Raw genomic sequence first — 115,343 nt, forward strand, 5'->3', positions numbered from 1 at the left:
TTTGCTCCTGTTGCCGAAGTTCGGCCAAGCGGTCCGCGTCAAAGTCGAGTGTGCGTGTGGCGGGGGAATTTGCGGCGGCATTAATGGGCGCCTCATGGCCCGCAAAGGAGCCGGGAACGAGGATGCTTCCCGTCAGCGCGAGTACGGCCGCGAGTGCTGCCGGTACCCAGACTAAGCGCTTGCCGTTGCGTTGGCGCAGGCCGGTGAACCAAAGTCCTATCGCCAGTAGTAAGATCAGAGCGAGGCTTGCAATCATGCCGTTATTGCTGAGCTGGCGGCCAAGCACCCAAGCTAACGCTAGAGCGGTTAGGAACATTGGGATGGCCATGATATGCCGAAAGGTGGCAAGCCAAGGGCCCGGCCGAGGAAGGCGACGGCGAAGCATTGGTATGAAACCAAGCAGCAAAAACGGTAAGGCAATGCCCAAGCCCAGGCCCACGAAAACCGTCAGTGCGGCAACCGTAGGGAGTACCAGGGCGGCGCCAAGCGCTGTGGCCATAAATGGGCCGGAGCAAGGTGTTGCGACAAAAGCGGCAAGTACGCCCGTCCAGAAAGCACCGGCCATGCCCTCCTGGCTAGCCAGTTTGGAGCCAGCATTGATGGAGCCTAGTTCAAAAAGGCCTGCCAGGTTAAAGCCAATCGCGGCGGTTAGCAGTGTAAGCACCACAATGACCCGTGGGTCTTGTAACTGAAATGCCCAGCCAACGTGAGTACCGGCTGCGCGCAGAGCAATAATCGTTGCGCCCAGGATCAAGCAAACGAGGACCACACCGGCGGTATAGGCTAGCGCCTCACGCCGGGCTTCGCGTTGACCACCGGACAGGCGTGCAAGGCTAAGGACCTTAAGGCTGAGAATAGGGAAAACGCAGGGCATGATATTGAGCAGAACGCCGCCCAGTACGGCGCCGAGAAATGCGGTCAGTAGTAATGTAGAGCTACTTTGTACGCCAGCTGTGCTTGTGGTTGGCGTTGGCGCACCATCACTACGGCTAACCAATGCTAAGCCGGTTCCATTGCCCAGTGACAGAAGTGCTTCGAACTCGTCAGGTGGATTATCTGTCTGCCAGTATTTTGCCAACTGGGTTTCAATAATCAATGTGTCGCCTTCACGACTAAAAACCTGCTCAGACGCGGGATCAGCCACGTTATCGGTGGCAACAAACAAGTGTGGATCGTTGAGTTCCACGCTGGTGGGTAAGGGGATGCTTAAACGCAGCTGGTTATCATCGGTCGTCACAAAGCTGGCTTGCGAACCGAGAGGCCTGGGAAGCTCGCGCCGCCATTCATCGAAGCGTGTTTTGCGCTCAGGCGTAATGTGGCCATCGCCTGCGACCAGCGTAGTGGCAAGCGATGCTTCCTCTGGAATGCAGGCATCAGCGCGACAAGCCAAGTAGTTGAAGTCAACGCTAATAGGCAGAGAGGTCCCAGCGGGCACAGAGGCGTCTATTTCAATGGGCAGCAATAGTGCATAAGGGTGCTCGTAGACATGATTCATCAGATCGCCAGTCATTAGCGTCTGCGGTACTGGGTAAGCGGCATCGCCTACGCTGACACCTTCCGGCAATTGCCAATTGAACTGCGGTGGTAGGCCAATACTACCCGGCTGTTTCCAATACCCATGCCAACCTGATTGCGGCTCCATGAAAACGGCTAAGGTGCTGGAGGAACCAGGTGCCGGTTGATCTGTTTCCGCTATCAGAGTGCTCTTAATCAGTACTTCGCCCGAGATGCCGGGAAATTCCTGTGCAGCGCCGATCTGGGGAGTCAGCATTAACACCAGGCAGAAAAGGACAAAATAGCGATAAAGGAACGTGGGCATTGGCTATCAGCCCGCGTGAGGCGGGCTGCTCCAGTAAAAAAAGGGGGGCCGCGCTATGGCTTGCGCGGAGTGGCTTACGCTTATTGGCTGAGGCGCTCGACAGCTTCGCCTAATGCGGTGTCTTGTGGTCCAAGCTTGTCGGTTATCTTGCCGTCAGCATCAATTAACACAACGGTGGGTATCTGCTGAACGCCGAATGCACGGTGTATATCGCCCTCGGCGTCAAGCAACACCGGTATCGCCGTCTCGGTGGTATCAAGATAACTTTCGACATCGGACTCTTGGGTCCAAAGACCAGAAATAATGCCTACCCACTGTACGCTTTGGTCTTCGCTCAGCTGGTTGACGGTTTCGCGTACGCGGCGGCAGGCGGTGGAGGTTTCTGGCTGGCTCTCGGCAAGATAAGGCTCACACCAGGTGGCAAAAAACACCACACCCAGTGGCTTGTCTGTCGTCTCCCGAGTCAGGTCGATGGTAGTGCCGTCACGCGTGGTGACATCAAGGTGAGTCACCGTATCGCCCACCGTTAAAGCGTTGGCGTCGATATCCTTGACGGCGGCTCCTTCGGTCGCTGCTGAGTTGGGATCAGCGGGTTCAAGCACGGCCTGTAGCGCCTGTTCCAGGGCTTGATCGTCACGATGACCAATGTGAGTGATGTGACCACTGCGATCAATCAGAACGTGCTGCGGGGTAACGCGTAGATTTAGCGCTTCGGCTAGCGTGCCGTCATCTACCGTGATGGGCATGGTCAGGCCCATTTCCTCGCGATAGACACGTGCAGACGCTTCGGTGTCAGCGTAGCCGGTGTTCACGGCGATGACTTGGATATCATCACCATGCGCTTCTTGAAATGCCTGGAACCCGGGCATCTGCTGGCGGCAGGGCACACACCAGGTTGCCCAGAACTTTATATACACGGGTTTTTCGCCATATAGCGCGCCTAGATCAATAGTCTCACCATCCAGCGTGGTAATGCTCAGCTCGGGGCCTGGCTGACCAATTAAGGACTCGCCAGCCGCTCTGGCACGCTGTTCACCGTCGGCATCTTGATCATAGGCTTGATCGGCGTCTGGTTGCTCAGTGGTCTCGGTGGCGTGTGCCGAACCGAAGCAGCCGACCAACATGGCGAGCAGTATCGCCGCTGAACATTTCGTGTTTACTATACGCATTGATTTCATCCTTTTGGCAAATCGTTCTGAGCTAACGTAAAGAGCTAAGGTAAAGAGCTAACTCAAGAACCGGCATAAAGAACTAGCTCGAGAACTGGCACAAAGATTTAGAACGGTAAAAGTGTAGAGTAGATAGTGATTGTGAGAGGCTTCATGGTCTAAAAAAAGCACCAAGTCTGATAGATTTCTATGTACCATGGAGTGATGAGTAAACTTCGTTTTTCACTTAATCGCCAAGGCGAGCAATCTCTATCAGAGCAGGTGCGGTCCAGCATTGCTGATGCCATTCGACAAGGGCATTTATATGAGGGCGCACGGCTGCCTTCATGGCGTGATCTTGCCACGCAACTGGGCGTTTCGCGAGGCACTATTAAAACGGCTTATGATCGGCTGAGCGATGATCATTTAGTCATCTCAAAAGGGGCCGCCGGCACCTTCGTTAGCTCCGTACTACCCGCGACACCAAAAGTGGTAGCTGAGGCCTCTCGACTGCCACTGCCTGATCTCTATCAGGATCTGGAAAGCGCGCCCAAGCTTTTTCAAGTGGGGGTGCCTGCGCAAGATGGCTTTCCCTTTAAGCAGTGGTCGCGCATCATGCTGCGCGGTTCACGACAGGCGGTGGCCGAGTCACTGCGTTACCCTGACCCACGCGGAGAGCAGATACTACGCAAGGAAATTGCTGCCTATCTGGCCGTGGCTCGCGGGCTCCTTTGTTCTGCAGACCAGATCATCATCACCAATGGATATGCGGGTGCGCTGGGCTTGGCATTGCACTTGTTGCGCCCGGGTTCACAGCGGGTGTGGGTTGAAGACCCTTGTTATCCACTCAATAGGCACGCTTTGTCTCTGGCAGGCTTTACCTCGGTTCCTGTTCCGGTAGATGACCAGGGGATTTGTGTGGAGCAAGGGATAGCGCTTGCGGCGGAGGCCCGGTTGGCGATTGTGACGCCAAGCCAACAAGCACCGCTGGGTATGCAGTTGTCGCTGGCTCGCCGCCAGGCGTTATTAGCATGGGCTAAAGAAAACGATAGCTGGGTCATCGAAGATGATTATTTAAGTGAGCTGCAGTTAAGCGGCCAGGCAGCGCCCGCACTGGCCTCGCTGGACCATGACGAAAGAGTGATTCACATGGGTACTTTCAGTAAAACCATCAGCCCACGATTGCGGCTTGGTTTCATGGTGGTGCCTGCGAGGTTGTCGGAGCGCGCGGGAGATACGGCCGCTGCATTGTCACCTGCGTCTGCACTGCCTAGCCAACTGGCCGTTGCGGAGTTTTTGCGCGACGGGCATTACTTGCGCCATATTCGGCGTATGAAGCGTTTGTATATACAGCGCCGGAATGCGCTGCTTGCACTCATGGATAGCACGGCTTCAGTCAATCATATGGCGGGCTTGTCGCTGTTGCTCGCCCTGGCTGATGATACCGACGATGTTGGCATTGCCGAAGCGGCGGCGGCCTTTAACCTTGCACCGGCGCCGTTGTCTCCCTGGTACGCCACGCAAGCCAATGCGCGAAAAGGATTGCTCTTGGGCGTCACTAATCTATCGAGCCCTGCGCTTGAAGAAGGCTATCCGCCGTTGGCCGCGCTTGTCGCTCGTCATCGCTAATAGTGTATCTGCAACTGAAAAATCACTCCTATAGAACGTCGGCTTAACCAGGTCGCTTGCTGGGTATTCTTATTCTAATATATGCTTTATATACGTTTCATATATCAAGGCATTCCATGGGTATCGTAAAAATCAACGACCAGCTACACGAAGATATTCGTAAAGCCAGCTCGGTCATGGTGCGTTCGATCAACGCACAGGCGGAGTATTGGATTAAGGTGGGTATGCTGGCAGAGGCTAATCCAGACATGACCTTCACCGACATTATGCGCGAGCAGATGCAACAGGCAGACATTGAAGTAAGGCAGGTGATCGGTGGATAACGTACCGCTGAAAAGTGCAGAAGAGTTGACGCTGATGCGCGAAGCAGGACGCTTGCTGGCTCAGGTGTTTGGTTATCTTGATACGTTAATCGAGCCGGGTGTCACCACCATGCAGATCAACGACTGGGCCGAGCGTTATATCGTAGATGAGCTAAAGGCTCGCCCGGCCAGCAAAGGGCAATACGATTATCAATATGTGCTGAATGCGTCTGTGAACCAGGTGGTGTGTCATGGCGTTCCCTCCGAGACACTCACGCTAAAATCAGGCGATATCGTTAACATTGATATCACGCTTGAGAAGAACGGCTATATTGCCGATTCAAGCAAGATGTACATGTTGGGTGAGGTAAAGCCTATTGCCAAGCGCCTGGTCGATAAAACCTATGAGGCGCTGTGGAAGGGCATCCACGCGGTTAAACCGGGGGCAACACTGGGTGATGTAGGCCATGCGATCCAGCGGCATGCGGAACAGAACGGCTACTCGGTGGTGCGTGAATATTGCGGCCACGGCATCGGCCAGGAAATGCATGAAGAGCCTGAAGTCGTGCACTACGGAAAGCCAGGGCACGGCGTGGTATTGAAAGAGGGCATGGTATTCACCATCGAACCCATGATTAACCAAGGCAAAGCCAAGGTAAAAATCAAAAAAGATGGCTGGACAGTCGTGACCAGCGACAAGTCCTTATCCGCGCAGTGGGAGCATACGGTGGCAGTGACGGCCGAGGGTGTTGAGGTGCTTACGCTGCGTGATGAAGAGCGTGTTTAATTTTAACCAGTTAGGCGATGCAAGGTGACCTATGACAAGTCATCTGAAAACTAGCCGGGCGGGCGTGAAAGCAGGCTTTTGAGAGACTGTGGTATTAAAAACTCCATGCCGTCGCTAGAAAGTAACGGCGTGGTTATTGTGAGCTCGGCTAGCGCTTACAAATGCTCCAGCACATCAAAGTGATCGCATCCCGGCAGCTCAATCAGCTCTGCTTGAACGTTGGCTGCGCGTAGCAGCGCTATAAAATTGTGTCCCTGCTGATGAAACGCGGGTGGGTCGTTTTCGGCAATCACAACCTGGCAGGCGGGGAGTGCGGTCAGCTCGCCAAACTGAGGGCTAAGTGCCCGTGCCTGTGCTTTGGTCAGTTTTAGGGGGGCGTTAACGTAGGTTTCTACCAGCGGCGTAAGGTCATAAACACCGCTGACCAGCACCAGCTTATCAATAGGAACCCTGCCGCTAACGGCTACCCAGTAAGCCAGTTGGGCGCCCGCACTATGGCCTCCCAGTGTGATGGACCACACACCGCCGCTTTCTTCCAGCGCGTGGTAGGCCGCTTCTAGCCCCTGAATGCACTGAGTCATCATGTTTTCAATGGTGTGGGTTGGGGCTAAGCCATAGCCAATTGAGGCGAAGGCCATTCCCCGTGCCAGATAGCGCTCGGCCAGAAAATCCGTGGCAGTGTGGTCAAGCTCCTGCCAGTAGCCACCGTGAATGAATACCATCAAAGGCCACGGGCCTTCTCCCTGCGGAATAAACAGGTTAAGGCACGCCGCCGGGTGGTCGCCATAGGCGACCGTTATCGGTGGGTGGCGGCCCCTTAGCGTGCGTCCGGCATCTGCCTGACGTGTAAGAGTGGATTCAAACTCTGACGCAAAATGGCTCGGTGAGTAGGCCAGATCCGGCGTTAGCTCTGTCATGCGTGCTCTCTATCAGGTAACGGCGCTAAGCACGTGAAATTCAGGATTTTGATACTCACCGCTTTCGACCACCTCGCGGAAGTGCTGCGCGGCCTGCCACACATCTTCGTAGCTTAAATAGAGTGGGGTGAAGCCGAAGCGCATTAAGCCCGGCTCCCGATAATCACCAATTACACCACGCGCAATCAGCGCTTGCACAATGGCATAGCCGTTCTGGGCATCTATCAACGATACCTGGCTGCCACGCTGGTCGACTGCCGGAGTAATATCTTCGATGCCGTGGGACTCAAAAATATCTGCCAGGCACTCGCGGAACAGATTGCTCATGGCCAGGCTTTTATCGCGCACGACCTGCATATCGACCTCAGCCCAGATGGCTAAAGACGCTTCAAGGGCTGCGTAAATAATCGCTGAGTGTGTGCCGGTACGAAAACGCGAGATGTCATCGGCGGGTGCGTAGTCGGCCTGAAAGGCGAAAGGTGAGGTATGGCCATGCCAGCCAGAGAGCGGTTGCCACGTGCTGTCCAGGTGGTCGCGGTGCACGTAAAGAAAAGCGGGCGCACCAGGGCCGCCATTCAGGTATTTATAGGTACAACCTACGGCATAGCGTGCGCCCACACCGTTAAGCTCGACAGGCAATGCGCCAGCAGAGTGGGCTAAATCCCAAATGACCTCGGCACCATGTTCATGAACCAGTTGAGTAGTGGCTGCCATGTCGCGCAGTTTGCCCGTGCGATAGTTGACCTGACTAAGCACCACCACAGCCACACCGTCCAAGTGCGCGGCCAGGTCGTCACCTTCGGGCATAAAGCGATGTTCACAGCCGCTAACCCGGCAGTAGCCTTGGGCAATGTAGCCGTCAGTGGGGAAGTTGCCGCCTTCACTGAGTACCGTGCGGCAATCATCCTGGCGCTTGTCGAGGATATAGCCCAACAGTTTGAAAATATTGAGCGTGATGTTGTCTGTGACCACCACTTCACCGTGCTGAGCACCAATCACCGGGGCGAGCAGGTTTCCCAGGCGTTCGGGCGCATCAAACCAGCCCTGGTTCCAGCCTTTTATCAGCTGGGTACGCCACTGCTCCATAGAGTCATCAACCGCTTGCTTGGCCGCGACCGGTTGCGCACCAAGCGAGTTGCCATCCAGGTAGAGAACACCTTCTGGCAGGGAAAAGTGGCGTTTGAAATCTGCCAGTGGGTCTTGGCGGTCCAGTTCACGAACGGTATCCAGGCTCACGCGCATATCGGTACTCCAGCAAAAAATGTCGTCACACAGGTGAAAAGTGGGGTAAGGCTTATTGGGCGCTTGCCGTTAAATAGATGTCCTTACGCTCCAAAGTTCCGGGAAGAACTGCAGGTCGAGTGCCTTGACCAGGTAGCTCACGCCCGATGAACCTCCGGTGCCACGTCGGTAGCCAATAATGCGCTCCACTGTTTTCATGTGGTTAAAGCGCCAGCGCTGGAAGTTAAACTCGACATCCACCAGCTTTTCGGCCAGTTCGTATAGATCCCAGTACTTTTCGCTGTTGCGATAGATCTCCATCCACACCGCTTCGACGTCGCTACTCGCGGTATAGGGAATGCTCCAGTCACGATGGGTGATGTTTTCTGGAATATCAAAACCCCGGCGGGCCAGTAGCTGCAGCGAGACATCGTAAAGGCTGGGCGAATTAAGCGCATGCTGGAGTTTTTGGTAATGCTTGGGCTTTGATCGGTGTGCTTCAATCAATTTGGCGTTCTTGTTGCCCAGCAAAAACTCAATTTCCCGGTATTGGTAGGATTGAAAGCCCGAGCTTTGCCCAAGGCTGTCACGAAAGCTCAAGTAATCGGCTGGCGTCATCGTTACCAGCACTTCCCAGGCGTTGATGAGCTGTTCCTGGATGCGGGATACGCGTGAGAGCATTTTGAACGCTGGGCTCAGGTTGTCATCGGCAATATGCCTGGCCGCTGCGTGGGCTTCGTGCAAGCAGAGCTTGATCCATAGCTCCGACACCTGATGAATCATGATAAAGAGTAGTTCATCGTGCTCGTCAGAGGCCGGGTTCTGGCAAGCCAGCAAGGGCTCAAGGTCAAGGTATTGGCCGTAGCTGATATCCTGGTCCCAGTGGATGGCTTCGTTATCAACGCTGTTCTTTTTTGGAGTTTCCATCACTTAATATGCCTTTGCCGCGTCATGAGTGGTTAGCGCTTGTGCTTGAGGTTCGCCTAAGTCCCAGAAGATCCCGGCGGCTAGTTTTAGCCCTTGCTCGACAATGGTTTCCAGCAAGTGCTCATCGGGGGCGTGCTGATTGCATGACGGATAGGAGTGGGGCAGCCAAACGGTAGGCAGATTAAGCACGTCTGAAAAGCAGTGATTGGGAATCGTGCCGCCCAGGTTGGGTAAAATATGGGGCGCTTCATTTAGGCTGTTCTCGGCCGATTGAGCAACAAAATTTACCCACGGGTGATTGGGGGCCAACCGAGTCGCCGCGTAACCGCCTAAGAACGTCAGTTGGATATCGTTAAAGCCATGGGCATCCAGGTGCTGGCGCAGGTTACTCTCCACCGCTTGCCAGTCGGTGCCTTTTACAAAGCGCAGCTGTAGTACCGCTTCCGCGTGCTCTGGAATCGCACCGACAGGCTTGTCGGTTCTACCCGCACTTAAGCCAAGAATTTCAAACGTATTGGCCCCGTATAAACGCTCGCCATCCGCCAGGGCTTCTTCACCCCACGCTGGGTTAATCGTGGGGTCGGAGGCGCCGCCGCCTACCGGCAAGTCGCGCACTAACCGGGAGACGTCTTCTGTCATCGACGGCGCCTTGAGGAAATCCGCCAGAATTTTGCCGCTCGGGGAAAGTAGCGTGGCGAGCGCATTGCACAGCACAACCGCCGGGTTGGTAATAACCCCTCCCCAGTTGCCGGAATGGCGGCCGCCATTGCCGGTGTTAAGCGACAACTTGAGTTGAACAACGCCGCGAGAACCTAAAAAGAGGGTGGGCATGTCGTGGCGGATTCTGGGGCCATCAGAGGCCAGAAAAAGGTCGGATTTAAGCGCTTGCTGATAGGCAGCGCAGGTCTCTTCCAACCCTGGTGAGCCTATCTCCTCGCTCATTTCAAACAGCATTTTTACGTTGTAGCCTAACCGACCCTTACGAGCGTTAATCACAGCTTCCAGCGCGGTTAAATTGACACTGTGCTGGCCCTTGTTATCGGCGGTGCCGCGGCCATAAACACGGCCTTCTTTAAAGGTTAGCGCCCATGGGGCAATACCGTTCGCCCATTGCTCTTCCTGGCCATCGGTAACGTCACCATGGCCATAAAGCAGCAGCGTGGAGTAGGCGGGGTCTTCAATGCGCTCCCCAATCAGCAGGGGAGGAAAGCCGGGTTTCGGGTTCTCGATAATTTGGCAGATGAAGCCCAGCCTTGAAAGCAGCGGGCCAATTTCTTGTTCAAGGTACGCGTTGAGTGTATCCGCACAGGCGGGGTCCTGGCTGACCGTGCGCATGGCAATACGTTTTGCCAGCGTCTTATAAAAATTACCGTTTGAAAGCTCATCACTCGCTAGCTGAATCGCCTGTTCCCGTTTTGAACGCTGCGGTGTTGTCATGGCGTGCCTTTATATCATTGGGCTTTTAGTGGTCGTTGAGATGAGCCTAGCCCTTGCTCTTGTTTGCAGCAATCATTAAGATTTCAAAGTACCTTTCTAACTATTAGAAATCACCGGTAGATGTTTGAACCGCTGCCGATAGCGCTATTCACCCTGCCAGGGTTTGTACGAAAAGTCGCTGAGCGAAGGCCAGACAAGGCAAAAATCAGTAAAAAAACGGAGTTTACATGTGTAAATGAGTATTTTGAGCTGGTTTTTAACGCCGTATGGGCGAGCGTAAGCAGTTTTCGTACAAAGCCTAACAGGCAGGTCATCAATGAGGCCTTTATGCAGGATCTCCACTTGCGCTACTTTCAAAGCGTTGCGAAAACGGGCTCGTTGTCCGCTGCCGCTGAAGAGTTGCACGTTGCTGTTTCAGCGGTTAGCCGCCAAATCACCAACCTTGAGCAGCGCCTGGATATCAAGCTGTTCAACCGCCAGCCGCGAGGTATGCAGTTAACCGAAGCAGGCAAACTGCTGAACGCCTATGCACTGCGTAACCAGTTAGAAGTTAATAGTGTTATCGATGAGATGCAGGATGCAATGACACGCCAACGCCAAACCATTGTGGTGGCTTGCCCTGATGGCATGGCGTGGCACTTTCTTCCCAGTGTTATTTCGCGCTTTATTACTCAGCATCCTGATATACGGTTTGATCTGCAGATGGTCGATTCAGCGCGTGCTTCTGAATTGGTAAAAGAAGGCAGTGCTGATATCGCCTTAACCTTTAGCCTCTCGCCGGATATTGGCGTAAAGGTGGTTTCAAGCCATAACGCCGCGATTAGTGCCCTTATGTCGAGTGAGCACCCGTTGGCAGTTAATGACGTTTTGTATGTAAAGGATTTATGCGACTACCCGCTTACCATGTCGCTTAATGGCTCGACAATGCGCTATCTGTTTGATGTCGCCTGTAGCTTGTCCGGTATTAAGGTATTCCCAAGCTTCTCCTGCGATTCACTGGGCGCGACCTATACCATGGTCAGCGAGCATCCCAATATGATCGGGTTGTGTAGTGCCGTGGCGGTAAGCGGTAAAATGCATAAGGATGGGCTGGTTTTAAAGCCGCTACACGAGCCCCAGCTTTCTCAGCGAAGCCTTCAGGTACAGGTGATGGCTGAACGCTACCTGCCTGCTCATATCGAGGCGTTTTTAGTTGTTCTGGAAGAGAAGCTGACGGCCATTGTCTGTTGAGCGCATGCCCGTTAGATGCCAGGCCACCCATTATGGGTGGCGTGGAAGCGAACCTGCTTAAAACGGACCGTAGTTAATCGCGACGGCAACCCCGACAAACGCGCCGCCGATGACAATCCAAATCAATACCAGTGGTAGCACGAATTTGAACCACTCCACGTAAGAAACGCGGGCGATCGCCAGGCACGCCATCAAGGTGCCAGAAAGCGGAGTAATAATATTGGTAACGGCATCGCCCAGCTTGAAGGTGATGAAGGTCGCTTGGCGGGTGACTTCTAGCATATCGCCAATCGGAACCATAATTGGCATCACGATAGCGGCCTGGCCGGTACCCGAAGTAATCAATCCGTTAAATACCAGGTTAAAGACGTATAAAAGCTCCATGGCGACAATTTTTCCATGGCCATCCAAAGAGCTTGCGACGCTATGCACGAGGGTGTCGATGAGCTGTGCTTGTCTAAGCAGTACGATGACAGCAGCGGCGACACCCACCACCAATGCGCCGTACATGACTTCGCTTGCGCCATTCATCAGGCGTTTTACAAAATCATTGGGGGACATTCTGCCGATCAGCGCCGTGGCGATTCCCACCATTAAAAACGTGGCAGAGAGTTCAGTGATTCCCCATCCGAAGTTAAAACCGCCGTACAGGAAAAACACAAAAGAAGCGGCAAATATCAGCAGTACCAACTTATGGGCGAAGGTAAATGGCGGCAGGGCGCCTGGCTCGTGTGTGGCTTCGGTGTTATCAAAGGCGTCTGCACCCATCACGCTATGGGCCGGGTTCTGCTTGATACGTTTGGCATAGCGGCAGATGTACGCCGTGGTTACGGCCAAAAAGACAATAAAAATAACGCCCCGGTAAATAAACCCGGAAAACAGCGGTAGCTCGGCAATGGTTTGCCCGGCAACGGTAACGGTAGGGTCAAAAACACCTGCACCGAAGCCTGCGTAGGAGCCTAAAAAGATAATGGCTACGCCTACAATGGGGTCAAGCTTCATTGAGCGGGCAAGAAACAGTCCGATAGGTATGAAGGCAATGGCCAGGTTGGCACCTACCCCAACCGATGCAAGCGTTGAGAACGTAGCGCAAAAGATAAAAATAAGGACGTTTCGACGGCCATTGGCCTTACTGATGAGTTGGTGAATGCCTGCGCTGATGGCCCCTGTTGACTCAATCACCTTAAGCACGCCGCCGACCATCATGATTAAAAAGATCAGCGGAGCCGCCGCCACCAGGCCTTTTTGAATAGCGGTGAACAGGTCCATAACGTTCAGGGGCGCTGCAGTAATGTACTGAAAGCTATCGGTGGCGACCTGCGTCAGGCCATTGTTGGTGGTTCTTTCGTAGCTTCCTGCGGGGATTATATAAGAGGCGAGCAGTACCAGTACCATAAAGCTAAACAGGATGATGAACACATCCGGCATAGGGCGTTTTTTCTTCATTGTTTGTGCCTTTTCTGGCGCGCCTTTACTCAGCTTCGTTGTCATATTCGTCTTCGCGGTCAGAGGGTTATCGTTTTATTGGTGGCGCTGCTCTAGGCAGTATGTGCGACTCAAACGCTCAACGACAAGTAAACCGTGTGCATGGCCGAGGGGGTAGGTGGGCCGAAGCGGTTTAGTGTGAGGCGTAGCATCGGGTGGTGACGTTTTGTGTGCTTCCACGAAATAGGTTAGGTAGAAGGTCCATAGCGCCTGGTTCGCAGGTGGTGAAAGGGCCACCTTTAGTGTTGTTTGTAATCAACCTACCAAGGAAGCCCAAGGCTAACAATTGTGTATTTATCAAATGTGTTTTCTATTTTAGGCAAGCACGCTTGGCAGTCAGAAGGAAGTATCCGAGCAACCCAATAAAGCCGCTAAACGGTCGATTAAAAATGCCCGCTCAACGATATTTTATGTCGCTGTAGATAACAGGTCTGCAGGGCATATCGCGCAATTTTACGCGTTAACAGCGCATAGCCAAGCGGCCTGCTACTGTCTATATAGAAAAGGTGGGGTTTAGGGTTCGCTCTATTAAGCATGTATAGACGGTGTTACGCATCTAACGGAGGATCATATGCAATCCAACATTGAGCATCGGGGTAGCTGTCTCTGCGGTGAAGTGCAGCTTTTAACTCATTTAGACAGTCATCATGTCGCGGTTTGCCACTGCAGCCTTTGTAGAAAGTGGGGTGGAGGGCCGCTGTTTGCGGTTGAGTCCAAAAACGAGGTGGATTTCCAGGGGACTGAGCATATTGCTATCTTCAGTTCCTCAGAGTGGGCCGAGCGAGGTTTTTGCAAGCAGTGTGGGACGCATCTGTTTTATCGGTTAAAAGAGGGCGGGCACTATGCTATCCCAGTGGGGCTTCTGGAGGATAACGACCAGTGGCAGCTTGAGGAGCAGATATTTATTGAGCAAAAACCAGCGTTTTACTCGTTTTCTCAAGCTACCAGAGATTTAACCGGCGAGGAGGTTTTTGCTCAACATACTGGCAATTAAGAGGTTTCGTGGCCATCGCAAACACTGGCTACCTCCTCTGCCTATGCTTCACTTGGGAGAGATATGGCCCCTTCACGACTTCTACTCATGGCAGATGCGATATTAGTCGTTCATGTGCTGTTTGTTGTCTTTGTCGTCTTCGGGTTGCTGGCTATTTATGTCGGTTATTTTTTAAGGTGGCGATGGGTGCGAAATAAGAGGTTTCGTATTCTGCATTTGTCCGCTATTGGGTATGTAGTGGTGCAGTCCTGGTTGGGCGCGGTTTGCCCGCTTACTACGTGGGAAATGGCCTTGAGAGCAGAGGCCGGTACAGCAACCTATACGGGGTCCTTCATTCAGTACTGGTTGCAAAGCCTGCTTTACTACACGGCGCCGGAGTGGGTATTTGTGCTGCTTTATACGGTTTTTGGTAGCTTGGTGTTGTGCAGCTGGTTTTTAGTGCGGCCAAACAAACAGAAAGGAAGCGATGATGGCTAATAAATCTAAAAGCAACGGAAGCGAAAGCAATCCCTCTGGCAAGAGTGAATCATTAGCCACAATTTCGTGCGGGGCTGAACAGCTGCTTGTGGCTGCTCTCGAACGAGGCGTTAATTGTCTTGAAACCGGGCGTTTTCTTATCAGTTATCGTGAAGGGCGAATGGAAGAGGGCATTAAGTCTCTCAAGGCTCAAAAGTTTCGAGTGGCCGACGCGCGTGACTTTGCTGACCAGGCCGTCAGTTTGGAAGACGCTGGTGATGCGGAGGTTGTGGTGTTCCCAGAGCTTGGGGTTGCGCTTGTTGGCAGTGACGCTTTACAGCTACATGGGATGAGCCTCAATGACCCTATTTCAGCAGATAGCCCAATAGAAATTATTGAGCCTGAGTATTTTGCCTTTTCCGAAAATTCAGAGTATCTGCGAGGTTTTTTGCGGGCCGCGAGTACGATTGCTCGCGATCTTGGCGCTGATGTTGATCTGGATGAAGCCCAAGACAAGCTTGAACCAGGCAAGCCAGAAACGACCTGGGGATTGATTCAATGCAACGTTTTGCAAAGCCGGTGGAGTGGGGCTGGCATTAAAGTGGCCGTGCTGGATACCGGGATGGACCTTGGCCATCCTGACTTTGTAGGTAGAGAGTTTATTACCCGCTCATTCGTAGGAGAGCCGGTTCAAGATATCAATGGCCACGGAACGCACTGTATCGGCACGGCCTGCGGCCCCAGAGTGCCTTTCGAGAACGCTCCGCGCTACGGTATCGCATCCGATTCACAGGTGTTCGTTGGAAAGGTGCTCACCAACTCGGGTAGCAGTACAGGGGCGGGAGTGCTTGCGGGCATGAATTGGGCGATCGCTAATCGATGTGACGTCATTTCGATGTCGCTGGGCAGTCAAAGTCCTGTGCAAGCCGCCTACACCCACGCGGGTGCCGCGGCTCTGCGTAAAGGGTGTCTGATTATTGCTGCCGCAGGAAACTCTTCTGCTCATACGGGAGCGCCTGCCAACTCGCCTACTATCATGTCGGTTGCATCTATTGACGCCAACTTAAAGCCTTCGAGCTTTTCTAACGCAGGCAAAATCGAAATTGCCGCGCCTGGCGGCGACATTTTTTCGTCCTGGCCCCGGCCGGTACATCATAAAACGATTAGCGGAACCAGTATGGCGACGCCCCACGTTGCAGGCTGCGCCGCTCTTTGGGCTGAGTCAGATGCCTCGCTGCGCGGTATGAAACTCTGGCAACGGCTGTTGGATTCTGCAAAGCCTTTACCATCCTCTGGTTCCCGTGTTGGGGCCGGGTTGGTACAGGCACCTTAGATGAGGATGATCGATGCCGACAATAGCGCTTTGGATAATCACGATTTCTGAAGATCAATCGATCAATGAAATAGCTTCGCGCCTTAGTGACGAAGGGCTCACCATCAGAGAGGTGTTTGAGGAGATTGGGTGCATCACCGGGGCGGCAGATGACGTTACCGTTGAGCGGCTTAAAAAGGTCAACGGAGTGGTGGATATTGCCCCTGATATGCAGCTCGATATAGGCCCGCCAGGTGCTGATAAGACTTGGTGATTCCTCAGCAATCATCTTGGGAGGAGCTGTTAAAGGAGAGTGGGTGCGCCGCATTACAATGTCATACCCATCATTGGCTGTTTCGTTTTGATTGGAGAAGTGTCATGGCAACACCAGCAAAGAATACGGTTTGTCTTTGGTTCGATGGTCGCGCAGAAGAAGCCGCGCGCTTTTATGCAGATACCTTTCCTGATTCGTTTGTTAGCGCTGTTCACCGCGCGCCGGGAGACTTTCCATCCGGTAAGGAAGGGGATGTGTTGACCGTTGAGTTTACCGTGCTGGGCATTCCATGCCTGGGGCTTAACGGTGGGCTTGGGGTTACGCATAGCGAAGCGTTTTCCTTTCAGGTCTCAACCAATGATCAGGCCGAAACGGACCGCTATTGGAACGCGATAGTGGGTAATGGCGGGCAAGAAAGCGCGTGTGGTTGGTGTAAAGATAAATGGGGCGTGTCTTGGCAGGTAACGCCTGTGGCGCTGATTGAAGCAATCACTGCCTCGGACCCTGCCGCTGCAAAACGCGCGTTTGCAGCGATGATGCAGATGAAAAAAATCGATATTGCCACCATTGAGGCAGCACGTAACGGTTGAATTAGATAAAAGATGTTCACTCATCGCGCGTTAACGACAGGGCTGAGGCAATGGAGTCAGTGAGTAATATTGTTATTTCTGAATTTTCTGATTTTAATGACCTAAGTGAATTTATTATTGTAGTGACTCGATTGCTAATGGCTGCTTTTCTCGGTGGCCTCTTGGGGCTTGAGCGTGAACAGAGCGGTAAGCCAGCTGGAATACGTACCCACATGCTTGTGTGCATGGGGGCGGCGTTATTTATATTAATCCCGCAGCAAACAGGCATTTCAGATGCAGAGATGAGTCGGGTCATTCAAGGTGTTATTAGCGGCATTGGTTTTTTATGTGCTGGAAGTATTATCACCCGTAAGAATGATCTATTTGCTACCGGGCTTACCACGGCGGCAGGCATTTGGTTTACAGCAGCTATAGGTGTCGCCGTTGGTCTTGGGCGTGAGCAAACGGCCGTTTTGTGTACCGTGCTGGCCTGGACAGTGCTGTACGTGGTGCCTTTCTTCTCACGCGCAATAACCAAGAAAAGGCCTGTATCTTCAGGATCGAAAGAAGATGATTCTGGTAACAAATAAGCGTGAGACGCACCCCGTTAATTTGCGGCATTCATGGCCTTATGGACCTTCATAAGCTGAACAAACGCAAGGGACGAAAAAGACACGGCTCGATCCTCTGAAACGCTTAGGAGGCAGCGAGAAATTCCGGACAAACCGGTGAACCAATGATGGTTGAAAAGAGGCTAATCTGACATTTTATGGCTGAAATTATCACTATCCTTCTTTTATCATTAATGGCAGGTGCCGCAATGCCCATCGGGGCATTATTAGCTAAGTTTGACCTGGTTCATCCCTCCCTTTTAGGGGATTCCTGGCGACATTTCATTATTGCTTTTGGTGGTGGAGCGCTAATGTCAGCGGTCGCTCTGGTATTGGTACCTGAAGGTGCTAGTAAGTTACCGCTTGTACCGGCCGCCTTGTGTTTTGCTGCTGGTGGGGTATGTTTTTACTTCCTTGATGCCTACTTAAAAAAACTCAATAGCTCGGTAGGCCAACTGGTGGCAATGTTGTCTGATTTTATCCCTGAAGCGATTGCCTTGGGTGCTGCCTTTGCAGCAGGCGAAGCCACAGGGTTGCTGCTTGCACTATTAATGATTTTACAAAATCTGCCCGAGGGTTTTAACGCTTACGAAGAGCTGAGCAATAATAATACTCAACTATCTTCCAATAAAATCATACTGGCATTTAGCGGTTTGGCATTAGTGGGGCCCATCTCAGCAGCAACCGGCTATTACGTATTGGCACAGTACGATGTGTTAATGGGAGCGCTAATGCTATTTGCGAGTGCAGGTATTTTGTACCTTGTTTTTCAGGATATTGCCCCTGGGTCCAAGCTCGAACAACATGGAATGCCGGCAATCGGTGCTGTCGCTGGGTTTCTGCTTGGGTTGATGGGTAACATGGTACTTCTTGCTTCCTGATGGCAAATAACCGCAAGCAGCGCAATGTATATGACTATGCGGTTTAATGGCGAAGAATAAGAGTCTTCGCCTCGCTTTTTCTTTCTTTAATAGCTAGCCATGAACTGAATTAACAGTGGGTTTTTATTCTTAAATACAGGATAATTAATAATCATTTTTATTAAGGATAGTGATATGCCCGCAACTTCCAAGACGTTAATTTTGACCGCTGCTGGTGTTGTAGTGCTCGGGGCAGGGGGATATATAGGCGCCCAAGCGGTGGTGGGTAATGAGGTGGAAAAAGCGCTAGCCCAAACCTTTGCGCAGTTGGATGATTCTGTTTCCTGGTATGCAAGCGACGTAACGATTGATAAATCGTTGTTCAATACAACGGCGACGGCAACGATCGGTATGGAAGGTGTTGAAAACGCCAATGCCCAGGTAAATCTGCTGGTGGATCACGGCATTATCAATAGCCCGATTACCGGCACGATTCATCCCAACGAGCAGTTTCTAAGCGGGGATATCGACGTTGATCTGGTCGCTACTCGCAGCGCCGTCACGGGGCAGTTGACGGCCGGTTCGTTAAGCGGTGTTGAGTTTGACGGCACTCTGCACGACCTGGTAGTGGATCTTGATCTTGAAGATGAAGACGTTTGGAAGGTAGACGGCCAGGCACGTGAAATTGTTGTCAATGACGAGAACGACTCGTTTCGGATTGTCTCGCCACGCTTTGAAAATAGCTCACAGGAAGCGTCTAGCCTGATACATCAACGCTTGGAAATACCCAAAATTGAGTTTTTGGCGGAGGGCGTCAATGTTTATATAGATGGCATTGAGCTTGAGGCCGAGTCTGAATCCGTAGGTGATAGCCAAATCGTCAATTCAGGCGGCCGTTTTAAGATAGCCGATATCGGCGCCGACGGCACCTCAATGGGCAGCCTGTCACTTGATATCGATGCCAAGAACTGGGATATGTCAGCATTTCAGGCGCTTCAGGAAGCCTATACACCGTTGGAAGTCATGCGTGCAGAGTATGAAGAGACCGGTGTACGCGGCGATGAGCAGGAGGAGCGTGAACTACTGATCCAGTCTATCGAACGAGGCTATGATGTTCTGATTGCGAGTCCCTCAATGGCGTTCCAACCGCTGGAAGCGCACGTTACGCTGCCTATGCTGGGTATCGATTTTAATCCCCGCATTACGGCGGATATCCGCTTTGATGGTGAAGAACTTTCCAAGGAGGCGCTATACAGCGCTTTATGGGATAACCGTTTGCCGTTACCCGAGCAGCTTCAGGCATCGCAAGATAGGATGAGCACACCGGAGGCGCAAGAGTACCTCCAAAACCGCTTGAGCCTGGATATTGGCGTAACGACACCTCCCCAGATGGTACTTTCACTCATTCCCATGCCTTATGCTCTGTTAATCGATCCGGACTTTGAAGAGCAGACGCTGACCTGGCAAGACGGCGTCCTGACGGTTAATGGTGAAGAAGTGATATAAGCAAGGCTTGTATCATAAGCACTACGCCATATGGAGTGGCGTAGTGTTAAATCAAAGGTATTAAGGTCACTGCACTAAACAAATTTGTACCGTATTGAAACGTTCGGTCAATGGAAAACATCCTTATCAGGTGATAACGCAGTGGTTGAATCCCGCTACCATGCAAGTACATGTGTTTAAAAGCCAGAATATCTGGTTTGATCCCTCGCCTTATATCAATACGGATACCATTGCTGTCTTTATCGAGCAGAATGATCCCCAGAAATATCACATGGATATAGAGTTTTTGCCTAAACTCGCCAAGTAAAGCCGTCAGGCCGTGATACGTAATAGTTTTTTTATTAACCACAGGAAGGATTAATTATGGTTTTAACTATCATTATCGTAGCGATAATAGCGGTTATCGCGTTCTACCTTATCGGTGTGTACAACCGGCTCGTTTCCCTGCGAAACCGTTTTCAAAACGCCTTTGCTCAAATTGAAGTGCAGCTAAAGCGCCGTCACGACTTGATACCTAACCTCGTCGAAACCGCCAAAGGGTATCTCAGCCACGAGCGCGAAACGCTTCAGTCGGTGATTGAAGCGCGCAATTCAGCGGCGGCGGGGCTCAAAGCGGCGGCTGCCAACCCAGGGAGCGCCAAAGCGATGGCCGAATTGGGCGGGGCAGAAGGTGCGCTAAGCCAGGCGATGGGGCGGCTTAATGTGGTGATGGAAGCTTACCCGGACCTCAAGGCCTCTGAAAACATGCAGCAGCTCTCTGAAGAGCTTACCAGTACTGAAAACAAGGTCGCTTTTGCCCGCCAGGCGTTCAACGACGCTGTCATGCAATACAACACTTACCGCCAGAGCTTCCCTCCGGTGGCCGTGGCTGGCCTGTTGGGGCATGGCGAGGACGCTTCCTTCCTGGAGTTCGAGGACAGCGCCCAGATTCAGTCAGCGCCTAAAATATCGTTTTGAAGCGTTCTTGAACCGACAAGGATAGGTGTGCATGGATTTCTTTACGGCTCAGGACAACGCCCGGCGTAAAACCGGGCAACTGGTTGTTTTATTGATAGCGGCGGTAATCGCCCTGATTGCGGTCACCACTGTCGTGATCGCAATCGTCGTGCATTTCATGAGAGATGACCGAGGCAGCGTGACAGCGAATAACCTGTTGGCTGCGCTATCCCCAGAACTGGTAGCCGTGGTTGCGCTTGGCGTGGTGGCGTTAGTGGGTCTCGGCGGGCTTTTCAAGCGCTCTCAGCTGCGTCGCGGCGGCGGTAAAGTAGTGGCCGAGGCGCTGGGCGGACGAGAAATCAGCCCCAGCACCGAAAACGCTAACGAGCGCCGTATTCTCAACGTGGTGGAAGAAATGGCAATTGCCTCGGGCACGCCGGTTCCACCGGTTTATCTGCTTCAGGAAGCGGGTATTAACGCTTTCGCCGCCGGGTATGATACCAGCGATGCCGTGATCGGGATCACCCAGGGGGCGATTAATCACCTCAACCGCGAGGAACTACAAGGCGTGGTTGCCCATGAATTTAGCCACATTCTGCATGGCGATATGCGCTTGAACATGCGTTTGATCAGCGTACTTCACGGTGTGCTTCTGATCGGACTGTTAGGCTATATTCTGCTGCGCAGTACGACGTCGCGTGGTCGAGCTGTGCGGCGCAACAATTCAAATAGCAAAGGCGCTGTCGTCGTACTTGCCCTGGGTGTTGCCCTGGCCGTCATTGGTTATGCGGGCACATTTTTTGGCAACTGGATCAAGGCGGCAGTGAGCCGCCAGCGAGAATACCTAGCCGACGCCTCCGCCGTTCAATATACGCGTAACCCCAATGGCATCGGCCAAGCGTTAATCAAGATAGGCTCCCTTACGCAGGGGGCCAGAATCGAAGCCTCCCAAGCGAGCGAATATAGCCACCTGTTTTTCGGCCAGGGCATGAAGCTTGGTTTCACTCGCTTATTGGCGACCCACCCGCCGATACGCCAGCGCATCAAACGCGTTATGCCAAGCTGGAACGGTGAATTTAACGCGCCGCTCAGTGCGCCTTTTGACGGTGACATGGAAAAAGCGGGAGGTGAGTCAGTGGTTGGCTTTGCAGACACCCCCTCCGGCCACGCTTACTCCAGCGCAGCAACCATGAACGGCACCTCGGCCCGCATGGCGATTGCCTCAATGGGGCAACCCGGCCCACGCCATTTGGCCCAGGCACGTACCATGCTCAATGCATTGCCTACGCGGCTCGTCGATGCCGCCCACGATCCTTACGCAGTGCGCGCATTAATGTACGCACTGCTGCTGAGCCAGAATATCGAGGTGCGTAAGCAGCAACTGGCATCACTTCAGCAGACAGCCTTGCCCGATGTGTATCGTGAAGTCATGAATCATGCCGGCGATGTGTTAATGCTTAGAGACCAGCTTCGCCTGCCGTTGATGGAATTGGCGTTGCCTGCGTTAAAAAACCTGTCAGTGGATCAGGCCACGCATTTTCGACACTGCATGGTAGAACTGATCAATGCGGATAGTCAGGTCAGCCTGTTTGAGTGGACGCTGTATCACTGGCTGGTTCATCACCTGGGCCTGGGAAAGAAGGATAGTGGCCCTGCTGTTCGTAAGCTGAGCGATTTACAGCAGGAGTGCCAGCGGCTGCTCAACGTGCTGGCCTGGGCAGGGCAGAGTGACCCCGAAAAGGTAAGCGCTGCGCTAGATGCCGCTGAAAAAGAGCTGCCGTTTGCACTAAACGTAAAAAGAGAGGCCCCTAATATCAAAGCGCTGGGGCCCGCAGTCAGCCGCTTGCGTCGTTTACGACCGCAACAAAAGCCTGCTGTTCTGCAGGCCATGGCCCGCTGTATTGAGCATAGCGGGCAAATAAAGCCCGCAGAGGCCGAGCTGTTTCGCGTCATCGCCGATATGCTGGAATGCCCCATGCCGCCGCTGCTGATAGAAGAGTGATTGAGCGTCGCCATTTTCAAGGCGGGGAGTATCCATAGCATGAATGAGGCAGAGTCCTTGAACCGAGCGACTAACGAGAAGATAGTACTCTGCTCATACAGTACTGATTGGCCAACTCTGTTTGAAGAGGAACGGGCTCGGCTGCTGCCTCTTTTCAACTTCCATGGAATATAACGCCTCTCTGATCGATAGGCGTTGGGCGGCGAAATATAGGTTGATAGAGAAGCGTATACAGCAGCAAAAAGGGACTTTATTTGCGAAACACTGAATGGTGGCCTCTAACCAGTGTAGCGTCATTGGTTTAATAAAAATTAAATTTCTGGAAAGTTATTGTCAGTTAAATTGATATAGTGATAAGTGGGTTCGTTATTTAAAGTGTTTGCTCTAGGCTTTCGTTGTTTAGAAAATTATTTCGTCTAATCAAGGGGGGATGATGCCTGCCTACGCTGTTGCTCTCATTCGAGAAACTCGATTCGATCCTGAGGTTAAACAATATTTAGAGCGTATCGACGCAACGCTCGCTCCTTTCTCAGGTAAATACCTTGTTCATGGTGGGCCATACACGCCTATTGAGGGTGCGTGGGCTGGCGATATGGTCATCATTGAGTTTCCTACTATGGAACAAGCACAGGGGTGGTATGACTCCGATGCTTATAAGACGATTCGCCCATTTCGTACCCGGCATACCGAGGGCGATGTGCTGTTGGTTCAGGGCGTGCCAGAGGGGCATAAAGGTGCGGATATCCTGGGTTAGCGATACCCGCACCTAACGCGCCGACCTTGATAGTAAGAAGCTGCTTGCTGCTTTTAAGCCGGTTCAGATATTTGTGTGTCTCGCCATGTCATCACCTGCAACTCATCAACGAGCCGTTCGACTTTCCTTATTGCGTCAGCAACTGACTTCGCCAATACCTCCCCGCCTACCTCCTGCCCCTCGATGGCGATATAGTGAATTTTAGTGATGCCAATAAACGCCAGTGCAGTGGCTAAATTGGGTTCCAGGTGGTTGATGTGCGCCATCTTTCCACCGATATCAAAGCCTATCCCGCCTCTGGCTGTAAGAACAACCGCATGCCTTGGCCGGTCAGAAAGCTTTGGAACGTAAGGATCGGTCGGGTTACTCTCATCGATATCCACCGTTCGACCGGGGCGTACTACTTGGTCGATCCACGCTTTGAGGGCGGCAGGCATGCCGAAGTTGTAGAACGGCGTGCCGATCACGACGACATCTGCGGCGATTAATTCATCAACCAGCTGGTCGCTTTCTGCTAATGCATCCTTCATCCAGGGTGCCCGCTGTTCTTCAGGCGTGAAAGCCGACGCGATCCAGTCGTGGTTGAGAAAGGATGGCGGGTATTGGCCTATATCGCGATAGGTGATCATGTCTTGCGGGCGGCGTAATTGCCATTGTTTGGCAAACTGATCGGTAAGGTGACGGCTGTGAGAGCCATGATTGTCTGTTCCTGCAATCCCCGGGCGAGCGCTGGCGTCTATATGTAGGATATGCGGCATGGATAGTCTCCTGTTCTGAGCTGAGCTCATCTATGATTAACGACAGACGTAGCTTAGACTTGGATTATGAGCCGTAACAAACGACCTTTTCTTGCAGGTATAGGTGAGTAAAATTCATTCATGAATTCTCGACGATTACCCTCGCTTTCGGCACTTCGCGCTTTTGAAGCGGCTGCTCGCCATGAAAGTGCCAAACAGGCAGCGCAGGAGCTCTCGGTAACGGCCACGGCCATTAGTCACCAGATTCGTGGGCTTGAAGAGGCTCTGGGCATTGCGCTGTTTGTACGCAGGCCCAGGCAACTGGAATTGACGCCGCAAGGCCGCGAGCTGCAGCAGGTGCTGGAATCTGCATTCGACAATATCAGCAACACCATTGAGCGCCTGAGTACCATGCCCGAGCGCAGGGGCATTACGCTGACGACCACACCAGTGGTGGCAGTACGCTGGCTGCTGCCCTGGGTTTGCATACTGCGCGAATCTCACCCAGACATTGACCTGCGAATCCATGCGTCCCACGAGCCCGTTGCGTTAGATGGGGTAACCGCCGACCTTGCCATTCGGCATGGCGATGGACGCTGGCCAGGGTTAGTAGCCGAGAAGCTGTTTGATACCACGTTGATTCCGGCTTGCAGCCCACAGCTTGTTCAGCATGCAGGGGAGGATCTATCGAAGTATCCGTTGATTCACTTTCGACCCCAGGGAGTAATTATATCGCCCATGGATTGGCCGGGTTACCAGAAAACCGCCCAGATTCCAGGGTTGAATGTCGGCGCCGGGCTGGCTTTTTCTGACGAAAGCCACGCTATTTCAGCGGCTGTGGGAGGGCAGGGTGTCATGCTGATGAGCCGTCAACTGATTGAAGATGAGCTGGCCGACGGGCGCCTGGTACACCCTTTTGGCCCTGAACTTGAAGACCGCGCCTTCTTTTTGGCCTACCCTGAAAGCCGCCGCAACGATCCAACGATGTTGGCGCTTCGCGACTGGGTGATGGCAGTGCCTGGCAGGCTATCAACGCCTTCGGCTTGATAGTATCGTATTTTATACCGTTATCTTACGTGACCTGATGCTTCGCCGTCTGTGAGTTTCATGGCGGAGTCTGATTTGGCTCAAATAGCGAGGCTGGGGGAAGAGTTAAAAAGAGTGGCGGAAGAGCGTGGGAGTCGAACCCACCAAAGACTGCTGGCAGTCCCTGCCAGATTTGAAGTCTGGCCGCCCCACCGGGGGTCGATCCTCTTCCTTGAGCGGTTGCCTAGTTCCACAGGGCAGTACGGCGAATGTAGCGTTCATCTTGCACCCGGCGTGTAAAACCTATCCTATCAAAGAATTCGAGAATATGAATGGCCAATTTGCGTCCGGTACCGATGCAGTTGCGAAATTCTGCGACGCGAATAGTGCCGTGCTCGTCCATCAGCTTACGCGCGATATTGGCCAGTTCATGTGTCGCTGAGGCGAGGTAGAAGTGGTCCTTGCGTACCTGGTAGAGCCTGCCGAGGCGAGCGCAGGCTGTTAGCACCTGGCGAACACGCTGTTCATCAAGCCCACCGCTTGCTGCCAGGTCGCGAACCCGGGGTGGCTGGAAGGGGGCTTCCGCGAGAAGAGGTTCGAGCCGTTGCCAGAGCGCCTCGTCGTGTTCATTAAGTACTGCGCGATGGCCAGGCAGAGAAATGAAGGGCCCATTGCTAGCAAGCTGGCCCGCCTCGATCAGTTGTTTCAGCAGGCCGCGGAAGAGGGGAGCCGGTAACCGAGGGGCGGCCTGGCGATTTAGTCGCTCGCGCTCGGTCCCCAGCATGGCGGGTTCGTTCTGGTGATTACTGGCGACTACTTGGATAATCCGCTCTCTAAGCGATTCCAAGGCTTGCCGGGAGAAAGCGCTAACTTCGCCTTCGGCAGTGAGGACTTGACCTGCGGATGCCTCGACCAGCGGCGCTAGATCCTGAACGCTGATATTAAGATTACGCGCCATGCCAGTAAGATCCAGGCCTTCAGGATGGAGATCGAGCGCGGCACCCAGCGGTTCATGAAGATCATAAGGGGGCTTGACGCTTGCGCATTCTGCCAGCGCCGCCAGCCAGGCCAGACGAGCGGGTGCGCGCTGACCACGGCGGGGTGGTTCGCCGTCCAGTGCGATTCCGCCGCCGAGAGTAATATGCCCACCATGATCACGGATGACGAAACGATCCCCCAGGCAGGCGTGTACCGGGCTATCACAGACCAGTTGCCCCAGCATGCTTTTGCCTGGTTTGAGTCGTTGCCCTTCGAGAAGCGAGACCCGCCCCATGAGACGGGCGGCCCCCAGGTGTATATGGACTGGCGTCCAGTGCTTGAGCGGTGGGGTAGAGTCGAGCAACCTTAGCTGGGCGTCGAGGCGTTTGATGGGCGGCGTTTCCAGTGCATCGGCGACCACCCAGTCGCCGCGACGGATGCGATCCCGTTCCACCCCAGTGCCTGAAAGGTTGAGCGCTACCCGGTCACCCTGGTGTGCCTGATCGCTCTCGCGGTGCTGGCGCCGCAGCTGGCGTACTCTGGCCTTATGGCCGTCGGGTACCAGGCGCACCATGTCACCCTTGGCAATGCAGCCACTGAGGGCGGTGCCGGTCACTACCAGACCGGCACCCGGCAGCGCAAAGACGCGGTCCACGCTAAGGCGGAAATGCCCATAAGCAGAGAGCGCATGCTGTTCGGCCGCCTGGGACCATAGTGTGTCACGCAGTGCCGCTACGCCTTCACCGCTATGGCTCGAGACGTCATACAGCGGCGCCTTGGCGAGCTGGGTCCCTGCCAGCAGTTGGGTGATCTCTTGTCTGACTTCCTGTCGCCGTAGTTCGTCGACTCGGTCGATCTTGGTCAGTGCCACCACGCCGCGGTCGACGCCGAGCAGGTCGAGAATTTGGACATGTTCGATTGTCTGGGGCATTACACCATCGTCGGCGGCCACCACCAGCAGGGCCGTGTCGATGCCAGCACTGCCCGCGAGCATGTTATGCAGGAACCGATGATGCCCGGGCACGTCGACAAAGCCGAGCTCGACGCCTGACGCGACTTCGGGATAAGCGAAACCAGCTTCGATGGTCAGCCCACGGGCTTTTTCCTCTTTGAGGCGGTCGGTATCGATACCGGTCAGCTGCTGGATCAGGGCGGTCTTGCCATGGTCGACATGGCCGGCCGTGCCGACGATCATGACGGGTCCTCTTTATTTTGCAGGTCCTGCTGCAGGGCATGGTGGTTCTCGTAGCGCTGCTTCAATATCGAGAGTTGTGACGCGAAGGCGTCGACGTCTTCAGGGCGGTATAGGCAGCGCAGATCGAGATAGAGGACGCCTTCGTTAAGGCGGCCGATGACCGGACGGGGCAGTTGTCGAAACGCTGTCTCGATGCGTTTGAGGCACCGTTCCCTGGCGCGGCGGTCACCGTTTAGTGGGCGCCAGACCAGCGCGTAGCTCGGCAGCCGGTCAACGGGTAGCGAGCCGCTGCCGAGCTGACTCACGCAGGGGGCCAGGGTAACATCGATGTCGTCGAGCAAAGCCTGGGCGGCGGAGAGTAAACGCTCGCCGGTCGCCGCAATCTCGACGTCAGTACGCGTCAACATTGCCAACGTGGGAATGTCTCGCTGGGGCGCGTCACTGTCACGATAAAGACGCAGGGTGGCTTCCAGGGCGGCCAGGGTCAGCTTGTCCAGGCGCAGGGCACGTTTTAATGGATGGCGCTTGATCGTATCGATAAGGTCACGGCGGCCAACAATGATGCCTGCCTGCGGGCCGCCCAGTAGCTTGTCGCCGCTGAAGGTGACAACATCGGCTCCGGCGGCGATTGCCTCGCGAGGTTGCTCTTCATGAGGTAGTCCAAGCGCGGAGAAGTCGGCTAGTGCGCCGCTGCCCAGGTCAACCATGAAGGGGACTCCCTGCGCGTGTGCAATATTCGCCAGTTCGCGCTCGGGCACGCTCTTGGTAAAACCGGTGATGGCGTAGTTGGAGGTGTGTGCCTTGACGATCAACCCGGTGCTCTCGCCCATGGCGGCCTGGAAATCCTTGGCATGGGTGCGGTTGGTAGCGCCTACCTCATGCAGCCGACAGCCTGCCGCGACCATGATGTCGGGCATGCGAAAGGCACCGCCTATCTCAATCAACTCGCCGCGTGAAATGACCGCCTCGCGACCACTGGCCAGAGCACCCAAGGCCAGTAGTACAGCGCCAGCGTTATTGTTGACCACGGTGGCTGCCTCGGCGCCGGTCAGCTCGCAAAGCAGGGGTTCCACTAGGCGGTCGCGGTCGCCACGGCCGCCGCTCTCCAGGTCATACTCAAGCGCCATGGGATGGCGGGCGGCTTCGGCCATGGCCTCAATGGCGGGCTCGGCAAGTGGCGAGCGGCCGAGGTTGGTATGAATCACCGTACCGGTCAGGTTAAACACGCTGCGGCTATTAGGCCGTACCAGCTGTTCCAGGCGTTCAAGCACTCGGGCAGTGAGTGTATCGATAGAGAGGGCGGCAAGTTGATGCTCGGCAGCCTCGGAACTACCCGCAAGGCGCGAGCGCTCGCTCTCAAGGGTCAGGCGAACGGCCTGCCTGACCAGGCGCCCACCATGGCGCTGCTGGGCTTGCTGCAGAGTGGGGTGGGTCAGCAGAGTGTCTACGGCGGGCAGGCTGCGTCGAACGTCCATTGTTGTTTTCAATCCATGCCGGGATTCAAATCCCAAGGTATAGCATGGCTGAGCGCGGGTCGTCCATGGTCGCTCGGGGATGCCCTTATTCGCCAACGATCAGCAGCGGGTTGAAGCCGCTACGAAAATACTGCTTTTCCTCGGTAAGCAGAAGATCCAGCGCCAGGCTCGCAAGGTCATCAGCGAGGGGTTCAGCATGTGCATCGAGCTCACGTGGCATGATTTTGAGATAGGAGTGACAGTCGCCACAGGCCTCGGCCTGAGTGGGGAGCAGGCGCTCGCCGATCTCGTCCTCGAGGCTCAGGTAGTCAAGCTTGCCGCTCTGATCGCAGACACTGCACTTGGAGCGCTCCAGATACCATTGTGTCGCGCATAGCCCACATTGCAGGTAACGCACCCCGCTGCGTTTAGAATCGATCTGAATGATGCTTGCCACCGGCAATGAGCCGCAACAGGGGCAGATCGAACGGGCCTCGGCGGAGGGGCGCTTTGGCGGTTGGGGCAGGGTGCGCGCCAAGCGCAGCCAGGCCACTTGCAACGCTGCCGCTATCAAGGGCATCAGTCCACGGCTTGATTCAGGGCCGGGGCGCGCTTCCAGCACTTCCTGGGCAAGGCGGTCGATTTCCTCCCTGGGCAGCTTACGCAGGGTGTCGAGCAGCGGCCGCTGCGCCTCCCCAATATGCAAATCTAGGCCATCAAGAAGTGCTGCGAGCTCACTATGAAAATCGATGTCGCGGCAAAGCGCCTGAGTACCCAGCGGCGGCATGCCGTGCTCCAAGGCCAGCGCAAAGGCGTCCGGCTCGGGCAGCCACGCTGGGGTATTGTGCTCGAGTGCCCGCTGCTGTGCTTGGGAGAGCTGTGCCATAAAGGCCAAGAAATCACGCAGCGGTTCGATACGCTCGGAGAGGTCACGCAGGCGCTGTGCACGCTGGGCAAAGTGCTCCTGCTCGGGCAGCACCACGGAGGGGGGATCAATAACGCCCATCGGGGCATTGCCATATGCGTGATTCACTTGGGCTCCTCTCGTGTCATGGTCGTGTGCGGCTGCTTGGTCATCTCGCGCTCCTTGCGCTCTTTGTCCATTTCCTCCTCGTACCATAAATCATGATGATGTTTCGCCCAAGGCTTGCTGACCCGGCCACGAATCATGGCGGTGAACGACCCCTTCACCCAGATACCCGAGTAAATGTGGATGATCAAGGTAATGATCGCGAGAAAAGCCACATAAGCATGCCCAACGGCGGCCAACCGACGTAGTGTGATGGGGACGGCATCGGCAAAGTAGGGTTGCCAGATGAGCAGACCGGTTACCAGCAACAATGGCACGCAGAGCACCATGATCCAGTAAACGAGCTTCTGCCCGGCATTGTTCTTACCTACCGGCGGCAGACGCTCGTCATGATTACTCAGCACGTCCTTGATCTGCTTGAGCCACTGAATGTCATGGCGCTTGATCAGACTCACCTTGAAGAAGCGGATCACCATGATCACGAAAAATAGCGTCATACACAGCCCAATATACGGGTGCAGGATGCGCGTCATGATCGGTCCGCCGAACAGGCCGGTTAACGACCAGAAGAAGGGGTGAAAAAAGGGCAACCCACTGAGCACCAGCATCACGAAGCTGATCGCGACGAGCCAGTGATTGATGCGTGAAAACGCATCATATCGCAGGATGCCTGGATCGGATTTGGCATGCGGTTTCGGCTCATTCATGGCTGTTTCTCCTCAGGCTCCTCGTCCTCCACTCCTTCTTCCACCTCTTCCGGTGTTTCCTTGGGGCCTGCGGTGAGGTAGTGGAAGAACCCGGCAAATGCGGCAAGCCCGATAGCTGCTGAGGCCAGCGGCTTGGGTATACCTTTCCAGCCCTCGACCAGAGGACTGATGCGCGGGTCCTTGGGCAAGCCGCTGTAGATCTCCGGTTTGTCGGCATGTTGCAGCACGTAGATCACATGGGTGCCACCCACCCCCTGAGGGTCATAGATACCGGCATTTTCAAAGCCGCGCCCTTTGAGAAAATCGGTGCGCGTCTCAGCGAGATCGAGCATGTCCTCCTTGGTGCCGAACATGATCGAACCGGTAGGGCACGATTTTACACAGGCTGGTTCCAGGCCATGAGAGACACGATCAGAACACAGTGTGCATTTATAGGCCTTGGAATCCTTTTTCGAAATCCGTGGAACATCAAAAGGGCAGCCAGTGACACAGTAGCCGCAACCGATGCAGTGCTCGGAGTTGAAGTCAACGATGCCGTTGGCGTACTGGACGATAGCACCAGGTGCCGGGCACGCCTCAAGGCAGCCCGGTTCGGCGCAGTGCATGCAGTTGTCCTTACGGATTAGCCACTCCAGGTTGCCTTGCTCGTTCTCGTGCTCGTTGAAGCGCATTACCTGCCAGGAGTCGGGCGTAAGGTCAGTCGGGTTGTCGTATTCACCCACACATTCACCCACCTCGTCACGCAGGTCGTTCCACTCAGAGCATGCCACCTGGCATGCCTTGCAACCGATGCAGCGGGATACATCAATCAGCTTGGTGACAGTTTCAACGCTGCCGCTTCGCCTTTGAGGCGAGGGTACTGAGGTCGCTGAGCGGGCGATGATATTCTGCGAGTTGATTTGTTCCCCACGCATGCTCTCCTCCTTGCGTTATAGCTTTTCGACCCGTACCAGGAACGACTTGAACTCCGGCGTCTGGGTATTGGCGTCACCTACAGAGGGCGTCAGCGTATTGGTCAGGTGAGCCTGCTTGGTTTCGCCCAGATAACCCCAGTGAATCGGGATGCCTATCTGGTGCACCGTGCGTCCCGCTACCTGCAATGGACGAATGCGCTTGGTCACCACCGCTACCGCTTCGATATGGCCGCGCTTGGAGCTGACGCGGACTCGGTCACCTTTAACAATGCCCAGTTCGTTGGCCAGAGTTTCGCCAATCTCCACGAATTTTTCCGGCTGGGCGATGGCGTTCAAGCGGTTGTGCATCGTCCAGTAGTGGAAATGTTCAGTGAGGCGATAGGTCGTCGCCGCATGCGGGAACTCCTCGAAGGTGCCGAAATTGGCCCGATCCTGCTCGAACACCCGCGCGCCTGGATTGTTCTTGGCTAGTGGGTTATTGGGGTGCATCGGGTTGCTGGCGATGGGTGTTTCAAACGGTTCGTAGTGTTCCGGGAAAGGCCCTTCAACCATACGGTCACGGGCAAAGAACTGCCCTCGACCCGTCTGGTTCATGATGAAGGGGCCTTGAGCTTCTGTCGGCGCAGATTCCACCGGGAAGTCGGGAACGTCATTACCCACCCAGCGATTGCCGTTCCACCAGACAACCGCCTTGCGCTCAGCCCACGGCGTGCCGTCGGGGCGTGCGCTTGCCCGGTTGTAAAGGATTCGCCGGTTGGCCGGCCACGACCAGGCCCAGCCCAGCGTCTGGCCGACGCCGTAGGGGTCTGAGTTGTCGCGGCGGGTCATCTGGTTGCCTTCATCGGTCCAGCAGCCGGCAAATATCCAGCAACCGCTCGCCGTGCTGCCGTCGGCACGCAGCATGCCGAAGTCCTCGATCTGCTCGCCCGCCCGACAGACAATATTGCGCTGCTCATCAACCACGTCTTCGAGTGCCCAACCGTTGTACTCCCGGGCTATTTCGTTGGGACTTGGCTCCTCCGGGTAGCGATAGGGCCAGCTCAGATTGAGCAATGCATCTGAAAAGGCGCCGCCTTCGTCGCGATACATCTGCTGCATCCGCAAGAAGATGCCCGCCAGTATGGCGGTATCGGGAATCGCTTCGCCCGGGGGCGGTGCCGCTGCCCAGAACCATTGCAGCCAGCGTGAGCTGTTGACGATGGAACCGTCTTCCTCGGCAAACGCGGTGGTCGGCAAACGGAACACCTCAGTGTCAATCTCGGCGGTGTTCACATCGTTAAATTCGCCATGGTTCTTCCAGAACTCGGCGGTTTCGGTTCTCAACGGGTCGATGACGACCAGATACTTCAAGCGGGAGAGCGCCGCACTAGTCTTGGCCTTGTGCGGAAAGGCGGCCAACGGATTAAACCCTTGGCAAATATAGCCGGTGATGTCGCCATGGCTCATCCGCTCGAAAGTATACAGCACGTCATACAGGGGCTCGCTGAGCTTGGGCAGCCAGTTATAGCACCAGTTGTTCGCTTCGGTGGCCGCATCGCCGAACCAGGCTTTCATCAGGCTGACATGAAAACGCTCGTAATAGCGCCAGTAGGACACTTCGCCAGGCAGCAGGTCCGGGCGTGAGCGGTCAAGGATATAGGCGTCGTAATCCTGCTCATCGGCCTTGGGCAGCGACATGTATCCAGGTAGTAAGTCCGAGAGCAGTCCAAGGTCGGTCAGCCCTTGGATATTGGAGTGGCCGCGCAAGGCGTTGACGCCGCCCCCGCGCATGCCCATGTTGCCAAGCAACAACTGAAGCATCGCCGCAGTGCGAATGATCTGCGAGCCGATCGAGTGCTGCGTCCACCCCAGTGCGTAGAGGATCGTCATGGTCTTGTCGTCCACGACGGTCGCGGCGACCATGTCCCAGACGTGCAGAAGCTTGTCGCGGGGCGTACCGCACACTGAAGAGACCACATCAGGGGTGTAGCGGCTGAAATGCGCACGCATCAATTGGAATACGCAGCGGGGGTGTTGGAGCGTATCGTCACGCAGGGCGTAGCCTTCGTCGTCGTACTCATACCGCCAAGTCTCTTTGTCGTAGTCGCCATTCTCGGCGTCGTAGCCGGTGAACAGGCCATCCTCGAAGCCGAAATCCTCGCGCACGATGAGGCTCGCGTCGGTGTAGGCGCGCACATACTCATGATGGATCTGATCGGTTTCGATCAAGTAGCTGATTAGACCGCCCAGAAAAGCGATATCGGTGCCGGTACGAATTTCCGCGTAGTAGTCCGCCACCGCTGCCGTGCGGTTAAAGCGGGGATCGACCACCACTAAACGGGCATCGTTGTGCTCCTTGGCTTCCATCACCCAGCGAAAACCAACGGGGTGCGCCTCGGCGGCATTGCCACCCATGACGAGAATAAGATCAGCGTTGCGGATGTCGACCCAGTGATTGGTCATGGCACCGCGACCGAATGTTGGGGCAAGACCTGCCACCGTCGGTCCGTGTCAGACGCGCGCCTGGTTGTCGAGTACCACCATGCCCAGGCTGCGGACTATCTTCTGTGTCAGGTACGCCGTCTCGTTGGTCGAGGCGGACGCCGCCAGCATCCCGGTCGTGGTCCAGTGGTTGACGGTATTGCCTGCATCGTCCTGGGCGACAAAGTTGGCGTCGCGATCATCCTTCATGTGCCGGGCGATACGTGTCAGCGCGTCGTCCCAACTGATGCGTTTCCACTCATCAGTACCGGGTTCGCGTACCTGAGGGTACCTAAGACGCGATTCACTCTGGATGTAGTCGAGCAGCCCCGCACCCTTGGGACACAGCGAGCCGCGACTGACCGGGTGATCCGGGTCGCCCTCGACATGGTAGATGCTATCAATACTATTGATCGCTCCATCGCCGCGGCTATAGAGCAGCACGCCACAGCCCACCGAGCAGTAGGTGCAGTTGCTGCGGGTTATCTTGGCGCCGGTAAGCTTGAACTGGCGAACTGAGGCGAGCGCGGGCTCAGGTGCAAAGCCCATCATGGCCATACTGGAGGTGGCCATGCCGACTGCCCCGAGTTTAAAAAACTGTCTTCGCGTAACCTTCAGAGTCATCCCGGCCTCCTATCGTTTTGTTCTGAATGTCGTCACTTCCTGAGATGGCATATCCGTTAAGCATAGTGCGTCTGTTCTTGTTTGTCGGTGCGTCGCGGTGTCGTTTGTCCAATGAGAAGGTTGCCACTAGGGCTTGCTGTTAACGGCTTATTCGGGCGAATCGGACGTGCTGCCCTGAGATTCACCGTCTTCCCGGCGCCCGCTGTCGTCGGCACCCAGCGGTTCATCCGGCAAAAGTGCTTCCTCGCGCTCAGGTGTCTCGGTTTCGTAGGTGGACCCAGCATCGGGCTGAGAGTCCGACGTCTGGAACATGGCATCGCCCCGGGATTGACCACCACCGGTGGTCTCATCCTCCTGATCCATATTCGCCCCGGTAATGCCGCTGGTGGTACCCGCCGTGCCGGTATCTATATTCGGCTTCTCGGGCATGGCGTTGGGAAGTACGCCGCTTTCATTCTGAGGCGCTGCTGGTTCGGAGGCCTGAAGCGTGATGGTGGCGCCAGTGCTTAGCAAGGCAACAAGGAGGGGGAGCGTGCGTCGAATCATGCTTGAACTCCTCGAATGAGCTAAGTCGAATGGGTCAAGGCCTCTGCCGCTGAGCGATCCACACTGGCTACTATTTAAGGGCAGCGATGCCGTATCTACCTTCTGTATAGACAGTCGCGCCGCTTGGCGCAAGAATATGGGTTAAGAGGTGTTCATCCCGTCATCGTTATTCTACTTCTTACTCCCACTGGTACTTTTTCTCTTTGTATAGTTCTTTTTTGGCTTGCTCGTACGCTTGGCTGGGCTGCGGACTCCATGGACCGGGTGGGTGCCAGATTTTGTGCACGGGATTAGCGAGTGTTTTCTCTATGACGGGGCCAAGAAATTCCAACACCGCTACGACAACCTCCGAAAACGCCTCCGGCACATGGTCTTGGCCAAGGCGCTTATGGAACGCCTGCCATTGTGGCCGCTTGCTGTCCACGAAAGCGGTAGAAAAAGGGTTAGTTTCAGGGAGTGCCGTATGTCGGTTAGCAAAGGTTCTTGTTATAGCGCCATCCAGGTTCGAAAGCGTGAAAGAGTGCTGCCGCGAAAGTATCCAAATATCGTAAAAGTCTTTCATGTGGCTGTTCAATTCACCCAGATGGACCATCGCCTGAAACTTCTCAGCAATGGATGATTCCGGTGTATAACAAAGAATTCTGTCGGTAGGGAAGCCTAGTAGGCCGGGAAATGTCTGCCAGGAAGGCAGCGGAAAAATAATGTCGCCAAAACCAATATCCAATTGCATGGGGATTTTGGCATTATCGAGAAATCCGGTAAACGTCACCCTAATCCCTTGATAGTCGGCGTCTTCGGTAATGGTTTCGGCTTTTAGCGTATTTAAGTCAAACGATAATCCATCATCCATTACGCCCGTAGCCAACACATCGCTCACTTGGGCCAGAATGGCATCTGGGCGATTGCTTGTTTGACCCAGCATATCGATATCACGCGTCGGCCGAATGTCCGGCCCCTGCATAACCCAAAGCAGTAGGGCACCCTTTAGCGTAAAACTGCGGTTATGAGTCGATTGGCTAAGCCGGTAAAGAAACCGCTCCATAGCGAAGTACTGTAGTAACTCTTGGAAGGGGCGTTTTTCTTCTCGGGATTTATTCAGCAACTTCTGGCGCACAGACGCGGCGATGTTTTTGGCCACCGTAGTCTCCTGTCATCTTGTTGGTTCGTTGACTGAGTGATTCCGCTCAAAGCTTGGCCTCTACATAGGGCGCCATCACCTTCGAAACGCGGCAGATGCTGGCGTATTCCATCAGTTTCCCAGGCCGGAATGTTTTACGGTTGCGGTAGAGCTCAAGCGCCTCCAGCACCACATCCATGCCGATACGGTTACGGAACTTGAAGCAGTCCGCCAGGGTTTTCTCCGGGTTGTAGACCTGTAGCGTGATGTCATCTACTTCTACCTGCTCGATGCCTGTGCTGAAGGCCTGCCCTGAGAACCGATAACCGGCCACCGGCGGATAATCCAGAACCGGCAGACGGGCATCCCGTTTCACCGCTAGATGCACTTGGTGAGGAATCTGGGTGGTAATGCCGTGCCAGTCTAGCGCCGAAATCAAGCAGAGCACGGCATGGGGAAAACGGGTGGCGGTGGCCACCAAATCTGGATTATCAATCGGGGGAAGGTCCGCCAGTCGATAGAGGCCACGGCTGACCGGCTCAATCAGCCCTTCATCACGAAGGCGATAGAACTGGTACCGGCTGATACCCAGTGTCAGGGCCTCACTCAGGCGAAGCTTACCGCCTTGCTGGCGGAACAGGGTTTGAAGTTGAGTCCGAAAAGATCGGGCGGAGCAGGATTCAGACAAAGTGTCACCACTTGTTTATATGTGGTGATACTTTGTCTGATCGCGCTTGAAGATTCAAGCGGCAGCTTCGTCGGGGGTGTTGGACTGGTCGAGCGCAAGCAGTTTCTTACAATGCGTAGCATCCATGGCGTACGTGAACTTTCTGTTCAGGCGATAATGAAATCGGGGCCTAGCTCTAATAAAAAAAGGCATGACAGGCTTTAGTGTAACAAGGTGTCTTATAGGTGTTGGGGGCCGTGTTTCATTAACTTGCTGGCGTCGCCAAAGTTGAACCCCCAGTCAGCGTTGCTTGGCAGGTTTGCGTTTCATATAGCTGGCGCGTTTGGTTTTAGTGCTTTTCCTTGGCTTTGCCGGGCTACCCGCTGCACCTTGGGCTGTTTGCAAACTCTGCCTGAGTTTGTTCGCGTCACTTTGTTCGAGCAGGGCGCGAAGGTCTTCCAGCAGCGCATGCTGAAAAGCGCCTGCATCATCCTGCTGTTCTGAAATGGCGCGCAAGCGCTGCTCCCAAAGGGCGGTGCGTTCCGGCGTGCTGACGGCGCTGGGTAGGGCGGTGATTAACGCGTTCCCCAGTTTGGTGGCACGTAGGGCTTTTTGTTGGCGCACCAGGTAGCCGCGTTGCACCAGGGTTTCGATGATACCGGCGCGGGTGGCTTCGGTACCCAGGCCATCGGTGTCCCGTAAGGTCTTGCGAACGTTCGGGTCATCCACGTAGCGGCCGATGTTCATCATCGCCTTGATTAGGCTGGCATCGGTAAACGGCTCGGGTGGGCGGGTTTCCTTTTCCTCTACGCCTGCACCCAGCGCTTTGCAGTGCTCATTTTGGGTAAGCGATGGCAGCGGCGGCGCTTCTTCTTTCGTGGTGAAAAGCGGTTTCCAGCCAGGGTCGAGAATGCTTTGGCCGCGGGCACGGAACGCCTCGTTTAACAGAGTGAACTCGGCTTTCACTTCAAAGGTGCGCAAAGGGCGATAGAACTGGGCCATGACGTTGCGCACCACCAACCGAAACACGTGGCCTTCGGTGGCCGAGAGCTGACTGAAATCAGCAGGCTTGCCGGTAGGCGCCAAGGCATGGTGGGCACCCACCTGCTTGTCGTTCCACGCCTTTGAGCGCAGCGAGAAATCGGCACCATTCAGACACCGGCTGAGCGTGTCATCATTTTGGCAGGCGCCGGTTAAACTGCGCTGGGCAAGGGCCAAGTGCTCTTCGGGAAGATAGCGACAGTCGGAACGTGGGTAGGTGATCAGCTTGTGCTGCTCGTAAAGGCGCTGGCAAATATCCAGCACCATTTGTGCGGAAAGCCCAAAGCGTCGGGCGGCATCTACCTGAAGTGCGGAAAGCGAGTAGGGCAGCGGCGGCGCCTGACGTTTTTCCTGCTGGTCGAGCCTGGTGAGCTGGCCGGTTGCACCCGGCAATTGGGCGGCCAGTGCATCAGCGGGTGTGCGATCAATCAAGCGGCCTTGATCATCCAGCGGCTGGTGTTCCTTGGGCGCCCACCAAGCGCGTAGCTGGCCTTTTTCAACCTGTAAGTCCACCCAGAGCGGATAGAACGGGTGCGGCCTGAAATCTCGAATGGCGTTATCGCGGCGCACAATCAGCCCGAGTACCGGTGTTTGCACACGGCCAACGGAAAGTACACCATCGTGGCCCGCTTGGCGGCCGGTGAGCGTCCAGGCACGGGTCAAGTTGATGCCATACAGCCAGTCAGCGCGTGAACGCGCTTGCGCTGCCTGAAAAAGCGGCTGGAACTCCTGATTGGAGCGCAGTTTGGCGAGGGCGCGACTGACCGCTGGGCGGTTCAAATCGCTGATTAACAGGCGTTGAACCGGGCCGCGGTACTTCAGGTGCTCGATCACTTCCTGCACCAGTAGCTGGCCTTCGCGGTCCGGATCGCCAGCATGAACAACATCAGTGGCCTGCTTGATTAACTTGCGAATCACCGCTAGCTGCCCACGCGCTTTATAACGCGGTGCCAACTTCCAGGTGCCGGGCACGATGGGCAAACGGTCCAGCCGCCACTGTTTATCGGCGGGGTCGTAGGCCTCAGGTGGGGACTGCTCAAGCAGGTGGCCCAAACACCAGGTCACGGTGGTATCACCGCACACAATAGCGCCTTCCTGGCGTTTGGGGCTTCCCGGCAGCGCTTCAGCAATGGCCCGGGCAAGGCTGGGTTTTTCGGCAATAATCAAGCGCATGCGAAGCGTGGCCTTAACGTCTGTTCGAAATGCGCCTATGGTAACAGTAGCGGTGACTTATAGGGCAGGGCAGTGGGGATTGATATGCGCGAACGCGGTAGAACACGCAGGTTGATGGGCCTGGGTGCACGCACGGGCGGTGCGCTGCTTAAAACGCGCTTGGGCGGCCAGGCGGATTGGCGTGCGTTAGGTGAGGCGCTGTTTGAAGGGCTTTCCGAGCTTAAAGGCCCGGCAATGAAGCTTGCTCAAATGATGTCGCAGTGGGATGACCTGCTGCCGCCCGATTTAGCCGATGAGCTGGCGCGCTTGCAGCGTCAGGCAGAGCCGATGCCTTGGTCGCGTATCCATGAAGCCTTGGTGCTTCAGTACGGCGATATCCATGAGTATTTTACCGAAATTGAGGAGCGGCCTTTTGCCAGCGCTTCCATGGGCCAGGTGCACAAGGCGGTCACCCTTGAGGGCGAAACGGTGGTGCTGAAAGTGCAGTACCCCGGCTTGGCGGATGTACTGGAAAGTGATTTAAAACAGGTGCGGCGCATTATCGGGTTGGGGCGTTGGTTCAAGGTGCCTCAGGCGCGCCTGGATGCGTTGTTTGAAGAGCTGGCGGCGGGGCTTCGCGATGAGCTGGATTATCAGGCGGAAGCAAATGCGCTGGCGCGGTATCGGGAGCGCTACCAGAGTGATTCGCGAATCATCATACCCAAGCCGCTGTTTGAGCTTTCGGGCCAGCATGTCCTGGCCATGTCTTACGTGCCCGGTACGCCGCTGCGTGAACTGGAAGGCGCCGATGATACAGTGCGCCAGAAGGTGGCCACTACGCTTGCCGACTGGATTACCCAAGAGCTGTTCACCCACGGCGAACTACATGCTGACCCGCATGCAGGTAATTTTGCGGCAGATGAGCACGGTCGGCTGATTATTTACGATTTTGGCGCTGTGATTGCGGTGCCCGAAGCGCGAATTGAGGCGATGATGCAATTGCTCAGCGCCACGCTTGATCACGACCCCATGGCCATGGATGACGCACTCGTCAATTTGGGTGGCCGCCAAGGTCAGGGCGCACCGCTGGCGCTCTACCGCGAGGCTGCTGAAAGTGTTTCTCCACTGTTTGAACCGGGGGAGCAGGATTTCAGCGATGTGCGCGTGCACCGCCGCCTGCGTGAGCTGTCGCCCAAAGTGTGGGCGGCGATGGATCGCTTGCAGCCTCCCGCGGATACGCTGCTTCTCTCGCGAGCATTGAATGGCCACTACTGGAATCTGGTGCGTTTAAAGGCGCGGCTGGATATGCACGTACGGACTGCGCCGCTGCTTGAGCGCCCAGACCACCTATAAGCAGTTCACCGCTGCGGCCATACCCACCTTCATGGTAAGCTATTGCGCTTTTAAACACAGTGGAGACGGCAATGCTAGCGGTATGGGTCGATCAGCTGCTGGGATTTGCCTCCGGGGCACTCTCGGCAATCAGGCAGCAAGAACACTATCCCGACTTTATGACCTGGGTGCGCGATGAAGGCGCCAAGTCATTTAACGGTGATGTCGCCACCGCCCAGGCGTTGGCCCCTATTTTATGGTCACAAACGCCGTTGGTCAGGCTGGATTTTGCCCGTGAACCGCTGGCGACGCCAGGGCGTAACGAGGCTTGCTGGTGTGACTCAGGGCGCAAGTATAAGCAGTGCTGTTATCGCGTTGATTTCCCCACCGACATTCCAGAGCAGATGATGTGGATGTTGTCACTGCGTGAATGGAAGGGCGCCACGCTGAAGTCTGCGTTGGAGAGCCGCCAAGCACCGCCGCAGGCACTGCTGGAAGCGGGGCTTATTGCCGCCGAAAGCGGCCAAACGGGCCGGGCGATGCAGATTCTGGAGTCACTGTTTGATGGTAGTGACTGGTCGCGGCTGCCAGAGCAAGCCGAGCCCGCCTTTGAAATCCTGCTGGATATCTATCAGGAGCGTGGCTTTACCCGCAAACGGGCAGACCTTCTGGATGAAGTGATGGAGCGCGGGCCGCTGTTTTTACGCGGTGTTGCCCTTGAACGGCTCTGTTTAATGCATCTGGATAATGATGATTTGGACAGCGCCCGGGCAGCCTTTGTCAAAGCTCAGCAGGCCCTGCCTGATTCGCCCACGCTTGCGTATATTGAGGCGATGTTGCTGCTTCATGAAGGCCATGAAGAAGAAGCCAAAGCGCGGGCTAATTTCTGGTATCGGCGCCTGGTGCGCCAGGGGGATCTTGACGAAGAGCAGTTGGATTTTCTTGCGGCACTTGCTGATAACCCCGGGGCGACGCTTGCGGATCAGCTGTTAAGCGCGGAAGAGGATCTGGCCACGCCGCTGGTATCCCTGCAAACCCTGCTTGCTGTCCTTCCGACAGCGCCCAAACTTGATATTAGCAGCGACCCGGAAAGCGGCCATTTGCAGTATGTGACCACCGCCCGTGAAGCGACCCTGTTCGCTGCTTGGCATGAGCAGTTCCAGGTAATGGTCGATGAAGAGGTGGCCTTGGGCTTTCGCGATGACCCGTGGGGCAATGCAGAGGAGTGGATGTCAGCGCTCTGCGCGCACCCTGAGTGGCTGGATGCGCCTCAGGTCGTTCAGGATGTCACTCTCGCGCTTACCAGCCGTTTTGGAAGCCTTCCGTGGATGGCGCCAACCCTGCTGGAGCCACTGGCGGTGCGTCTTTCACGCTGGCTGGAACAAGCCCGAGCCGCAGGCAACGGTAGCCTGTGCTGGGATGATGCTGACAATGCCATGCTGCTGCGTACAGGGTTGGCACTAGTGGTCGGCATGGAGCGCGGCGCACGCCAGCATTCACGAGAGCTGGCTGAAGAGTTGTTAGCCATCGACCAGGAGGATAGCCTGGGCCTTAAAGAGTTGGTGCTTGATCAGCTACTGCGCGATGACCGCAACCAGGAAGCGCTGGCACTCACTGAGGAGTCGGAAGACGATGATGGCTCGCTGGTGCTGGGGTTACTCATGGGGCGCACGTTGGCGCTTTATCGTTTAAACGAGCATGAGGCGGCCGAACGGGCGCTTGGCGATGTCACCGCGCATAATCGTCACGCGCTTGAGATGATCTGTGCGGAAAAACCGCGTCCAGCGACCCCCTATGCCGATGGCCAGGTGGAGCCAGGTTCACGTGCTGAGGCGTGGCAGTACCGTACGCTGATGCGTGATCAGTGGCGTACCACGCCAGGTGCGCTTGAGTGGCTGGATAGCCACCGCTAAGCCTCTTCTTATGTACGAAAGCTTACTCTTTCCACAGCCGCTCAACGCGGCTGTGGGGTGGGCACCAGCTGCTTGTCGCGGCTAATCCAGATAGCCAGCAGAATGGCGGGTAACCCCAGCAACGTAGCAACGATAAAGAACGTAACATACCCTTGGGCGCTAACCACTAGCCCGCCAAAGCCGCTTAAAAACTTCCCCGGTAGCGTCATCAATGATGAAAACAACGCGTACTGCGTTGCCGTATATGCACGCGACGTGAGCGTAGAGAGAAACGCAATAAACACGGCGCTTGCCAATCCGTTGGCCAGGTTATCGCCGATGATGGTGACCACCAGCATGGGGACCTGATTGCCGATCAATGCAAGTACCGAGAACAGCAAATTGGTGAAGGTGGCGGCAACGGCCCCCAGTATCAGCACCGGCCCAATACCGTAACGTGCGACCAGTAACCCGCCCAGAAGACCGCCGCCAATACTCATGGCAATACCGAAGATATTGGTCACATTGGCAATCGTTGCCAGTGAAAAGCCAAGGTCGATATAGAGCGGGTTAGCCATCGACGCCATGGCAAGATCGCTTATTCTAAACACTGCAATGAACACCAGAATGCCCAGCGCTTTTACCCCATAACGACGAAAGAAATCGGTAAAGGGGCATACGATGGCGCCGATAAACCAGGCGCCCATGCGGCGTAGCACTTTAGGTTGGCCACGGCTAGCGCGAATAAACGCACGTACTTTGGGTTCATGAATTAACTGCACCGAGAGCGATGCCCGCTTGGGCTCGGGGCGAATCAGCACGGTGAGGACACCCACGCCGACGAGCGCCGCCATGGTTAAGTAGGCCACGTCCCAGGAAATGGCTGACGCTACATAGAGCGCCCCGGCGCCTGCGGCCAGCAGGCCACCCCGGTAGCCGATAATGTAGGTAGAGGCCATGGCAGCCTGGACGTCGTCATCGGCGGACTCAATGCGGTAGGCATCAATCGCAATATCCTGGGTAGCTGAGCCAAACGCCACCAGCAGCGCAAACGCGGCTACCACGCCAAGATTGCCTTGGGGATTAACGCCTGCAAGACCCACAAGCCCCGCTGCAATCATCACTTGGGCCAGCAGCATCCAGCCTCGTCGCTGCCCGAACATGCGTGTGAGGACCGGCAGGGCGAGCCTGTCTACCACGGGCGCCCAGAAAAACTTGATCGAGTAGAGCATTCCTATCCACGCGAAAAAGCCGATGGCGGCGACGTCAATCCCGTCGCTACGTAGCCAGGCCGACAGCGTAGAAAAAACCAGTAAGAACGGTAAGCCCGCGGAAAACCCCAGAAACAGCATGGTAATAACAGGTGCCCTAAAGTAAATCGCCAGCGCGGCTAGCCAGCTACGCCGGGGTAAAGGGGTGGGCATATCGTTCAACTCCAGAAAAGACGTTGGCTTGAGCCAAGTGATAAACTGCATCAATGTTTATGACAATGTTGATAGCTTACCGGAGAGGAGTTTTCCATGTCGATCACGGCACATCAGGTCGTTACGTTGCACTATGTGCTTAGCGATGTTTTAAGCGATAACAGTGAGCAGGTATTGGATGATTCACGCGCCCGCAATAAGCCCCTTGAGTATTTGCATGGCCACGACAATATCGTGCCTGGGCTTGAGCGCGCACTAGCTGGCCTAAAGGCCGGTGATGAAGTAACAGTGACGCTTTTACCTGAAGAGGCCTATGGCCTGCGCAATGAAGGCCTGGTACAGGAAGTCGGCCGTAGCTCGTTTGGTAACGCCGACTTAACGCCGGGCAGCCGCTTTCAAACCGAAGGTGAGGCCGGTCCGCAAATTGTAACGGTAGTGAGCGTGGCAGGAGACCGAGTTACCGTAGATACCAATCATCCGTTGGCAGGACGTACGCTGAGCTACCAGGTAAACATTCTGGAGCAGCGTGAAGCAACGCGGGCGGAACTGGCAAAAGGGCATCCGCTTCCACCGGGAACCGAGCATGCCAAGGTAGAGGATCGTAAAGTGCTTTAAGTTGAGCTGCGTTAAGCGCGTCTCAGTGTGGTGTTTAAAGGCTGTATCAAAATGACTCAAAAAGGTTCGTGGCACCTTCTTAAAATTTGACCCAAGTCAGAGACTGATATGCTGCGGCTCGATAAGATGATGACCAGTTAGCGCACAGAAGCCGCTTTAGACGGGGGAGTCCCAAGCGGTGTGTCAGTGACCAAAATGTGAGTATTGGCACTCATTTTCTTGGTTAGTAGGCGCGTGGCGACGCCCGTTGTTGATGCAGCGTGCCACGCAAGCAAACGCCTGCTAAGCCTTGCGTCAGGGGAGGGGGTTACTTTAAGAAGTAAGCTTCCTTTTTACCGGCCCACTGGGCCGGTTTTTTTTGTCTGCGAGATAGCGATGAGTACGTACAAGCGTTGCTACGCCTGTGAGGTTGAAGTCGAGAGGATCACCGCCGTGTTGAGACACGGCGGCGGGACGAGATGCTGCTTTACTGAGCCGTGGGGTGCGCGCTGGCTTTTTCGAGCAGGAAGTCGACAATATCATCTGCTGGAATCATGGTCGCTTCACTGTCACGGCGGCCCTTGTATTCAAGCTCGCCGTTATCCAGGCTACGGTCGCCAATTACCAAACGATGAGGAACGCCCATCAGTTCCAAATCAGCAAACTTAACGCCTGGGCGTGTATCACGGTCATCGAGCAGTACATCCAGACCTGCGGCTGTTAACGCTTGGTAAAGACGCTCTGACTCTTCGCGAACGCGCTGGGATTTATGCGCATTCATGGGCACCAGCGCGACCTGGAAAGGTGCAATCGCGTTAGGCCAAATAATACCGGACTCGTCGTGATTTTGTTCAATCGCTGCCGCCACTACACGAGTAATGCCAATGCCGTAGCAGCCCATCCACGGATGGCTGGTTTTGCCGTTGTCGCCCAGCACGCTCGCATTCATGGCTTCAGAGTATTTTTGACCCAGCTGGAACACGTGGCCGACTTCAATACCGCGCTTGATCGACAGCGTGCCCTCACCATCCGGTGACGGGTCGCCTTCAACCACTTTACGTAAATCGGCGACCTGGGGAAGGGCAACGTCGCGCTCCCAGTTAATGCCAAAGTAGTGCTTGCCATCAATATTCGCGCCCGCGCCAAAGTCACTCATCAAGGCAACGCTGCGGTCAATGATGACCGGCATTTTAAGGCCGATAGGACCTAGTGAGCCAGGCCCCGCGCCTACAGCAGCACGAATTTCTTCTTCGTTTGCCATGGTGAGTGGCGTCGCTACCTGAGGAAGGTTTTCTGCCTTGACTTCATTAAGCTCGTGGTCGCCGCGCACCAACAGCGTAATCAATCCGCCTTCAGCAGCATGAACCATCAATGTTTTTACGGTTTTTTCGATAGGCAGCTTAAACTGCTCAACCAGTGCTGCGATGGTTTTGGCGTTGGGCGTCTCTACAACGCGCATTTCTTCACTGGGCGCTGCGCGCTGTACATCGCTACCTAGAGGTGCCGGTAAGGCTTCGGCTTTTTCCATGTTGGCGGCGTAGTCAGACGCATTCGAGAACACGATATCGTCTTCGCCGGAGCTTGCCAGTACATGGAATTCGTGAGAACCGGTGCCGCCGATAGAGCCGTTATCCGCAATCACCGGGCGGAAGTCCAGCCCCAAACGGGTAAAAATTCGCGTGTAGGCGTCGTACATGGTCTGGTACGTCTCTTGCAGCGATGCTTCATCCAAATGGAAAGAGTAGGCATCTTTCATGATGAACTCGCGCGAGCGCATCACTCCAAAGCGTGGGCGGATCTCATCACGGAATTTGGTTTGGATCTGGTAGAAGTTAATCGGCAGCTGCTTATAGCTTGCTATCTCTTTGCGCACCAGGTCCGTAATGACTTCTTCATGGGTCGGGCCTACGCAGTAGTCACGATCATGGCGGTCTTTTACGCGTAGTAATTCAGGGCCGTACTGCTCCCAGCGACCAGACTCCTGCCATAGTTCTGCCGGCTGAACGGCGGGCATCAGTACTTCCTGACCACCGGCACGGTTCATTTCTTCGCGAACAATCGCTTCTACTTTACGCAGTGTACGCAGACCCAGTGGGAGCCAGGTGTACAGGCCAGAGGTCAGGCGACGAATCATCCCGGCACGCAACATCAACTGATGGCTAATGACTTCGGCGTCGGCCGGGGTTTCTTTTAACGTAGCGATTAATAATTGGCTGGCGCGCATGGGAGATAGCATTCCTTGATAGTATAAAAGCCGCTGGTTTAGCGTTGAATGAGGCTATTGTACGGCTTAGCGGTTAGCGCGGCAAAATACTGCCATCAGCATGCCCGTCATCCAGGGGGCTGTTTGTGTTAATATGAACGCGTTTTCATGTGCTCGCGGGCAGTTTTCCTATAAAGCTATCTTTTAAAGCTACCTTTTTGCCTGCGCGCTTTTTTAAATTTTTGAGAGAATCTTGATGAAGCAAACTGTACGCCGTTGGTTATCGGGAGCCGTTGTGGGCGCCTCCATTATTGCATTGACTGGTTGCGGTACCCTGTTTCATCCAGAGCGAAAAGGCCAGCTAAGCGGCCAAATTGACCCGGTAGTGGCCATTGCCAACGGTGTGGGTCTTCTGTTTTTCATTGTCCCCGGTGTTATTGCCTACGCGGTCGACTTTTCAAATGGCACGATCTACCTGCCCAGTAATAACAGCGCTTCTGTCGATGTTCTACACCTTGATCGTGACTTAAACCTGGCGTCACTTGAAAAGTTGTTGTCCGACAAGGCGGGCCAGCCGGTTAGCCTGGAAAGCGAGCTGGTAATGATTGAAGAAATGAGCAACCTTGAAGAAGCGCTGGCAATGGTGCGGATGTCGGGTGTGATGGATGAAGAGCGCCTGGCGACGATGTAACGTTTAAAGCCCTGCATCAACAAACCTTCATTGAAAAAACGAGATCCCTGGGCTGTACTGTAAGCCTGCCTGGGGATCTCGTTTTTTATTGGTTATTGGTTATTGGTTATTGGTTATTAACGATTAGTTATTGGTTGGGCGCCGTCAGCTTTAAGGTGATTAAACCCGCGATTAACCCCCAAAATGGTCCAGCAATACCCAGTAGCGTAATGCCTGAACCGGTCAACAAGAAAGTGACGATGGCGGCATCACGATGTCGGCTATCGGCAAAAGCACTGGCTAGCCCGCCTGCCAGTGTGCCAAGCAACGCGATACCCGCCAGGGCAATCACCAGTGCGCTGGGTAGGGCGTTAAACACGCCGGTCACCGTCGCGCCAAAAATCCCCATAATGGTATAAAAAACGCCAGCGGCCATGCCCGCGGTGTAGCGGCGCCGTGGATCAGCGTGAGCATCAGGGCCTATGCAGACAGCGGCACTGATCGCCGCCATATTGAGCGCAAAGCCACCAAATGGCGCAAGCAGCAGGCTTGCGCCGCCTGTCCAACTGATAAGCGGTGAGCTGTCAGGTTGATAGCCTGCCGCGCGTAAAACCGCCACGCCCGGTAGATTTTGGGTCGCCATGGTAATGATAAAAAGTGGAATGCCCACGCCAATCAGGGTCGTTAAGGAGAATGCCGGCGCAGTAAAAACGGGCATGGCCGGAGTCAATGGAATATCGTTTAAATTGATTTGCCCTTGCACAAATGCAAGCCCCAGCCCGGTGACGAGCACGCCGGGTACCGCAAGGGTGGGCCATAAGCGACGGCCTGCTATCCAGGCGGCCAGCATAACGAGTGGGATTAGCCACTGTGTCTCGATAACGTTAAACAGCCCCAGCCCAAATCGCAGCAGAATGCCAGCCAACATGGCGGCTGCTATCGCACCTGGTATATAGCGCATTAAGCGATCGAACAGCCCCGTTACGCCGCATAGCGTAATAAGCAGCGCTGAGAATAGAAAAGCGCCAATGGCTTCATCAAGCGGAATACCCGGCAAACTAGTGGCCAGAAAGGCGGCGCCTGGCGTCGACCAGGCGGTTAGCATCGGCATGCGGTAACGCAGCGAAAGCCCGAAGGAGGTAGCACCCATGCCAATTCCCAATGCCCAAAGCCAGGAGCTGATTTGCGCTGCAGATGCGCCGCTAGCCTCTGCGGCTTGAAAAATAATCGCTGCTGAACTGGTATAGCCAATGACGACGGCAACAAACCCAGCCGTCACCGTTGATAGGCTAACATCCCGCCAAGCCGAGTAGTGTGGCCGTGGCGAGGTGGCATGCTCTTCGCTGGATGGCGCCTCCATGGTATCTCCTCGCTAACGCTTATTATTGAATGTGCGTTATAGCGCACAGTTGTGTAGGCTACCACCGTGCGCTATAGCGCACAACGCCATTAAGAAGCCTTACCCTAAAGAGATATGCGCCGTTTAAGGAACTCTTGTTCAAGAGCTTGGGCGGCGATACGTGGCTAAAAAAAGCAACAGAACATGCCGGCCCGAAGGGCTGGCGAAGTGAAAGTAATTATAAGCACGGACAGACACTCATCGCGGTGCCGATTAAATGCGTGTGTCGCTTTGACGAGTGAGTCAGTAAACTTCTTTTATGGCGTTAAAGGGGGGACCTATGGCGAGTGAAGTTCACACCATTGCTGAACATATAGCCAACACGGTTAAGCAGCTACGTAATAAACAGGGCTGGAGCCTGGACCGCACAGCGGCTGAAACAGGCGTAAGCAAAGCCATGCTAGGGCAAATCGAGCGTGGTGAGTCGAGCCCGACCGTATCAACGCTGTGGAAAATCGCCAGTGGCTTTCGAGTGTCGTTTTCTACCCTATTCGACAGCCAAAAACCGGTTCAGGGTGAGCTACGCCGGGATAGCGGAGAGTCGGTATGGGGAGATGACAGTGCAGGCATGCAGGCACGGCTGATTTTCCCTTATGATCCATTGTTGGGCTTTGAAATGTTCATGATTGAGCTGGCGCCCGGCGCGATCAGCGAGTCAGCGCCGCATGCCGAGGGCGTGGTAGAACATATTGTGGTGGTTGAAGGGGAGATGGAGCTGCGAATTGATGACCGTTGGCAAACGCTAAAGGTAGGCGAGGGGCTGCGCTTTTTTGCTGACCGCCCCCACGCAATGCGCAATGCCACGGCCACGCGCTTACGCTTTCATGATGTGATTCACTATTTGCCGGGTGCGGCTTCTTCTGCTTGAGTGCGCAGCCAGCTGATTTCTTCAGGCCAGATGTCAGGCTCTACGGTTTCTAAAATCATGGGGATTCCATCAATGCGGGCATCCTGCATGATGGTGGTAAAGGCAGGCAGGCCAATATTGCCTTTTCCCAAACTGTGGTGGCGATCAACCCGGCTGGCAAACGCACTTTTGGCATCGTTTAAATGCATACCGCGCAGATACTCAAAGCCTACGATGCTGCCAAGCTCATTTAAGGTTGCCTGTGTCGCTTCGGCGGTTCGTAGGTCATACCCCGCCGCGAACGCATGGCAGGTATCGATACATACGCCAACGCGTGACTTGTCATCGACATGGCGAATGATTTCCGCCAAGTGCTCGAAGTGCCAACCAAGGTTAGTGCCTTGCCCAGCGGTATTCTCGATAACGGCCGTTACGCCTTGGGTATGTACCAGCGCTTCGTTAACCGATTCCGCAATACGTTTTAAGCAATCCGCCTCGCTGATTTTGTTTAGATGGCTGCCGGGGTGAAAGTTAAGTAGCGTCAGCCCTAGTTGTTCGCAGCGCTGCATTTCATCCAAAAAAGCCGCACGGGATTTCTCAAGCCCCTCGGCTTCCGGGTGCCCCAGGTTAATCAGGTAGCTATCGTGGGGAAGAATTTGCTCTGGGCCAAAGCCATGCTGGCGACAGGCGGCTTTAAAGGCCTCAATTGCCTTATCGGTTAACGGCTTGCCTTTCCACTGGCGCTGGTTTTTAGTGAATAGCGCAAAGGCATTAGCGCCTATTTCCACCGCACGTTGCACGGCCTGGTCGGCTCCGCCCGCTGCGCTAACGTGTGCACCTATGTATTTCATGAACCCTCCTTGTATTTCATGACATCCCCCTGATGACTCTATTTTGAACGCTGGTTATCCAAAAAACGTTTAAAAATAGCAGGTTCGTCGGTAATCACGCTAGCAATGCCCCATTCCCAACGGTTATTAAAAGCGCTTGGGTCATTCGCGGTGTAACACAGCAGTTGATAGCCCGCCTGGTGCATGGCATCGGCCTGGTCGCGTTTTAAGCGTGGCCAGTGGGGGTGAATACTGAACGCATCAACCGACTCGCAGAGGGCGCGCCACTCCTTGGGCGTGTTACCAAACAAGACTCCCAGCGCCAGCTCTTCTTTTGGTGCCAATGTGCGGCAGTGTTTAAGTGCATCTACATCAAACGAAGATACAATCAGGCGTTCTGGCGATAGGGCGTCGCGCATGTCTGGTAGTACGCGATTAACCAATTCGATTGGGTCGCGGCCTTTATTGACTTTTATTTCCATATTGACGCCCATCTCCAGCTCATTGAGCAGCGCCAGCATGGCCTCCAGGCTGGCCATTTTTTCACCCGCAAAGGCATCGCCAAACCAACTGCCGACATCCAGAACGTTGGCCTGTGGCCAAGTGAGCGTGTTGAGGTTCCCCCGCCCATCAGAGCAGCGGTCCACTTCTGCGTCATGCCAAATCACGGGGGTGCCGTCGCCCAGTAATTGAACATCCAGCTCAACCCAGCGGGCACCTGCCTCATACGCGGCTCGTACGGCGGCTAGCGTGTTTTCAGGGGCGGCGGCGGAATAGCCGCGGTGAGCAATTAGGGTAGGGAGGGTAATAGCAGGGTGGGTCATCGCACATCCATAAGGCGTCACAGATTGAGTAAAATCAGTCTAGCATGCGCAAGTGACATCAGCGTGTCAGGTCAATCGCAGTGAATGCCGTTCGCTTAGAACTAACGGCTTGATTTCTGACGCCTAAAGCGTTTGGATAGCCGTTAGCTCGTTTGCAAAATGTCTGTTTGTCAAAATAAAGTACAAGGAGTTTATATGTCTCAGCGTATCGAGTTTGCCCGTACCGGCGGTTCCGAGGTACTTGAAGTAGCGACGGTTACCCCGGCAGCGCCCAAGTCAGGTGAAGTTCGGGTCGCCAATAAAGCCGTTGGCCTCAACTTTATTGATATTTATTTTCGTACCGGCCTTTACCCAGCACCGTCGCTGCCTGCGGGCTTGGGTACTGAAGGCGCGGGTATTGTTGATGCGGTTGGCGAAGGGGTGACTCATCTAAGTGTTGGGGACCGCGTTGCCTATGCGCAAGGCCCGTTAGGCGCGTATGCGGCGCATCATACGTTGCCGGCTGAAAAAGTCGTCAAACTGCCTGACTTCATCGATTTTGAAACCGCCGCGGCGAGCATGCTTAAAGGCTTAACCGTGCAGTATCTGTTACGCCAAACGCATGAACTCAAAGGTGGCGAGACCATCTTGTTCCATGCCGCGGCGGGTGGTGTAGGCTCGATTGCCTGCCAGTGGGCCAAGGCGTTAGGTGTGAAGTTGATTGGTACGGTTAGCTCTAAAGAGAAAGCCGACCTGGCGCTGGCAAATGGCGCATGGGCGACCATTAATTACACCGAAGAAGACGTGGTTGAACGCGTCCGTGAGCTTACTAACGGCGAAATGTGCGATGTGGTTTATGATTCGGTGGGCAAGGACACGTGGGAGATGTCATTAAACTGCCTGAAGCCTCGCGCGTTAATGGTCAGCTTCGGTAATGCCTCCGGCCCGGTTGATGGCGTTAATATTGGAATTTTGAATCAGAAAGGGTCGTTATTTGTTACCCGCCCCAGCTTGAACGGTTATGCCGACACGCGCGAGCGCTTGGAAATGATGTGCAAAGATTTCTTTAGCATGATCGAGAGTGGCAAAATCAAAATTGATGTTGCCAACCGCTATCCGCTGGCCGATGCGGGTAAAGCCCAGGATGCACTCCAGAACCGTAAAACAACCGGTTCAACCGTACTGCTGCCCTGATCGGTAGCGAGCGAGTAACAAAAGCCGCAAACGCGGCTTTTGTTGATTCTAGTTTTCAGTCTAGCTTTCAGACTAGCTCCTCTTTACTGCTTATTTTTACCTTTTCCAGATTACCGTTCTGTGAAGCGCAGCCAATGTGTCGTCCCCATGCGGCTTTATCAGCAGTTCCAGCCGGTCGGCTATTCTCTAACGTTTGCACACGCTATACGTCTGTATAGATACCGTCTAATGTGTAAAGGTTCTTCTCGTTCTTTACATGGGTTGTGGTTTACAAAGGCAAGCCGGAAGGGGTAAGCAGGCCGGGTAGCGTTACAGGAGATGATTCGCATGGCGATGGAAGCAATCGGCTTGGCACCCAGCACACTGATATTTATCGTGCTGGGATTAACGTTGGTAGCGTTCGTATGGGGGCGTTTTCGCTATGATTTAGTGGCATTAACGGCGCTTTTTGCATCGGTGATGCTAGGGCTTGTTCCGGCTGATTCAGCGTTTGCCGGGTTTGGTCATCCCGCCGTCATTACGGTGGCTGCCGTGCTGGTGTTAAGCCGTGGTTTTGAGCGTTCTGGCGTAGTGGATATTATCTCCAACCAAGTGCTCAAGGTAGGTGACCGGCTGATACTCCAGCTTTTAGCGCTAGTAGGAACCGTGGTGGTGTTGTCCGGCATTATGAATAATGTGGGGGCGTTAGCGCTATTGCTACCCGTTGCCATGCGGCTTGCCCGCGAACATAACACGTCTCCTTCCCTGCTTTTAATGCCGCTCGCGTTTGGTTCGTTGCTGGGGGGCTTAACCACCCTGATTGGCACACCGCCCAATATTATTATCTCCAGCTACCGTGGCAGTGTGACCGGGGAAAATTTTGGCATGTTCAGCTTTTCCCCTGTCGGGGTTGCGGTAGCTGTTGTAGGCCTTGTGTTTATCGTGTTAATTGGCTGGCGCTTAACGCCTAAACGCAATGCGAAGTCATCAACTGAAGAGATGTTTGATACCGCCAATTATCTGGTAGAGCTTAACGTTACCAAGGACTCTAAAGCCAACGGCTTAACGCTGCCGCAGTTACGCGATGAGCTTGAGGAAACCATTCCTGTATTGGCCGTAGTGCGCGACGATAACCGTCGGGCGGGCTACTCCTTTCATGGGATCTTGCAAGAGGGCGATATTTTACTGCTTGAGGCGGGCCCGGATGATCTAAAGCTGCTTGAAGATAAAGTAGGGTTGAGTGCGGTTGCGGAGCCTGAGGAGAAGGATGAAGATGCCTCAAAAGAGGATGAGGGCGAAGCAGGCAGCAGTGAGGGCCGGCAGCCGGTGGATACCGAAGGGCTGCAACTGATTGAAGCGGTCGTGCGTAATGATTCGATGATGAATAATCGCAGTGTCCGACAGCTGCGATTAAATCAACAGTTTGGTCTACATCTGGTGGCGGTTGCTCGTGACGGTAGTCGTTTGAAACAGCGCTTGCGAGATATTCGTTTTCAAACCGGCGATGTACTGCTGCTTCAGGGCAGCGAGAACGAAATTAGCGATAGCCTTTCTACCTTAGGCTGTTTGCCGTTGGCTAATCGGGAGCTGCAGTTAGGCCAGCCACGTAAGTTGGTTATCTCAATTGGGATTTTTGCGCTGGCCATTGTCGCGATGTTGCTGGACCTTCTGCCCGCAGCGGTCGCAATGGGCTGTGCCGCGCTTATTTCGCTATTAATTGGGGTATTGCCACTGCGGGATGGCTACCAGGCCATTGATGGCCCTGTGATTGTACTGTTAGCCGCCATGATACCCGTAGGGGAAGCCTTGGAAACCAGCGGTGGAGCCACGATTGTAGCGAATATCTTGCTGGACTTTGGCGCGCAGTGGCCCATCTTTATTTCCTTAATCGGCCTTTTCGTGCTCACCATGCTACTTTCAAATGTGGTCAATAATGCTGCCGCCGCATTGTTAATGGCACCGATTTCCGCCAGTTTAGCCCAAGGCTTTAATGTCTCTCTTGATCCGTTTTTAATGGTGGTCGCGGTGAGTGCTTCATGCGCGTTTTTAACCCCCATCGGCCATCAGTCCAATACACTGGTGCTGGGGCCAGGCGGCTATCGGTTTGGTGATTATTGGAAGCTAGGCTTGCCGCTTTCGATCGTTGTGCTGGTGGTTGCCCTGCCGGTTATTTTGTGGGTATGGCCGCTGTAAGTAACGACAGCAAAAGATAGTGCTCGGTGGCTCCCTGTGGGCCATCGAGCTTTGTTGAGCTTCGTCGTGTGGATCAGGGCTATCAGATTTTGTTACCCTATTACGCTTGGCGATAAATAAAAGTGAACAGGCTAAGCCTATGAATCAACAATACCGTCAGGATGCGATTGTCGAGCTGGTTCGTCAGCACGGTTATATGAGCATTGAGCAACTGACTGATCATTTCGCAGTAACGCCTCAAACGATTCGGCGCGATCTCAATACGTTGGCGAATGAGGGCCGAGTGAGGCGGGTGCATGGTGGCGTGGGAATTGAGTCAAGCACCGTTAATACGGCCTACAGCACACGTAAAACACTCCATCTTGAAGAGAAAGAGCGTATTGCTCATTGTCTGGCGCAGCATATTCCTAATCACTCATCGCTGTTTATCAATATTGGTACCAGCAATGAAATCATTGCCCAGGCATTGCTGGAGCATCAAGGGTTGGAAGTGATCACCAACAACCTTAACGTTGCCGCTATTTTGCAGCATAAAGAAGACTTTAACGTCATTATAGCGGGCGGCCAAGTGCGCTCCCGGGATGGCGGCATCATCGGTGAAGCCACCATCGACTTTATTAATCAGTTTAAGGTCGACTACGGCATTATTGGTATCAGCGGTATTGATGAAGATGGCTCTTTGTTGGAGTTCGATTACCAGGAAGTACGTGTGGCCCAGGCGATCATTGCTAATTCGCGACGCGTGTATCTAGCTGCGGATTACTCCAAGTTCCATCGCAACCCTGTGGTACGCCAAGGGAATCTTTCCCAGCTGGATGCGTTGTTCACTGACCGCAAGCCTCCCGAGTCTATCCAGCAGTTGTTAACCCAATATGATGTGGCGCTCTATATCGCCTAAACGGGTCAAGGCTGCTTTGTAGAGGTATTTTCGTACTTGAGCATCAATAAGGCTTAGCGTAGCCTTATTAATAATAAAGCGAAAATATTAACCTCAAAGCGAACATCTAATGTCCCGTTATCTACTTTCTATTGATCAAGGTACCACCAGCTCCCGTGCCATCTTGTTTAACCGACAAGGGGAAATTGCGGCCGTTGCCCAGCAAGAGTTTACCCAGCACTTTCCCCGTGATGGCTGGATTGAGCATGATCCTGAAGATATTTGGGAATCAGTAGTTGCGACCTGCAAAGAAGTGCTGGTGAAGGCCAGTGTTTCTGCGGGTCAAGTGGCGGGTGTGGGTATTACCAATCAGCGCGAAACCACGCTGCTGTGGGACCGCGCAACAGGTAAGCCACTTTATAACGCGATCGTATGGCAGGATCGGCGAACGTCTGATACCTGCCAAACGCTGCGTGAAGCTGGGCATACCGATAGCGTTCAAGCAAAAACCGGCCTGTTAATTGATCCCTATTTTTCGGCGACGAAACTGGCGTGGTTGCTTGAGAACGTGGAGGGTGCCCGTGAACGCGCTGAGCGTGGCGAGCTGGCATTTGGCACCGTAGATAGCTTTCTGATTTGGCGGCTGACAAACGGTAAGCAGCATGTCACCGATGCCACCAATGCCTCACGCACGGCGCTCTTTAACATACACACCCAGCAATGGGATGAGGATTTGCTGGCGCTGTTCAACATACCCGCCAACCTGCTGCCCAGTGTGAAAGACTCCAGCGATGATTTTGGCATGATGGAAGCAGAGTGGTTAGGGGCTGAGCTACCGATTGCCGGTGTGGCGGGCGATCAGCAGGCAGCGCTAGTAGGGCAGGCATGCTTTACGCCGGGTATGGGGAAAAGCACCTACGGCACCGGCTGCTTTATGATTGTAAACACCGGTGACACGCCCGCACTTTCGCGTAATCGCTTGTTAACCACCATTGGCTATCGGCTTAACGGTAAGCCCACCTATGCGCTGGAAGGCAGTATTTTTGTCGCAGGCGCAACCGTACAGTGGCTGCGGGATGGCTTGAACCTGTTTGCGGATGCGGCCGAAACCGAGGCGCTTGCCAAGGAGACCCGGCTGGGCCATAGCGTCTATTTGGTACCTGCCTTTACGGGGCTTGGGGCGCCGCACTGGGACCCTAAAGCGCGGGGAGCAATCTTTGGCCTGACACGGGACACCGGTATTGCAGAAATCGTTGCGGCAGGCTTGCAGGCAGTCTGTTACCAAACCCGCGATTTACAGCACTGTATGAACGACGATATGGACGCCACACCAAGCAAACTGCGTGTGGATGGCGGCATGGTTAAAAACAGCTGGCTGATGCAGTTTTTGTCCGACATGCTGGATGTTGAGGTGGATCGTCCCACTATTTTAGAAACCACTGCACTGGGAGCAGCGTACCTGGCGGGCTTACGCTTAGGCTGGTATGACTCTTTGGCAGAAATTGAACAGCTCTGGGACTGTGAAAAGAGCTTTATGCCGACCATGGGGGATGCGTCTCGCGAGCAGCTGTACCAAGGCTGGCTGGATGCCGTGTCGCGCGTACGTTCCGGCGAATAAGGCCATCACGTAGCCATCGTAAGGTGGCTGCGTGCACTTCTTGATTCTCTTCTTGTTGTAAGCTTTTAACACGTTTAACCCTGGGCGGCGGCCGATGTAGTCAAGCTACAACGGGGCGTGCGTCCAATGATGCATTGTTGGCTGATCGTTCATGAACCATAGTCAGGGCATGGGATGGAGTGATGCTTCGTTACCCCGATACATCGCACTATGCCTTGCCATATAACCTTTGTGCGTGCATACAGCAGGCGCTAAAGAGCGAAGACTTTATCTGTTTTTTTGACCGTTCGCAGTCACCGAACCAGGTGCTTATCCGGCCTGGCATGAGTAGTAATGCCACCATACGTATAGGGCGGCTGGCTTTGCCAACGAAAGCCCTTTGTGAGACCGGCAACGGATGACCATACCATGAGGTACTGAATATGAACTGTATTGAACTAAGCCAACAAGCTAACCAGATTGCCAGTACATTTAGCAAGCAGGACCTGGCTAAACTGGTACTTGCGCTTAAAGATAGCCCGAGGTCGCTTCAATGTGCCGTGGAAGTGATCGATACGCTCGATAGTCGGTCTGGCTGTACGCTGGATGAAGCCTGGGATGAAGTGTTGGCAGGCGACTCGCAGCTACAGGTTGCTAACGAGGAGTAAGGTGTTAAACGCTTAGAAGCTTTGGTGGTGGATGTACACAAAGCTCCCTTAAAAGTTTTAAGGGAGCTTTTTTAGCACGATAATTGGGTTATGTCCGTTTGGTTATGTGCTTTTAGCAAGCACTAGGCGTCTGCCGTTGCTTGTTGAATCGCCTCGCCTGAATTATTTTCGAAGTAGGCATTAAATCGTTCATCGGCCTGGTCGCCGAAAAGCATCCGGCAAGCCTCTTTAAGCCCTTCAGAGTGGCGTAGCTGCTCATGACGCACTACAAGCGATATTTTGGCCCGACGGCGCAGGAAGTCTTCTAGTTCAGTAATCATTTCATAATCGCGGGCGTGTTCAAGCTCAGCGCGAATATATTCGGTACCTTCAATAAGCAAGGCGGCCTGGTCATGGTCTGCTTCGATTTTTTCAAGCATCGTAAACGCTTTATCCGCGTAGCGGCGCCACAGGCGTTTTGTCAGTAGCTCTGAAGAGGTGCTGGGCGTCATCGCATCAAGGCCGATACGCTCGGCCTGAGCCATAAATTGCTGCTTAACAGAATCAGTAGGTTCGCCGTACCACTGGAACCTGGGGTTGGTTAACGTCACGCCTAGCTGGGTTACCGCATCCGCAATTTCATCGCCGACGTTTAAACAGTCGGTGAGCTTGCCGCCAAAGATACTGATATGTGCCGTATCGTCATGTGTATCAATAATGTGCTTGCGTGAAAGCTGCAGGAAGTCACGATCACTGCCCTGGTTGGCCTCGACGGCCAAGGGGCGCACGCCACAGCGTGTTGAAATAATATCGTCAGGTGTCAGGGGCTTCTCAAGCGTTAAGCGCTTGTTAATGTTCTCCAGCACGAAGTTTACGTCTTCATCGGTCACCACCGCATCAGGGTGGTCCATGTGCGTATCGGTAGTGCCGATACAGGTACGATTGCCCATGGGGATAACAAAGAAAAGCCGCCCATCATCAGCAAAAAACGCCAGTACACGCTTTGACTTTGTTAACTGCGGCACGATTAAGTGGATGCCCTTTGAGTAAAGGTGCTGGTGCGATGTCTGCTGGTTGGTCAGCTTGTTGTGATGGTCTACCCACGGGCCAGCCGCGTTAATCAATACCTTGGCACGTATCTCAAAAGTGCTGCCATCCATTGTGTTGCGGGCTTTCGTTACCCAGACACCATCTTTGCGCTCAGCACCCAGCGACTCCACATAGTTGGCGGCTGTCGCGCCGAAATCGAGCGCGTGGCGGATAAAATTAAACACAAACCGGGCATCATTGTCGTGCAGGTAGGCATCCGAATACTCAAAGCCGCCCACCGATGTATCGACATTAATGATCGACTCTTCTTGCTTGATGTTTTTTGGCGAAAGCAGGCGGGGCGTTTTGGTAAAACCATTACCCATTAACCAGTAAAGCCAGGTGCCTGCCCAAAGATAGCGAGGGGCGTGGCGAAACCCTTTGGTAATCGTGGTGAGAAAACGTATTTCCTCAACCGTGGAAGGGTAACTCTTGATCAGATGATTGCGGCTTTTACAGAGTTTACGCACCAGGCCAAAGTCATTGCTTTCCATATACTTGATGCCCCCCCACACCAGGTTGGAGGAGTGCATGCTGGTGCTGCCTGCAAAGTCGCCACGATCAATCAAGGCGACTTTGGCACCTTTGCCTGCCAGTGCCGCCGCGCTGGCTGCGCCATTAATACCGCCACCAATTACCAGCGCGTCAAAGGTGGTACTTGTCAATTGACTAACGTTTTGTTCACGCAGGGTCATGATAGCCTCATTAATGGGAAATTAGGTTTGATAACCAAAGCAAAGCACAGTTATTTTCATTTATGAAGAATATGTGATCGTTTGCGATCTTTCAAGTTTGAAAACGAACATTTAGCGCCTATAAAAAAACCGGCTCCATTGTGGAGCCGGCTTATGGCAATCCTGTTTCCAGGATGTGTTATTCGACGTGGGCTTCCTCAGGATTAATTGGCGCTGCCTGCGTCGCATTATGGTTAATGAGCGTGCCTTTATTCTTTGCGAACGCATCGTAGGCAAAGTCATCGACCGTTAGCATCTCCAGCACGTTTTTTTCGAATTCGCGCATAAAGATCGTTTCTTCTTCACTAATCAGGCCTTTCTCAAACGCTACCTCAACCCGAGCTTCAGGGTGAAGGGCCGTTTGAGGCAGCTCACCTTTGGCGTAGGCTTTGTTAACCGTGCGATAAATGGCTTCAGCACGGTCATAATCAACCAGCAGTGCGTTGTAGCGCGCCAGCGGGTTGGGTTGTTCGCCGTCGTCAGTATCCCAGGTGTTGGAAAGCAGTTTGGTACGCAACGCAGTGTGGGTGGAAACCCGTTTAGCAATGTCGCGTGCCAAATCGTCATGGGGTTTATCCCAACGGCGGCCGGTTGGCATTACCACGGCGTTAAGCACACGGCCGAGTGCCCGATTAGGCAAATTGTCGAAAATCTCCACAAAGGCTTGCTCTGCACGATGCAGCAGGAAGCGGCAGCTGTAGTGAAGCAGGGCGTCTTCGCCTTCCACTTTGTCACCTGCTTGCCACTGTTTGAGCACCATGGATGCGAGATACAGGTTAGAGAGCACATCACCCAAACGGGCAGAGAGCATTTCGCGTTTTTTCAGCGCGGAACCCAGGCTTGCCATGGCGGCATCCGCACATAGCCCAAAGCCTGCAGAGAGGCGAGCAATATCTTGCGCATAAGTCGCAGCTGGCCCGTCAAACGGCACGCGTTCTTTACCAAACCCTAGCCCCATGGTGAACGCACGTGCGGCGTTACCAAAAATCAGGCCCGCATGGCTAAAGAAGGCTTTATCAAACGCTTTGATGTCGTTGGCATCCTTAGCGGCCAGCTCTTCCAGCACGTAGGGATGACAGCGAATCGCCCCTTGACCAAAGATCATCAGGTTGCGCGTCATGATGTTGGCGCCTTCAACGGTAATCGCTACCGGGTTGGCGCTATAGCCAATACCTAAATAGTTACGTGGGCCCAATGTGACCGCTTTACCGCCATGCACATCCATCGCATCGCTTAACAAATCACGTTGGAACTCGGTCAGTTGGCTCTTCAAAATCGCTGAAGGAACCGCCGGTTTTTCACCATGATCAATCAGGTTAGCCGTTTGATAAACGGTTGCCTGGGAGATATAAGCCATCGCTGCCATACGTGCCAGCGGTTCTTGAACGCCTTCCATTTCGGCGACAGGCACGTTGAACTGGCGACGAACACGCGTAAAGCCACCGCTCCAGCCCAGTGCGTAGCGGGCGGTACCGGTCGCGCCGGAGGGTAGCGTGATACAGCGACCAATTGATAGGCATTCAACCAGCATGCGCCAGCCTTGGCCAATCATCTCCTGCCCGCCGATGATGGTATCCAGCGGGACAAAGACATCTACACCTTTAATCGGGCCGTTCATAAACGGGCTGCCGATGGGGTGATGGCGGCGGCCAATGTCCATGCCTTTCGTGTCGCGAGGAATGAGCGCCAAGGTAATACCCCGGTCTTCTTCGTCGCCCAACAGCTTTTCAGGGTCGAATAAACGGAAGGCTAAACCTACAACCGTGGCAATGGGAGCCAGCGTGATCCAGCGTTTTTCAAACGTCAGGCGCAGACCTAACGTCTCTTTTCCATTAATAATCTCTTTACACACTACGCCGATATCAGGCAGTGACGTTGCGTCAGAGCCCGCCCGCGGGCCTGTCAGGCCGAAGCAGGGAATTTCGCGGCCATCGGCCAAGCGGGGCAGGTAGTGGTCTTTCTGTTCCTCAGTACCGTATTTAAGCAGCAGCTCTCCCGGGCCGAGAGAGTTGGGCACCCCAACGGTCACCATTAACGTTTCGTTGGCGGAGAGTTTTTGCAATGCCATGGATTGGGCTTTTGCTGAGAAACCCAGGCCACCGTACTCCTTGGGAATAATCATCCCAAAGAAGCCTTCTTTTTTCAGGTAGTCCCATAACTGCTGGGGCAGGTCGGCACGCTCTTGAGCAATGTCCCATGCGTTACACATGCCAGCCGCTTTAGCGCACTGGATATCGAGAAAAGCCTGTTCATCTTCGCGCAGGCCTTCATCCTTGTAAGCCAGCAGCTTATTCCATTGTGGCTTACCGGAGAAAAGCTCCCCGTCCCAGGAAACGCTACCGGCTTCTAGCGCCGTGCGCTCGGTGGCGGAGACCTTTGGCGCGACCTTTTTGAAAACCTTAAAAATCCGCGGTGTCAGCCACTGTTTGCGCACTGCTTCAAGGCCCGTCACAGCAACGACCAGAGCAGCGATTAGCAGCAATACGCCTATAACGGCGGCGTCAAAGAGTAGGCCAACAAGCCCTAATATACCCAACAGTGTCAGGGCTGCTGGGGCGCCTGCTTCGCGGCGCATAACAATCAGCAGGCCAACCACGGCCAGGATAATCAGTAGTAGGGTGAGCATAGAACGTCTCCATGTATTATTAGGCACTGTCCAGTTCTGGTCTGCATTGCGCTTGGCTCAGAACGTTGATGTCTGATCCATCGATGCAGCCTTGCCGTCGTGTGTAACGCTTGAAGTGATGATTAGAACGCAAGCCATAGGCATTCGAACAGATGTTTGAATATTGGCAGACGTACGCTATCCCGCGCAAGTCGTTACGTCTTTTTATCCTGCTTATTAATAGTAGCTTAGTAAAAAAAAGCCACGGCAGTTAGCCGTGGCGCTTGGATGAACGGGGATTCACGTGTGAAAACGTCATTCACCCATGTTGGGCAGGCGCGCCGTTAGCTACAAAATAGGTAACTTGCGCGCGAGGCAGCGGTTCGTGTCCACGGATGTGGTCGGCAATCTTTTCAGCCAGCATGATGGTTGGCGCATTCAGGTTGCCGGTAGGAATTAGAGGGAACAGTGAGGCGTCAACCACCCTTAAACCTTCTACGCCATGAACGCGACCCTGGCCATCTGTCACGGCCAGCGTATCGTCTCCCATACGGCAACTGCCACAGGGGTGATACGCCGTTTCCGCGTTCGCCTTAATAAACTGATCCAGCGCTTCATCGCTTTGTACATCAGGCCCTGGGGAGATTTCACGGCCTCGGTACTTATCGAATGCGGGTTGTTCGATAATGTTGCGCGTTAAGCGAATGGCATCACGGAACTCTTCCCAGTCTTTTTCATGCGACATGTAGTTGAACAAAATACTGGGTGCCGCGTGCAGGTCTTTTGAGGCTAGCCGAATGCGGCCTCGGCTTTTGGAGCGCATCGAGCCCACGTGCGCTTGAAAGCCATGCGCTTGAACCGCGCTTTTGCCATTATAGCTAATCGCGATGGGTAAAAAGTGATACTGCAGGTTGGGCCACTCTTCCTCATCACGGCTGCGAATAAACGCACACGCTTCAAACTGGTTGCTGGCGCCAATGCCCGTACCCTTGAGTAGCCACTCAGCGCCTATCATGGGCTGGTTGTACCATTTTAGAGCGGGGTAGAGCGAGATGGGTTCTTTACATGCGTACTGAATGTACATCTCTAAGTGGTCTTGCAGGTTTTCGCCGACACCCGGCAGGGCATGAACGGGCTTGATGCCTAGCGGCTCGAGCACTTCAGGATGGCCGATGCCCGAGCGCTGCAAAATTTGAGGTGACGCAATAGCACCACCACACAGCAGCACTTCCCGCTTGGCGCGGGCGGTCTGCTGTTGCCCTTTGCGCTCGTAGCGCACACCCACAGCGCGCTTGCCGTCAAAATCAATGATGTCGGTAACGGCGTGGGTTTCTATGGTCAGGTTGGTGCGCTGTTTGGCGGTGTCCAGGTAACCCCGGGCGGTAGAGGCGCGTCGCCCCTTGGGCGTAACGAACCGGTCCATGGGGCCAAAGCCTTCCTGCTGATAGCCGTTAACATCGTCTGTTTCGGGGTAACCTGCCTGTTTGCCTGCTTCAATAAAGATGCGATACAGCGGGTTGTTACCGTTTTTGGGAGTAGTGATGCTAACCGGGCCGCTGCCACCGTGGTAGTCATTGGCTCCGGTGTCGCGGGTTTCTGACTTTTTAAAGTAGGGCAGGCAGCTTAAGTAATCCCAATCTTCCAAGCCTGGCTGTTGAGCCCAGTTATCGTAATCCAGTGCATTGCCGCGGATATAGCACATGCCATTAATCAACGAAGAACCGCCCAACCCTTTCCCGCGACCGCACTCCATGCGACGGCCATCCATATGCGGTTCCGGGTCCGTTTCAAATGCCCAGTTGTAACGCTTTCCCTGAAGTGGAAAGGCGAGGGCTGCTGGCATTTGGGTACGAAAATCAAGCCGGTAGTCCGGCCCGCCGGCCTCTAACAAGAGAACGCGGACGTTGCTGTCTTCCGTTAAACGCATAGCCAGCACGCTTCCCGCTGAGCCCGCGCCGATAATAATGTAATCAAATTCATGCGGTTGCGGCATAGTTACACCTTGAGAGAGTAGAATAGCTGGCGTGTTTGCTGTTTCGCTTTAAAACACCGACTCAAAGGGGCCCATCTCGATTTGTACCGACTTGGTTTGGGTATAGTGGTTAAGCGTATCGATACCATTTTCACGGCCAATCCCCGATTCTTTATAACCGCCGACCGGCATTTCAGAAGGCGATTCACCCCACGTATTAATCCAGCAAATACCCGCTTCCAACTGATGAATAACGCGATGCGCCCGGTTTAAGCTTTCGCTAAATACGCCGGCTGCCAAGCCATACCGGGTGTCGTTGGCGCGACGAATGACGTCAGCTTCATCATCAAAGGCCAGCACCGACATCACCGGGCCGAAAATTTCTTCCTGCACAATGCGCATATCATCTGTGCAATCGGTAAATACGGTAGGTGCTGCCCAAGCGCCGTTGGCCCAGTCGCTGCTTTTCCACTCATCACCCCCCACCAGCAGGCGGGCGCCTTGCTGTTTACCCAAGGCAATATAAGAAAGCACTTTTGCCTGGTGCTCAAAACTGACCAGAGGACCAAAATTAACGCCAGGGTCCATAGGGTCGCCTGCTTTGATGCGCTTAACACGCTCCACCAGCTTGGCTTCAAATGCGTCTTTCACACTGCGTTCGATAAACACCCGAGTACCGTTGGTGCAAACTTGGCCACTGGAGTAGAAATTGGCCATCATGGCCGCGTCGGCGGCGCGGTCCAGGTCCGCATCGGCAAAGATGATCAGCGGTGATTTTCCACCCAGTTCCATCGTGACGTCTTTAAGCGATGAGCTAGCGGCGGCGGCCATCACTTTTTTGCCGGTACCTGCTTCACCGGTAAACGACACTTTGGCAATGCTCGGGTGTGCCGTCAGCATCGCGCCTACGTCGCCATCGCCTTGCACCACGTTGAAAACACCGTCTGGCAGGCCAGCTTCAGTAAAAATCTCAGCCAGTTTAATTGCGCTCAGCGGTGTCACTTCACTGGGTTTAAAGACAACGGCATTACCTGCCGCCAGCGCTGGCGCGGCTTTCCAGCAGGCGATTTGAAGGGGGTAGTTCCACGCACCGATGGCGCCAATGACGCCCAGCGGCTCGCGGCGGGTATACACAAAGGAGCTTTCGCGCAGAGGAATTTGGCTGCCTTGAATAGCGGGGGCCAGCCCTGCGAAGTACTCAATCGCATCAGCGCCTGTCACGATGTCGACACTTGCTGTTTCGCTAATCGGCTTACCGGTGTTGCGGGTCTCGAGCGCTGCCAGCTCGTCATTGCGCTCACGCAGCAACGCAACCGCGCGCTGCATGATACGGGCGCGCTCCATGCCGGTCATGGCAGCCCATTCGCGCTGGCCACGCTGGGCCGCTTCAACGGCTGCGTCAACGTCCTGTTGGCTTGCTTGGCCAAGTGTCGCAAGCAGGCTGCCATCAAATGGGTTAGTAACGGTAAAAGTAGTACCTGACGTGGCAGCGACCGGGCGACCATCAATATAGAGAGGCTGTACATCTTGAGCGGACATGTTGATCTCCTTTATAACCTTAATGAGCGGGTGCTGAGTGTTGATATTTGTGATGGGCCAAGAGTTGATCAAGATAGTGGAGCGCTAGATGGCGGGCTTTGTCGGCATCAAGCCCTTCGGGTGTTAATGCACCGCGTAGCCATAAACCATCAATCATGGCGGCCAACCCACGGGCCGCATTGCGTGCCTCAACGTGGGGGAGCACGCGTCGAAACTGACAACATAAATTGGCGTAAAGGCGTCTATCGTTCACATTTTGCAGGCGCTGAAGCATCGGCTTGTGCATGCTGCTGGCCCAAAAGGCAAGCCATGTTTTAGCCGCAGGGCCGGTCACTTGAGTGCGATCAAAGTTGCCTTCGATAATCGCGCTGATGTGCGCTTTAGGTGAGTCATCGTTCAACGCCCTGCGTCGCGCAGAAATAGCGTCACTAAGGTCAGTCAAGATCTGGCGCATAGTGGCTTCAAGAAGGCCATCTTTCCCGCCAAAGTAGTGACTGATGATGCCTGCAGAGACGCCCGCGTGACGGGCAATCCGCATAATGGTTGCTTCTGCCAACCCCACTTCGTCAATGGCCGCCATGGTGGCGTTGATTAGCTGCTGGCGGCGTATCGGTTCCATTCCCAGCTTTGGCACAGCTGTCTCCTGATGACGTTGAATGCCTAACTTGAAACATGCGGTTAGTCATGATTACCTGTATATCTTAGTAGTTGTTTATTGAACGTTCAATCAATAAACGCTGGTGCATGTTGCTGCGCTTGGCGTTAAAGGAATAAACATGCCCATTTACGTAAAATAGAAGAGGAGTTGTAATGAAACATGTCCAGGTGGTGGGATTAAGCGCATTGGTGTTGGGGGCTGCTATGCCCATGATGGCCCAAGCCGATGAGTGTTCGCGTGTGCGTTTTGCCGAAGTGGGCTGGACCGATATTACCGCGACGACGGCGTTGGCCAGCGAAGTGTTGGAGGCGCTAGGCTACACGCCAACCGTCGATACGGTGTCAGTGCCGATTGCCTATGCGGGCATGCGTAACAATGATTTTGATGTTTTTCTAGGCAACTGGATGCCCTCTATGGCGTCCATCAGCGACCCGTATATTGAGAGTGGCGATGTTGAGCGGTTAGTTGTCAATTTAGAAGGCGCCAAATACACGCTGGCCGTACCGCAATACGTGTACGATGCAGGTGTTACCTCTGTGAATGATTTAGCGGCTCACGCTGATCAATTTAACCATCGCGTGCATGGTATCGAGGCGGGTAACGATGGCAATGAGCTTATCCAGCAAATGATTGATGATAATGCCTACGACCTGGGCGATTGGCAGGTGGTGGATTCCAGTGAAGCAGGCATGCTTTCAGAGTTGACAACACGCGTCCCCAATGAAGAGTGGATGGTCTTTCTGGGGTGGGAGCCGCATCCCATGAATACCAACTTTGATATGGCCTACTTATCCGATGCGGATGATTACTTTGGACCTGACTTGGGTGGCGCCACGGTGCACACTAATACGCGCGCCGGGTTTGTCGAAGCGTGCCCGAACGTGGGTACGTTACTTGGTAATATGACGTTTACGCTGGAAATGGAAAACCAGTTAATGGGCGCCATTATGAATGAGGGTGTCGGCCCTCGCGTTGCCGCCAATCGTTATTTAAAAGAGCACGACGATTTATTAGCCGCGTGGCTTGAGGGTGTGACGACCCTGGATGGCGAGCCTGCACTGCCAGCAGTTCAGGCCGCTCTGTAAATTTGTCATTGTCTCATTGAAAGGTAAGCCTGTTTTCGGCTTGCCTTTTGTTTCGAGAATAGGCATAATCTGCACCCGCTGATGTCGGAAAGGCTACGTAGCTCAGCTGGTTAGAGCACATCACTCATAATGATGGGGTCCCCTGTTCAAATCAGGGCGTAGCCACCAAAATCAGCGCCGCAGTACATGGATATTCAAGTGTATTGCTATGGTGGCCCCTTAGGTCCTCCCGCAACGCTATACTGCAAACCCCGCCAGGCCCGGAAGGGAGCAACGGTAGTGGTGGCTGCGTGTGCCGGGATGTGGCTTTTGGGGCCGCCTCCATTTCTGTCGTTTCCAGCCTGTTGTGACATAAATTCCAGCCAAAATGACATAATTTGCGGTTTATCGTGACATAACCTGTTTTTGTAGTAATCCTACGAAATGGGGTGTTGTCATGTTTAGCGCAAGCTCCGTCACCCTCGTGTAAAAAACCTCTACAAATTTGCTGGTTTTAAAACAAGCTGTACTCGCATTGTTGAGTCTTCCTTGACGGGTTGTGATCAGCACGCGTGCTATGACTACTGGGAACATGGCGATTAAGCAACTAAGCGAGTAGCGCCTTTATCTTATGCGATGGCATGCATTTTCTTATATCCATCCAAGGCTTTGAAGAACTCAGTAGCGGTGATGCCTAAGGCCAATGTGTGCTTGGGCTCAGGTAGCGAATAAATCATTGGTCTGTTAGCGACAAGCACGTCATTGTGCATGGACTCACGACGACTAGATGAATTGTTTTAGCATTGGTAGCCCCTGCCTGAGAGGTTTCTCCATGAAAGCACCCCAGTTAGAGATAAGCCAGCCTCCTGGCGCGCCACTCAGGTCAACTGACTATTCGTAGCCGTTGTCTCGGTGAGAGGGGGGCTAGAGCATAAGAGTGAGGGGAACCCCCAGGGAGGCGCCGGCAGAGGCTAGCTGCCTGGGCGCATTACTTGATGAGAGGCATTGCCAGGGTTTTCCTGAATGACGTTTTTCTACATAACAACGCTTCGAGCAGCAAGCCATTTCGCTTTGCAGCCAGTCTTCAGTGCCCAAGCGAGAACAATGATAAATCAATCACTACAATAAGGAGATACAGCGTATGGGCTTATTAAATAAACGGGCCTCGTCGACGTACGACGACAGCGACATGCAGACGGATTATGTTGTAGGGCAGGACAACATCCAGGGAAGTATGGGGCCCATCGGTTTTGACATTCATAACCGCGTCTTTGTCCTGTCCGCACTCGCCTCGTTGATTTTCATTGTGTTGACCCTGATGTTCCCGGCGCAGGCTGGGGAGCTGTTCCAATCTATCGTTGGCTTCTCGACGCGTACGCTGGACTGGTACTTCATGATTCTGGTGGATTTTTTCATTGTCTTCTGTCTGGCACTGATCGTGCTTCCCCATGGCAAAGTGAGACTAGGCGGCCCGGATGCCCGGCCGGAACACAGCTACCTGTCGTGGTTCGCTTTGTTGTTCACTGCGGGTATCGGGATCGCCTTGCTGTTCTTCAGCGTGCTGGAACCGGTTTATCATGCAAATGTGTCTTCGCCCTTAGGCACTCCTTCGCCCTTTGGTGCCGACGGTGCGCTAAATATGGCCGCGGTTGACGAAGCCTCGGCCATGGGGCTGGCGGGGACGTTTCTACACTGGGGGCTGCACGGCTGGGCCGTATACGCAGTGATGGCGCTTGCCCTGGTGATCTTCAGCTATAACAAGAAACTGCCGTTTTCTATTCGCTCGATCTTCTTTCCTATCCTGGGGGATCGCGTATGGGGCTGGTGGGGGCACTGGATCGATATCCTGGCGGTGTTTTCCACCTTGTTCGGCTTGGCCACGGCACTGGGCCTGGGCGCGCAGCAGGCCAACGCGGGACTGAATTTTGTTTTCGGTATGGCCATCAATACCACGACACAGGTCATTATCATTGCACTTGTCACTGCGGTGGCGCTGGTATCGGTGTGGCGCGGCCTGGAGGGGGGCGTAAAGCGACTCTCCGAGATCAACATGATCGCGGCCGTGATGTTCTTCTTCTTTGTGCTGTTCGCTGGCCCGACCCTGATGGCGATCAGCGGCATGTGGACGGGAATCACCCATTATGTGACGGAGCTCATTCCGCTCTCGGCGCCCTTTGGACGTGAAGATGACGCCTATCGTCAAACTGGTCGGTGTTTTACTGGGCGTGGTGGGTCAGCTGGGCGCCTTTTGTCGGCATGTTTGTCGCGCGCGTGTCCAAGGGTCGTACGGTGCGTGAATTTCTGCTCTGCGTGCTGATCGTGCCAAGCCTTTTTATCTTTATCTGGATGGGGGTGTTCGGCAGCATTGCACTGGATCAGCTTTATACCAATCCCGCCGCGAGTCTGGTCAAGGAGTACGTGATCGATAGCTACCGTCCCGAACTAGCCCTATTCGGCATGCTCAATGAGCTACCTCTGACGGGTTTGATGTCGAGCCTGGGGATCATTCTGGCGCTCACCTTCTTCGTGACGTCATCGGATTCCGGCTCTCTGGTGATCGATACCATCACCGCCGGCGGCAAGATCGAAGCACCTCGGCCTCAGCGTATGTTCTGGGCGACGGTAGAGGGGTTGATTGCCATCGTGTTATTGATCGGTGGTGGGTTGTCGGCGCTTCAAGCGGGTGTCACGGCGACGGCTATCCCATTTTCCATCTTGATGCTGCTGATGTGCTACTGCATCATCCGAGCGCTGAACGGCGAGCTGCGCCGCATGCGCAACGGAAAGTGACGTGTTGACCCCTTTGCCGGACGCTACGTCCGGCAAAGAGAAGTTTTACTGCCCCACACGAAAGAAAAACGCCTGTACCCAACAGGTACGGGCGTCCGCGTTGCTTGTGTAATCCCCCCGAAAATCCGATTCAGCTCAGATGAGGTGAATCGCCATGAGCTTACTCGCCGCGGGGATAGCGTTGGGCTTCTTCGACTTCGTTCAGATCCATATGGTTACGCATGTAACGCTCGCAAGCGTCCTGCAGCGGCTGATAGTCCCACGGATAGTAGTGGCCATTACGCAGGGCTTCGTAGACGATCAGGCGCTGTGCCTGGGAGGCGCGCACGTCGGCATCGAAGGCTTTCATGTCCCACTGCTTGTGTACCTTGGCCTGATAGTCGGCTACCACCTCGGCGTAGTCGGGATGCACCGCCAGGTTGTGCTGCTCCAGCGGGTCGGCCTCCAGGTCGAATAGCTGCGGTGGGTCAATCTCGCAATAGTTGAATTTCCACTTGCCCTCGCGGATGGTCACAATTGGAGAATAGCTGGCCTCGGCGGCGTATTCCATGTACACCGGCGCGTCGCGCTTCTCGCCTCTGGTCAAGGGGAGCAGCGACTGGCCATCGGTATAGGGCGCGATTGAGGAAAGGTCGATGCCGACCAGGTCGGCAATGGTGGTATTGATATCGATGATCGATACGGGATCCTCAACATTGCGCGGTTCGATCCCCGGTGCAGACAGCATCAGCGGTACCCGCGACGAGCCTTCATAGGAGCTCATCTTGAACCACAGGCCCTTTTCGCCAAGCATATCGCCGTGGTCGGCACAGACCACGATAATCGTGTTGTCGAGCATGCGGGTGCGTTCGAGCACGTCTAGAATGCCGCCGATCTTATCGTCGACATAGGAGATGTTGGCGAAATAGCCCTGGCGAGCATTGCGCACGTCTTGGGGCTGGATGTTGAACTTGGTGTAATCGTTGGCTTCGAAGATCCGCTGGGAGTGCGGATCCAACTCATCGAAGGGTATGGGCCCTTGCTGGGGCTCAAGATACTCGCAGTCGTTATATAAATCCCAGTATTGGCGACGTGCTACATAGGGGTCGTGCGGGTGAGTGAAACTGACGCACAGCGCCCAAGGCCGCTCGTCGTGACCGCGCGACAGGTCATATAGCCGCTGCTCGGCGTGAAACGCGACTTCGTCGTCGTATTCCATCTGATTGGAAATTTCAGCAACGCCAGCGCCTGTCACCGACCCCAGGTTGTGGTACCACCAGTCGATACGTTCCCCGGGCTTGGTGTAGTCAGGTGTCCAGCCGAAATCAGCCGGGTAGACATCGGTGGTTAAGCGTTTCTCGAAACCGTGGAGCTGATCTGGGCCGACGAAGTGCATCTTTCCCGACAAGCAGGTGGAATAACCTGCGCGACGCAAGTGATGCGCCCATGTCGGCACGCTTGAAGGAAATTCCGCTGCGTTGTCATATACCCCGGTGCGGCTCGGCAACTGGCTCGACATGAAGGCGGCCCGCCCCGGTGCGCAAAGATAGCTAGGTGTATAGGCATTGTTGAAATTGACCGAGCGTTTGGCCAGTTTCTTGAGGTTAGGCGCATGCAAGAAATCGGCGGGGCCATCCTTGAACAGTGTACCGTTGAGTTGGTCGGCCATTAACACCAGTACATTAGGTCTAGCCATATAGAAATCTCCCTGGCGAGTATTGTTGATATTCGAAGCTGCCAATAGGCGCGACTTCAATCCCTTACAATGACGTGCCAGGAAGTAGTAAACCAATGATTTATTTGCCCCCTAAGCCCAAACTCACATTGGCCTTAGGTATAAACGACGATTTAGTGGATAGTGCCTGTTACCGCCATTCATTAAGCATGTGGATTAACACTCGGTCTTGCGGTGGGTATTAACGTTTGAGGCGCCATCAACCTGGTTCTACTGTGCCCTATATTAATGCTACTGCTGTGTGATAATCATACGGCCTACCTGCCGGTTGGAGGCTGAGCGCTATGTGTTTCTATCGTTTTTAAGGTGAAGGTAGAGTGGGTCGAACTCGCCAGCTTGCTGCAGCTTGTCCCAGTCCGGTATGGTCATCCGGCTTCTTTCGGTGATGATCAAGCCATCTGCGCGTAGTGCCTGAAAAACGCGGTTTACGTGGACGGGCGTCATCCCTGTCGCATCTGCTATTTCTGCTTGGGTCGTTGGCATATAGAACGTGTTCCCCTCAGTCAAGCCTACTGTCTTTAGGCGCACCATGAGTTCGCAGATAATATGCGCGATGCGGGAGTAAGCCTCGCGTTGTCCAATATTTAACAGCCATTCACGGAAAATAGAGGCGTAGACAAGTGTCTCGCGCCAAAAGGCAGCAACAAGCCTGGGATAGCGCTCACAGAGTTGGTGCAGATCTTTATGCTGAATGAAGCCGAGCTTGCAGGGGCTGATAGAGGCAATATTAATATCTATTACTCTCAAGTGAAGGCTTTGCAGGTCGGGTATGTCGCCAGGAACATGCAGGGCCATGATCTGGCGTTTGCCTTCAATGGATACTTTATTGACGCAGGTAAAGCCCTCAACCATCAAGCAGCACTGGTTTGGCTGATCGCCCACTTTAACAATGTCTTGATTGCTCTTGATTTCTTTTGTGTGGATCGGTAGCCCCATCAGTGCCTGCTTCTCTTCACTGGTAAGCGCAAAAATATTTTCTAATTTGCGGATCATGATGTGATTGGGCGAGAAGGGCGCTGTGGTCATGTTTGGCTCCGAGGTTTGCAGAAATAATGAAGCCTGATGCAACATTTTCTGCGCACTATGTGGTTTGGTAATGCCAGTCTCAAGCATGCTCCACGTGAGATGAAATAGCCAGGTTACGCGATTTATCGTATTGAATTTTATTTATTTGGAAGGAGACTTTAAAAAAAATTAAAGTTCTTTGGCAGGTATTTTCATCAGTGACGCTAGGCTGGTGTGTTGGCCCAGCAGCAAATCGGCCAGTGTATATTGATCCAGAACGCCCAAAAAGGCGTCTAGTGCATCGTTAAGGATAGGCTTTAAGCGGCATGCGGGGGTAATGACGCAGGCGCTATCGTCTCGAAAGCACTCGACGAGCGCCATTTCCTGCTCGGTATCTCTCACCAATGCCCCTAATCGAATGTGTTCGGGCGCGCGGTTTAGCCAAAGCCCGCCATGCTTGCCGCGGATGGCTTTGAGGTACTCTTTTTGATGTAGTTCCTGGACAATTTTCATCAAGTGATTGCGTGAGATCGAGAATGTCTCGGCAATTTCCGTGATTGTTGCGCGCTCTTCTCCCTTGGCTGCCAAGTAAATCAAAACGCGAATAGAGTAATCCGTGAAGCGGGTTAGGTGCATGGTTTGCCAAGTGTGGACTAAACACCGCATTGTACGGGGTTTAAAAAGGATGGGGAATATTCGGCTAGGGGCCGTGATAATAAAAGGAAGGTGTTGATTATAGAAAATGAGCGCTATTAATCATTTTTGCTCATCGTTAATGTCGTTAACATGGGGCAGAGTAATTGCCTGGTAGCCTGTATAGCATGGGTGGGGTGAATGGGGTGTTGTTAAAAAACGGATCAGGGAGGTCATATGAACTACGAAATAGTGCTTAAGCGCGTCTATTCAGCGTTTGAAGACGACGAGGGAGCACGCGTCCTGGTTGACCGTTTATGGCCACGTGGAAAAGAGCGTGCTTCGCTGGCGCTAACGGAATGGTATCGCGATGCCGCGCCTTCATCATCTTTAAGGCGTGACTACCACCAGGACAAGATTAGTGAGGCTTCCTTTCAGACCCGCTACCGTTTGGAGTTAAAGGAGTCTGATGAGGCATTACTACCGCTGATGCGTTATGCCAGGCAAGGTAAGCTGACGTTATTAACGGCTTCACGTCAACTGGACCATTCACATTTGCCCACTCTGCGTGAAGCGGTGCTGGACGCGCTGGATATAGAAGACCGAGCAGACCAAGAGTTAGCGTCCTCACCGTGTTACTTAAATAGCCGTTCTCAGGATAGTGAGTAGCGAGGGATGTTAATCACCGGGCTGGCTATCGGTCGTGATTAACGCGTTGTTTGTTCGTCAATAAAGTGCTGCATAATCGCCAGAGTTTCATTGCTGACATGATGCTCCATGCCTTCAGCATCAATGCGTGCGGTATGATCATTAACGCCCAGCGCGCGTAAAAAATGTAGCACTATATCGTGCCGTGCCCGGGATGTTTCTGCCATTTTTTGGCCTTCCGCTGTTAGAAACAGGGAGCGGTAAGGCTTACTGGTGACCAGTCCCAGCTCATTTAAGCGGCGGATCATCTTGGATACGGTCGCTTGACTCACCCCCATGCGGCTGGCGATGTCGGCGGCGCGCGCTTCTCCCCGATGGCGAATCAGGTCGCCGATCAGCTCAACGTAATCTTCGATTAGCTCGGTTTCATGCGCATTGCGCACGGTTTCATATTGCCGTGTGTGCTCTTCAATGGGCGGCAATGCGTCATTGCAGTAACTTTTACTCATACATTTGGCGTTATGGGGAAGCGGCTGATCGTTATCACTCATTGGCAGACTATATCGAGGTGAATGGAAAACTCTAATGGATCATGGTAGCGCATATTGTAGAATAATTGTTAGCCAAGGCTAAACTATTTGCACAATGCTTTTTTGTTGAGCTAAAGTTGTAATTAGCGCAAACCAAATTTACAACGGGGGACGTCCATGAGCCAACGAAAAACATGCTTGATGATAAGTTTGTTGCTTGCGACGGCGGGCAGCGTTACGACGGCCAGTGCCCAGACGCTATCGCCGCCGATTAATGTTGTGGCGACGTTTACGGTATTGGGCGATTTGGTGGCCCGCGTGGCAGGAGACGACGCCAACGTATCAGTGCTGAGCCCTGTTAATGCAGAGGTGCACGAGTGGGAATTAACACCCAATAATTTTGCCGCTCTGGAAGAAGCCGATATTGTTTTTTATAACGGCTATCAACTGGAGCAGTGGATGCGCCAGGTGGAAGCGACTACCCAAGGCGATGTGCCCTTGGTCGCCGTTGCCGAAGCGTCTGAACACCCAACCCAACATATTATGATTGGCGATATGCAGGGCGATGTCGACCCACATTTGTGGACAGACCCGCGTGCGGCAATGGCCTATGTTCACGTGATAGCGAATGAGTTGGAAGATCTTCTGCCAGAGCAGGCAGAGGATATTCAGGCGCGTGCCGATAACGTCGTGACAGAACTTCAAGACCTTCACTTGGAGCTTCAACAGACGCTAAGCGATATTCCGGAAGAGCGTCGTGTTTTGCTCTCAAGCGAAGCAGCATTTTTGTATTTCTCTGATACTTATGGCTTTGAACATGACGGTATCTGGGGGAATAACGCCGAAACGGAAGGCTCGCCGCAGCAGTTAATGCGCATCATTGACTTGATTAACGCACGCCAGCCTGCAGCGCTTTTTTGGGAAAGCACAACGTCGGATCGTTACGTTAGTAGCCTTTCCAGAGATACGGGGATTCCCACCGCGGGCCCTTTATACGTGGATTCGTTAAGCGAGCCAGAGGGCGAGGCGGGAGACTATTTTGCCATGTTGAGGCATAACGCCGATATGCTGCGCCAGTATTTAGCCGTTGAGTAGTACACCATGACAACCAGTTTACCGAGCACGATGGCCGCCATTGAAATAACCGGGCTGTACGCTGCTTATCAGCGCCAAACCGTGCTGGAAGATATACACCTCACATTTCCCGCTGGGAAATGGACGGCCATTGTCGGGCCTAACGGTGCGGGTAAATCGACACTTTTTCATGTGTTGACCGGCAGCATGAAGCCGCTGCAAGGCAGCGTAAAAGCCTTTGACGAGCCCATAGCAAAGCATCGTCGGGCGGGGCGTATCGCGTATATGGCTCAGCGTGAGGCGATTGAGTGGGATTTTCCTGTCTCGGTATGGGACACCGTTATGGGTGGGCGCTACGGACACATGCGCAGCGATGCGTTATGGCGCCGCTTATTGCCAGCGCGCTGGCATCACGCTCGACATAGCGAAGCGGTGCATGATGCTTTGGTGGCAGTCAATATGCTCGACCTGGCTGACCGACCTATTGGCGCGCTTTCCGGTGGTCAGAAAAAACGTGTGTTGCTAGCACGCGCGCTAGCGCAGCAGGCCAGCATTTTGTTGTTGGATGAGCCACTGGCTGGCGTTGACCCGCCCAGCGAGAAGCTCATCTTGTCGGTACTTCGTCGCGAGCGTGAAGCGGGTAAAACCGTGATTATGGTCACACATGATATGCTCGGTGCTCGCCGCTATGTGGACCACGTCGTGCTGATTAATCGCTTTGTGCGGGGTACCGGTACGCCTGAAGAGATGCTAAGCGAAACAAAACTGGCCGAACTTGCAGTGAGTTCAATTGAGCAAACGGCCAATGATCGCCAAACGATGCCAGTGGCTTCCAATAGTTCTGGGCAGGGGTAAGTTACGTGGTTGACAGCATATTAATGATTGAAACGTTTAGCGATGCACTGGTAAACGGCTTAATCGCAGCGTTAATGGTGGTAGTTAACCTGCTACCTGACAGCGTTTCTGACGCCTTTCAGTATGCATTTATGCAACGAGCGCTACTGACCTCGGTGCTGGTAGGCGCTATTTGTGGGATGCTTTCCTGTTATGTCGTGCTAAAGCGCTGGTCGCTGCTGGGGGATGCGATCTCTCACGCTGTGCTGCCGGGGGTAGCCATTGCGTATTTGCTTGGCTGGCCCTTCTTTGTAGGGGCGTTTATTACCGGGGCGCTGACCTCGGTAGGCATCGGGGCGATTGAAAGGAACACACGAATTAAAGCAGATGCCGCGATGGGGCTGATGTTTACCGCCTCCTTCGCCCTTGGTGTGGTCATTATCAGTAAATTGGCTTCCAGTACCCATCTGATGCACATTCTGTTTGGCAATGTACTGGGTGTTAAACACTCAGCATTAATGCTGACCTTTGTTGCCAGCATCATTGCCATTTTAACGGTATGGCTCGCTTATCGGCCCTTGTTGCTCTATGCCTTCGACCCTCAGCAGGCACAAGCATTGGGCTTTAATACGCAGATTATTCACTATGGCCTCATTCTTTTGCTGACGCTGACGATTGTTGCAAGCCTTGAGACTGTCGGCATCATATTGGTTGTTGCCATGTTAATCACGCCAGGTGCGACAGCACATCTGCTGACAGACCGCTTCACGATAATGCTGTTGATTTCAGTATCTATTGGCATATTGTCTGCGGTTATCGGGCTTTGGCTTTCGGTAGTATTTAACGTGGCATCGGGTGGCTCAATCGTGCTGGTGGCTTTCGCTTTCTTTGTTTTGGCGCTGCTCTTTTCGCCCAAGCAGGGTATCGTGCCGCGCCAGTGGCGTCATTGGAAGATGGGATAACGGCTCGTTTACGAACAGAGCACCCGAGTCCGCCATGAGTTGGCCAAAAAGCAGTACGGCCATTGACGCCATTAGCGGGGCTCGCAAACGTACAGAGATGCCTCTATATGCCAAAACATTAGCAACAGCAGAGAAATAACTGATGGATGCTTTTTGTAAGCGCGCTATCTGCTAAAATTTGCACCCTTCGATATTAGGCTGTGTACGAAATGGTGGCTCTTGAGTGCGCCATCCGGCATTCGCTTGTTTTTCGTACACGTCCTAATCACCTTGTCATCGGTCTGGAAATCTTCATGAATGCAGTTATTCTTGCCGTGCTTGTCATGGTAGTGCTGTCTCTTGTGCGTGTCTCAGTTGTTTTTGCATTGGTTGTAGGTGCGCTAGTGGGTGGCCTGGTGGGCGGGCTTACGCTTGACCAAACGTTAGAGGCCTTCAACAACGGCGTTGGCGGGGGAGCGCAAGTAGCGCTGGCCTATGCAACGCTCGGTGCGTTTGCGGTTGCCATCTCGCGTTCTGGCTTGCCCGATATGCTGGCGAACCGATTGATTGCCATGCTGGGCAAGGAGGCAACGGCTGCGCGTCAGGCTCGTGTGAAAACGCTGCTCCTCACTGCCATATTGTTAGTGGCTATTGCATCGCAAAACGTGATTCCGGTACATATCGCGTTTATTCCGGTGCTGATTCCTCCACTGCTTACCCTTATGAATCGTCTGAAGTTGGATCGTCGAGCGGTAGCCTGTGCATTAACGTTCGGCCTAACCGCGCCTTACATGCTATTGCCCGTTGGGTTCGGCGCAATTTTCTTGAACGATATTTTGTTGGCTAACTTAAACAGTGCCGGTACGCCATTTGGCTTGGAGATTACGCGTGGCATGGTGCCGATGGCGATGGCTATTCCTGTTGGTGGTATGGCCATTGGCTTATTAGTGGCGCTGTTCTTTAGCTACCGCGGTAATCGCGAATATGCGGATAAAGAGTTGGCGGCGGCTCCTTATCAGCAGGATTCTACACCGGCTGAGCCTCACCTCTTTGGATTGGTAATGTCTGGTGTTGCCATTGTGGCAGCGCTTGGCTTGCAGCTTTATAGCGGGTCGATGATTTTGGGTGGCCTGGTCGGGATTGGTTTGCTCTCCTTAGGCGGCATTTTTAAGTGGCGTGAAGCTGACGACCTGTTTACCAGCGGCATGCGGATGATGGCGCTGATCGGTTTTATCATGATCTCTGCGTCAGGTTTTGCCGAAGTGATGAAATCCACGGGTGAGATCGATACGTTAGTGACGGGGGCTTTTGATATCTTTGGTGATAACCGAGGTGTCGCAGCGTTAGTGATGTTGCTGGTAGGACTTTTTATTACCCTGGGCATTGGATCATCATTCTCGACGATTCCGATTATTGCCGCGATCTTTGTACCCTTGGCGATACAGTTTGGCTTTTCCCCCATGGCAACGGTGGCGCTGGTGGGTACGGCGGCGGCATTGGGCGATGCCGGTTCACCAGCATCTGACTCGACGTTAGGGCCAACCTCAGGCCTAAACGTGGACGGGCAACACGACCACATTTGGGATAGCGTTGTACCGACATTTCTGCATTACAACCTGCCCTTAATCGCCTTTGGTTGGCTGGCGGCCATGACGCTTTAATAGTGTTATAGGGCAGCACTCAAAACGGTAGTAGCAGTCACAACAAGGGCAGCCAATGGCTGCCCTTGTTGGTTTTAGCGCTTATGGCTGCTTCGGGAAGTGAGCTTCAAAGGCGCTTAATAACCCGCGCAACAAAGAAAGCTCTTTTCGGCTTGGCTGGGCGCGTGCAAAGAGCGCCTGAAGCTGCTCTTCGGTGCGCGCATGCGGCTGGGTAAGAAAACCACTTTGCTGCATCAAGCGGCCCAAGTGGTCCTGGAAATGCACAAACTGCTCGCGGCTGGGTGGGGTAGCGTCAAGAGGGCGCTGGTAAGTGAAGTCGTTACCGGCGCGTTTTCGCCAAGCGCGGTGGGTTTCGTAGGCGAGGATCTGTACGGCTTGGGAAAGGTTTAAAATACCGTATTCAGGGTTGGCCGGTATGCTGACTTGATGCGTGCAGCAGCGGATCTCGCCATTGGTTAAGCCCGAACGCTCACGGCCAAAAACGAGTGCGACGGGGGCATTGGCTGCGTTTAAAATAACCTGTTCGGCCATTTCATCCGGCTCATCAAAGTGGGGAAGTGGCAGGCTGCGTAATCTGGCGCTTGCGCCAATCACTTGCACGCAATCCTGCACCGCTTCTTCAAGGCTGGTAACCACGCGGGCGTTTTCCAGCACATCCGTCGCGCCCGCTGCCAATCGGGTGGCCTCTTCATCAGGGAAGCTTCGTGGGTTAACCAGTACCAGGTTGGTTAGTCCCATGGTTTTCATGGCGCGAGCGGCGGCGCCTATGTTGCCAGGGTGAAAGGTTTGCACGAGTACAATGCGAATATTGGAAAGCACGGTAATGATGACCTAAAAGCTGCCTAATAAAGGCGCTGATGGTAGCACGCTTTAACGCCGGGTACGCGTGGGCATTACGCAGGCGTTAAACGGCAAGAACCCCGCAAAGGCGGGGTTCTTGGTGACGCTAGGCGTCAGAGCGGTAGGCTCAGGGGTGCATTACATCATGCCGCCCATGCCACCCATTCCGCCCATGCCACCCATATCCGGTGCAGCTTCTTTCTCTTCCGGATCGTCAGCGATCATGCACTCGGTGGTGATCATCAGACCAGCAACGGAACCAGCAGACTGCAGCGCAGTACGGGTTACTTTTGCCGGGTCAAGAACACCCATTTCGAACAGGTCGCCGTACTCACCCGTTTGAGCGTTGTAGCCGAAGTTACCTTCGCCGTCTTTAACGCGGTTGATCACAACAGCGGCTTCTTCACCGGCGTTGGTAACGATCTGACGCAGCGGAGACTGCATAGCGCGCAGCGCCATGTTGATACCGTGGTTCTGATCTTCGTTATCGCCAGTCAAGCCTTGTACCTTGGCCATTACGCGAACCAGCGCAGTACCGCCGCCAGGCACAACACCTTCTTCTACGGCAGCGCGAGTAGAGTGCAGCGCGTCTTCAACGCGAGCTTTCTTCTCTTTCATCTCTACTTCGGTAGCAGCACCAACGCGGATAACGGCAACACCGCCTGCCAGTTTGGCAACGCGCTCTTGCAGCTTCTCTTTGTCGTAATCAGAAGTGGTGTCTTCGATTTGCGCGCGGATCTGGTTAACGCGTGCTTCGATATCGTTCTCTGCACCAGCGCCATCGATGATGGTGGTGTTCTCTTTGGACATGGTCATGCGCTTGGCGGTACCCAGGTGATCCAGGGTTGCTTGCTCAAGTGTCAGGCCAACTTCTTCAGAGATAACGGTGCCGTTAGTCAGGATGGCGATATCCTGCAGCATGGCTTTACGACGGTCGCCGAAGCCAGGTGCCTTGGCCGCTGCTACTTTAACGATGCCGCGCATGTTGTTCACAACCAACGTTGCCAGCGCTTCGCCTTCGATATCTTCAGCGATGATGGCAAGCGGTTTGCCTTGCTTGGCAACGGCTTCCAGTACCGGGAGCAGTTCGCGAATGTTGGAGATCTTCTTATCCACTAGCAGGATGTAAGGATCTTCAAGTTCAACCGCCATGGTGTCCTGGTTGGTAACGAAGTAGGGCGAGAGGTAGCCGCGGTCAAACTGCATACCTTCTACGACTTCCAGCTCGTCTTCGAAGCCACGGCCTTCATCGACAGTGATAACGCCTTCTTTACCGACTTTTTCCATCGCTTCAGCGATGATTTCGCCGATGCGCTTGTCACCGTTGGCAGAGATAGTACCTACCTGAGCGATAGACTTGGTGTCGGTGCAGGGCACAGACATTGCCTGGATTTCTTTAACCGCTGCAGTAACCGCTTGGTCGATGCCGCGCTTAAGGTCCATCGGGTTCATGCCAGCCGTTACGCCTTTCAGGCCTTCAGCAACAATAGCTTGAGCCAGTACGGTAGCTGTCGTAGTACCGTCGCCCGCAGCGTCAGAAGTTTTAGACGCAACTTCTTTCACCATTTGTGCGCCCATGTTCTCGAACTTGTCTTTCAGTTCGATCTCTTTGGCAACTGATACACCGTCTTTGGTGACGGTCGGCGCACCAAAGGATTTGTCGAGCACAACGTTACGGCCTTTCGGGCCTAGAGTAACTTTTACCGCGTTGGCCAGGACGTCAATGCCATGCGCCATACGTTTGCGTGCGTCATCAGAAAACTTAACTTGTTTAGCTGCCATGTTCGTTACTTCCTAGAATCGAATTGTAAAAGGTGAAAGTAAGTAGTCGAGGCGATGATTAGCCTTCAACGACCGCCAGGATGTCGGCTTCGCTCATGATCAAGACTTCTTCACCGTCGATTTTTTGCTTCTCAACGCCGAAACCATCTTTGAAAATGACGCTGTCGCCAACTTTAACGTCTAGCGGACGTACTTCGCCGTTATCGAGAATGCGACCGTTGCCTACTGCAAGAACTTCGCCACGCGTGGGCTTTTCTTGTGCATTGCCTGGCAGAACGATGCCACCAGCAGTTTTCTGTTCTTCTTCCACGCGACGAACAACGACGCGATCGTGCAAAGGACGGATTTTCATGCTCACGTTCTCCTGAGTATCGTCAAGGCCCGTATAGGGCAGATAGCTAAAACAAGATTCTCGAGGATGTCCCATCGAGAAATGAAGGTTCGCGACCTTCGTTGTTAATGGTGGCAATGTCACCATCGCCACCGAATTTGTATGCTGGTTCAAAAGTGGGGGCTTCAGTAGCCCTTTCAAGGGGGTGGCAGTGAAAAAAGTGTCTTTTGTTGGATTTTTTCTTGCTAATGCAGGCTAGCGTCACCGGGTAGTTTCATCACGGCTAATGAAATCGCCTTCCAGGGGAGTCTCTTTATGTGAGGTATTAGCATTGGAGTGGCTATTTTCGTGGTAAGTCGTGCCTTCACGACGATGCGTTTTGGTAGATGTTGCTTGCTCGCTATTCACTCTGGTTTTTAAACCCAGCCACATTAATGCGTTGTACATAAGCTGTCGGGCAGTGGGGAGCAAGCAAGCGATGCCCAATAGGTCGGAGAGAAAGCCGGGCGCCATCAGTAAAGCGCCGCCGAATATAAGTGCCGCGCCGGTTAGGAGCTCGCTGGACGGTAGCTCGCCGGCTTGCATGCGCTGGCGGGCGCGGGAAAAGGTGGCCACACCCTCTTTACGAATAAGATGAAGGCCAATAACACCGGTTGCCAGCACGAGCAGTAGGGTGGTTAATAAGCCTATTTGACTACCAATCGAAAATAGCAAAATAAAATCGAGTAAGGTAAACAAGGAAATAAAAACAAGAATAGGCATGGTGGACTCCGTAACAGGCGTAATCGCTCATTATTGTGTCAAATATGCAAAAAACAAGCGCCCGAAGGTCTTTGCCGGAAAGCCCTTTACTGACAAGGGGGCGCTCCTGGATAAACTCGAATTTTGAATGCACGCTTACATTAAAGGAGTAACGGATGCAGTTAACCGATAAAGTCATTGCAGTAACGGGCGGGGCGCGGGGATTAGGCTATGCCATTGCAGAGCGTTTGGGCCAGCAAGGTGCCGCGCTTGCACTGCTTGATAGGAGTGCTGAAGCGTTGGACCAAGCGGTCTCAACCCTTAAGTCACAAGGCATTCACGCCGAAGCGTTTGTCGTCAATGTTGCCGATGAGTCGTCAGTCATCACGGCGTTTGATGATATTGCGAAACGCATGGGTGCCATCAGTGGTTGCGTTAATAATGCGGGTATTACCGAAGATGCCTTGCTGGTAAAAGCACGTGATGGCCAGGTCGAAAAGCGCATGTCGCTAGAGAGTTGGCAGAAAGTCCTCAATGTTAATCTAACCGGTGTATTTCTATGCGGCCGTGAAGCGGCAACACAGATAATCAAAGCCGGACATGAAGGGGTGATTGTCAATATTTCGAGTATTTCCCGGGCTGGCAATGCGGGGCAAAGCAACTATGCCGCCGCGAAGGCGGGCGTTCATGCGTTAACCGTCACGTGGGGTAAAGAGCTTGCGCGCTATGGCATCCGCACCGGCACCGTGGCACCTGGGTTTATAGCGACCGAAATGACGGCGTCCATGCGCCCTGATATGTTAGAGCGGATCTCTTCAAGCGTGCCATTAAAGCACTTGGGGGAGCCGGATGATATTGCCAAAAGTGTCGCGTTTATATTTGATAACGACTATTTTAGCGCGCGTATTATTGAGTGCGATGGCGGCTTGCGGCTTTAGTATCGCCTGAGCTATCACTTGGCTTTTTTGCATCATCCTCTAGCCCAGCGGCGTCCTGGCGACTGCCCAGCTATCGATGCGTGTGGCACCTGCTTGTTGGGCAACGTTCGCTAATGCATTGATGGTCGCACCGGTAGTGATTACATCATCAATCAGCGTTATATGTGCTGGAAGTGGTGCTTTGATTGAGAAGGCTCCGTGCAAATTAGCCGCCCGTTCGTGTCGGTTTAAGCTACGCTGGGAAGCGACCAGCTTATTGCATTGAGCTTCCAGCACGACAAGGCCTGTACGCTTTGCCAGTTGCTCCGCCAACCATCGCGCTTGATTGAACCCTCGCTCGCGTGCTCGTTTGCGATGCATGGGGACTGCTACCAAGGCAGTGCCTGGGTCGTCGGGTATGCTCGCCAGCATAAGCTCTACCAGCAGCATCCCAGCACGAGGAGATGCCTTGAATTTGAAATCGTGCAGCAGCTCTTTAATCGATGCTTGAAAAAGCAAAGCAGCATGGGCGTGAGTGACCAGAGGCGGATCAAGCAAGCAGTGCCCACAGCGTCGTTGTGCTGGATGATCCAGGGGCTCGGCGCATTGTTCGCAACTTGAAACGTTCCAGGGTAATTCAGTAAAACAAGCTTGGCACCAGCCTAAACCTCGACCCGCTGGCATTAAACAAAAGGCGCAGTAGCCTGGTAATGCCTTTTGAAGTTCCTTATGGGCCGCTTGCTGCCACGTTGACCTTAAACGCATACTGCTCCTGGAATGCTTTGTAATAATTATGTTGGATGATAGCGTTGACTTTTGCACCGCATATATATAATATACGTCTCGTCTTCTGCGGATGTGGTGGAATTGGTAGACACGCTAGATTTAGGTTCTAGTGCCGTAAGGTGTGGGAGTTCGAGTCTCCCCATCCGCACCAATTACTTGTTATCTCATATTTATTGCTTAAATATCAATCGGCCAGCATCTGCTTGCCGATTTTTTTGTGTCTATTTTTCGCTACCCTCCTTCCTGCCCACCTGACTTTTGCTCGCTGTTGCGCTAGCTTGATATTTCATTATTGCTTTGAGAAGGATCTCAATCATGGGATGGCTCAATGAGCACGCCCAGGCAATTTCTGCTATTGCCAGCGTCCTTACCCTGTTTGTTTGGGTTTTCTATGCTCAGCTTCTTTATAACGGCTATGTTCGGCAGCGACGTCCGCGAATTATTATTAACCGGGGCAAGGGCGTTGGGCTGGAGGCCTTGTGCTTAATAAGTAATATGAGCAATGAGGCTATCTATATTCAGCACCTGGTGGCTGTGCTACATGCCCAGGAAAGAGATTACGAACTCGATATTGTTGAATACCAACAGCAGGGCGATGAAGAGCATGAAGCCGCTTTCCGTACCCACCAGGGCCCGCTTAATTCAGGTGATTACATTCATATTCAGTCATTTGACAGGATACTGAAGCGGCTCCTTCAGCACTGGGATTTAAAAGAAGACACCATTAAACAACAGAAACCTCAGCTTGAAATTCGGGTGATTGCCATCTATGGCTCAGAAGACATGCCGGTTGGCGCCGCACGCCATTTTCATCTTGATATTTCGGCTGAGCCCGCTCGACAGCTCAACCCTTGTGATGTGGATACACATCGTATGAATAGCAGGCGCGATCGTAAACGTGTCTTAAGCTGGGCACAAAATATAGAAATACATAAATCAGATTAGCCTGCTTTTGTCATGTAAATTTCTCCAGGCTGTACGGTTTAATGGCTTTAAGCCCTGCCATACAGGGGTTAAAGCTTTGCGCTATTATCTTCGTACCCTTTTCCTCCAGGCGTTCCCCGAAGAAGGTGTACTAAAAGCAAAGGCTCAGTGCATCGATAGTGGGGCGTTCGTCAGAACGTTTCCATGCAATAGTTGATAAGATAGGCGCCCCGTTATGCAGGAGCGATCCATGTCACATCCTTTTAGTGCGCTTTCGCCCGACACGGTTATGTCGGCGGCCGAATCGGTTGATATTTGGCCCGCAGGCGAGCCTTTTGCGCTCAACAGTTATGAAAACCGTGTATTGATGTTTCGTGATGATGATGCTCGTCACTGGGTAATCAAGTTTTACCGTCCCGAGCGCTGGTCGGATGCTGCGATTCAAGAGGAGCATGATTTTTTAAAGGAATTAAGCGAGGCCGGGGTGTCGGTTGTCGCACCCTGGCGTAATAGCGCGGGGCAGTCATTGCATCATTACGCAGCGTTTCGCTTTGCTCTTTTCCCCCAGTGTGCAGGCCAAGCGCCTGAGCTTGATAATCCTGAACACCTCTTTGCGCTGGGCGAAGTGTTAGGCCAGCTGCATAACGTATCGCAGCGCAAGGTATTTCAACACCGCCCGCGCTTGGAGCTGGAAAGCGGTATAGAAGAGGCACGGCAGCGCGTTGTGGGCAGCCAATGGCTCGACAAGTTTCAGCGTCGGGCGTATGACGCGGTGATTCAAAAGCTGCAGCATCGGTTGGCGCCCAAGGCGTTGGACCCAGCATCGTTAATACGTTGCCACGGTGATTGTCATTTAGGGAACGTACTGGGCCGAGATGAGCATTTTTCCCTGGTCGATTTTGATGACTGTGCGATGGCGCCCGCCATACAGGATATATGGATGTTGCTGCCCACTGATGAGACGGATAGCTGGCGGGCGCAGCTAAGTGAGATTAGTGAAGGCTATGAGGAGTCACTAGCGTTTCCTCATGAGCAGATGTCGCTCATTGAGCCGCTAAGGGCTTATCGCTTGATTCGGCATAGCGCCTGGTTGGTTTCGCGCTGGGACGACCCGGCGTTTCCGCGTGCCTTTCCCTGGATGGCAGATAGCGGCTACTGGGATCAGCATATCCGTCAGTTAGAACAGCAGTGTTTACAGCTTGAGCGTCCTGTTTGGTTAGCTTAATAGATCTTTTGAGCCCTCTGTTGTCGTAAAAAATATACGTTGAGCGCCTTAAAAGTCGTTGCGACGCTGCCACCGAGTGGCCAGGTACGTTAAAATAAGCGCATAAATCGCCTTTGGTACGTTTAGTGGTTTCTGTATGCTTGGGCATTGTTTTGTAAGGTTGTTTTGCTTGCGTGCTGGTTACTTGATAAAGCAATAACGAGCGAGTGAGCGGGCACCGCTTTAATGAGAATGACTATGACCGACGATATCGCCCAGCACTATCGCCAAATTATTACCGCCCTTGGCGAAAACCCGGACCGCGAAGGGCTGCGGGATACACCAAATCGTGCAGCCAAAGCCATGCAGTTTTTAAACGCGGGCTATCAGCAGTCGCTGGAAGAGATTATCAATGGCGCGGTGTTTGAATCGAAGACCGATGAAATGGTGTTAGTAAAAAACATTGAGCTTTACTCAATGTGTGAGCACCACTTATTGCCGTTTATTGGCAAGTGTCATATTGCCTACTTACCTGATGGCAAGGTGTTAGGGCTTTCCAAATTTGCGCGCATCGTTGATATGTATGCGCGGCGTATGCAGATTCAGGAAAACCTGACCCGTGAAATTGCTGATGCAGTCCAGCAGGTAACCGGTGCGAAAGGGGTAGCGGTTGTCGTTGAGGCGCGCCATTTATGCATGATGATGCGCGGTGTTGAAAAGCAGAATTCGAGCATGTCATCATCGGTAATGCTGGGTGGATTCCGTGACAACCCCGCGACGCGCCAGGAATTTCTAACGCTTATTAACTAAACGAATTTCTCCACGGCCAGGATGACCATATTTGCCAAACACTTGGTTAAATACGCCGTTTCGTCTTAGCATGAAAGCGTAAATATGAGCCCACAGGGCCATCCTTTGGCCAGGAGTCTGTCATGGAAGCGCTAAAAGAGACACAGCTGTATTGCCCCTTTGCCTATATCGACGGCAGTTGGGTAGCGGCTGAAAGTGGAGAACAAATTAACGTTATTAACCCCGCCACAGGCAAACCGGTGGGGGATATGCCGCGATTAGGTAAAGCTGAAACCGAGCGTGCTATTGACGCTGCTGATGCCGCTTTGCCTGCCTGGCGGGCATTGACCGCTCAAGAGCGGGCTGACATGTTGCTTAAGTGGCATGATCTGATGCTTGAGCATCAGCACGACCTTGCACTGCTGATGACCTATGAGCAGGGTAAACCGGTTAAAGAGGCTGAGGGCGAAATTGCTTACGCCGCCAGCTTTCTGCGCTGGTTTGCCGAAGAGGCGCGGCGTGTATATGGCGAGACCATCCCTGCAGCAAAAGCCAACCAGCGTATTGTGGTAACCAAGCAGCCGGTGGGCGTTGTAGGAGCGATTACTCCGTGGAATTTCCCCGCAGCGATGATCACGCGTAAAGCAGGTGCAGCGCTAGCAGCAGGTTGTACCATTATCGTTAAGCCCGCTAGCCAAACGCCTTTCTCGGCAACGGCGCTGGCGCTCTTGGCTGAGCGAGCAGGGATACCCCGCGGCGTCTTTAATGTGGTGCCAGGCAGCGCCGCTGACATTGCTGAAGCGCTAACCCAGTCGCCCAAGGTGCGCAAAATCACCTTTACTGGCTCTACGGAAGTAGGCCGGACGCTGATGGAAAAAGCGGCGCAGCATGTGCAAAAAATATCGCTTGAGCTGGGCGGAAACGCGCCGTTTATCGTTTTTGAAGATGCTGACCTTGATGCCGCCGTTGAGGGCGCGATGGCGGCCAAGTTCCGTAATGCAGGCCAAACGTGCATTTGCACCAATCGGTTTTTAGTTCAGTCCAGTGTGATTAACGCGTTTTGCGAAAAGCTCGCGGTTGCCATGAACAGTGAGCTGCATGTTGGCGATGGTACTCAGCCAGACAACAATATTGGCCCGCTCATTGATGAAAATGGGGTCAAGAAAGTCAGCGAACACGTTCAGGACGCTATTGATAAAGGTGCTGAGTTGCTACTGGGCGGTCATCCGCATCCGTTAGGCGGTAACTTCTTCACACCTACGTTAATCAGCTTTGCCGATGCCAGCATGAAGGTTGCTCAGGAAGAGACGTTTGGCCCGCTAGCGGCGGTGTTCCCGTTCGACGACGAAGAGACTGCTATCGAAATGGCCAATGATACGCAGTATGGGTTGGCATCCTATTTCTACTCCAGCGATCTTGCTCGTGTATGGCGTGTGGCTGACGCGCTTGAATACGGCATGGTGGGCATTAATACCGGGGCTATTTCCAATGCGTCGGCGCCGTTTGGTGGTGTCAAGGCGTCAGGGCTTGGCCGTGAAGGTGGTCATCAGGGGCTGGAGGAGTACCTGGAAACCAAGTATTTATGCATTGACCTTGGCTAGTGTCGGTTAAGGCATTCTGAGCGTTATATTCATAAAAAACCTCGCAAGCAGTGCTTGTGAGGTTTTTTATGGTGCTAGCGCTAAAGCACAGTTTAGTGACGGAAGTGGCGCATTCCGGTGAAGACCATGGCAATGCCCGCTTCGTTGGCAGCATCAATCACTTCCTGGTCGCGCATGGAACCACCAGGCTGAATAACAGCGGTGATGCCCGCAGCGGCGGCGGCATCAATGCCATCACGGAAGGGGAAGAAGGCATCAGACGCCATAACGGAACCAGGTACAGAAAGGTTCTCGTCGGCTGCTTTGATGCCCGCAATTTTAGCGGAGTACACGCGACTCATCTGGCCTGCGCCCACGCCAATGGTTTGGCCGGCTTTGGCATAAACAATGGCATTGGATTTGACGAATTTGGCAACGCGCCATGCGAACGCCAAATCGCGCAGTTCCTGCTCTGAGGGTGCACGCTCGCTGACCACAGTAAGCTCGTCGCGAGTCACCATGCCCTGGTCACGTTCTTGTACTAGCAAACCTCCGTTAACCCGCTTGAAATCAAAGGCGGGCTGGAGGTTGCCAGGCCAATGTGCGCTGACATCCAGCAGGCGGACATTTTTCTTTTCAGCGATAATCGCAACGGCCTCATCGCTCACCCCGGGTGCAATAATGACCTCAACAAACTGACGGTCAACAATTGCTCGTGCGGTAACGGCTTCAAGCGGCGTGTTGAAGGCAATAATGCCGCCGAAAGCACTGGTGGGGTCGGTTGCAAACGCTTTGTCATACGCCTCAAGCGCCGTAGCGCCGATGGCAACGCCACAGGGGTTAGCGTGTTTAACAATCACGCACGCCGTTTCATCAAACGCTTTGACGCACTCAAAAGCCGCATCGGTATCGGCAACATTGTTAAACGAAAGCGGTTTGCCTTGCAGCATAGTGGCTGTCGCAACACTGGGTTCAGACGCAGTAGGGTCAACGTAAAAGGCGGCCTGCTGATGCGGATTTTCGCCGTAGCGCATGTCCTGCTTTTTATGCAACTGAAGATTAAAGGTACGTGCGAAGGTGGCATCGCTCTCGCTGACTTTACGACCCAAGTACTCGGCAATAGCGCCGTCGTAGCCCGCAGTGTGCTCAAACGCTTTAACCGCAAGGTCAAAACGTGTAGCGGTGCTCACCTGGCCATCATTGGCGGCCAGTTCTTCAAGCACGCACGTGTAGTCGTCGGCGTTAACTACGATGGTGGTGTACGCGTGGTTTTTAGCGCACGCACGGACCATGGTGGGGCCGCCAATATCGATATTTTCGATGGCGTCTTCCAGGCTGCAGTCAGGTTTGGCAACGGTGGCTGCAAACGGGTAGAGATTAACCACGACCATATCAATCGGGGTGATATCGTTGTCAGCCATTACCGCGTCATCCTGACCACGGCGCGCCAGAATGCCGCCGTGAATTTTAGGATGCAGCGTTTTCACTCGGCCATCCATGATCTCAGGGAAGCCCGTATGTTCGGATACTTCGGTGACCGGAATGGCGTTTTCCTGTAACGAGCGGAAGGTGCCGCCCGTGGACAGTAGCTCAATGCCGCGCTCGGTAAGGCTGCGGGCAAACTCAACAATACCCGTTTTATCGGACACGCTTAACAGCGCGCGGCGAACAGGAGTAGCGGTACTATCAACCATGAATAAGCTCGTGTGCAGAGTGGAACAATAAAAACAACAACGCCCCATGGTTATGGGGCGTCACCTTCGATAAGACCGTAAATCTTAAGTTTCTTGCGCAGCGTACCGCGGTTTAATCCCAGTACATCAGCGGCGCGTGTCTGGTTGCCTTCGGTATGCTCCAGCACGCAGGCCAGCAGCGGCGCTTCTACTTCGGCCATCACCATGGCGTACAGGTCGGTGGCCTGACTGCCATCGAGATGCTCGAAGTAGCGGCGCATGGCAGACTCCACGGCCTCTCTTAACGGCTGCGGCGGGGCGCTTGCCGCTGGGTCAGCGAGCGTACCCGCTAGTCGCGAGGGTAACTCGCTAGAAAGAAGATCGCGTTCGTTCATGCAGCATGGGTTCCTTTGGCTAATAGACGCTTGTCTGCGTCAAACGCCATGGCGTCGTTAATCCAATCAAATTGTGTTTCAGATGATGCCAACGCATTGAATTGCTGTTTTAGCTCGCGGCGCTTTGCATCGCAAAAGCGCAGATCACTTTCGAGATACCAGCCAATATGCTTGCGCGCAATGCGTACACCCATCGTGTCGCCATAAAAGGCGTGCAGCTCCGCTACATGCCCGACCAGCACGTGACGACGCTCCTCCAGGCTTGGCAAAGCCAACTGCTCGCCATGCTGTAGATAATGGGTTATTTGCTTGAAAATCCAAGGATTACCCTGGGCGCCACGTCCGATCATTACCGCATTCGCGCCGGTATAGCGTAGGACATCGGCTGCTTTTTCAGGACTTGTAATATCACCATTGGCAATCACTGGGATGGACAGACACGATTTGATATCGGCGATCGTGTCGTACTCTGCCCAACCAGTATAGCGCTGTTCGCGATGTCGGCCATGAACGGCGAGCGCCTGAATGCCTGCATCTTCTGCCAACCGAGCAATTCTCACGCCATTGTTGGATTCGGCGCACCAGCCAGTACGGATTTTCAAGGTAACCGGCACATCCACCGCCTTGACCACCGCATCTAAAATATCGGCTACCAAGGCCTCATCGCGCAGTAGCGCTGAGCCAGCCGCCTTGTTGCAGACCTTCTTTGCCGGGCAGCCCATATTGATATCGATAATCTGGGCGCCCAGTTCGACGTTAAGGCGTGCCGCCTGAGCAAGCATCTGGGCGTCGCCACCGGCAATTTGCACGACCCGTGGGTCGGGCTCACCCGTATGGTCCATCCGCAGTTGGGACTTTCGGGTATGCCACAGGCTGGGGTCTGAGGTGACCATTTCGCCTACCACCCAGCCAGCGCCCAGCCGCCGGCAAAGCTGGCGAAAAGGGCGGTCGGTCACGCCTGCCATCGGCGCCAGTATGACCTGATTGGGCAAGCTGTAAGGGCCGATAGATGTCGATTGTTGCGTGGCTGATGTCATGGAGTTTGCGCTGCTGGATAAGCGAGTAGGCGTTCAGGGGGGCGTATGATACGCCTACTCGGAAGCGGAATGAAGGCTGTTTCGAAGATTAACCGGGTCGATGGCCTGTTAGTCTCACCCAGCCTTCACGAATAACCGGTTCATCCATCATTATGCCTTCTGCTTCGTAGGCCTTAAGCACGTCCTGGGCCTGGTTGGCAAGAATACCTGACAGCGCAAGAAGCCCCTTCGGCGCGACATGTCCTGCAATCGTTGGCGCCAACTCCACCAAGGGGCCGGCTAAAATATTCGCAGTGACAACCGGGTAAGGGCCGCCTGTTAACTGCTCCGGATAATAGAGCGCGAGATTTTGCTCTGCAATATGATTGCGTTCGGCGTTATCGCGGCTAGCCTGCAGCGCCTGAGGGTCAATATCCGTGCCATCGGCGTGCTGAGCACCTAGCTTAAGCGCGGCAATGGCGAGAATGCCCGAGCCACAGCCAATATCCAGCACGTTCTTGTCGCCAAGTGTGCCATCAACCGCTAACTGATCAAGCCATTCAAGGCACAGTGCGGTAGTAGGATGAGTGCCGGTGCCGAAGGCTAAACCTGGGTCTAAAATTAGATTGACCGCGCCTGCTTCAGGCGGTGTATGCCAGCTAGGAACAATCCATAAGCGCTGGCCCATCTGGAGCGGTTTGAAGTCATCCATCCACTCGCGTTCCCAGTCGCGGTCGGCCAGCAGCTCATACTCAATGGTGGGGCAGGATTCATCGGGCATTTGTTGCGCCCAAGCGCTTTCGATGCGGGCCAGCATGCTTTCCACGCCCTCCAAATCATCGTACAGGCCGGTCAGAATGGTGTCCTGCCAAAGCGGCGTGGTGCCGCGTTCTGGCTCAAAAACGGGGTCATCATGAGCATCCTGAAGCCCAATGGCGGTAGCTCCCTCTTCAAGCAGTAGCTCTTCCAGAAGTTCAGCCTGTTCAGGCGCTACGTGGGCTTTGAGTTGCAGCCAAGGCATGGGGAGTCTCCGCGGTAGGCATAATCGATAACGGGGTGGGCTTGGCCGCCCCGTTGGGTATTACTCGGCAACACTATGAAATGCTTGCTTGGAACATGGAGCGTTTAGCCGGCAAGTTTCTTTTCCAGATAATGAATGTTGACACCGCCCTGGCGGAATTGGCTATCGCGCACCAGGTCTTTCTGTAGGTCAATGTTGGTTTTGATACCTTCGACCAGCAGCTCATCCAGTGCATTACGCATGCGCGTTAACGCGATCTCACGATCCTCGCCCCAGGTGATCAGCTTGCCAATCAGTGAGTCGTAGTGTGGTGGAACGGTATAGCCTGTATACAGGTGAGAATCCATGCGCACGCCCAAGCCGCCTGGGGCGTGATACAGCGTCACTTTGCCTGGTGATGGCATGAATGTGCGTGAGTCTTCCGCATTGATCCGACATTCAAACGCGTGGCCGTTAAGCTTAACGTCTTCCTGGCGAATCGACAGTGGCAAGCCTGACGCAATACGCAGCTGTTCTTTGACGATATCCACGCCGGTGACCATTTCCGTTACCGGATGCTCAACCTGAACACGTGTGTTCATCTCGATAAAGAAGAACTTGCCATCTTCGTACAGGAACTCGAACGTACCGGCGCCGCGGTAGTTAATTTCAATACAGGCCTGGCGGCACGCTTCCAGTACGTCGGCACGTGCCTTTGGGTCGAGGCCGGGGGCAGGCGCTTCTTCAAGTACTTTTTGATGGCGGCGTTGCAAAGAGCAGTCGCGGTCATAGAGGTGGATCGCATTGCCTTGGCCATCGGCCAGAACTTGTACTTCCACATGGCGCGGTTTCTCAAGGAATTTTTCCATGTAAACCGTGCCATCGCCAAACGCTGCCTGGGCTTCGTTTTGGGTAATGCTAATGGCAGACAGTAACTGGTCTTCTGAATGCACGACCCGCATGCCACGACCACCGCCACCAGCCGCTGCCTTGATAATAACGGGATAGCCTATACGCACGCCAGCCGCCAGGCTTGCGGCCTCATCATCGCCCAAGGGGCCATCAGAGCCAGGTACGGTAGGTACGCCTGCCTTCTTCATGGCTTCAATGGCGCTCACTTTGTCGCCCATTAAGCGAATGGTTTCAGCGCGCGGACCAATAAAGGTAAAGCCGGAGCGCTCAACCTGCTCGGCAAAATTGGCATTTTCAGACAAAAAGCCATAGCCGGGATGAATGGCGCTTGAGTCGGTCACTTCGGCAGCGCTAATCAGCGCGGGAATATTCAAGTACGATTGGGCCGAAGAGGCCGGGCCAATGCACACTGCCTCATCCGCCAAGCGTACGTGCATCAGCTCGCGGTCAGCCTTGGAGTGTACGGCGACGGTTTTGATGCCCAGCTCTTTACATGCCCGTAGAATACGTAGGGCTATCTCGCCGCGGTTCGCGATAAGTACCTTGTCCAGCATGGGAGAGTCCACCCGTGTTGATGTGAAAGATTAAGCGAGGACGATCATGGGTTGATCAAATTCCACCGGCTCACCATCTTCCACCAGGATGGCTTCAACCACGCCGTCGCGATCAGCTTCAATCTGGTTCATCATTTTCATCGCTTCAACGATACATACCGTGTCGCCTTGCTTAACGGTGTCGCCTACTTCAACAAACGATTTTGCACCCGGTGCCGGGCTGCGGTAGAAGGTGCCCACCATCGGAGAGTTAACGGCTTCACCGCGGAAGCTTGCGCTGGCAGGCTCCGCGTCAACGCTGGGCGCTGTAGGTGCTGCGGGAGCCGGTGCAGGCGCTGCAAAGGGTTGGGAATACTGGGGCATTGGCTGGGGCTGCCACGTAGCACCGTTAGGATGGCGGCTGATGCGTACTGACTCTTCGCCCTCCTGAATTTCAATTTCGCTAATGTTGGATTCTTCGAGCAGTTCGATCAGTTTTTTTACTTTGCGAATATCCATATTGGGCCCCGTAGATAGATGAAGGTTGCTGCCTAACACGCTAGTGATAACGCTTAAGTATCGCAATGTTTAGCGCGCAGTAAACCAAGTTAAGAAAAGAAGAGAACGCAGCATGATGGCGAACGTTACCCCTCTAACAGCTTAAAAATCGAGCATTTAACTAATATGGAGGCGGAGTTTGCCGAAAAAAGCGGAACATGTCCAGCGCTAGTCCAGTGCAGAGCCGAGGCATAAAACGCGGTATGCCTCGATGGCTATCTTTACCGTTTAGCGAAGAGCATGCTGTTATCGGTACTCAACAATTGCCCCCAGGGTACAAATAAAGTTCAGGCTTTTAGCTTAATAGCCACTGTTTTAAGGATGAAAGATGCTCTGCAAGCACGTTGGCGGTGACCTCCCCTTGGATCCGCGCTGGGCGTATTTCTGTGCCTTGATCAAAGAACAGCAGGCTGGGCGGCCCAAAAAGCTGGTACTGGTTAAGTAGCTGCCTACTTTCAGGGGTCGTATCGGTGACATCGACGGCAATTAGCGTGAAGCCTTCCAACGCCTCAATAACACGTGGGTCTGGATAAACTTCACGCTCCATCACTTTGCATGAAATACACCAGTCAGCGGTGAAGTGGACAAAGGCGGGTTGATGGGCACTGTCTGCCTGAGCAAGAGCTGAGCGTAGTTCATCCAGGCTATCCACGGTTACAAAATCAAGCGCCGTTTCTTGAGTGGCTGTAGCACTATGGGAAAAGCGCAGCGGTTGAAGCGGGTTATTATTGCCCTGAGCTGCGCCCAACACGAGGGCAACCCCCCAGGCAAGCAGCATCAACCCCAGCGTTTGTCGCGCACGCGACCAACCTAACGGTGGGTTCAGACGTAACGCGCCCAGCGCCAGCGCGCTGCCTATCGCCAGTGCTGCCCAGAGCAAGAGCCCTACAGGCCCAGCTACAAGACGCTCAATCATCCAAATGGCCACACCCAGCAGCAATAAACCAAAGCCGGTCTTAACGCCGTTCATCCAGGCGCCTGTTCGCGGCAGTAGGGTAACGCCCAGCGTGCCGACCAGTAGCAGCGGCAACCCCATACCAAGACCCAGCGCAAAAAGAACCGCGCCCCCAATAGCAGCGTCGCCGGTAGAGGAAATAAAGACCAATGCACCGGCAAGCGGTGCGGTAACGCAGGGCGATACCACCAGTACCGAAAGCGCGCCTGCCAGGGCGAGCCCGCCCGGGCCACTGCGTTGTGCCCGAGCTTGCCATGCCTCGATGCGGTGGGTCATGCGTGACGAGAAACGTAACTCGAAGGCGCCAAACATGGCGAGCGCAAACAGCGTGAAAAGTAATCCAAACGCTATTAATACAGGCGCCGACTGAAGGCGGGCTTGCAAGTTTAGGCCTGCTCCAAAGAGCCCCATTAAGACACCGACAATGGCGTAGGTCGTCGCCATGCCCAATACGTAGCTTGCCGAAAGAACAAACGCACGCGGTTTAGTCGGGTTCTGACCAACGATGATCGAGGAAAGAATGGGAATCATGGGTAAAACGCAGGGCGTAAATGTTAAACCCAGCCCGGCAATAAAGAAAAGCCCCAAGGCCAGCGGCAGGCTTGCCTCGCTTAGCAAGGCGCTAAAGCGGCTGTCGGCACTTTGCGGTGTGTTCAGCGCTTGACGAGAAGCGTTGAGGTTTTCCGGCTCGGCGCTGCTCGCCGCTTGGGCCGGCGCGGCAACGCCTGTTGATGGGTGGCTGTTTTCGGCTAACCATTGGGCATATTGAGCAGGCGGCTGTGACTCAGCGGCCTGTAGCGGTACCTGTTCAGGTGGGTAGCAAAGCCCGGCATCGGCGCAGCCTTGAAAGGTAAGCTCAATGTCGATGGGGCCTGAATAAACGTGTTCAAGCGGTGTCTCAAACACCAGTATGTCGCGAAAGGTGTAGACATCGCCCATAAATTCGTCATTGGTAAAGGTGCCTTCGGGTAGAGCAGGGCTACCCAGTGCCACAGAAGGCGTTTGGCTGTTAACGTCAAACTGATGTCGGTAAAGGTAATAGCCTTCAGCACTTTGAATGCCGATATAAAGTGTTTCGCCATCGTGCCAAGCGGTAGGCTGAAATGCCTCCATTACGGGCAGAAACTGATCGTTGCTGCTGGATGAAAACCATTGTGCGTGGGCGAATAACGGTAGCCAGCAGAGTAGCCAGAATAAACCTAATCGTTTGACGGATAACACGATACATCCTTAACGGCGATATGGCTGAAAAGCACCCGCATTAACATGGCGCATAATATGGAACGAGCGCTTGGTAGCACTTGTGAAAGATCCGCGCGCAGTGATAAAAAAATGGCTAGTGGGTGTAATAAGAAGGCCGCCTATTGGCGGCCTTCTTAATAGAGACAAAACAGCGCGTTTAGTTCACTTACGCCTTTTGGTAAGCGGCCGCTGATTTCTCAATAGCTTTACGCGCTGCTTCAACGCCTTCCCAAGACTCAACTTTTACCCACTTGCCTTTTTCAAGGTCTTTGTAGTTTTCAAAGAAGTGAGCGATTTGCTGACGCAGAAGCTCGGGTAGGTCGGTAACTTCCTGTACGTCATCATAAAGCGTGCTGAGTTTGGGGTGTGGTACGCATACCAGCTTGGCATCTTCACCTGCTTCATCGGTCATGTTCAGGATGCCGATGGGGCGCGCACGAATAATGCTGCCAGGCGCTACCGGGTGCGGTGTTACTACTAAGGCGTCGAGTGCATCGCCATCATCAGCCAGCGTATGGGGGATAAAGCCGTAGTTGGCGGGGTAGAACATTGGGGTCGCCATAAAACGATCAACCAATAGTGCGCCCATATCCTTATCAATTTCGTATTTGATAGGCGAGTGGTTTGCAGGAATCTCGATCGCCACGTAAATATCGTTCGGCAAATCCTTTCCGGCTGGGATGTTATCGAAGTTCATCGTTGAGTCCTTAGAAGTTCTTGGGTGTTGCAGTGGCTAAGCAATTGATGCGTTGCACGAATAGTCGGGAATTATACGAAGATGGCTGGGCGATTGCCAATGCAACATGGGCGCAGCGCCGACGCTATCGCTTAATGGTAGCGGTAATTTGCTTTTATCGCAGTGGTCGCGACGTTTGGTGGGCATCGCAGTAAAGCCGTTGCGTGTATTATAGCGACCATGAAGTTTTGTCATGAAGTTATGTTGAGCGGTTCGCCAAGGAGGATGAGTGGGGCATGCCCAGTTGCTGATCAGTTATGGTCAAGCGTTTGTTGCGCCTGACCGACGTTTGCATCGCAGCTCCATGTCGGTGCGTTTCCCTGATGCACCGCTATTAAAGGTCAAAGGGGGCTGCGCCGTTATCAGCGACTCTGTGTCGCGCAATACGCTGGCCAAACAGGCGGGTGATTTAAGTGTGCGTGGCTTTCTAGCGGATTACTTTTCTACGCCAGACCATTGGGATACTAAAACGTCAGCAACACGCGTGCTACGTGCGCTCAATAGCTGGTGTTACAGCCAAAGCCAGCATGTAAAAGAGGGTGGCTTTGTTTCCTCAATGTCGGTGGTTGTCTTTCGTAAGTGCGAAGCGCACCTGTTTCATATGGGGGACACGCTGGTGTTTCGCTTGCGAGGCGCTGAGTTTGAGCAGCTGACGCGAGACCATGTGACCGATATTGGCGGCTACCACTATCCGTCCCGGGCGCTGGGAATGGATGGCAGTGTGGACATCGACTATACCCATCTGGGCCTTAAACAGGGCGATATTTTTCTGTTCACCACGCGTGGCGTGCGCGGTACGCTGTTGCCTTCCGACTACGTACGCTTGATTCGCCAGGATGCCAGTGACCTGGATGCGGCTTGCGAACGCCTGGCCAGTGAAGCTAAGCAGCGCGCTCAAGAGCGAGGCTACGGAGGGGATCAATTTTGCTTTCAATTGGTGCGTATTGATGAGTTGCCGGAAGAGTCACCGGACGACCCGGGGCTGATTTACGGTGATTTGCCGATTCCGCCTGAACTTGCGCCGGGCGAGCGGCTTGATGGGTTGGAAGTAATAGAAGTGCTGTCGCGTAATGCGCAGTCTCGTGTCTATCGGGTAAGAGACGTGCATACCGAGCGCGAAATGGCAATGAAGGCGCCAAGCCCTGAGCTATCGCTCCGTAATGCCTATCTGGAGCATTTCCTGCTTCAGCAGTGGATCGTTGAGCGGGTTAATTCGCCTTTTATCGCTAAGGTCGTAAAGCCCTCAAGACCACGCCGCTATCTTTACTACTTGATGCAGCATGTTGAAGGGGACACGTTGCGCCAGTGGGCCGAGCGGCATCCTCAGGCCAGCCTTGTCCAGCGCTTGGATATCGCAAATCAATTGGGTAAGGCCGTGCAGGCGCTGCATCACCGCGACATTATTCATCAGCAGATTACGCCGGATAATATTTTAATTGATAGCCACGGTAAGCTGGTGCTCAACGATTTTAGCGCGTGCCATATGCGTGAGGTGGACGGTCACCGGCATTCAGGTGAGTTGTTGCGCCAAATTGGTTTTAACGAACACACCGCGCCTGAGTATGCATTGGAAGATAGCATTGGCCGCCGCAGCGATCAGTACTCTCTCGCTTCAACCGTCTACTGGCTGTTAACCGGAGAGCTACCTTACCAACTTACCCCGAACAAGTTGCGCAGCCATACGGATTTAGAAGAACTTAGCTATCGCAGCTCGCGAACTCATAATCCGGAAATTACCCAAGAGCTGGATGATGCCTTACGGCGTGCATTGGACCCACAGCGTGCGCTGCGCTTTAGGCGTCAGTCAGAGTTTCTGCATGCACTGCGTGTCCCGCTAGGCCGTTTGCCTGCCCAAGAGGACGCTCGCCAGGAGCCACGTCGTCATTTCTGGCAAGGCGTTGCCGGTGTGTTGCTGCTGCTATTGGTGCTTTCGTGGCTATTAAGGTGATGTGCTAGCGCGTTAAGCAATGTATATCTGCTAAAAAACGGGCGATGAGATAATCATCGCCCGTTTTGGTTATCGCCGTTGGCAACCCCGAAAGGGGTGGCGCCTTATAGCGTAAACGTGGGGAGTTTTTGGTCCACTTTGGCAAGTTTCAGCTTAGCCACTTTGGGCAAGCCGTTCTCAAAGGGCGGGAAGTCTTCGCCTTGAATCAACGGTGAGAGGTAATCACGGCATGCCTGGGTAATCGCAAAGCCGCTTTCACTGATAAAATCACGCGGCATGAACTTTTCCTGGTTGGCAATCTGGGCCAACGGCGCGGAAATGACATCCCACTGATAGGGTGATTGAGAAATACGGCGAATCGCGGGCATCATCGAGTTCTTACCTGCCAGCGCGAGCGTCACGGCTTCACGGCCAACCGCATAGGCTTGTTCAACGTCTGTTTTCGAGGCTAGGTGGCGAGCTGCACGCTGTAAGTAGTCAGCGACGGCCCAGTGATACTTGTAGCCCAGGTCTTGCTTGATCATGCCGGCGAGCGTAGGCGCAACACCACCCAGCTGGCGATGACCAAAGGCATCGGTATTGCCTGCATCGGCCAGGAAGGTGCCGTCTTCATAACGTGCGCCTTCTGATACCACGATGACGCAGTAGCCGTTCTGTTTCACGCTTTCCTCAACTCGTGCCATGACGGCTTTACGGTTGAAGGCGATCTCGGGGAAAATAATCAAGTGAGGCGGTTCACCTTCGCCTTCACCGGCTAATCCGCCAGCCGCTGCAATCCAGCCGGCATGGCGCCCCATCACTTCAAGTACGAAGACTTTGGTAGATGTTGCGCACATGGAGGCGATATCGAGAGAGGCTTCACGTGTAGAGGTGGCAATATATTTGGCAACGCTACCAAAACCCGGGCTGTTATCGGTAATCGGCAGGTCGTTATCCACGGTTTTAGGCACGTGAATAGCGGTTAGCGGGTAGCCCAGCTTTTCTGAAAGTTGAGAGATCTTCAGGCAAGTGTCGGCACTGTCGCCACCACCGTTATAGAAGAAGTAGCGAATATTATGTGCCTTAAATACCTCAATTAACCGCTCGTACTGAGTGCGATGGGTATCTATATCTTTTAGCTTATAGCGGCAAGAACCGAATGCACCGCCGGGCGTATAGCGTAATGCGGCAATCGCTTCGTCGCTTTCCTGAGTAACATCAATGAGGTCTTCGGTTAATGCGCCAATAATGCCGTTATGGCCCGCGTATACCTTGCCAATTTGTTCGGGAGCTTGTCGGCATGCTTCGATAACGCCGCAGGCGCTGGCGTTAATAACGGCGGTAACGCCGCCTGACTGGGCGTAAAAGGCATTATACTGAGCCATTGAAACGTCTCATCTTTTGAAAAGCGAAAAAGTAAAGCACACAGAAAGCGTTGAACGCCTTCATCAACGGTGCATGTAAAGTGTCGAAGTTTAGCGTAAAGCCCTCGTCACTGCATCCAGCCTGGGGCTATTCACCGTCATCCATGTCTTGCTCTCGTTGGGCCAGGCGCCATCCACCCAGGTCTTTATAACGATTAACCATGGCGCAGAATAACTCCGCCGTGCGTTCGGTATCGTAGCGTGCTGAGTGTGCTGCTTTATTGTCAAATTCGATACCGGCCGCACGGCATGCTCGGGCCAGTACGGTTTGGCCGTAAACAAGGCCTGCCAGCGTCGCGGTGTCAAAACTTGAGAAAGGGTGGAACGGATTGCGTTTAACGTTGCAACGATTAGCGGCAGCGTTAAGAAAACCCTGATCAAACGCCGCATTATGGCCGACTAAAATGGCGCGCGAACATCCGTGGGCTTTTATAGATTTGCGTATAGGGCGGAAAATTTCACCCAGCGCTTCTGCTTCGCTGAGCGCTACCTGGCGGCGTAGCGGGTCATCCAGATTGATACCGGTAAAGTCCAGCGCTGACTGTTCGACATTGGCCCCTTCAAAAGGTTGAATGTGATAAGCATAGGTTGCATCAGGCAGTAGGTTTCCTTCCGGGTCCATGGTGAGCGTGACGGCTGCAATTTCAAGCACGGCATCACTGTGGGCATTGAAGCCGCCCGTTTCTAAATCAATGACAACCGGCAGATAACTGCGAAAACGTTGGGCCATTAATTCGCGGGCAATTGCCTCGCTCATGCAGCTCTCCTTAGTACAGCGAGTAATCGTCAAAAATGGGCGGTAAGCCGCCTCCTGGATGGTGTGATTCTAGCAGCTTTCTGTATAAGGCGTCGCTGACGGTATTCGCTAGCCATAGAGAACGCTATACTTGGCGTTTACTTTGATATGTTGTGCGCTTAAAGGCGCCGTATTCGCTGGTGAGCGTCGTTTCACACACGTGGTTTTATAAACAGTTTTATAAACAAGGAGCAAAGAATGTCCGATGTCAAAAAGGTTGTGCTGGCATATTCAGGCGGCCTGGACACCTCTGTAATCGTTAAGTGGTTGCAAGAAACTTACAACTGCGAGGTAGTGACCTTTACTGCCGACATCGGTCAAGGCGAAGAAGTCGAGCCGGCACGCGCGAAGGCACAGGCACTAGGTGTTAAAGAAATTTACATTGAAGATTTGCGCGAAGAGTTTGTACGCGACTATGTCTTCCCCATGTTCCGTGCCAATACCGTTTATGAAGGCGAGTATTTGCTGGGCACCTCCATTGCACGCCCGCTAATCGCCAAGCGGTTGATCGAAATCGCCAATGAAACCGGCGCCGACGCTATCTCTCACGGTGCAACCGGTAAAGGTAACGACCAGGTGCGCTTTGAGCTGGGCGGTTACGCACTGAAACCTGGCGTTAAAGTGATTGCGCCGTGGCGCGAGTGGGATCTAACGTCTCGTGAAAAGCTGATGGCTTACTGCGAAGAGCACAATATCCCGGTCGACTTCTCCAGCAAGAAGAAGAAATCGCCGTACTCCATGGACGCCAACCTGCTGCATATCTCCTACGAAGGCGGCATTTTGGAAGATCCGTGGGCCGAAGCTGAGGACGATATGTGGCGTTGGAGCGTATCGCCTGAAGCCGCCCCGGATCAGCCTACGTATGTTGAGTTGACGTTCGAGAAAGGCGATATCGTTGCCATCGACGGCGAAGCGCACAAGCCGCACGAAGTGCTTGAGAAGCTCAATAAGGTAGGTGGCGATAACGGCATTGGCCGTCTGGATATCGTAGAGAACCGTTACGTGGGCATGAAGTCGCGTGGCTGCTACGAAACACCTGGCGGCACCATCATGCTTCGCGCCCACCGTGCCATTGAATCGCTGACGCTTGATCGTGAAGAAGCCCACCTCAAAGATCAGCTAATGCCGAAATACGCAGAAGTGATCTACAACGGCTACTGGTGGAGCCCCGAGCGCCGCATGCTGCAAGCCGCTATTGATGAGACGCAGGCAAACGTCTCGGGCGTTGTGCGCATGAAGCTCTATAAAGGTAACGCCACCGTAGTAGGACGTAAGTCCGAGCAGTCGTTGTTCGACGAGTCCATCGCAACGTTTGAAGATGACGCCGGTGCTTACGACCAGAAAGACGCGGAAGGCTTTATCAAGCTGAATGCATTACGTTTACGGATCGCCGCTGGCAAAGGCCGTCAGCAGAGCTAATTCCGATCAAAAGCGGCAGGGTTTTCCTGCCGCTTTTTTCTAACGCGAGGAGCCCGTATGTTTAAAAAGCTCTTTTCAGGACTGTTGGGTGGCGACAGTAAGTCGGCCACCAATGCCGCGGAACCGGTGGAATACAAAGGCTATTCGATCGTTTCTCAGCCCGATCAACAAAGCGGTCAATATCGCGTCAGTGGTTGGATTAGTAAGGCTGATAGCAATGGTGAGCCGCGTGAACTTCGCTTTGAGCGTTCCGATATGCTGCCTAGTCGCGATGCTTGCGACGCCATGATGGTGACCAAGGCACAACGTTTTATTGATGAAGTGGGCGATGAAATGTTTAAGCCTGACCCTCGTCATGCGGGCAGTGAGCCAACAATGGCGGATAACCAGCAAACGCCTAAGGCGCAGGCGTGCCTTTGTTAGGCTCTGCTTCTGGTAGTGTCAACACAAAGCAGGCGCCCTTGAGTACTTGGGCATCCTCTACCCAAAGCCTGCCACCCATGTGAACAGCAATTGCCCGGCTGATAGGTAAGCCTAAACCACTGCCTTTAGGGCGACCACCGGTGGACGTATCGCCCGGCTGTAGCTGGTGGAATTTCTCGAATACATGTTCACGTGCGCTTGGCTCAATGCCTGCGCCATTATCTTCGACGCATAAATAAACGTGTTGATTCTGTTTATACAAGCGCAGCAAGACGTGTGGGTCTGCCGGGTCGGCAAATTTGCTCGCGTTATCCAGCAGATTGATAATAATTTGCTCCAGCCGGTCCGGGTCGCCAATAACGTTGGCGGGTCGTTCTAAAATAATGATTTCAAGGTGGACATTACGTTGCTCTTGTAGTCGCGCAATCGCTTCAAGGCTATGGTCGGTAAGCGCTGCTAGATCCAGCGTTTTTGCATCAAACGTCATACGGCCACTCTCCAAGCGGGCAAGATCCAGAATTTCATCAATCAGCCGTGAAAGGCGTTGGCTCTCAAGTACCATGACGTGCAAAAAGTGCTGTCGCTTTTCCTCGGGAACGGCCTGAGAACCTGACAGGATTTCTGCAAATGCGCGAATGGAGGTGAGCGGGGTGCGCAGCTCATGACTCACCATCGCTACAAACTCATCCTTTAAACGGTCCAGTTCACGGAGTCGATCATTGGCGCTTTGTAAGTCCTTGCCGATTCGCGTCAGCTCATCCGATTTCTGTTTTAAACGACGGTTGTACTCCAGCGTTTGCGTGGTGATGTCCAGCATGCTGAGCAATGACTCAATATCGAGTGCTTCACCGCGAACCACCGAGTTGATCAATACGCGCGCTGACGCATTACCCAGTGAGCCTGCCAAGGCCTGTTCTGCGCGCATGATAAGTTCATCAGCGGCAGGCTGGTCTTTTTGCAATGTGCTAAGAGTTTGGGTGTGCGTTGAAAAAACCTGCTGCGCCGCTTTAAGCCCTAAGTAGCGCACCAATAGCTCATGCAGAGCACCTTGCGTTGTTTGGCCACGTTGAAGCGAAGTGGTGGGCAGGTTGGGGTGCAGCGCCTCGGTAAACAGGGCGGCCTGGGTTTGTTCAAGCGGGGTGGAGCGCGTAAACAGTGAAATACTCACTAACAGACCTGCGTTGACAAACATGCTCCAGAGAAGGGAGTGCGTATAAATGTCCCATTCTTCCAACCCAAAAAGCGCATAGGGCGTCAGCCAGCTAATACCCCAAGGGCCTTCGGTGAGTAGTGCGCTATCCAGCCATCCGGACTGAGCAAACCCAGGCAGGAGCAGGGTGTAGCTCCACATGAAGAATCCACCGATTAGGCCATACACTGCCCCAAGCCGGGTGGCGCCACGCCAATAAAGGCCAATTAGCAGGGCCGGTGCGAACTGTGCCGCGCCGACGAAAGATACCAGGCCGATGGTGACTAAACTGTAGGAGTCGCCGATGAGCGCGTGGTAGAGATAGCCGAGTAGCAAGATAAGTACGATGGCGACCCGGCGTATTCTTAAAAGCCACCGGGCAAGCCCGCCTTTACTGTCTGTATGCAGCGCCTTAAAACGTAGCAAGAGCGGCATGATCAGTTGGTTGCTGACCATAGTGGAGAGCGCAATGGTTTCAACAATAACCATGCCCGTTGCCGCAGAAAGCCCGCCAATAAAGACCAGAAGGGGAAGCCCTTCAAGCCCCGCGGAAAGCGGCAGGGTCAGCACAAAGCTGTCTGGGTCTCCCGCATCGAGTAGTAAACCGGCCAGTGCAATAGGGATCACAAATAGGTTGATCAGGAGTAAGTACAGGGGGAATAGCCAACTGGCCCTGGCAAGATGGCGCTCATCGATATTTTCAACCACCAGCACCTGGAACTGACGTGGCAGGGTTAGGAACGCCAGAAAGGCAAGGACCAACATGCCTACCCAGCCGGTTGCTCCACCTGGAACGCTTTCCAGGTGCATTAATTGGCTTAAAGCAGGCGTTTGGGCGACCTGAGTAAACAGCGAACCTGCCCCCTCAAACAGGATAAAGACAACAAAAATCCCCACCGCTAGAAAAGCCACCAGTTTGACAATAGACTCCAGCGCAATAGCCGCTACCATGCCTTCATGACGCTCGCTGGCATCCAGATGGCGTGTGCCGAATAAAATAATAAAAACGGCCAGTACCAAAGCAACCCACAAGGAGCGGTCCATCCAGAAACGCTCATTATAGAGAATCGACTCAGCGCTTTGTGGGTAGCTAATGAGTACCGCATGGCTCACCGTAATGGCCTTTAGCTGTAGGGCTATATACGGCGTAATGGTAATTAGCGATATGAGCGCCACTAGCGCGCCAAGACTGGCACTTTTGCCATAGCGGGCACTAATAAAGTCAGCAATGGAGGTGAGCCGTTGGCGTGCGGCAATGCGCACCATTTTGCGGATGATAAAAGGCGATAGCATCATCGCAAGCGTTGGCCCTAAATAGATAAGTAAAAAACTTGGGCCAAACTGCGCCGCGCGCCCGACACTGCCGTAGAACGTCCATGCCGTACAGTAAACGGCAATGGAAAGCGCATACACCGTTGGTGAGTTAATAATCGAACGGCCTTGCACCGCCCGGCGGTCGCCCCAGGCCGCTACTAGAAAAAGCAGGCCTAAATAGCCGAACACCGCACTTAGTATCAGCGCATCCGTTCGCATGATTATCGCCTTTTAGTAGGTTCCATCAGCCATGCGCTTAGGCCAATGATGAACGCCCAACTGCAGAAAAGATAAAGGGGGAGCCAACCGATACCTACCGAGGGCAGGCGATCAATCACTAGAAGCAGTGGCGGACAGAAAAGCATCAGTGCCAGAGTGACTAGCCCAAGTAAGCGTTCTCGGTAGCGTGAATTTGAAGGCATCATGAGGCGCTGGCATCCTCTTTATCAAACGCACTGGCTTGTAAGGCGAGTAGCTGCTCAAGAGTGGTAATTCCGCGTGCTTCCAAACGCGGCAGTAATGCAAGCCAGAGCTCGCCGGTTACGCGAGCATCGCCCAGCGCCGTATGGCGAAGGCCAGGTGGCAGTGTCAAACCATACCGCTGCACCAGGCTGTCCAGGTCATGGCCATCGAGCCCTTCATCAAGCGCACGGGAGATTAATAATGTATCCAGTACGGGCATGTCGAACAGCACACCTTTTTGGCTGATCGCGAGCATATCAAACGAAGCGTTATGGGCGAGCAGGACAGCCTCTCCAATATAATCACGAAAGTGTGGTAGCACCTGTTCCAGGCGCGGGGCTTCGTTAACGTCGCTATCTGTGATGCCATGAATCGCGGTACTGGCGGCAGGAATCGGCTTGTGTGGGTTAACGTAGTGATCGAACACATCGCTGGCTAATAAGCGCCCATTCACAATACGACAGGCACCGAGGCTGATCACCGTATCGCCTCTGCGCAGCTCAAGCCCGGTTGTTTCGGTATCAAAAATCACCAGTTCCAGGCTACGCAGAGCGCAATTAGCGAGCGTGGTATCGGGAGAGGGCAAGTCTGCGATACCAAAATCATGAAATTCTGGCCGAGGTGGTGCAGAGCGCGGAGCCGCATTTTGCGCCACGCCAAGAAGTGGTAGTCGCAAGCGTGCGTGCTGGCCGTCGGTGTCTTGCGTGCTCCAGGCATCGCTTGCGTGCTGGCGTAATACATCCGCCGCACTTGGGCTCAAGGGGAGCGTGTTCAAGGGGTGCATTAGCCACTTGGTAAGCTCGCTCTCGGGTATTGGTTTGCCCTTCCATACAAGGTCGAGGTAGGTGTGTTTCGGGCTAAGCGACACTTCGCCTTCAAACACACTACCTGTGATGTAATCACTCAGGTGTTTAACCAGCGATCCAAAAAGAGCCATCAACGCAGGGGCATCGCCTTTAAACCAGACTGGCATCCCAATGGGGGTGATCAGGCGGTGGGCAGGGTCCAGATAATCATCCAGCATCTGCCAAAAGTCATTGGACCATATTGAGGTAAGCCGCTCACCCTGTTGCTGCATGGCTTCAACAAGTTCACTGACGTTAGCGACTGTTTCACCAAGGGCGCTACTCTCTTCACGCACTACTTGCTCTAGCCGCTGAGCAAGCGAGCCACTTTCATACGTCGATTGACGCAGTTGGCTGAGTGCATCCGTCGCCGTTACCAGGCTTGCCGTATGTTGGCGAAGAGGTGTGAGCATGCGTGCAAGATCGGCCCGCTCACCCCGTTCACTGGCCCAGGCCGCCGTGGCATCGCTGCAGGTTATTAGTGTTTCACCTTGGCTTTCAGGCACCCGACGGATAATGACTTTTAACCAGCGCTGATCACACGGCACCAAAAGCTCACGCGGAGTGCCATTAGCGGGCAGTTGCTCAAGGAGTTGTTGCAAGCTTGCAAGCGGCAATAGGGCTTCCAGACGCTTACCCAAGCCCAAGCCTTGCGTATTCACAAAAAAGCGCTCAGCCGCTTGGTTGAACAGCATTAAACGGCGGTGCTTATCGTAAAGTAGAAGCGGTGTTTCCAGCACCTGCAGCAGCGCCTCAAGCGCTTTACGGATACGGGTTGCGCTTTGGGCGCCCTCGGCTCGGGCCTTATGCAATGAATGACGGTCCGAGTGCCAGCTCTCTTGCACACGGCGTAGATCAGGTGCCAGTCCCTTCAGCCAGCCTTGCGGGGGCCAGGTGTCTTCGGTATCAGGGTTGGCGGCCAGTCGGGCAAGCTGTGCTTGCAGACTGCGTAGCGGCGTAAAAAGTAGACGTTCAAGCAGCAAGCCCACTAAGAAAAGTGTGATGCCGCCTGAAAAGCAACCTGCCCAGAGGATAAGCCGATAGCCACCACGCACGTTCAACTGGCTTTCCAGCCAAGCAGCAAATAAAGCCCCGCCCAAGAGGCTCAAGCCGCTAAGCAGTAGCCAGGCACCCACCAAACGCTGCCGTTTAGGCAGTGCCTTTGGTGTCATGAGGTTTCCTCACCCAGCAGGGTTTGCACTTTCTCAACCAGCGCCTGTGTTGAAAATGGCTTGGTAATATAGGCGTTAGCGCCCAGCGCAAAGCCCTTTTCACGCTCCGCTTCACGGCCATGGGCGGTGAGCATAATCACCGGCAGCTGTGCCGTAGCGGTATGGCTGCGTAGTGCTTCCAATACATCAAACCCGCTAATCCCGGGAAGGCTAATATCCAGTAACACTACATCTGGTTCGTTGGCCGCCACACACTCAAGGGCTTGTTCGCCATCCAGCGCGCTGATGACATCAAACCCTGCCTGCTCCATTAAAAATTCAATCGACAGGACGATGTTCGGTTCATCATCGACCACTAGCACTTTTGTCATGGAGCCCACCGACTGGTTGTTATTTAAAAACGTTTATCTCACTCACTACGAGTGTAGGTAGCGATGCAAGGCAGGCCAAGACGACCTTGGCCGAATAGAAAGCGAGTGCGGGTACCAGTTTACAACTTTAGGGTGAATAATCGGTGTTAAAGAGATTTAGACATAGACGTAATCAAGAAGCCGTACCAACATATAAACAGAAACACCTAATCTATACGTGCCTTGGTTTTAATAATAAAGAACAATCTTGCCAAAGGAGCCGCGCATATGAGTGCTGTTATCTTGCTGTTAATCGGACTTGGGGCAATGGCGTTAGGATACGTGTTGTACTCTAAATTTATTGCTCAAAAGATCTATCAGTTAGACCCTGATTTCAAAACCCCTGCCCATGAATTTGAGGATGGCATCGACTATGTGCCGACCAACCGTTTTGTGCTCTGGGGGCATCACTTTACCTCAGTAGCGGGAGCGGCACCCATAGTAGGCCCTGCCATTGCGGTGATATGGGGCTGGGCACCTGCTTTTTTATGGGTGGTGTTCGGCACCATCTTTTTTGCAGGTGTACACGATTTTGGCGCTATATGGGCCAGCGTACGCAATAAGGCCAAATCGGTAGGCGCCTTAACGGGCGATGTAGTCGGCAAACGGGCACGCAGCATTTTTATGATCGTTATTTTCCTTGTGCTGCTCATGGTTAATGCCGTGTTTGCCGTGGTGATTGCCGGATTAATGATGAACTTTCCTAGTGCAGTGGTACCGGTTTGGGGGGCGATTTTTGTGGCACTGATCATTGGCCAACTGATCTACCGGCGGATACTGAGCCTAGCTGTGGTATCGGTATTAGGCGTCATCGCGCTTTATGCGCTTATTGGTATTGGCCCGATGGTGCCTGTTCAAATGCCTGCTGAAGTCGCTGGGCTGTCGGGTAACGCTATCTGGATTGTGATTTTGTTTGGCTATGCAGCCATTGCTTCGCTATTGCCCGTATGGATGCTGCTGCAGCCACGAGACTATATCAATGGTTTGCAGCTATTTATCGGCCTGCTGATTCTTTATGGAGCGCTGGTGCTGCTTAACCCAACGCTGGTTGCGCCTGCCTTTAACAGCAATGTGCCTGCCGGCACGCCTTCGATGATTCCGCTGCTTTTTGTAACGATTGCCTGCGGGGCAATATCGGGTTTCCACGGGCTGGTATCTTCAGGTACAACGTCCAAACAGCTTAATAAAGAAACCGATGCGCGGTTCGTGGGCTACTTTGGGGCGGTAGGCGAGGGGATGCTAGCACTAGCGGCTATTTTGGCCGCGACGGCAGGGTTTGCGACATTTGGCGATTGGCAGGCCATGTACAGCGCCTTTGGCCAGGGCGGCGTTAACGCCTTTGTGGAAGGGGGCGCATTTATTATTCATAACGGTATTGGGCTGCCTGAGGCTACTGCCGCGACTCTGTTAACGGTAATGGCCGCGCTTTTTGCAGGTACCACCATGGATACTGGCTTACGCTTGCAGCGTTATATTTTCCAGGAGTGGGGTGATATTTATAACCAGCCGTGGATGAAAAAACCGGCACTTGCGACAGGTCTGGCGGTGGGAACCTGCCTGTTGTTGGCATTCGGGGCGGGTGGTGCGGATGGTTCTGGCGGTTTGATTATCTGGCCGCTTTTTGGCACCACCAACCAGTTGCTTGCCGGGTTAACGCTGCTGATTATTACCGTCATGCTGGTACGTCTGCGGCGGCCCATGTGGTACACCTTGGCGCCTCTGTGCTTTTTGCTGGTAATGACCATATTGGCATTACTCATTCAGCTTCGCACTTTCTGGGACCAAGGCAACATGTTCCTGCTGGTGATGGATGTTGTGGTGCTGATGGCGGCCATTCTCGTCGCGATGGAGTGTGCCGCGGCGCTTAAACGCTCGCGTGCCGAAATGGCAGCCCAAGGTGACTAAATAAAGAGGGCATCATAATGTTATCCAAGCGTGATACGTTGCGGGCCTGGCTAGGCCAGGCCCGCTTTTTTACCGAAGAGGTCTATAGCGCGCGCTACCGAGGGGCGATTGCGCGGGCGCGCCGTGATGAAGATGACCTGTTCATGCTGCTGGTTTTTTCAGAAATGATGGGGGTACCCAACCCCGCCGCCTATTACACACTGGAATTGCAGCCGCTGCTGCTTGAACGTTTTCATGACTGGCATACGCGAATGGGCATGGAGCATTCGCCGCTGGACCATTTTCGCTGTTGCTAGCCCCCTAAATAAGCCCATGGACAGGTAACCTATGCAATCAGTTCTCAACCGCCGCCTGCTGTGGGTAGGCGGTAAAGGCGGCGTGGGTAAAACAACCGTCGCGGCCTCTTTGGCAATTCTTGCGGCCAGACGCAACAAGCGCGTGCTGGTGGTTTCAACTGACCCCGCCCATAGCCTGGGCGATGTGTTTGATCAAACGTTAGGCGATACGCCGCGTCGCTTGCTGCCTAATCTGGATGCCATGGAGATTGATCCTGATAGTGAAGTTGAAGCGCATTTAAATAGAGTTACCCAGCAAATGCGCCGCTTCGCCGCGCCTGAAATGATGCAGGAGCTAGAGCGGCAAATGCGCCTGACACGTCAATCCCCTGGCACTCAGGAAGCGGCCCTGCTTGAACGGCTGGCGCGGCTGATTCTGGATGACGATGCGCCTTATGACTTAGTGATTATCGATACGGCGCCCACTGGACATACGCTGCGCCTTTTAACCCTGCCCGAAGCCATGGCGGCCTGGACGGATGGGCTGCTGGCACATAATCGCAAATCGTCTGAATTGAGCGGTGTGCTTAAGCATCTCACTCCATCACGTGGGCAGGATGTGGCTACTCCCTTTGATAACCCCACAGAAGATGCGCTTTCCGGTCTGGATGAGCGTACCCGCGAGGTAGCGGAAACGCTGATCAACCGTCGGCGGCTGTTTCACCAGGCACGGCGTCGTATAGAGGATGCCAAGGCGTGCAGCTTTTTATTCGTCATGACGCCGGAGCGACTGCCTATCCTTGAGACGCAGCGAGCCGTCAGCGCCTTGGAAGAGGTTAATATCAACGTGGCGGGCGTACTGGTTAACCGGGTGATACCTAAAGAAGCGGACGGTGCCTTTTTGCAGGCACGACGTGTGCAGGAGGCCACTTATCTTGAACGCATTGATACGTTATTTAAGCAATTTCCCCGACCCACGCTGCCGTGGTTAGCGACCGATGTACAAGGGATCGACGTGTTAGAATCGCTGGCTGATAAGCTGGAGCACCAGGGTTTTTAATGTCAGAGCTTTTAAAACAAGGGTTTTAATGCGCGTTCTACTACTTTCAGCGTACGAAGCGGTGAGCCACCGTTACTGGGCAGACAGTTTAATGGCCCATCTCCCTGAGATAACGTGGCAAACGCTAAGCTTGCCGCCGCGTCACTTTGCCTGGCGAATTCGCGGAAACCCGCTTAGCTGGTGGCTAAAAGAGCATGACACACTTAGCCAAGCCTATGACGTTGTATTGGCAACGTCGATGGTGGATTTGGCGACGCTTCTGGGGCTTTTCCCTCATTTGGGCCAAGCCAGAAAAATTGTTTATTTTCACGAAAACCAGTTCGCCTATCCGGAATCGAGTGACCAGATGTCTCAGGTAGAGGCAAAAATGGTCAATCTCTATGCAGCGCTTGCCGCCGATAGCGTTGTTTTTAACACCGCCTATAACCGCGACTCGTTTTTTACCGGCGTGCGGGAATTCTTAAAGAAAATGCCCGAAAACCTGCCCGCCGCCAAGCCGCTTGAGGCATTACGCTCACGTGCTCGCGTACTGCCCGTACCGATTTCACCGCTAGCCGAAACGCATGCTGATGGCCGGGTTTCACGGCGTATTGTGTGGAACCATCGCTGGGAGTATGACAAAAACCCGGATGACTTTTTCAATACGTTAATAGCGCTAAGCGAGCAGGGCATTGATTTTGAGTTAGCCGTATTGGGTCAGCGTTTTCGGCAAACACCGCCTATTTTTGATATCGCCCAGGAGAAACTAGCAGCGCATAGTGTGGCCTGGGGCCCGCAGCCGGAACCGCAATACCGCGAGCTGTTGGCGACCGCCGGGATTGTAGTCTCGACGACTTGGCATGAGTTTCAGGGCTTGGCCATTATGGAAGCTGCCCAGCGTGGAGCATTACCGCTAGTGCCCGATAGGCTGTGTTTTCCTGAGCTATATCCGGATGCTTACCGTTATGATGGTACGCCAGACGGCCTTTATAAGCGTTTGCATGCGTGGCTTAGCACACCTGATTCGCGGCCAAAGAAGATAAACACGCAGGCCTGGGAGTGGCCCGCCTGGCGGGATGCGTACCGCGCACTATTACAGCCAGGCTTATCGCTACCGCGCTAGTCCAGTGAATCCAGCCGTCGGGTTGGCCAGTGAACGACAGCCGTATGGCGGCGCATTTTTTGGGCAAGGTGCGGATGCTCCCGCCGAATGACGTGCTCGGCGAACTCGGATAAAAAACGCGACTTCAGCATCGCCCGGGCACGATCCACACCGCTATGCTGATACGGTGTTGAGGCAAGCAGCATAAAACCATCATCGGGGATCTTGCCAGCCTGCATATTGGCTTCAATAATCGTGGCGGCCGTACCAATCGGTTCAGCCAGGTCAGGCCCGTAAGGCCCAATAATCAGTGCTGTATTAGGCAAGTGCAAAAAGTCGAACCCACGCCCAATACAGATTGCCCACTCACGATGCTCAATATCCAGTTCGCGTTCAACGCCCTGAAGATCATTGACATGCGCCAGGTTACCTTTCAATAAAGGCAGTAAATCCCGGCGTATGTCCGCAGGCATATCAGGGAAAATAGCCTGTAGATGCGCGGTGAGCGCTTCTATGGGCTGCCCAACCCATTCGCGCACATCCAATACTGCGTCGTCCTGACCGTGAAGGATGAGAGCGTCGCTATCCGTTTCAAAGCCGCACACCAGCGGGTACACCTGCTGATGATCTTCACCAAATAGCTGATCGGCCTGGTAGGCAATCGTATGCGCGTGTGCTTTGGCGGCTTGGGTGTCGCAAGCGAATCCGGCGCATCCTCGTGCCGGATTACCATCGGAAAAGTGGTAAGTAATCAATAAAAGCGTGGCTCGCCCCGCGTTGGCGGCTTCAATAACGGTGTCGGTAAGTAGCTCACCCAAATACGGCCAACCCAAATCGAAAATCCCGCCAAGGTTACGAAACGGGGTAATAATGCCGAGCGGTGTGCGGGTGGCGTGTGGGATATGAATACGTCCATCCATACATTTCATAACCACAATCGACGTAGGATGTTGCGCCAGGTAGCGTTGGCGTGAAAGCCAAGCGTCTGCACTGCCAAAGTGGTCAGCGTGCTGGCGGGAGAGCGCAAATAGCGCGTCAATACGCTGCTCAATGGGTTGGTCATGTGGCAAAGTGGCAGGCATCGGCATAGGAGTCTCCTGTTAACGTAAGCTAGGCGAGTTCGATTTTGTCGGGGTACTCGCACAGGTCTTCTATAATACAGCTTCCGCAACGAGGTTTGCGCGCAATGCAGGTATATCGACCGTGGAGAATCAACCAGTGGTGAGCATCCCGTTTAAACTCCTTGGGCACATGGCGTATTAACTTCTGTTCGACTTCAACGACATTTTTGCCTTTGGCGATGCCGGTACGGTTCGATACACGAAAGATATGTGTATCTACGGCAATGGTTGGCTGCCCGAACGCCGTATTCAGAATCACATTGGCGGTTTTACGCCCAACCCCTGGCAGTGCTTCTAACGCACTGCGCGTGTCGGGCACGACGCCGCCGTGCTGGTTGACCAGAATATGGCAGGTCTTCATCAAGTTCTCTGCTTTGGTGTTATACAGGCCGATGGTCTTGATATGCGCTTTAAGCTGATCAATCCCCAAGTCAATAATAGCCTGGGGCGTATTGGCAACGGGGTAGAGCCGTGCGGTGGCTTTATTGACACCGACATCGGTGGCTTGTGCGGAAAGTAAAACCGCCGCAAGCAGCTCAAAAGGTGTCGTCCAGTTGAGCTCTGTTGTCGGGTGCGGGTCTGCTGCCTGAAGGCGAGCAAAAATTTCATGACGCTTTTGGGCATTCATAGCGTGTCTCTACGGTTACTTGATGATGCCGGTGACCCGGACGCGGCGCTCTGTTCGTGGGGTGGCCGCTGAAGGCAAGGCGCGTGCGGCGCGTCGCTGGTCTATCACGTTTTTTAGCGCGATCAGCATCCCGGCCACAAAAAATGCGCCAGGTGGCAGCACAAAAAACAGAAATTGATAGT

At 53.9% G+C, this 115,343-nt stretch carries 98 protein-coding genes, 3 tRNA genes, 1 other RNA gene and 1 pseudogene (2 of these 103 running past the window's edge); 48 read left to right on the forward strand and 55 right to left on the reverse strand.

Translation table 11 applies throughout. The features are described from left to right. Nucleotides 1-1,819 carry the 5' portion of a protein-disulfide reductase DsbD family protein gene (locus FKN99_RS02690; RefSeq protein WP_216657931.1) on the reverse strand. Its footprint begins 287 nt before the window's first position, so only the first 1,819 of its 2,106 coding nucleotides appear in the window; its start codon is at nucleotides 1,817-1,819; the stop codon falls past the left edge of the window. 80 nt (nucleotides 1,820-1,899) lie between these two features. Beyond that, nucleotides 1,900-2,988, reverse strand: a complete 1,089-nt coding sequence (locus tag FKN99_RS02695; protein ID WP_172116452.1) for a TlpA family protein disulfide reductase — start codon at nucleotides 2,986-2,988, stop codon at nucleotides 1,900-1,902. A gap of 204 nt (nucleotides 2,989-3,192) precedes the next feature. Between FKN99_RS02695 and pdxR the strand changes: the two genes are divergently transcribed. From pdxR to map, 3 genes are all read left to right on the forward strand, one after another. Further along, nucleotides 3,193-4,596: a MocR-like pyridoxine biosynthesis transcription factor PdxR gene (gene pdxR / locus FKN99_RS02700; protein WP_172116453.1), complete on the forward strand. Its 1,404-nt coding sequence runs from the start codon at nucleotides 3,193-3,195 to the stop codon at nucleotides 4,594-4,596. Between the two features lie 116 nt (nucleotides 4,597-4,712). Beyond that, on the forward strand, nucleotides 4,713-4,919 hold the full coding sequence (locus FKN99_RS02705; protein ID WP_172116454.1) for a ParD-like family protein: 207 nt from the start codon (nucleotides 4,713-4,715) through the stop codon (nucleotides 4,917-4,919). Then, entirely contained in the window at nucleotides 4,912-5,685 is a 774-nt protein-coding gene (gene map, locus FKN99_RS02710; RefSeq protein ID WP_172116455.1) for a type I methionyl aminopeptidase, read from the forward strand. Before FKN99_RS02705 ends, map begins: the two co-directional genes overlap by 8 nt. A gap of 155 nt (nucleotides 5,686-5,840) precedes the next feature. Here the strand turns inward: map and FKN99_RS02715 are convergent, their stop codons facing one another. The 4 genes from FKN99_RS02715 to FKN99_RS02730 all read right to left on the reverse strand — a co-directional run bounded on the left by FKN99_RS02715 (nucleotide 5,841) and on the right by FKN99_RS02730 (nucleotide 10,187). Further along, nucleotides 5,841-6,602, reverse strand: coding sequence for an alpha/beta hydrolase (locus FKN99_RS02715; protein ID WP_172116456.1), 762 nt, complete (start codon nucleotides 6,600-6,602; stop codon nucleotides 5,841-5,843). A gap of 12 nt (nucleotides 6,603-6,614) precedes the next feature. Then, entirely contained in the window at nucleotides 6,615-7,844 is a 1,230-nt protein-coding gene (kynU, locus tag FKN99_RS02720) for a kynureninase (protein WP_172116457.1), read from the reverse strand. Between the two features lie 69 nt (nucleotides 7,845-7,913). Beyond that, nucleotides 7,914-8,750 carry a tryptophan 2,3-dioxygenase gene (kynA, locus tag FKN99_RS02725; protein ID WP_172116458.1) on the reverse strand — a complete coding sequence of 279 codons (837 nt, stop codon included), beginning with the start codon at nucleotides 8,748-8,750 and terminating at the stop codon, nucleotides 7,914-7,916. 3 nt (nucleotides 8,751-8,753) lie between these two features. Then, the gene (locus FKN99_RS02730; RefSeq protein WP_172116459.1) at nucleotides 8,754-10,187 is read right to left on the reverse strand and encodes a M20 family metallopeptidase; all 1,434 of its coding nucleotides are present in this window, start codon (nucleotides 10,185-10,187) and stop codon (nucleotides 8,754-8,756) included. A gap of 327 nt (nucleotides 10,188-10,514) precedes the next feature. Here FKN99_RS02730 and FKN99_RS02735 point away from each other — a divergent pair, with 327 nt between their 5' ends. Beyond that, nucleotides 10,515-11,417, forward strand: a complete 903-nt coding sequence (locus tag FKN99_RS02735; RefSeq protein WP_172116460.1) for a LysR family transcriptional regulator — start codon at nucleotides 10,515-10,517, stop codon at nucleotides 11,415-11,417. A gap of 57 nt (nucleotides 11,418-11,474) precedes the next feature. Here the strand turns inward: FKN99_RS02735 and FKN99_RS02740 are convergent, their stop codons facing one another. Next, entirely contained in the window at nucleotides 11,475-12,863 is a 1,389-nt protein-coding gene (locus FKN99_RS02740; protein ID WP_087105653.1) for a YfcC family protein, read from the reverse strand. A gap of 610 nt (nucleotides 12,864-13,473) precedes the next feature. Here FKN99_RS02740 and FKN99_RS02745 point away from each other — a divergent pair. From FKN99_RS02745 to FKN99_RS02795, 11 genes are all read left to right on the forward strand, one after another. Continuing rightward, nucleotides 13,474-13,896: a GFA family protein gene (locus FKN99_RS02745; RefSeq protein ID WP_172116461.1), complete on the forward strand. Its 423-nt coding sequence runs from the start codon at nucleotides 13,474-13,476 to the stop codon at nucleotides 13,894-13,896. Nucleotides 13,897-13,959: 63 nt separating this feature from the next. After that, a complete protein-coding gene (locus FKN99_RS02750) occupies nucleotides 13,960-14,373 on the forward strand; it encodes a DUF2784 domain-containing protein (RefSeq protein WP_087105651.1) in 414 nt (137 codons plus the stop codon). Next, entirely contained in the window at nucleotides 14,366-15,685 is a 1,320-nt protein-coding gene (locus FKN99_RS02755) for a S8 family serine peptidase (protein ID WP_172116462.1), read from the forward strand. The genes FKN99_RS02750 and FKN99_RS02755 overlap by 8 nt, the downstream gene beginning before the upstream one ends. Before the next feature lie 13 nt (nucleotides 15,686-15,698). Further along, entirely contained in the window at nucleotides 15,699-15,938 is a 240-nt protein-coding gene (locus tag FKN99_RS02760) for a hypothetical protein (protein ID WP_172116463.1), read from the forward strand. Between the two features lie 104 nt (nucleotides 15,939-16,042). Further along, the gene (locus FKN99_RS02765) at nucleotides 16,043-16,528 is read left to right on the forward strand and encodes a VOC family protein (RefSeq protein WP_172116464.1); all 486 of its coding nucleotides are present in this window, start codon (nucleotides 16,043-16,045) and stop codon (nucleotides 16,526-16,528) included. A 50-nt stretch (nucleotides 16,529-16,578) separates the two neighbouring features. Beyond that, nucleotides 16,579-17,097: an MgtC/SapB family protein gene (locus FKN99_RS02770; protein WP_172116465.1), complete on the forward strand. Its 519-nt coding sequence runs from the start codon at nucleotides 16,579-16,581 to the stop codon at nucleotides 17,095-17,097. A 179-nt stretch (nucleotides 17,098-17,276) separates the two neighbouring features. After that, nucleotides 17,277-17,999, forward strand: a complete 723-nt coding sequence (locus FKN99_RS02775) for a ZIP family metal transporter (protein ID WP_172116466.1) — start codon at nucleotides 17,277-17,279, stop codon at nucleotides 17,997-17,999. Between the two features lie 174 nt (nucleotides 18,000-18,173). After that, nucleotides 18,174-19,484 (forward strand): DUF945 family protein, encoded by a 1,311-nt coding sequence (locus FKN99_RS02780; protein WP_172116467.1) that lies wholly within the window; start codon nucleotides 18,174-18,176, stop codon nucleotides 19,482-19,484. A 363-nt stretch (nucleotides 19,485-19,847) separates the two neighbouring features. Next, nucleotides 19,848-20,441 carry a LemA family protein gene (locus FKN99_RS02785; protein ID WP_172116468.1) on the forward strand — a complete coding sequence of 198 codons (594 nt, stop codon included), beginning with the start codon at nucleotides 19,848-19,850 and terminating at the stop codon, nucleotides 20,439-20,441. Nucleotides 20,442-20,472: 31 nt separating this feature from the next. After that, nucleotides 20,473-22,422, forward strand: coding sequence for a M48 family metallopeptidase (locus tag FKN99_RS02790; RefSeq protein WP_172116469.1), 1,950 nt, complete (start codon nucleotides 20,473-20,475; stop codon nucleotides 22,420-22,422). Between the two features lie 433 nt (nucleotides 22,423-22,855). Continuing rightward, complete coding sequence (locus FKN99_RS02795) at nucleotides 22,856-23,176, forward strand: DUF1330 domain-containing protein (protein WP_172116470.1); 321 nt, start codon at nucleotides 22,856-22,858, stop codon at nucleotides 23,174-23,176. A 53-nt stretch (nucleotides 23,177-23,229) separates the two neighbouring features. On the opposite strand, the gene FKN99_RS02800 is transcribed toward FKN99_RS02795, so the two are convergent. Further along, on the reverse strand, nucleotides 23,230-23,934 hold the full coding sequence (locus tag FKN99_RS02800; protein ID WP_172116471.1) for an FMN-dependent NADH-azoreductase: 705 nt from the start codon (nucleotides 23,932-23,934) through the stop codon (nucleotides 23,230-23,232). 120 nt (nucleotides 23,935-24,054) lie between these two features. On the opposite strand from FKN99_RS02800, the gene FKN99_RS02805 reads away from it, so the two are divergent. Then, entirely contained in the window at nucleotides 24,055-24,960 is a 906-nt protein-coding gene (locus tag FKN99_RS02805; RefSeq protein WP_172116472.1) for a LysR substrate-binding domain-containing protein, read from the forward strand. Nucleotides 24,961-25,075: 115 nt separating this feature from the next. Here the strand turns inward: FKN99_RS02805 and FKN99_RS02810 are convergent. From FKN99_RS02810 to FKN99_RS02860, 11 genes are all read right to left on the reverse strand, one after another. Next, nucleotides 25,076-25,171: transfer RNA gene (locus FKN99_RS02810), tRNA-Sec, on the reverse strand. Nucleotides 25,172-25,183: 12 nt separating this feature from the next. Next, on the reverse strand, nucleotides 25,184-27,112 hold the full coding sequence (selB, locus tag FKN99_RS02815) for a selenocysteine-specific translation elongation factor (protein WP_172116473.1): 1,929 nt from the start codon (nucleotides 27,110-27,112) through the stop codon (nucleotides 25,184-25,186). Next, nucleotides 27,109-28,587: an L-seryl-tRNA(Sec) selenium transferase gene (gene selA / locus FKN99_RS02820; RefSeq protein ID WP_172116474.1), complete on the reverse strand. Its 1,479-nt coding sequence runs from the start codon at nucleotides 28,585-28,587 to the stop codon at nucleotides 27,109-27,111. The genes selB and selA overlap by 4 nt, the downstream gene beginning before the upstream one ends. 85 nt (nucleotides 28,588-28,672) lie before the next feature. After that, entirely contained in the window at nucleotides 28,673-29,599 is a 927-nt protein-coding gene (gene fdhE / locus FKN99_RS02825) for a formate dehydrogenase accessory protein FdhE (RefSeq protein ID WP_319941220.1), read from the reverse strand. Further along, the gene (locus FKN99_RS02830; RefSeq protein ID WP_172116475.1) at nucleotides 29,596-30,303 is read right to left on the reverse strand and encodes a formate dehydrogenase subunit gamma; all 708 of its coding nucleotides are present in this window, start codon (nucleotides 30,301-30,303) and stop codon (nucleotides 29,596-29,598) included. Before FKN99_RS02830 ends, fdhE begins: the two co-directional genes overlap by 4 nt. Further along, nucleotides 30,300-31,217 (reverse strand): formate dehydrogenase subunit beta, encoded by a 918-nt coding sequence (gene fdxH / locus FKN99_RS02835; RefSeq protein WP_172116476.1) that lies wholly within the window; start codon nucleotides 31,215-31,217, stop codon nucleotides 30,300-30,302. The genes FKN99_RS02830 and fdxH overlap by 4 nt, the downstream gene beginning before the upstream one ends. Before the next feature lie 15 nt (nucleotides 31,218-31,232). Then, entirely contained in the window at nucleotides 31,233-34,295 is a 3,063-nt protein-coding gene (gene fdnG, locus FKN99_RS02840; protein WP_172116763.1) for a formate dehydrogenase-N subunit alpha, read from the reverse strand. Nucleotides 34,296-34,448: 153 nt separating this feature from the next. Then, complete coding sequence (locus FKN99_RS02845; RefSeq protein WP_172116477.1) at nucleotides 34,449-34,847, reverse strand: hypothetical protein; 399 nt, start codon at nucleotides 34,845-34,847, stop codon at nucleotides 34,449-34,451. A 178-nt stretch (nucleotides 34,848-35,025) separates the two neighbouring features. Continuing rightward, on the reverse strand, nucleotides 35,026-35,985 hold the full coding sequence (locus FKN99_RS02850; protein WP_172116478.1) for a nucleotidyl transferase AbiEii/AbiGii toxin family protein: 960 nt from the start codon (nucleotides 35,983-35,985) through the stop codon (nucleotides 35,026-35,028). 46 nt (nucleotides 35,986-36,031) lie between these two features. Next, nucleotides 36,032-36,652: a type IV toxin-antitoxin system AbiEi family antitoxin domain-containing protein gene (locus tag FKN99_RS02855; RefSeq protein ID WP_216657934.1), complete on the reverse strand. Its 621-nt coding sequence runs from the start codon at nucleotides 36,650-36,652 to the stop codon at nucleotides 36,032-36,034. 279 nt (nucleotides 36,653-36,931) lie between these two features. Beyond that, nucleotides 36,932-38,845, reverse strand: coding sequence for a DNA topoisomerase III (locus FKN99_RS02860; RefSeq protein ID WP_172116479.1), 1,914 nt, complete (start codon nucleotides 38,843-38,845; stop codon nucleotides 36,932-36,934). Between the two features lie 84 nt (nucleotides 38,846-38,929). Here FKN99_RS02860 and FKN99_RS02865 point away from each other — a divergent pair, with 84 nt between their 5' ends. Both FKN99_RS02865 and FKN99_RS02870 read left to right on the forward strand, forming a co-directional pair. Further along, nucleotides 38,930-40,177: an ABC1 kinase family protein gene (locus FKN99_RS02865; RefSeq protein WP_172116480.1), complete on the forward strand. Its 1,248-nt coding sequence runs from the start codon at nucleotides 38,930-38,932 to the stop codon at nucleotides 40,175-40,177. 71 nt (nucleotides 40,178-40,248) lie between these two features. Then, entirely contained in the window at nucleotides 40,249-42,069 is a 1,821-nt protein-coding gene (locus tag FKN99_RS02870) for an SEC-C domain-containing protein (protein ID WP_172116481.1), read from the forward strand. Between the two features lie 41 nt (nucleotides 42,070-42,110). Here the strand turns inward: FKN99_RS02870 and FKN99_RS02875 are convergent, their stop codons facing one another. Continuing rightward, entirely contained in the window at nucleotides 42,111-43,472 is a 1,362-nt protein-coding gene (locus FKN99_RS02875) for an AmpG family muropeptide MFS transporter (protein WP_172116482.1), read from the reverse strand. 96 nt (nucleotides 43,473-43,568) lie between these two features. Between FKN99_RS02875 and FKN99_RS02880 the strand changes: the two genes are divergently transcribed. Further along, a complete protein-coding gene (locus FKN99_RS02880; protein WP_172116483.1) occupies nucleotides 43,569-44,087 on the forward strand; it encodes an FKBP-type peptidyl-prolyl cis-trans isomerase in 519 nt (172 codons plus the stop codon). Nucleotides 44,088-44,553: 466 nt separating this feature from the next. Here the strand turns inward: FKN99_RS02880 and FKN99_RS02885 are convergent, their stop codons facing one another. Then, on the reverse strand, nucleotides 44,554-46,290 hold the full coding sequence (locus FKN99_RS02885; RefSeq protein ID WP_172116484.1) for a proline--tRNA ligase: 1,737 nt from the start codon (nucleotides 46,288-46,290) through the stop codon (nucleotides 44,554-44,556). A 235-nt stretch (nucleotides 46,291-46,525) separates the two neighbouring features. Here FKN99_RS02885 and FKN99_RS02890 point away from each other — a divergent pair, with 235 nt between their 5' ends. Next, a complete protein-coding gene (locus FKN99_RS02890; RefSeq protein ID WP_087105633.1) occupies nucleotides 46,526-46,960 on the forward strand; it encodes a hypothetical protein in 435 nt (144 codons plus the stop codon). Between the two features lie 127 nt (nucleotides 46,961-47,087). Here FKN99_RS02890 and FKN99_RS02895 read toward each other — a convergent pair whose 3' ends face one another. Then, nucleotides 47,088-48,299, reverse strand: a complete 1,212-nt coding sequence (locus FKN99_RS02895; protein WP_172116485.1) for a benzoate/H(+) symporter BenE family transporter — start codon at nucleotides 48,297-48,299, stop codon at nucleotides 47,088-47,090. A 319-nt stretch (nucleotides 48,300-48,618) separates the two neighbouring features. Between FKN99_RS02895 and FKN99_RS02900 the strand changes: the two genes are divergently transcribed. Continuing rightward, nucleotides 48,619-49,206 (forward strand): helix-turn-helix domain-containing protein, encoded by a 588-nt coding sequence (locus FKN99_RS02900; RefSeq protein ID WP_172116486.1) that lies wholly within the window; start codon nucleotides 48,619-48,621, stop codon nucleotides 49,204-49,206. Here the strand turns inward: FKN99_RS02900 and nfo are convergent. Beyond that, on the reverse strand, nucleotides 49,176-50,036 hold the full coding sequence (gene nfo / locus FKN99_RS02905) for a deoxyribonuclease IV (protein ID WP_172116487.1): 861 nt from the start codon (nucleotides 50,034-50,036) through the stop codon (nucleotides 49,176-49,178). The genes FKN99_RS02900 and nfo overlap by 31 nt on opposite strands. Before the next feature lie 38 nt (nucleotides 50,037-50,074). Beyond that, a complete protein-coding gene (locus tag FKN99_RS02910; RefSeq protein WP_172116488.1) occupies nucleotides 50,075-50,839 on the reverse strand; it encodes a glycerophosphodiester phosphodiesterase family protein in 765 nt (254 codons plus the stop codon). A gap of 195 nt (nucleotides 50,840-51,034) precedes the next feature. On the opposite strand from FKN99_RS02910, the gene FKN99_RS02915 reads away from it, so the two are divergent. The 5 genes from FKN99_RS02915 to FKN99_RS02935 all read left to right on the forward strand — a co-directional run bounded on the left by FKN99_RS02915 (nucleotide 51,035) and on the right by FKN99_RS02935 (nucleotide 57,326). Then, nucleotides 51,035-52,012, forward strand: coding sequence for an NADPH:quinone reductase (locus FKN99_RS02915; protein ID WP_172116489.1), 978 nt, complete (start codon nucleotides 51,035-51,037; stop codon nucleotides 52,010-52,012). A 327-nt stretch (nucleotides 52,013-52,339) separates the two neighbouring features. Further along, a complete protein-coding gene (locus FKN99_RS02920; protein ID WP_172116490.1) occupies nucleotides 52,340-54,184 on the forward strand; it encodes an SLC13 family permease in 1,845 nt (614 codons plus the stop codon). Between the two features lie 139 nt (nucleotides 54,185-54,323). Continuing rightward, a complete protein-coding gene (locus FKN99_RS02925) occupies nucleotides 54,324-55,082 on the forward strand; it encodes a DeoR/GlpR family transcriptional regulator (RefSeq protein ID WP_087105625.1) in 759 nt (252 codons plus the stop codon). 109 nt (nucleotides 55,083-55,191) lie between these two features. Continuing rightward, the gene (gene glpK / locus FKN99_RS02930; protein WP_172116491.1) at nucleotides 55,192-56,679 is read left to right on the forward strand and encodes a glycerol kinase GlpK; all 1,488 of its coding nucleotides are present in this window, start codon (nucleotides 55,192-55,194) and stop codon (nucleotides 56,677-56,679) included. Between the two features lie 422 nt (nucleotides 56,680-57,101). Next, nucleotides 57,102-57,326, forward strand: coding sequence for a hypothetical protein (locus tag FKN99_RS02935; protein ID WP_172116492.1), 225 nt, complete (start codon nucleotides 57,102-57,104; stop codon nucleotides 57,324-57,326). A gap of 122 nt (nucleotides 57,327-57,448) precedes the next feature. Here the strand turns inward: FKN99_RS02935 and FKN99_RS02940 are convergent, their stop codons facing one another. The 5 genes from FKN99_RS02940 to betI form a co-directional block, all read right to left on the reverse strand. After that, nucleotides 57,449-59,089, reverse strand: a complete 1,641-nt coding sequence (locus FKN99_RS02940) for a glycerol-3-phosphate dehydrogenase/oxidase (RefSeq protein ID WP_172116493.1) — start codon at nucleotides 59,087-59,089, stop codon at nucleotides 57,449-57,451. A 178-nt stretch (nucleotides 59,090-59,267) separates the two neighbouring features. After that, the gene (locus FKN99_RS02945) at nucleotides 59,268-61,754 is read right to left on the reverse strand and encodes an acyl-CoA dehydrogenase (protein ID WP_172116494.1); all 2,487 of its coding nucleotides are present in this window, start codon (nucleotides 61,752-61,754) and stop codon (nucleotides 59,268-59,270) included. Nucleotides 61,755-62,052: 298 nt separating this feature from the next. Further along, the gene (gene betA, locus FKN99_RS02950; protein ID WP_172116495.1) at nucleotides 62,053-63,726 is read right to left on the reverse strand and encodes a choline dehydrogenase; all 1,674 of its coding nucleotides are present in this window, start codon (nucleotides 63,724-63,726) and stop codon (nucleotides 62,053-62,055) included. A gap of 48 nt (nucleotides 63,727-63,774) precedes the next feature. Further along, a complete protein-coding gene (gene betB, locus FKN99_RS02955; protein ID WP_172116496.1) occupies nucleotides 63,775-65,244 on the reverse strand; it encodes a betaine-aldehyde dehydrogenase in 1,470 nt (489 codons plus the stop codon). A 19-nt stretch (nucleotides 65,245-65,263) separates the two neighbouring features. Next, on the reverse strand, nucleotides 65,264-65,878 hold the full coding sequence (gene betI / locus FKN99_RS02960) for a transcriptional regulator BetI (protein WP_193054377.1): 615 nt from the start codon (nucleotides 65,876-65,878) through the stop codon (nucleotides 65,264-65,266). Nucleotides 65,879-66,054: 176 nt separating this feature from the next. On the opposite strand from betI, the gene FKN99_RS02965 reads away from it, so the two are divergent. The 4 genes and pseudogenes from FKN99_RS02965 to FKN99_RS02980 all read left to right on the forward strand — a co-directional run bounded on the left by FKN99_RS02965 (nucleotide 66,055) and on the right by FKN99_RS02980 (nucleotide 69,756). Further along, entirely contained in the window at nucleotides 66,055-66,987 is a 933-nt protein-coding gene (locus tag FKN99_RS02965) for a choline ABC transporter substrate-binding protein (RefSeq protein WP_172116497.1), read from the forward strand. A gap of 91 nt (nucleotides 66,988-67,078) precedes the next feature. Further along, nucleotides 67,079-67,155 (forward strand) — tRNA-Met (locus tag FKN99_RS02970). A gap of 50 nt (nucleotides 67,156-67,205) precedes the next feature. Next, nucleotides 67,206-67,302, forward strand: an RNA gene (ffs, locus tag FKN99_RS02975) — signal recognition particle sRNA small type. Nucleotides 67,303-68,155: 853 nt separating this feature from the next. Beyond that, nucleotides 68,156-69,756 (forward strand): annotated as a pseudogene (locus FKN99_RS02980) (BCCT family transporter). A gap of 160 nt (nucleotides 69,757-69,916) precedes the next feature. On the opposite strand, the gene betC reads toward FKN99_RS02980, so the two are convergent. From betC to FKN99_RS02995, 3 genes are all read right to left on the reverse strand, one after another. Beyond that, nucleotides 69,917-71,431 carry a choline-sulfatase gene (betC, locus tag FKN99_RS02985; protein ID WP_172116498.1) on the reverse strand — a complete coding sequence of 505 codons (1,515 nt, stop codon included), beginning with the start codon at nucleotides 71,429-71,431 and terminating at the stop codon, nucleotides 69,917-69,919. Between the two features lie 321 nt (nucleotides 71,432-71,752). Then, nucleotides 71,753-72,496, reverse strand: a complete 744-nt coding sequence (locus FKN99_RS02990; RefSeq protein WP_172116499.1) for a Crp/Fnr family transcriptional regulator — start codon at nucleotides 72,494-72,496, stop codon at nucleotides 71,753-71,755. A 168-nt stretch (nucleotides 72,497-72,664) separates the two neighbouring features. Further along, the gene (locus FKN99_RS02995) at nucleotides 72,665-73,111 is read right to left on the reverse strand and encodes an Rrf2 family transcriptional regulator (RefSeq protein WP_172116500.1); all 447 of its coding nucleotides are present in this window, start codon (nucleotides 73,109-73,111) and stop codon (nucleotides 72,665-72,667) included. Between the two features lie 234 nt (nucleotides 73,112-73,345). On the opposite strand from FKN99_RS02995, the gene FKN99_RS03000 reads away from it, so the two are divergent. Next, nucleotides 73,346-73,777 carry a DUF488 domain-containing protein gene (locus FKN99_RS03000; RefSeq protein WP_172116501.1) on the forward strand — a complete coding sequence of 144 codons (432 nt, stop codon included), beginning with the start codon at nucleotides 73,346-73,348 and terminating at the stop codon, nucleotides 73,775-73,777. Nucleotides 73,778-73,815: 38 nt separating this feature from the next. Here the strand turns inward: FKN99_RS03000 and mntR are convergent, their stop codons facing one another. Next, nucleotides 73,816-74,265 carry a manganese-binding transcriptional regulator MntR gene (gene mntR, locus FKN99_RS03005; RefSeq protein ID WP_226911993.1) on the reverse strand — a complete coding sequence of 150 codons (450 nt, stop codon included), beginning with the start codon at nucleotides 74,263-74,265 and terminating at the stop codon, nucleotides 73,816-73,818. Between the two features lie 198 nt (nucleotides 74,266-74,463). Between mntR and FKN99_RS03010 the strand changes: the two genes are divergently transcribed. From FKN99_RS03010 to FKN99_RS03025, 4 genes are all read left to right on the forward strand, one after another. After that, a complete protein-coding gene (locus FKN99_RS03010; protein ID WP_172116503.1) occupies nucleotides 74,464-75,381 on the forward strand; it encodes a metal ABC transporter substrate-binding protein in 918 nt (305 codons plus the stop codon). Nucleotides 75,382-75,387: 6 nt separating this feature from the next. Continuing rightward, nucleotides 75,388-76,215, forward strand: coding sequence for a metal ABC transporter ATP-binding protein (locus FKN99_RS03015; protein ID WP_172116504.1), 828 nt, complete (start codon nucleotides 75,388-75,390; stop codon nucleotides 76,213-76,215). Nucleotides 76,216-76,238: 23 nt separating this feature from the next. Further along, complete coding sequence (locus FKN99_RS03020) at nucleotides 76,239-77,156, forward strand: metal ABC transporter permease (protein ID WP_172116766.1); 918 nt, start codon at nucleotides 76,239-76,241, stop codon at nucleotides 77,154-77,156. 293 nt (nucleotides 77,157-77,449) lie between these two features. Continuing rightward, nucleotides 77,450-78,796 (forward strand): Na+/H+ antiporter family protein, encoded by a 1,347-nt coding sequence (locus FKN99_RS03025; RefSeq protein ID WP_172116505.1) that lies wholly within the window; start codon nucleotides 77,450-77,452, stop codon nucleotides 78,794-78,796. A gap of 81 nt (nucleotides 78,797-78,877) precedes the next feature. Here the strand turns inward: FKN99_RS03025 and FKN99_RS03030 are convergent, their stop codons facing one another. The 4 genes from FKN99_RS03030 to FKN99_RS03045 all read right to left on the reverse strand — a co-directional run bounded on the left by FKN99_RS03030 (nucleotide 78,878) and on the right by FKN99_RS03045 (nucleotide 82,511). Then, nucleotides 78,878-79,615: an RNA methyltransferase gene (locus FKN99_RS03030; protein ID WP_172116506.1), complete on the reverse strand. Its 738-nt coding sequence runs from the start codon at nucleotides 79,613-79,615 to the stop codon at nucleotides 78,878-78,880. Nucleotides 79,616-79,774: 159 nt separating this feature from the next. Next, entirely contained in the window at nucleotides 79,775-81,418 is a 1,644-nt protein-coding gene (gene groL, locus FKN99_RS03035; protein ID WP_172116507.1) for a chaperonin GroEL, read from the reverse strand. A gap of 58 nt (nucleotides 81,419-81,476) precedes the next feature. Next, nucleotides 81,477-81,770 (reverse strand): co-chaperone GroES, encoded by a 294-nt coding sequence (locus FKN99_RS03040; protein WP_018916005.1) that lies wholly within the window; start codon nucleotides 81,768-81,770, stop codon nucleotides 81,477-81,479. A gap of 240 nt (nucleotides 81,771-82,010) precedes the next feature. Beyond that, the gene (locus tag FKN99_RS03045; RefSeq protein WP_172116508.1) at nucleotides 82,011-82,511 is read right to left on the reverse strand and encodes an FxsA family protein; all 501 of its coding nucleotides are present in this window, start codon (nucleotides 82,509-82,511) and stop codon (nucleotides 82,011-82,013) included. A gap of 155 nt (nucleotides 82,512-82,666) precedes the next feature. On the opposite strand from FKN99_RS03045, the gene FKN99_RS03050 reads away from it, so the two are divergent. Further along, entirely contained in the window at nucleotides 82,667-83,428 is a 762-nt protein-coding gene (locus tag FKN99_RS03050) for an SDR family oxidoreductase (RefSeq protein WP_172116509.1), read from the forward strand. Nucleotides 83,429-83,467: 39 nt separating this feature from the next. On the opposite strand, the gene FKN99_RS03055 is transcribed toward FKN99_RS03050, so the two are convergent. Beyond that, entirely contained in the window at nucleotides 83,468-84,172 is a 705-nt protein-coding gene (locus FKN99_RS03055; protein WP_264757769.1) for a ComF family protein, read from the reverse strand. Nucleotides 84,173-84,259: 87 nt separating this feature from the next. On the opposite strand from FKN99_RS03055, the gene FKN99_RS03060 reads away from it, so the two are divergent. The 5 genes from FKN99_RS03060 to FKN99_RS03080 all read left to right on the forward strand — a co-directional run bounded on the left by FKN99_RS03060 (nucleotide 84,260) and on the right by FKN99_RS03080 (nucleotide 88,711). Next, a tRNA-Leu gene (locus FKN99_RS03060) sits at nucleotides 84,260-84,344 on the forward strand. 164 nt (nucleotides 84,345-84,508) lie between these two features. Further along, a complete protein-coding gene (locus FKN99_RS03065) occupies nucleotides 84,509-85,138 on the forward strand; it encodes a hypothetical protein (protein ID WP_172116511.1) in 630 nt (209 codons plus the stop codon). Between the two features lie 229 nt (nucleotides 85,139-85,367). Continuing rightward, nucleotides 85,368-86,342 carry a serine/threonine protein kinase gene (locus tag FKN99_RS03070; RefSeq protein ID WP_172116512.1) on the forward strand — a complete coding sequence of 325 codons (975 nt, stop codon included), beginning with the start codon at nucleotides 85,368-85,370 and terminating at the stop codon, nucleotides 86,340-86,342. Nucleotides 86,343-86,579: 237 nt separating this feature from the next. Further along, complete coding sequence (gene folE / locus FKN99_RS03075; RefSeq protein WP_172116513.1) at nucleotides 86,580-87,131, forward strand: GTP cyclohydrolase I FolE; 552 nt, start codon at nucleotides 86,580-86,582, stop codon at nucleotides 87,129-87,131. Nucleotides 87,132-87,253: 122 nt separating this feature from the next. Next, complete coding sequence (locus FKN99_RS03080; protein ID WP_172116514.1) at nucleotides 87,254-88,711, forward strand: NAD-dependent succinate-semialdehyde dehydrogenase; 1,458 nt, start codon at nucleotides 87,254-87,256, stop codon at nucleotides 88,709-88,711. A gap of 92 nt (nucleotides 88,712-88,803) precedes the next feature. On the opposite strand, the gene purH is transcribed toward FKN99_RS03080, so the two are convergent. The 8 genes from purH to ppa all read right to left on the reverse strand — a co-directional run bounded on the left by purH (nucleotide 88,804) and on the right by ppa (nucleotide 97,671). Further along, nucleotides 88,804-90,384: a bifunctional phosphoribosylaminoimidazolecarboxamide formyltransferase/IMP cyclohydrolase gene (gene purH, locus FKN99_RS03085; protein WP_172116515.1), complete on the reverse strand. Its 1,581-nt coding sequence runs from the start codon at nucleotides 90,382-90,384 to the stop codon at nucleotides 88,804-88,806. Nucleotides 90,385-90,434: 50 nt separating this feature from the next. Then, nucleotides 90,435-90,758, reverse strand: a complete 324-nt coding sequence (gene fis / locus FKN99_RS03090) for a DNA-binding transcriptional regulator Fis (RefSeq protein ID WP_087105564.1) — start codon at nucleotides 90,756-90,758, stop codon at nucleotides 90,435-90,437. Continuing rightward, nucleotides 90,755-91,795 carry a tRNA dihydrouridine synthase DusB gene (gene dusB / locus FKN99_RS03095; protein ID WP_172116516.1) on the reverse strand — a complete coding sequence of 347 codons (1,041 nt, stop codon included), beginning with the start codon at nucleotides 91,793-91,795 and terminating at the stop codon, nucleotides 90,755-90,757. The genes fis and dusB overlap by 4 nt, the downstream gene beginning before the upstream one ends. Nucleotides 91,796-91,883: 88 nt before the next feature. Then, the gene (gene prmA / locus FKN99_RS03100; RefSeq protein WP_172116517.1) at nucleotides 91,884-92,795 is read right to left on the reverse strand and encodes a 50S ribosomal protein L11 methyltransferase; all 912 of its coding nucleotides are present in this window, start codon (nucleotides 92,793-92,795) and stop codon (nucleotides 91,884-91,886) included. 104 nt (nucleotides 92,796-92,899) lie between these two features. After that, the gene (gene accC / locus FKN99_RS03105) at nucleotides 92,900-94,240 is read right to left on the reverse strand and encodes an acetyl-CoA carboxylase biotin carboxylase subunit (RefSeq protein WP_172116518.1); all 1,341 of its coding nucleotides are present in this window, start codon (nucleotides 94,238-94,240) and stop codon (nucleotides 92,900-92,902) included. Nucleotides 94,241-94,270: 30 nt separating this feature from the next. Beyond that, entirely contained in the window at nucleotides 94,271-94,738 is a 468-nt protein-coding gene (gene accB / locus FKN99_RS03110) for an acetyl-CoA carboxylase biotin carboxyl carrier protein (protein ID WP_172116519.1), read from the reverse strand. Nucleotides 94,739-95,072: 334 nt separating this feature from the next. Continuing rightward, a complete protein-coding gene (gene dsbD / locus FKN99_RS03115; RefSeq protein WP_172116520.1) occupies nucleotides 95,073-96,953 on the reverse strand; it encodes a protein-disulfide reductase DsbD in 1,881 nt (626 codons plus the stop codon). Nucleotides 96,954-97,140: 187 nt separating this feature from the next. Further along, nucleotides 97,141-97,671, reverse strand: a complete 531-nt coding sequence (ppa, locus tag FKN99_RS03120; RefSeq protein ID WP_087105558.1) for an inorganic diphosphatase — start codon at nucleotides 97,669-97,671, stop codon at nucleotides 97,141-97,143. Nucleotides 97,672-97,939: 268 nt separating this feature from the next. Here ppa and FKN99_RS03125 point away from each other — a divergent pair, with 268 nt between their 5' ends. After that, the gene (locus tag FKN99_RS03125) at nucleotides 97,940-99,658 is read left to right on the forward strand and encodes a protein kinase domain-containing protein (RefSeq protein WP_172116521.1); all 1,719 of its coding nucleotides are present in this window, start codon (nucleotides 97,940-97,942) and stop codon (nucleotides 99,656-99,658) included. A gap of 104 nt (nucleotides 99,659-99,762) precedes the next feature. Here the strand turns inward: FKN99_RS03125 and FKN99_RS03130 are convergent, their stop codons facing one another. Together FKN99_RS03130 and rnt are read right to left on the reverse strand one after the other, a co-directional pair. Next, nucleotides 99,763-101,022, reverse strand: a complete 1,260-nt coding sequence (locus FKN99_RS03130; RefSeq protein ID WP_087105555.1) for a 6-phosphofructokinase — start codon at nucleotides 101,020-101,022, stop codon at nucleotides 99,763-99,765. Between the two features lie 127 nt (nucleotides 101,023-101,149). Continuing rightward, nucleotides 101,150-101,818, reverse strand: coding sequence for a ribonuclease T (gene rnt, locus FKN99_RS03135; RefSeq protein ID WP_172116522.1), 669 nt, complete (start codon nucleotides 101,816-101,818; stop codon nucleotides 101,150-101,152). 237 nt (nucleotides 101,819-102,055) lie between these two features. On the opposite strand from rnt, the gene FKN99_RS03140 reads away from it, so the two are divergent. Further along, nucleotides 102,056-103,276 (forward strand): argininosuccinate synthase, encoded by a 1,221-nt coding sequence (locus FKN99_RS03140; protein ID WP_172116523.1) that lies wholly within the window; start codon nucleotides 102,056-102,058, stop codon nucleotides 103,274-103,276. 57 nt (nucleotides 103,277-103,333) lie between these two features. Beyond that, a complete protein-coding gene (locus FKN99_RS03145; protein ID WP_172116524.1) occupies nucleotides 103,334-103,699 on the forward strand; it encodes an HlyU family transcriptional regulator in 366 nt (121 codons plus the stop codon). Here the strand turns inward: FKN99_RS03145 and FKN99_RS03150 are convergent. Genes FKN99_RS03150 through FKN99_RS03165 form a run of 4 tightly spaced genes read right to left on the reverse strand, consistent with a single transcriptional unit; the run spans nucleotide 103,674 to nucleotide 109,052 of the window. After that, the gene (locus tag FKN99_RS03150) at nucleotides 103,674-106,421 is read right to left on the reverse strand and encodes a sensor histidine kinase (RefSeq protein ID WP_172116525.1); all 2,748 of its coding nucleotides are present in this window, start codon (nucleotides 106,419-106,421) and stop codon (nucleotides 103,674-103,676) included. The two genes, FKN99_RS03145 and FKN99_RS03150, sit on opposite strands and share 26 nt — an antisense overlap. Nucleotides 106,422-106,423: 2 nt before the next feature. Then, entirely contained in the window at nucleotides 106,424-106,627 is a 204-nt protein-coding gene (locus tag FKN99_RS03155) for a hypothetical protein (protein WP_172116526.1), read from the reverse strand. Next, nucleotides 106,624-108,681 (reverse strand): 3'-5' exonuclease, encoded by a 2,058-nt coding sequence (locus FKN99_RS03160; protein ID WP_172116527.1) that lies wholly within the window; start codon nucleotides 108,679-108,681, stop codon nucleotides 106,624-106,626. The genes FKN99_RS03155 and FKN99_RS03160 overlap by 4 nt, the downstream gene beginning before the upstream one ends. Beyond that, nucleotides 108,678-109,052, reverse strand: coding sequence for a response regulator transcription factor (locus FKN99_RS03165; RefSeq protein ID WP_172116528.1), 375 nt, complete (start codon nucleotides 109,050-109,052; stop codon nucleotides 108,678-108,680). Before FKN99_RS03165 ends, FKN99_RS03160 begins: the two co-directional genes overlap by 4 nt. 267 nt (nucleotides 109,053-109,319) lie before the next feature. On the opposite strand from FKN99_RS03165, the gene FKN99_RS03170 reads away from it, so the two are divergent. Genes FKN99_RS03170 through FKN99_RS03185 form a run of 4 tightly spaced genes read left to right on the forward strand, consistent with a single transcriptional unit; the run spans nucleotide 109,320 to nucleotide 113,433 of the window. Beyond that, entirely contained in the window at nucleotides 109,320-110,996 is a 1,677-nt protein-coding gene (locus tag FKN99_RS03170; RefSeq protein WP_172116529.1) for a carbon starvation CstA family protein, read from the forward strand. 17 nt (nucleotides 110,997-111,013) lie between these two features. Beyond that, nucleotides 111,014-111,292, forward strand: coding sequence for a cory-CC-star protein (locus tag FKN99_RS03175; protein WP_172116530.1), 279 nt, complete (start codon nucleotides 111,014-111,016; stop codon nucleotides 111,290-111,292). A 31-nt stretch (nucleotides 111,293-111,323) separates the two neighbouring features. Continuing rightward, nucleotides 111,324-112,331, forward strand: a complete 1,008-nt coding sequence (locus FKN99_RS03180) for an ArsA family ATPase (RefSeq protein ID WP_172116531.1) — start codon at nucleotides 111,324-111,326, stop codon at nucleotides 112,329-112,331. 28 nt (nucleotides 112,332-112,359) lie between these two features. Then, nucleotides 112,360-113,433: a tRNA-queuosine alpha-mannosyltransferase domain-containing protein gene (locus FKN99_RS03185; protein WP_172116532.1), complete on the forward strand. Its 1,074-nt coding sequence runs from the start codon at nucleotides 112,360-112,362 to the stop codon at nucleotides 113,431-113,433. Here FKN99_RS03185 and FKN99_RS03190 read toward each other — a convergent pair. The 3 genes in view from FKN99_RS03190 to FKN99_RS03200 are tightly spaced (at most 22 nt apart) and all read right to left on the reverse strand, a layout consistent with a single transcriptional unit that may run on beyond the window. Next, the gene (locus FKN99_RS03190) at nucleotides 113,430-114,500 is read right to left on the reverse strand and encodes a carboxysome shell carbonic anhydrase domain-containg protein (RefSeq protein WP_172116533.1); all 1,071 of its coding nucleotides are present in this window, start codon (nucleotides 114,498-114,500) and stop codon (nucleotides 113,430-113,432) included. The genes FKN99_RS03185 and FKN99_RS03190 overlap by 4 nt on opposite strands. Before the next feature lie 22 nt (nucleotides 114,501-114,522). Then, complete coding sequence (gene nth, locus FKN99_RS03195; RefSeq protein WP_172116534.1) at nucleotides 114,523-115,161, reverse strand: endonuclease III; 639 nt, start codon at nucleotides 115,159-115,161, stop codon at nucleotides 114,523-114,525. 15 nt (nucleotides 115,162-115,176) lie between these two features. Then, on the reverse strand, nucleotides 115,177-115,343 hold the final stretch of the coding sequence (locus FKN99_RS03200) for an electron transport complex subunit E (protein ID WP_172116535.1). The gene runs 535 nt beyond the window's last position; the window shows 167 of its 702 coding nt (coding positions 536-702); its start codon lies beyond the right edge, outside the window — the gene reads right to left on this strand; its stop codon occupies nucleotides 115,177-115,179.

The organism is Halomonas hibernica, assembly GCF_013183775.1.
Lineage (GTDB): Bacteria > Pseudomonadota > Gammaproteobacteria > Pseudomonadales > Halomonadaceae > Vreelandella > Vreelandella citrativorans.

Excerpts from the sequence above, each read along its gene's own strand:
- FKN99_RS02695 (WP_172116452.1), bottom strand. The coding sequence starts at position 2,988 with ATGCGTATAGTAAACACGAAATGTTCAGCGGCGATACTGCTCGCCATG.
- pdxR (WP_172116453.1), top strand. The coding sequence starts at position 3,193 with ATGAGTAAACTTCGTTTTTCACTTAATCGCCAAGGCGAGCAATCTCTA.
- FKN99_RS02705 (WP_172116454.1), top strand. The coding sequence starts at position 4,713 with ATGGGTATCGTAAAAATCAACGACCAGCTACACGAAGATATTCGTAAA.
- FKN99_RS02715 (WP_172116456.1), bottom strand. The coding sequence starts at position 6,602 with ATGACAGAGCTAACGCCGGATCTGGCCTACTCACCGAGCCATTTTGCG.
- kynU (WP_172116457.1), bottom strand. The coding sequence starts at position 7,844 with ATGCGCGTGAGCCTGGATACCGTTCGTGAACTGGACCGCCAAGACCCA.
- kynA (WP_172116458.1), bottom strand. The coding sequence starts at position 8,750 with ATGGAAACTCCAAAAAAGAACAGCGTTGATAACGAAGCCATCCACTGG.
- FKN99_RS02730 (WP_172116459.1), bottom strand. The coding sequence starts at position 10,187 with ATGACAACACCGCAGCGTTCAAAACGGGAACAGGCGATTCAGCTAGCG.
- FKN99_RS02735 (WP_172116460.1), top strand. The coding sequence starts at position 10,515 with ATGCAGGATCTCCACTTGCGCTACTTTCAAAGCGTTGCGAAAACGGGC.
- FKN99_RS02740 (WP_087105653.1), bottom strand. The coding sequence starts at position 12,863 with ATGAAGAAAAAACGCCCTATGCCGGATGTGTTCATCATCCTGTTTAGC.
- FKN99_RS02745 (WP_172116461.1), top strand. The coding sequence starts at position 13,474 with ATGCAATCCAACATTGAGCATCGGGGTAGCTGTCTCTGCGGTGAAGTG.
- FKN99_RS02750 (WP_087105651.1), top strand. The coding sequence starts at position 13,960 with ATGGCCCCTTCACGACTTCTACTCATGGCAGATGCGATATTAGTCGTT.
- FKN99_RS02755 (WP_172116462.1), top strand. The coding sequence starts at position 14,366 with ATGGCTAATAAATCTAAAAGCAACGGAAGCGAAAGCAATCCCTCTGGC.
- FKN99_RS02760 (WP_172116463.1), top strand. The coding sequence starts at position 15,699 with ATGCCGACAATAGCGCTTTGGATAATCACGATTTCTGAAGATCAATCG.
- FKN99_RS02765 (WP_172116464.1), top strand. The coding sequence starts at position 16,043 with ATGGCAACACCAGCAAAGAATACGGTTTGTCTTTGGTTCGATGGTCGC.
- FKN99_RS02770 (WP_172116465.1), top strand. The coding sequence starts at position 16,579 with ATGGAGTCAGTGAGTAATATTGTTATTTCTGAATTTTCTGATTTTAAT.
- FKN99_RS02775 (WP_172116466.1), top strand. The coding sequence starts at position 17,277 with ATGGCTGAAATTATCACTATCCTTCTTTTATCATTAATGGCAGGTGCC.
- FKN99_RS02780 (WP_172116467.1), top strand. The coding sequence starts at position 18,174 with ATGCCCGCAACTTCCAAGACGTTAATTTTGACCGCTGCTGGTGTTGTA.
- FKN99_RS02785 (WP_172116468.1), top strand. The coding sequence starts at position 19,848 with ATGGTTTTAACTATCATTATCGTAGCGATAATAGCGGTTATCGCGTTC.
- FKN99_RS02790 (WP_172116469.1), top strand. The coding sequence starts at position 20,473 with ATGGATTTCTTTACGGCTCAGGACAACGCCCGGCGTAAAACCGGGCAA.
- FKN99_RS02795 (WP_172116470.1), top strand. The coding sequence starts at position 22,856 with ATGCCTGCCTACGCTGTTGCTCTCATTCGAGAAACTCGATTCGATCCT.
- FKN99_RS02800 (WP_172116471.1), bottom strand. The coding sequence starts at position 23,934 with ATGCCGCATATCCTACATATAGACGCCAGCGCTCGCCCGGGGATTGCA.
- FKN99_RS02805 (WP_172116472.1), top strand. The coding sequence starts at position 24,055 with ATGAATTCTCGACGATTACCCTCGCTTTCGGCACTTCGCGCTTTTGAA.
- selB (WP_172116473.1), bottom strand. The coding sequence starts at position 27,112 with ATGATCGTCGGCACGGCCGGCCATGTCGACCATGGCAAGACCGCCCTG.
- selA (WP_172116474.1), bottom strand. The coding sequence starts at position 28,587 with ATGGACGTTCGACGCAGCCTGCCCGCCGTAGACACTCTGCTGACCCAC.
- FKN99_RS02830 (WP_172116475.1), bottom strand. The coding sequence starts at position 30,303 with ATGAATGAGCCGAAACCGCATGCCAAATCCGATCCAGGCATCCTGCGA.
- fdxH (WP_172116476.1), bottom strand. The coding sequence starts at position 31,217 with ATGCGTGGGGAACAAATCAACTCGCAGAATATCATCGCCCGCTCAGCG.
- FKN99_RS02845 (WP_172116477.1), bottom strand. The coding sequence starts at position 34,847 with ATGATTCGACGCACGCTCCCCCTCCTTGTTGCCTTGCTAAGCACTGGC.
- FKN99_RS02860 (WP_172116479.1), bottom strand. The coding sequence starts at position 38,845 with ATGCGCTTGATTATTGCCGAAAAACCCAGCCTTGCCCGGGCCATTGCT.
- FKN99_RS02865 (WP_172116480.1), top strand. The coding sequence starts at position 38,930 with ATGCGCGAACGCGGTAGAACACGCAGGTTGATGGGCCTGGGTGCACGC.
- FKN99_RS02870 (WP_172116481.1), top strand. The coding sequence starts at position 40,249 with ATGCTAGCGGTATGGGTCGATCAGCTGCTGGGATTTGCCTCCGGGGCA.
- FKN99_RS02875 (WP_172116482.1), bottom strand. The coding sequence starts at position 43,472 with ATGCCCACCCCTTTACCCCGGCGTAGCTGGCTAGCCGCGCTGGCGATT.
- FKN99_RS02880 (WP_172116483.1), top strand. The coding sequence starts at position 43,569 with ATGTCGATCACGGCACATCAGGTCGTTACGTTGCACTATGTGCTTAGC.
- FKN99_RS02885 (WP_172116484.1), bottom strand. The coding sequence starts at position 46,290 with ATGCGCGCCAGCCAATTATTAATCGCTACGTTAAAAGAAACCCCGGCC.
- FKN99_RS02890 (WP_087105633.1), top strand. The coding sequence starts at position 46,526 with ATGAAGCAAACTGTACGCCGTTGGTTATCGGGAGCCGTTGTGGGCGCC.
- FKN99_RS02895 (WP_172116485.1), bottom strand. The coding sequence starts at position 48,299 with ATGGAGGCGCCATCCAGCGAAGAGCATGCCACCTCGCCACGGCCACAC.
- FKN99_RS02900 (WP_172116486.1), top strand. The coding sequence starts at position 48,619 with ATGGCGAGTGAAGTTCACACCATTGCTGAACATATAGCCAACACGGTT.
- nfo (WP_172116487.1), bottom strand. The coding sequence starts at position 50,036 with ATGAAATACATAGGTGCACACGTTAGCGCAGCGGGCGGAGCCGACCAG.
- FKN99_RS02910 (WP_172116488.1), bottom strand. The coding sequence starts at position 50,839 with ATGACCCACCCTGCTATTACCCTCCCTACCCTAATTGCTCACCGCGGC.
- FKN99_RS02915 (WP_172116489.1), top strand. The coding sequence starts at position 51,035 with ATGTCTCAGCGTATCGAGTTTGCCCGTACCGGCGGTTCCGAGGTACTT.
- FKN99_RS02920 (WP_172116490.1), top strand. The coding sequence starts at position 52,340 with ATGGCGATGGAAGCAATCGGCTTGGCACCCAGCACACTGATATTTATC.
- FKN99_RS02925 (WP_087105625.1), top strand. The coding sequence starts at position 54,324 with ATGAATCAACAATACCGTCAGGATGCGATTGTCGAGCTGGTTCGTCAG.
- glpK (WP_172116491.1), top strand. The coding sequence starts at position 55,192 with ATGTCCCGTTATCTACTTTCTATTGATCAAGGTACCACCAGCTCCCGT.
- FKN99_RS02935 (WP_172116492.1), top strand. The coding sequence starts at position 57,102 with ATGAACTGTATTGAACTAAGCCAACAAGCTAACCAGATTGCCAGTACA.
- FKN99_RS02940 (WP_172116493.1), bottom strand. The coding sequence starts at position 59,089 with ATGACCCTGCGTGAACAAAACGTTAGTCAATTGACAAGTACCACCTTT.
- FKN99_RS02945 (WP_172116494.1), bottom strand. The coding sequence starts at position 61,754 with ATGCTCACCCTACTACTGATTATCCTGGCCGTGGTTGGCCTGCTGATT.
- betA (WP_172116495.1), bottom strand. The coding sequence starts at position 63,726 with ATGCCGCAACCGCATGAATTTGATTACATTATTATCGGCGCGGGCTCA.
- betB (WP_172116496.1), bottom strand. The coding sequence starts at position 65,244 with ATGTCCGCTCAAGATGTACAGCCTCTCTATATTGATGGTCGCCCGGTC.
- FKN99_RS02965 (WP_172116497.1), top strand. The coding sequence starts at position 66,055 with ATGAAACATGTCCAGGTGGTGGGATTAAGCGCATTGGTGTTGGGGGCT.
- betC (WP_172116498.1), bottom strand. The coding sequence starts at position 71,431 with ATGGCTAGACCTAATGTACTGGTGTTAATGGCCGACCAACTCAACGGT.
- FKN99_RS02990 (WP_172116499.1), bottom strand. The coding sequence starts at position 72,496 with ATGACCACAGCGCCCTTCTCGCCCAATCACATCATGATCCGCAAATTA.
- FKN99_RS02995 (WP_172116500.1), bottom strand. The coding sequence starts at position 73,111 with ATGCACCTAACCCGCTTCACGGATTACTCTATTCGCGTTTTGATTTAC.
- FKN99_RS03000 (WP_172116501.1), top strand. The coding sequence starts at position 73,346 with ATGAACTACGAAATAGTGCTTAAGCGCGTCTATTCAGCGTTTGAAGAC.
- mntR (WP_226911993.1), bottom strand. The coding sequence starts at position 74,265 with ATGAGTAAAAGTTACTGCAATGACGCATTGCCGCCCATTGAAGAGCAC.
- FKN99_RS03010 (WP_172116503.1), top strand. The coding sequence starts at position 74,464 with ATGAGCCAACGAAAAACATGCTTGATGATAAGTTTGTTGCTTGCGACG.
- FKN99_RS03015 (WP_172116504.1), top strand. The coding sequence starts at position 75,388 with ATGACAACCAGTTTACCGAGCACGATGGCCGCCATTGAAATAACCGGG.
- FKN99_RS03020 (WP_172116766.1), top strand. The coding sequence starts at position 76,239 with ATGATTGAAACGTTTAGCGATGCACTGGTAAACGGCTTAATCGCAGCG.
- FKN99_RS03025 (WP_172116505.1), top strand. The coding sequence starts at position 77,450 with ATGAATGCAGTTATTCTTGCCGTGCTTGTCATGGTAGTGCTGTCTCTT.
- groL (WP_172116507.1), bottom strand. The coding sequence starts at position 81,418 with ATGGCAGCTAAACAAGTTAAGTTTTCTGATGACGCACGCAAACGTATG.
- FKN99_RS03040 (WP_018916005.1), bottom strand. The coding sequence starts at position 81,770 with ATGAAAATCCGTCCTTTGCACGATCGCGTCGTTGTTCGTCGCGTGGAA.
- FKN99_RS03045 (WP_172116508.1), bottom strand. The coding sequence starts at position 82,511 with ATGCCTATTCTTGTTTTTATTTCCTTGTTTACCTTACTCGATTTTATT.
- FKN99_RS03050 (WP_172116509.1), top strand. The coding sequence starts at position 82,667 with ATGCAGTTAACCGATAAAGTCATTGCAGTAACGGGCGGGGCGCGGGGA.
- FKN99_RS03055 (WP_264757769.1), bottom strand. The coding sequence starts at position 84,172 with ATGCGTTTAAGGTCAACGTGGCAGCAAGCGGCCCATAAGGAACTTCAA.
- FKN99_RS03065 (WP_172116511.1), top strand. The coding sequence starts at position 84,509 with ATGGGATGGCTCAATGAGCACGCCCAGGCAATTTCTGCTATTGCCAGC.
- FKN99_RS03070 (WP_172116512.1), top strand. The coding sequence starts at position 85,368 with ATGTCACATCCTTTTAGTGCGCTTTCGCCCGACACGGTTATGTCGGCG.
- folE (WP_172116513.1), top strand. The coding sequence starts at position 86,580 with ATGACCGACGATATCGCCCAGCACTATCGCCAAATTATTACCGCCCTT.
- FKN99_RS03080 (WP_172116514.1), top strand. The coding sequence starts at position 87,254 with ATGGAAGCGCTAAAAGAGACACAGCTGTATTGCCCCTTTGCCTATATC.
- purH (WP_172116515.1), bottom strand. The coding sequence starts at position 90,384 with ATGGTTGATAGTACCGCTACTCCTGTTCGCCGCGCGCTGTTAAGCGTG.
- fis (WP_087105564.1), bottom strand. The coding sequence starts at position 90,758 with ATGAACGAACGCGATCTTCTTTCTAGCGAGTTACCCTCGCGACTAGCG.
- dusB (WP_172116516.1), bottom strand. The coding sequence starts at position 91,795 with ATGACATCAGCCACGCAACAATCGACATCTATCGGCCCTTACAGCTTG.
- prmA (WP_172116517.1), bottom strand. The coding sequence starts at position 92,795 with ATGCCTTGGCTGCAACTCAAAGCCCACGTAGCGCCTGAACAGGCTGAA.
- accC (WP_172116518.1), bottom strand. The coding sequence starts at position 94,240 with ATGCTGGACAAGGTACTTATCGCGAACCGCGGCGAGATAGCCCTACGT.
- accB (WP_172116519.1), bottom strand. The coding sequence starts at position 94,738 with ATGGATATTCGCAAAGTAAAAAAACTGATCGAACTGCTCGAAGAATCC.
- ppa (WP_087105558.1), bottom strand. The coding sequence starts at position 97,671 with ATGAACTTCGATAACATCCCAGCCGGAAAGGATTTGCCGAACGATATT.
- FKN99_RS03130 (WP_087105555.1), bottom strand. The coding sequence starts at position 101,022 with ATGGCTCAGTATAATGCCTTTTACGCCCAGTCAGGCGGCGTTACCGCC.
- rnt (WP_172116522.1), bottom strand. The coding sequence starts at position 101,818 with ATGAGCGAGGCAATTGCCCGCGAATTAATGGCCCAACGTTTTCGCAGT.
- FKN99_RS03140 (WP_172116523.1), top strand. The coding sequence starts at position 102,056 with ATGTCCGATGTCAAAAAGGTTGTGCTGGCATATTCAGGCGGCCTGGAC.
- FKN99_RS03145 (WP_172116524.1), top strand. The coding sequence starts at position 103,334 with ATGTTTAAAAAGCTCTTTTCAGGACTGTTGGGTGGCGACAGTAAGTCG.
- FKN99_RS03150 (WP_172116525.1), bottom strand. The coding sequence starts at position 106,421 with ATGCGAACGGATGCGCTGATACTAAGTGCGGTGTTCGGCTATTTAGGC.
- FKN99_RS03155 (WP_172116526.1), bottom strand. The coding sequence starts at position 106,627 with ATGATGCCTTCAAATTCACGCTACCGAGAACGCTTACTTGGGCTAGTC.
- FKN99_RS03160 (WP_172116527.1), bottom strand. The coding sequence starts at position 108,681 with ATGACACCAAAGGCACTGCCTAAACGGCAGCGTTTGGTGGGTGCCTGG.
- FKN99_RS03165 (WP_172116528.1), bottom strand. The coding sequence starts at position 109,052 with ATGACAAAAGTGCTAGTGGTCGATGATGAACCGAACATCGTCCTGTCG.
- FKN99_RS03170 (WP_172116529.1), top strand. The coding sequence starts at position 109,320 with ATGAGTGCTGTTATCTTGCTGTTAATCGGACTTGGGGCAATGGCGTTA.
- FKN99_RS03175 (WP_172116530.1), top strand. The coding sequence starts at position 111,014 with ATGTTATCCAAGCGTGATACGTTGCGGGCCTGGCTAGGCCAGGCCCGC.
- FKN99_RS03180 (WP_172116531.1), top strand. The coding sequence starts at position 111,324 with ATGCAATCAGTTCTCAACCGCCGCCTGCTGTGGGTAGGCGGTAAAGGC.
- FKN99_RS03185 (WP_172116532.1), top strand. The coding sequence starts at position 112,360 with ATGCGCGTTCTACTACTTTCAGCGTACGAAGCGGTGAGCCACCGTTAC.
- FKN99_RS03190 (WP_172116533.1), bottom strand. The coding sequence starts at position 114,500 with ATGCCGATGCCTGCCACTTTGCCACATGACCAACCCATTGAGCAGCGT.
- nth (WP_172116534.1), bottom strand. The coding sequence starts at position 115,161 with ATGAATGCCCAAAAGCGTCATGAAATTTTTGCTCGCCTTCAGGCAGCA.